The 115,343-nt window shown below is 73.2% G+C and carries 92 protein-coding genes, 1 tRNA gene and 1 pseudogene (2 of these 94 cut by a window edge); 51 read left to right on the top strand and 43 right to left on the bottom strand.

Going from position 1 to position 115,343, the window contains the following annotated elements:
• The 4 genes from DQE82_RS08700 to DQE82_RS08685 all read left to right on the top strand — a co-directional run.
• Positions 1-1,079 carry the 3' portion of a TOMM precursor leader peptide-binding protein gene (locus tag DQE82_RS08700; RefSeq protein WP_113972452.1) on the top strand. 19 nt of this gene lie to the left of the window's left edge, so only the last 1,079 of its 1,098 coding nucleotides appear in the window; the start codon falls outside the window, past its left edge; it ends in the stop codon at positions 1,077-1,079.
• 10 nt (positions 1,080-1,089) lie between these two features.
• Positions 1,090-2,397 carry a hypothetical protein gene (locus DQE82_RS08695; RefSeq protein ID WP_113972451.1) on the top strand — a complete coding sequence of 436 codons (1,308 nt, stop codon included), beginning with the start codon at positions 1,090-1,092 and terminating at the stop codon, positions 2,395-2,397.
• Between the two features lie 162 nt (positions 2,398-2,559).
• Positions 2,560-5,676 (top strand): BTAD domain-containing putative transcriptional regulator, encoded by a 3,117-nt coding sequence (locus tag DQE82_RS08690; protein WP_158559970.1) that lies wholly within the window; start codon positions 2,560-2,562, stop codon positions 5,674-5,676.
• 106 nt (positions 5,677-5,782) lie between these two features.
• Complete coding sequence (locus tag DQE82_RS08685; RefSeq protein WP_043329738.1) at positions 5,783-6,343, top strand: dihydrofolate reductase family protein; 561 nt, start codon at positions 5,783-5,785, stop codon at positions 6,341-6,343.
• A 4-nt stretch (positions 6,344-6,347) separates the two neighbouring features.
• On the opposite strand, the gene DQE82_RS08680 is transcribed toward DQE82_RS08685, so the two are convergent.
• Positions 6,348-8,180 (bottom strand): thiamine pyrophosphate-requiring protein, encoded by a 1,833-nt coding sequence (locus DQE82_RS08680; protein WP_064445360.1) that lies wholly within the window; start codon positions 8,178-8,180, stop codon positions 6,348-6,350.
• 66 nt (positions 8,181-8,246) lie between these two features.
• Between DQE82_RS08680 and DQE82_RS08675 the strand changes: the two genes are divergently transcribed.
• The 3 genes from DQE82_RS08675 to DQE82_RS08665 all read left to right on the top strand — a co-directional run bounded on the left by DQE82_RS08675 (position 8,247) and on the right by DQE82_RS08665 (position 12,341).
• Entirely contained in the window at positions 8,247-9,095 is an 849-nt protein-coding gene (locus tag DQE82_RS08675; RefSeq protein ID WP_233514616.1) for an RNA methyltransferase, read from the top strand.
• 44 nt (positions 9,096-9,139) lie between these two features.
• Positions 9,140-10,591, top strand: a complete 1,452-nt coding sequence (argG, locus tag DQE82_RS08670) for an argininosuccinate synthase (protein WP_064445361.1) — start codon at positions 9,140-9,142, stop codon at positions 10,589-10,591.
• A 76-nt stretch (positions 10,592-10,667) separates the two neighbouring features.
• The gene (locus DQE82_RS08665) at positions 10,668-12,341 is read left to right on the top strand and encodes a PucR family transcriptional regulator ligand-binding domain-containing protein (protein ID WP_064445362.1); all 1,674 of its coding nucleotides are present in this window, start codon (positions 10,668-10,670) and stop codon (positions 12,339-12,341) included.
• Positions 12,342-12,573: 232 nt separating this feature from the next.
• On the opposite strand, the gene DQE82_RS08660 is transcribed toward DQE82_RS08665, so the two are convergent.
• On the bottom strand, positions 12,574-13,923 hold the full coding sequence (locus DQE82_RS08660; RefSeq protein WP_113972449.1) for a hypothetical protein: 1,350 nt from the start codon (positions 13,921-13,923) through the stop codon (positions 12,574-12,576).
• 86 nt (positions 13,924-14,009) lie between these two features.
• Here DQE82_RS08660 and murD point away from each other — a divergent pair, with 86 nt between their 5' ends.
• Positions 14,010-15,356 (top strand): UDP-N-acetylmuramoyl-L-alanine--D-glutamate ligase, encoded by a 1,347-nt coding sequence (murD, locus tag DQE82_RS08655; protein ID WP_043329742.1) that lies wholly within the window; start codon positions 14,010-14,012, stop codon positions 15,354-15,356.
• 1 nt (position 15,357) lies between these two features.
• On the opposite strand, the gene DQE82_RS08650 is transcribed toward murD, so the two are convergent.
• From DQE82_RS08650 to DQE82_RS31370, 3 genes are all read right to left on the bottom strand, one after another.
• On the bottom strand, positions 15,358-15,894 hold the full coding sequence (locus tag DQE82_RS08650; protein WP_113972448.1) for a DUF6114 domain-containing protein: 537 nt from the start codon (positions 15,892-15,894) through the stop codon (positions 15,358-15,360).
• 1 nt (position 15,895) lies between these two features.
• A complete protein-coding gene (locus DQE82_RS08645) occupies positions 15,896-16,510 on the bottom strand; it encodes a DUF6230 family protein (RefSeq protein WP_030500319.1) in 615 nt (204 codons plus the stop codon).
• A gap of 185 nt (positions 16,511-16,695) precedes the next feature.
• Positions 16,696-17,454, bottom strand: a complete 759-nt coding sequence (locus tag DQE82_RS31370; RefSeq protein WP_043329745.1) for a TetR/AcrR family transcriptional regulator — start codon at positions 17,452-17,454, stop codon at positions 16,696-16,698.
• Between the two features lie 344 nt (positions 17,455-17,798).
• Between DQE82_RS31370 and DQE82_RS08635 the strand changes: the two genes are divergently transcribed.
• On the top strand, positions 17,799-18,485 hold the full coding sequence (locus DQE82_RS08635) for a hypothetical protein (protein ID WP_030500321.1): 687 nt from the start codon (positions 17,799-17,801) through the stop codon (positions 18,483-18,485).
• A 56-nt stretch (positions 18,486-18,541) separates the two neighbouring features.
• Here the strand turns inward: DQE82_RS08635 and DQE82_RS08630 are convergent, their stop codons facing one another.
• On the bottom strand, positions 18,542-19,504 hold the full coding sequence (locus tag DQE82_RS08630) for a hypothetical protein (RefSeq protein ID WP_113972447.1): 963 nt from the start codon (positions 19,502-19,504) through the stop codon (positions 18,542-18,544).
• A gap of 117 nt (positions 19,505-19,621) precedes the next feature.
• Between DQE82_RS08630 and DQE82_RS08625 the strand changes: the two genes are divergently transcribed.
• Positions 19,622-20,917 carry an aspartate aminotransferase family protein gene (locus DQE82_RS08625; RefSeq protein WP_043329748.1) on the top strand — a complete coding sequence of 432 codons (1,296 nt, stop codon included), beginning with the start codon at positions 19,622-19,624 and terminating at the stop codon, positions 20,915-20,917.
• A 3-nt stretch (positions 20,918-20,920) separates the two neighbouring features.
• Here the strand turns inward: DQE82_RS08625 and DQE82_RS08620 are convergent, their stop codons facing one another.
• Positions 20,921-22,300, bottom strand: coding sequence for an acyltransferase (locus DQE82_RS08620; protein WP_113972446.1), 1,380 nt, complete (start codon positions 22,298-22,300; stop codon positions 20,921-20,923).
• A gap of 163 nt (positions 22,301-22,463) precedes the next feature.
• Between DQE82_RS08620 and ngcE (DQE82_RS08615) the strand changes: the two genes are divergently transcribed.
• The 7 genes from ngcE (DQE82_RS08615) to DQE82_RS08585 all read left to right on the top strand — a co-directional run bounded on the left by ngcE (DQE82_RS08615) (position 22,464) and on the right by DQE82_RS08585 (position 27,454).
• Positions 22,464-23,879, top strand: coding sequence for an N-acetylglucosamine/diacetylchitobiose ABC transporter substrate-binding protein (gene ngcE, locus DQE82_RS08615; protein WP_043329751.1), 1,416 nt, complete (start codon positions 22,464-22,466; stop codon positions 23,877-23,879).
• Entirely contained in the window at positions 23,879-24,787 is a 909-nt protein-coding gene (locus tag DQE82_RS08610) for a carbohydrate ABC transporter permease (RefSeq protein WP_113972445.1), read from the top strand. The genes ngcE (DQE82_RS08615) and DQE82_RS08610 overlap by 1 nt, the downstream gene beginning before the upstream one ends.
• Complete coding sequence (locus DQE82_RS08605) at positions 24,784-25,689, top strand: carbohydrate ABC transporter permease (RefSeq protein ID WP_051611443.1); 906 nt, start codon at positions 24,784-24,786, stop codon at positions 25,687-25,689. Before DQE82_RS08610 ends, DQE82_RS08605 begins: the two co-directional genes overlap by 4 nt.
• An 85-nt stretch (positions 25,690-25,774) precedes the next feature.
• Positions 25,775-26,260, top strand: coding sequence for a hypothetical protein (locus DQE82_RS08600; RefSeq protein WP_064445368.1), 486 nt, complete (start codon positions 25,775-25,777; stop codon positions 26,258-26,260).
• Positions 26,261-26,345: 85 nt separating this feature from the next.
• Positions 26,346-26,717, top strand: coding sequence for a VOC family protein (locus DQE82_RS08595; RefSeq protein ID WP_043331143.1), 372 nt, complete (start codon positions 26,346-26,348; stop codon positions 26,715-26,717).
• On the top strand, positions 26,710-27,030 hold the full coding sequence (locus DQE82_RS08590; protein WP_233514614.1) for a helix-turn-helix transcriptional regulator: 321 nt from the start codon (positions 26,710-26,712) through the stop codon (positions 27,028-27,030). Before DQE82_RS08595 ends, DQE82_RS08590 begins: the two co-directional genes overlap by 8 nt.
• Positions 27,023-27,454 (top strand): SRPBCC domain-containing protein, encoded by a 432-nt coding sequence (locus tag DQE82_RS08585; RefSeq protein ID WP_113972443.1) that lies wholly within the window; start codon positions 27,023-27,025, stop codon positions 27,452-27,454. The genes DQE82_RS08590 and DQE82_RS08585 overlap by 8 nt, the downstream gene beginning before the upstream one ends.
• A gap of 16 nt (positions 27,455-27,470) precedes the next feature.
• Here DQE82_RS08585 and DQE82_RS08580 read toward each other — a convergent pair whose 3' ends face one another.
• Positions 27,471-28,460, bottom strand: a complete 990-nt coding sequence (locus DQE82_RS08580) for an N-acetylglucosamine kinase (RefSeq protein ID WP_113972442.1) — start codon at positions 28,458-28,460, stop codon at positions 27,471-27,473.
• A gap of 157 nt (positions 28,461-28,617) precedes the next feature.
• On the opposite strand from DQE82_RS08580, the gene DQE82_RS08575 reads away from it, so the two are divergent.
• The 9 genes from DQE82_RS08575 (at position 28,618) to DQE82_RS08535 (ending at position 37,387) form a co-directional block, all read left to right on the top strand.
• On the top strand, positions 28,618-29,565 hold the full coding sequence (locus DQE82_RS08575; RefSeq protein WP_043329763.1) for a MurR/RpiR family transcriptional regulator: 948 nt from the start codon (positions 28,618-28,620) through the stop codon (positions 29,563-29,565).
• On the top strand, positions 29,562-30,311 hold the full coding sequence (locus DQE82_RS08570; protein WP_030500334.1) for a sugar isomerase domain-containing protein: 750 nt from the start codon (positions 29,562-29,564) through the stop codon (positions 30,309-30,311). Before DQE82_RS08575 ends, DQE82_RS08570 begins: the two co-directional genes overlap by 4 nt.
• Before the next feature lie 24 nt (positions 30,312-30,335).
• A complete protein-coding gene (gene ngcE, locus DQE82_RS08565) occupies positions 30,336-31,748 on the top strand; it encodes an N-acetylglucosamine/diacetylchitobiose ABC transporter substrate-binding protein (protein ID WP_113972441.1) in 1,413 nt (470 codons plus the stop codon).
• 22 nt (positions 31,749-31,770) lie between these two features.
• Entirely contained in the window at positions 31,771-32,712 is a 942-nt protein-coding gene (locus tag DQE82_RS08560) for a carbohydrate ABC transporter permease (RefSeq protein ID WP_043329767.1), read from the top strand.
• Between the two features lie 13 nt (positions 32,713-32,725).
• Entirely contained in the window at positions 32,726-33,676 is a 951-nt protein-coding gene (locus DQE82_RS08555) for a carbohydrate ABC transporter permease (protein WP_043329769.1), read from the top strand.
• Between the two features lie 138 nt (positions 33,677-33,814).
• Positions 33,815-35,482: a bifunctional 3'-5' exonuclease/DNA polymerase gene (locus DQE82_RS08550; protein WP_233514648.1), complete on the top strand. Its 1,668-nt coding sequence runs from the start codon at positions 33,815-33,817 to the stop codon at positions 35,480-35,482.
• Positions 35,483-35,622: 140 nt separating this feature from the next.
• The gene (locus DQE82_RS08545; protein ID WP_030500339.1) at positions 35,623-36,216 is read left to right on the top strand and encodes an NTP transferase domain-containing protein; all 594 of its coding nucleotides are present in this window, start codon (positions 35,623-35,625) and stop codon (positions 36,214-36,216) included.
• Between the two features lie 40 nt (positions 36,217-36,256).
• Positions 36,257-36,589, top strand: a complete 333-nt coding sequence (locus tag DQE82_RS08540; RefSeq protein ID WP_043329771.1) for a TfoX/Sxy family protein — start codon at positions 36,257-36,259, stop codon at positions 36,587-36,589.
• A gap of 81 nt (positions 36,590-36,670) precedes the next feature.
• Positions 36,671-37,387: a VOC family protein gene (locus tag DQE82_RS08535; protein WP_113972440.1), complete on the top strand. Its 717-nt coding sequence runs from the start codon at positions 36,671-36,673 to the stop codon at positions 37,385-37,387.
• Between the two features lie 35 nt (positions 37,388-37,422).
• Here the strand turns inward: DQE82_RS08535 and DQE82_RS08530 are convergent, their stop codons facing one another.
• Genes DQE82_RS08530 through DQE82_RS08495 form a run of 8 tightly spaced genes read right to left on the bottom strand, consistent with a single transcriptional unit; the run spans position 37,423 to position 46,469 of the window.
• Entirely contained in the window at positions 37,423-39,066 is a 1,644-nt protein-coding gene (locus tag DQE82_RS08530) for a DUF4127 family protein (protein WP_113972439.1), read from the bottom strand.
• Positions 39,063-39,776 carry an N-acetylmannosamine-6-phosphate 2-epimerase gene (locus DQE82_RS08525; protein WP_043329777.1) on the bottom strand — a complete coding sequence of 238 codons (714 nt, stop codon included), beginning with the start codon at positions 39,774-39,776 and terminating at the stop codon, positions 39,063-39,065. Before DQE82_RS08525 ends, DQE82_RS08530 begins: the two co-directional genes overlap by 4 nt.
• Entirely contained in the window at positions 39,773-40,693 is a 921-nt protein-coding gene (locus DQE82_RS08520; protein WP_069087732.1) for an ROK family protein, read from the bottom strand. The genes DQE82_RS08525 and DQE82_RS08520 overlap by 4 nt, the downstream gene beginning before the upstream one ends.
• Complete coding sequence (locus DQE82_RS08515) at positions 40,690-41,532, bottom strand: carbohydrate ABC transporter permease (RefSeq protein ID WP_013287328.1); 843 nt, start codon at positions 41,530-41,532, stop codon at positions 40,690-40,692. The genes DQE82_RS08520 and DQE82_RS08515 overlap by 4 nt, the downstream gene beginning before the upstream one ends.
• Positions 41,522-42,469, bottom strand: a complete 948-nt coding sequence (locus tag DQE82_RS08510) for a carbohydrate ABC transporter permease (RefSeq protein ID WP_043329779.1) — start codon at positions 42,467-42,469, stop codon at positions 41,522-41,524. Before DQE82_RS08510 ends, DQE82_RS08515 begins: the two co-directional genes overlap by 11 nt.
• Before the next feature lie 11 nt (positions 42,470-42,480).
• Positions 42,481-43,764: an ABC transporter substrate-binding protein gene (locus DQE82_RS08505; RefSeq protein ID WP_043329780.1), complete on the bottom strand. Its 1,284-nt coding sequence runs from the start codon at positions 43,762-43,764 to the stop codon at positions 42,481-42,483.
• 22 nt (positions 43,765-43,786) lie between these two features.
• Entirely contained in the window at positions 43,787-45,382 is a 1,596-nt protein-coding gene (locus DQE82_RS08500) for an FAD-dependent oxidoreductase (protein ID WP_113972438.1), read from the bottom strand.
• 40 nt (positions 45,383-45,422) lie between these two features.
• Positions 45,423-46,469: a LacI family DNA-binding transcriptional regulator gene (locus DQE82_RS08495; RefSeq protein ID WP_113972437.1), complete on the bottom strand. Its 1,047-nt coding sequence runs from the start codon at positions 46,467-46,469 to the stop codon at positions 45,423-45,425.
• Between the two features lie 299 nt (positions 46,470-46,768).
• Here DQE82_RS08495 and DQE82_RS30635 point away from each other — a divergent pair, with 299 nt between their 5' ends.
• Positions 46,769-46,909: a hypothetical protein gene (locus DQE82_RS30635; protein ID WP_158559969.1), complete on the top strand. Its 141-nt coding sequence runs from the start codon at positions 46,769-46,771 to the stop codon at positions 46,907-46,909.
• A 1-nt stretch (position 46,910) separates the two neighbouring features.
• Here the strand turns inward: DQE82_RS30635 and DQE82_RS08490 are convergent, their stop codons facing one another.
• The 4 genes from DQE82_RS08490 to DQE82_RS08475 all read right to left on the bottom strand — a co-directional run bounded on the left by DQE82_RS08490 (position 46,911) and on the right by DQE82_RS08475 (position 53,700).
• Positions 46,911-47,720 carry a metal-dependent hydrolase gene (locus tag DQE82_RS08490; protein WP_043329783.1) on the bottom strand — a complete coding sequence of 270 codons (810 nt, stop codon included), beginning with the start codon at positions 47,718-47,720 and terminating at the stop codon, positions 46,911-46,913.
• Positions 47,721-47,920: 200 nt separating this feature from the next.
• Positions 47,921-50,221 carry a serine/threonine-protein kinase gene (locus DQE82_RS08485; protein ID WP_113972436.1) on the bottom strand — a complete coding sequence of 767 codons (2,301 nt, stop codon included), beginning with the start codon at positions 50,219-50,221 and terminating at the stop codon, positions 47,921-47,923.
• Between the two features lie 79 nt (positions 50,222-50,300).
• Entirely contained in the window at positions 50,301-51,626 is a 1,326-nt protein-coding gene (locus tag DQE82_RS08480; RefSeq protein ID WP_199495974.1) for a glycosyltransferase family 4 protein, read from the bottom strand.
• A gap of 130 nt (positions 51,627-51,756) precedes the next feature.
• Positions 51,757-53,700, bottom strand: a complete 1,944-nt coding sequence (locus tag DQE82_RS08475; RefSeq protein ID WP_113972434.1) for an amylo-alpha-1,6-glucosidase — start codon at positions 53,698-53,700, stop codon at positions 51,757-51,759.
• A 42-nt stretch (positions 53,701-53,742) separates the two neighbouring features.
• Between DQE82_RS08475 and DQE82_RS08470 the strand changes: the two genes are divergently transcribed.
• Positions 53,743-56,442, top strand: coding sequence for a glucosidase (locus DQE82_RS08470; protein ID WP_113972433.1), 2,700 nt, complete (start codon positions 53,743-53,745; stop codon positions 56,440-56,442).
• 46 nt (positions 56,443-56,488) lie between these two features.
• Here DQE82_RS08470 and DQE82_RS08465 read toward each other — a convergent pair whose 3' ends face one another.
• Positions 56,489-57,808: a hypothetical protein gene (locus DQE82_RS08465; RefSeq protein WP_233514612.1), complete on the bottom strand. Its 1,320-nt coding sequence runs from the start codon at positions 57,806-57,808 to the stop codon at positions 56,489-56,491.
• A 135-nt stretch (positions 57,809-57,943) separates the two neighbouring features.
• On the opposite strand from DQE82_RS08465, the gene DQE82_RS08460 reads away from it, so the two are divergent.
• The 3 genes from DQE82_RS08460 to DQE82_RS08450 all read left to right on the top strand — a co-directional run bounded on the left by DQE82_RS08460 (position 57,944) and on the right by DQE82_RS08450 (position 60,529).
• Complete coding sequence (locus tag DQE82_RS08460; protein WP_064445386.1) at positions 57,944-58,642, top strand: HAD family hydrolase; 699 nt, start codon at positions 57,944-57,946, stop codon at positions 58,640-58,642.
• 21 nt (positions 58,643-58,663) lie between these two features.
• On the top strand, positions 58,664-59,449 hold the full coding sequence (locus DQE82_RS08455) for a DUF4184 family protein (protein ID WP_113972431.1): 786 nt from the start codon (positions 58,664-58,666) through the stop codon (positions 59,447-59,449).
• A gap of 387 nt (positions 59,450-59,836) precedes the next feature.
• Positions 59,837-60,529 (top strand): hypothetical protein, encoded by a 693-nt coding sequence (locus DQE82_RS08450; protein ID WP_113972430.1) that lies wholly within the window; start codon positions 59,837-59,839, stop codon positions 60,527-60,529.
• Between the two features lie 8 nt (positions 60,530-60,537).
• Here DQE82_RS08450 and DQE82_RS08445 read toward each other — a convergent pair whose 3' ends face one another.
• The 3 genes from DQE82_RS08445 to DQE82_RS08435 all read right to left on the bottom strand — a co-directional run bounded on the left by DQE82_RS08445 (position 60,538) and on the right by DQE82_RS08435 (position 61,646).
• Complete coding sequence (locus DQE82_RS08445; RefSeq protein WP_223201390.1) at positions 60,538-60,819, bottom strand: SCO0607 family lipoprotein; 282 nt, start codon at positions 60,817-60,819, stop codon at positions 60,538-60,540.
• A 72-nt stretch (positions 60,820-60,891) separates the two neighbouring features.
• Complete coding sequence (locus DQE82_RS08440; protein WP_030500352.1) at positions 60,892-61,167, bottom strand: hypothetical protein; 276 nt, start codon at positions 61,165-61,167, stop codon at positions 60,892-60,894.
• 47 nt (positions 61,168-61,214) lie between these two features.
• A complete protein-coding gene (locus DQE82_RS08435) occupies positions 61,215-61,646 on the bottom strand; it encodes a hypothetical protein (RefSeq protein WP_113972429.1) in 432 nt (143 codons plus the stop codon).
• 415 nt (positions 61,647-62,061) lie between these two features.
• On the opposite strand from DQE82_RS08435, the gene DQE82_RS08430 reads away from it, so the two are divergent.
• Genes DQE82_RS08430 through DQE82_RS08415 form a run of 4 tightly spaced genes read left to right on the top strand, consistent with a single transcriptional unit; the run spans position 62,062 to position 66,399 of the window.
• Positions 62,062-63,345: an ABC transporter substrate-binding protein gene (locus DQE82_RS08430; protein ID WP_043329798.1), complete on the top strand. Its 1,284-nt coding sequence runs from the start codon at positions 62,062-62,064 to the stop codon at positions 63,343-63,345.
• Positions 63,342-64,343 (top strand): carbohydrate ABC transporter permease, encoded by a 1,002-nt coding sequence (locus DQE82_RS08425; protein ID WP_043329800.1) that lies wholly within the window; start codon positions 63,342-63,344, stop codon positions 64,341-64,343. Before DQE82_RS08430 ends, DQE82_RS08425 begins: the two co-directional genes overlap by 4 nt.
• Position 64,344: 1 nt before the next feature.
• The gene (locus DQE82_RS08420) at positions 64,345-65,181 is read left to right on the top strand and encodes a carbohydrate ABC transporter permease (protein ID WP_043329801.1); all 837 of its coding nucleotides are present in this window, start codon (positions 64,345-64,347) and stop codon (positions 65,179-65,181) included.
• 9 nt (positions 65,182-65,190) lie between these two features.
• Positions 65,191-66,399, top strand: a complete 1,209-nt coding sequence (locus DQE82_RS08415; protein ID WP_043329803.1) for an ABC transporter ATP-binding protein — start codon at positions 65,191-65,193, stop codon at positions 66,397-66,399.
• Between the two features lie 248 nt (positions 66,400-66,647).
• On the opposite strand, the gene DQE82_RS08410 is transcribed toward DQE82_RS08415, so the two are convergent.
• On the bottom strand, positions 66,648-67,751 hold the full coding sequence (locus tag DQE82_RS08410; RefSeq protein ID WP_113972428.1) for a winged helix DNA-binding domain-containing protein: 1,104 nt from the start codon (positions 67,749-67,751) through the stop codon (positions 66,648-66,650).
• 197 nt (positions 67,752-67,948) lie between these two features.
• On the bottom strand, positions 67,949-68,440 hold the full coding sequence (locus DQE82_RS08405) for a GNAT family N-acetyltransferase (RefSeq protein WP_113972427.1): 492 nt from the start codon (positions 68,438-68,440) through the stop codon (positions 67,949-67,951).
• 85 nt (positions 68,441-68,525) lie between these two features.
• On the opposite strand from DQE82_RS08405, the gene wrbA reads away from it, so the two are divergent.
• Complete coding sequence (gene wrbA / locus DQE82_RS08400; RefSeq protein ID WP_113972426.1) at positions 68,526-69,143, top strand: NAD(P)H:quinone oxidoreductase; 618 nt, start codon at positions 68,526-68,528, stop codon at positions 69,141-69,143.
• A gap of 69 nt (positions 69,144-69,212) precedes the next feature.
• Here wrbA and DQE82_RS08395 read toward each other — a convergent pair whose 3' ends face one another.
• Positions 69,213-71,132, bottom strand: a complete 1,920-nt coding sequence (locus tag DQE82_RS08395) for a chorismate-binding protein (protein ID WP_113972425.1) — start codon at positions 71,130-71,132, stop codon at positions 69,213-69,215.
• 220 nt (positions 71,133-71,352) lie between these two features.
• On the opposite strand from DQE82_RS08395, the gene DQE82_RS08390 reads away from it, so the two are divergent.
• The 3 genes from DQE82_RS08390 to DQE82_RS08380 all read left to right on the top strand — a co-directional run bounded on the left by DQE82_RS08390 (position 71,353) and on the right by DQE82_RS08380 (position 75,849).
• Positions 71,353-72,723 carry an FGGY family carbohydrate kinase gene (locus DQE82_RS08390; RefSeq protein WP_113972424.1) on the top strand — a complete coding sequence of 457 codons (1,371 nt, stop codon included), beginning with the start codon at positions 71,353-71,355 and terminating at the stop codon, positions 72,721-72,723.
• A gap of 121 nt (positions 72,724-72,844) precedes the next feature.
• Positions 72,845-75,430: a nitrate- and nitrite sensing domain-containing protein gene (locus DQE82_RS08385; RefSeq protein WP_233514611.1), complete on the top strand. Its 2,586-nt coding sequence runs from the start codon at positions 72,845-72,847 to the stop codon at positions 75,428-75,430.
• A gap of 5 nt (positions 75,431-75,435) precedes the next feature.
• On the top strand, positions 75,436-75,849 hold the full coding sequence (locus DQE82_RS08380) for a roadblock/LC7 domain-containing protein (protein ID WP_196806755.1): 414 nt from the start codon (positions 75,436-75,438) through the stop codon (positions 75,847-75,849).
• A 51-nt stretch (positions 75,850-75,900) separates the two neighbouring features.
• Here the strand turns inward: DQE82_RS08380 and DQE82_RS08375 are convergent, their stop codons facing one another.
• The gene (locus tag DQE82_RS08375) at positions 75,901-77,394 is read right to left on the bottom strand and encodes a GH1 family beta-glucosidase (protein WP_113972422.1); all 1,494 of its coding nucleotides are present in this window, start codon (positions 77,392-77,394) and stop codon (positions 75,901-75,903) included.
• Between the two features lie 854 nt (positions 77,395-78,248).
• On the opposite strand from DQE82_RS08375, the gene DQE82_RS08370 reads away from it, so the two are divergent.
• Complete coding sequence (locus tag DQE82_RS08370; RefSeq protein ID WP_181373777.1) at positions 78,249-81,146, top strand: glycoside hydrolase family 48 protein; 2,898 nt, start codon at positions 78,249-78,251, stop codon at positions 81,144-81,146.
• Positions 81,147-81,434: 288 nt separating this feature from the next.
• Here the strand turns inward: DQE82_RS08370 and DQE82_RS08365 are convergent, their stop codons facing one another.
• A complete protein-coding gene (locus tag DQE82_RS08365) occupies positions 81,435-82,124 on the bottom strand; it encodes a DUF3159 domain-containing protein (protein WP_113972421.1) in 690 nt (229 codons plus the stop codon).
• Between the two features lie 92 nt (positions 82,125-82,216).
• Between DQE82_RS08365 and DQE82_RS08360 the strand changes: the two genes are divergently transcribed.
• Positions 82,217-83,098 carry a phosphatase PAP2 family protein gene (locus DQE82_RS08360; RefSeq protein ID WP_113972420.1) on the top strand — a complete coding sequence of 294 codons (882 nt, stop codon included), beginning with the start codon at positions 82,217-82,219 and terminating at the stop codon, positions 83,096-83,098.
• An 8-nt stretch (positions 83,099-83,106) separates the two neighbouring features.
• Positions 83,107-83,778 (top strand): maleylpyruvate isomerase N-terminal domain-containing protein, encoded by a 672-nt coding sequence (locus DQE82_RS08355; protein WP_113972707.1) that lies wholly within the window; start codon positions 83,107-83,109, stop codon positions 83,776-83,778.
• Positions 83,779-83,785: 7 nt separating this feature from the next.
• Here the strand turns inward: DQE82_RS08355 and DQE82_RS08350 are convergent, their stop codons facing one another.
• Positions 83,786-84,625, bottom strand: a complete 840-nt coding sequence (locus DQE82_RS08350) for a DUF1028 domain-containing protein (protein WP_113972419.1) — start codon at positions 84,623-84,625, stop codon at positions 83,786-83,788.
• A 53-nt stretch (positions 84,626-84,678) separates the two neighbouring features.
• Positions 84,679-85,890, bottom strand: coding sequence for a low temperature requirement protein A (locus DQE82_RS08345; RefSeq protein ID WP_113972418.1), 1,212 nt, complete (start codon positions 85,888-85,890; stop codon positions 84,679-84,681).
• A 144-nt stretch (positions 85,891-86,034) separates the two neighbouring features.
• Here DQE82_RS08345 and DQE82_RS08340 point away from each other — a divergent pair, with 144 nt between their 5' ends.
• A complete protein-coding gene (locus tag DQE82_RS08340; RefSeq protein WP_113972417.1) occupies positions 86,035-87,009 on the top strand; it encodes an LLM class F420-dependent oxidoreductase in 975 nt (324 codons plus the stop codon).
• Position 87,010: 1 nt separating this feature from the next.
• Positions 87,011-87,817, top strand: a complete 807-nt coding sequence (locus tag DQE82_RS08335; RefSeq protein WP_113972416.1) for an SDR family oxidoreductase — start codon at positions 87,011-87,013, stop codon at positions 87,815-87,817.
• A 108-nt stretch (positions 87,818-87,925) separates the two neighbouring features.
• On the opposite strand, the gene DQE82_RS08330 is transcribed toward DQE82_RS08335, so the two are convergent.
• From DQE82_RS08330 to DQE82_RS31435, 7 genes and pseudogenes are all read right to left on the bottom strand, one after another.
• Complete coding sequence (locus tag DQE82_RS08330) at positions 87,926-89,203, bottom strand: MFS transporter (protein WP_113972415.1); 1,278 nt, start codon at positions 89,201-89,203, stop codon at positions 87,926-87,928.
• Positions 89,204-89,327: 124 nt separating this feature from the next.
• Positions 89,328-91,616 (bottom strand): transglutaminase domain-containing protein, encoded by a 2,289-nt coding sequence (locus tag DQE82_RS08325; RefSeq protein ID WP_113972706.1) that lies wholly within the window; start codon positions 91,614-91,616, stop codon positions 89,328-89,330.
• Positions 91,610-92,764 (bottom strand): DUF58 domain-containing protein, encoded by a 1,155-nt coding sequence (locus tag DQE82_RS08320; protein WP_069087747.1) that lies wholly within the window; start codon positions 92,762-92,764, stop codon positions 91,610-91,612. Before DQE82_RS08320 ends, DQE82_RS08325 begins: the two co-directional genes overlap by 7 nt.
• Before the next feature lie 2 nt (positions 92,765-92,766).
• Complete coding sequence (locus DQE82_RS08315) at positions 92,767-93,762, bottom strand: MoxR family ATPase (RefSeq protein ID WP_064445403.1); 996 nt, start codon at positions 93,760-93,762, stop codon at positions 92,767-92,769.
• A 25-nt stretch (positions 93,763-93,787) separates the two neighbouring features.
• The gene (locus DQE82_RS08310) at positions 93,788-96,358 is read right to left on the bottom strand and encodes a fibronectin type III domain-containing protein (protein ID WP_199495983.1); all 2,571 of its coding nucleotides are present in this window, start codon (positions 96,356-96,358) and stop codon (positions 93,788-93,790) included.
• 207 nt (positions 96,359-96,565) lie between these two features.
• Complete coding sequence (locus DQE82_RS08305; protein ID WP_233514647.1) at positions 96,566-97,618, bottom strand: fibronectin type III domain-containing protein; 1,053 nt, start codon at positions 97,616-97,618, stop codon at positions 96,566-96,568.
• Between the two features lie 2,121 nt (positions 97,619-99,739).
• Positions 99,740-99,865 (bottom strand): annotated as a pseudogene (locus DQE82_RS31435) (hypothetical protein); the annotation flags it as partial.
• Between the two features lie 248 nt (positions 99,866-100,113).
• Between DQE82_RS31435 and DQE82_RS08295 the strand changes: the two are divergent.
• From DQE82_RS08295 to DQE82_RS08280, 4 genes are all read left to right on the top strand, one after another.
• Positions 100,114-100,200: transfer RNA gene (locus DQE82_RS08295), tRNA-Leu, on the top strand.
• Between the two features lie 257 nt (positions 100,201-100,457).
• Entirely contained in the window at positions 100,458-100,778 is a 321-nt protein-coding gene (locus DQE82_RS08290; protein WP_113972411.1) for a discoidin domain-containing protein, read from the top strand.
• A gap of 297 nt (positions 100,779-101,075) precedes the next feature.
• On the top strand, positions 101,076-102,269 hold the full coding sequence (locus DQE82_RS08285) for a hypothetical protein (protein WP_147265129.1): 1,194 nt from the start codon (positions 101,076-101,078) through the stop codon (positions 102,267-102,269).
• A complete protein-coding gene (locus tag DQE82_RS08280; RefSeq protein WP_113972409.1) occupies positions 102,266-105,097 on the top strand; it encodes a right-handed parallel beta-helix repeat-containing protein in 2,832 nt (943 codons plus the stop codon). Before DQE82_RS08285 ends, DQE82_RS08280 begins: the two co-directional genes overlap by 4 nt.
• Before the next feature lie 87 nt (positions 105,098-105,184).
• Here the strand turns inward: DQE82_RS08280 and DQE82_RS08275 are convergent, their stop codons facing one another.
• From DQE82_RS08275 to DQE82_RS08260, 4 genes are all read right to left on the bottom strand, one after another.
• Positions 105,185-106,618, bottom strand: coding sequence for a GH1 family beta-glucosidase (locus tag DQE82_RS08275; RefSeq protein ID WP_113972408.1), 1,434 nt, complete (start codon positions 106,616-106,618; stop codon positions 105,185-105,187).
• Positions 106,615-107,514 carry a carbohydrate ABC transporter permease gene (locus DQE82_RS08270; protein WP_043329848.1) on the bottom strand — a complete coding sequence of 300 codons (900 nt, stop codon included), beginning with the start codon at positions 107,512-107,514 and terminating at the stop codon, positions 106,615-106,617. The genes DQE82_RS08275 and DQE82_RS08270 overlap by 4 nt, the downstream gene beginning before the upstream one ends.
• A gap of 10 nt (positions 107,515-107,524) precedes the next feature.
• Entirely contained in the window at positions 107,525-108,457 is a 933-nt protein-coding gene (locus tag DQE82_RS08265) for a carbohydrate ABC transporter permease (RefSeq protein ID WP_030500465.1), read from the bottom strand.
• 64 nt (positions 108,458-108,521) lie between these two features.
• Positions 108,522-109,793 carry an ABC transporter substrate-binding protein gene (locus DQE82_RS08260; RefSeq protein ID WP_113972407.1) on the bottom strand — a complete coding sequence of 424 codons (1,272 nt, stop codon included), beginning with the start codon at positions 109,791-109,793 and terminating at the stop codon, positions 108,522-108,524.
• Positions 109,794-110,061: 268 nt separating this feature from the next.
• Between DQE82_RS08260 and DQE82_RS08255 the strand changes: the two genes are divergently transcribed.
• The 3 genes from DQE82_RS08255 to DQE82_RS08240 all read left to right on the top strand — a co-directional run bounded on the left by DQE82_RS08255 (position 110,062) and on the right by DQE82_RS08240 (position 114,394).
• Entirely contained in the window at positions 110,062-111,075 is a 1,014-nt protein-coding gene (locus DQE82_RS08255) for a LacI family DNA-binding transcriptional regulator (protein ID WP_064445409.1), read from the top strand.
• Between the two features lie 592 nt (positions 111,076-111,667).
• Complete coding sequence (locus DQE82_RS08245) at positions 111,668-113,080, top strand: glycosyltransferase family 2 protein (protein ID WP_113972405.1); 1,413 nt, start codon at positions 111,668-111,670, stop codon at positions 113,078-113,080.
• 90 nt (positions 113,081-113,170) lie between these two features.
• Positions 113,171-114,394, top strand: a complete 1,224-nt coding sequence (locus DQE82_RS08240) for a glycosyltransferase (RefSeq protein ID WP_113972404.1) — start codon at positions 113,171-113,173, stop codon at positions 114,392-114,394.
• A 250-nt stretch (positions 114,395-114,644) separates the two neighbouring features.
• Here the strand turns inward: DQE82_RS08240 and DQE82_RS08235 are convergent, their stop codons facing one another.
• A protein-coding gene (locus tag DQE82_RS08235; RefSeq protein WP_113972403.1) for a substrate-binding and VWA domain-containing protein crosses the window boundary here: on the bottom strand, positions 114,645-115,343 show its end. 1,092 nt of this gene lie beyond the right edge of the window; the window shows 699 of its 1,791 coding nt (coding positions 1,093-1,791); its start codon lies beyond the right edge, outside the window; the stop codon is at positions 114,645-114,647.

Genomic DNA, 115,343 nt, shown 5'->3' with positions numbered 1-115,343 from the left:
AGAGTGTCCACGAGCCCTACACGCTGCCGGGGAACCGGCTGATCATCGGTCTGATGCAGTACGGCGTCGCGTCGGAGATCCAGGACGACGAGGACGGCACGATCGCCCGCATCCTGACGTTGCTGGACGGCACCCGGTACGTGTGGGAGGTCTGCGCGGACCTCGCCGAGACGCACCCGGGCATCGACGAGGACAGCGTCCGCGAGGTGGTGGAGCAGCTCATCGCGCAGGGCTTCGTCGAGGACGCGGCGGCCCCGCTGCCCGACGGGTTCACCGCGGAGGCCGCGCAGCGCTACGACCGGGCCCGGCACTTCTACGCCTGGATCGACACCCAGCCCCGCAGCTCGCCCTTCGAGGTGCAGGCGCGTATCGGGCGGGCGCGGGTCTCCGTACTCGGTCTCGGCGGCACCGGCACGGCGGTCGCGGCCGGACTCGTCGCCAGCGGCGTCGGCGGCCTGCACTGCGCCGACTTCGACGTGATCGACCAGCCGAACCTGACCCGCCAGCTGCTCTACACCGAGAGCGACCTCGGCCAGCCGAAGGTGAAGGTCGCCGTGGACCGGCTGCGGGCGATGAACTCGCACGTCGACGTCACCGGGGAGGAGTGCCGGGTCCGCTCCGCCGACGACCTGGTGCCGCTGATGAACGGGCGGGACGCCTTCGTCCTCTGCGCGGACCGGCCCGTCGACCAGATCCAGGACTGGACGAACGAGGCGGCGCTGCGTACCGGCACGCCGTGGTTCATGGCGCTCTACACCGGGCCGATGACGGTCGTCGGCTCGTTCCTCCCGGGCCGCACCGGGTGCTACACCTGCCTGCGGCGGCGGCCGGACAAGCACGAGATCCAGACCGACGGCACGCCGCTGCGCGGCGGGGAACGACCGAACGCGGTGATCGCCGCCACCGCGAACGTGACCGGTCACCTCTGCGCGCTGGAGGTGCTCTACCACCTCGGCGGGCTGCCTCAGCAGGTGGCCGGGCGGGTCTTCCACCAGAACGCCGCGCGCTGGGACCACCACTACTTCATCGACGTGCCGCGGGACCCGGACTGCCCCTCGTGCGGTCCGCGCGGCGCGTGAGGACCGGGCGATGACGACCACCGGGGTCGAGGCGGCGCCGGATCTGGGCGCCGCGACGCGGGTACGGTTCCACCCGCTGCGGATCCGGCCGTCCGACGACGACCCGGACTCGGTGGTGGTGGGCCGGCCGGAGGTCGGCGAGTTCGTGGAGCTGCCCGCGATCGGCGTCCGTGCCGTCGAGCTGCTCGACGGCGGAGCGCCGATCGGCGTGGCCGAGGAACGGATCGCCGCCGACCACGACGTGGAGCTCGACCTCGTGGACCTGGTGCTCGCGCTGCGGGAGGCGGGCCTGGTGGCCGAGGTCGACGGCCGGCCCACCGGCGGCGCCCGCCGCGAGGACCGGCCGCACCTGCCCTGGCTGCGGGCCCGGCACGTGCGCTGGCTGTTCGGCCCCGCGGCGAAGGTGGCCTACGTCGCGCTGGTCGCGGCGACGCTGGCCACAGTGGTACGCCGTCCCGAGCTGCTGCCGTCGTACCGGGACTTCTTCTGGACCGACTACGTCGGTCTCGCCGTGCTCGTGAACACCGTGCTGTTCTCCGGGACGGCGGTGCTGCACGAGTTCAGTCACCTGGTGGCGGCCCGTTCGCTGGACGCGCCGGCCCGGATCCGGTTCGCCACCCGGCTGCACCATCTGGTCCTGGAGACCGACGTGACGGCCATCTGGTCGGTGCCGCGCCGCCACCGGTACCGCGTCTACCTCAGCGGCCTGCTCTGGGATTCCGCCGTGGTGTGCGCCGCGCTGCTGGTGATGGCGTACGCCCGGCCGCATCCGCTGGTCGGCGGCCTGCTGTCCGCCGTCGTCCTGGTGATCGTCATGTCGATGGCGCTGCAACTGCACGTCTACATGCGTACCGACTGCTACTTCGTCCTGCTGGACCTGCTGCGGTGCCGCAACCTGTTCCAGGACGGCTTCGCGTACGCCCGGCACCTGCTGCGCCGGGGTCTGCACGCGGCGCTTCCCGGCCGGGTGACGCCGTCGGCCGGGGACCCCACCGCCGTCCTGCCGCCGCACGAGCGGCGCGCGGTACGGATCTACGCGCTGGCGGTGGTGGCGGGCAGCGCCGTCGCGTTGTCCAGCTTCGTCCTGTTCGGAATCCCGATCGTCGCGCACGGCGCGATCCAGGCCGGCTCGGCCGTGCTGGCCGGCGCGACCGGCGGAAGCCTGCTCGCGGCCGTGGACGGCGCGCTCGTCCTGCTCGTCGAGGGCACGCTCCAGGCGATGTTCCTGGTCACGTTCTACCGCCGTCACTCCCGGCGGCGCCGGGCGCGGGCCACGTCCGGTCAAGCGCCGCACGCCGCGCCGGACCCGATCGGCTGACCACCGACGACGACCGGACACAGTGGTGTGTCCCCCCGGTCACCGCTGGTACGCGTCACCCCCTGGCCTCGCGCGAACTCGTCTAGGGTGGGGCCGGAGGGCGATCTTGACGTGGTCGCCCGGGTCCGCGCGCTTCGGGGGGAGCGAATGGTGCCGGCGGTCATGTTTCGGCTGCTCGGCCCGGTCGAGGTGTGCCTCGACGATCGGACGGTCCGCGTCGGTGGCCCCCGCAGTCAGGCCATGCTCGCCGCGTTGCTGCTGGAAGCCAACCGGATCGTCCCGGTGTCCCGTCTCATGGACGCGGCCTGGGGCGGCCATCCGCCGGCGAGCGCGGACGTCCAGGTCCGCAACCGGGTCGCGGCGGCGCGACGGGCGCTGCGCGCCGCCGGTCTGCCCGGCGACGTGATCGGCACCCACGGCTCCGGATATCTGCTCACCGTCGCCGAGGGTCAACTCGACCTGGACGTCTTCGAGGAACGGGTACGCCGGGCGGAAGGGCTCCTCGACCGGGGCGGCGCCCCCGGGGAGGCGGTGTCCGGGCTGCGCGAGGCGCTGGCGATGTGGCGCGGTCCGGCGCTCGACGGCCTGCGTACGCCGGCGCTCACCGCGGCGGCGCAGCGTCTCGACGAGCGGCGGATGACAGTGGTCGAGCGCTGCCTCGGCCTGGAGCTGGGCCTCGGCCGGTACGACAGCGTGATCGGCCGGCTCACCGAGCTGGTCGAGGCGTACCCGTGGCGGGAGTCGCTCGTGGGTCAGCTCATGCGGGCCCTCTACCTGGCGGACCGGCAGGGCGAGGCGCTGGACCGGTTCGACCAGTTGCGCCGCCGCCTGGCCGAGGAGCTCGGCATCGACCCCACGGCCCAGCTGATCCGGCTGCGCGACCTGATCCTGCGCAACGACCCCAGCCTCCGGTCGGCGCCCGACGCGGGGCCGGCCGTCGCGCCGTCGGACCACCCGCCCGGCTCCGGACCGGGCCAGGCCGCCGCCGCACAACACGGAGTCGCCGCACAGCACGGAGTCGCCGCACAACACGGTGCCGCCGGGCCGGACGGGGCCGCGCGCCCGCCGGTCCGGATGCTTCCGGCCGGCCTCACCGACTTCGTCGGCCGGGAGGAACAGATCGCGGCGGTCCTGGAGTGGCTTCCGGAGCGGCCGGCGGTCGCCGTGACGGCGATCAGCGGCCTGCCCGGCGTCGGCAAGACCACCCTCGCGGTCCGGATCGCCCACCAGCTCGGCCCGGCGTACCCCGGTCCGCACCTCTACGTGGACCTGAACGGGCACGACCATCCGGCGCCCCCGGTCGAGGTGCTCGGGCGGTTCCTGCGGGCGCTCGGCGTGCCCGGCGCCCAGATCCCGGCGGACCTGGAGGAACGCGCCGCGCTGTTCCGGGGCGCGATGGCCGAGCGGCCCGGAGTGGTGCTGCTGGACAACGCGGCCGACGCGGCGCAGGTGCGCCCCCTGCTGCCCGGTACGGACACCGTCGTGCTGGTCACGAGCCGGCGCGCGCTCGTCGACGTCGACGGCGCCCACCAGCTGCGGCTGGAGCCGCTGCCCGAGGCGGACGCGCTGCGGCTGCTGGCCGGCATCATCGGCCCGGACCGCGTCGCCGCCGAGCCCGGCTCCGCGTCGGACGTCGTCCACCACTGCGGGCTGCTGCCGCTGGCGGTGCGGATCGCGGGCGCCCGGCTGGCGATACCCGGCGTGCTGTCGCTGCGGCAGGCGGCGGCGCAGCTCGCCGAACTCTCGCACCGGCTGGACCATCTCGCCCGCGCCGACCGCAGCGTACGGGCGGCGTTCCACTCGGCGTACGTGGCGCTGGACGAGCCGGTCCGCCGGCTGCTGCGCCGGTTCGCGGTGCTGGACCTCGACCGGGCGCCGCCGTGGCTGCCCGCCGTCCTGCTCGACGACGAGGCGGGCGCGGCGGACGCGGTCACCGGCCTGGCCGAGGCCAACCTGGTCGAGGTGACCGGACCGGACGAGCTGGGCCAGGTCCGCTATCACCTCCACGATCTGGTCCGCGCCTTCGCCCGGGAACGCGCCGCGCGGGAGGAGGGGCCGCGGGAACGGCCGGAGGTGCTGCGGCGTGTCTTCGGCACCTGGCTGACGCTGGTCGAGCAGGCCCGGGTGGCGCTGAGTCACGAGGGCGGCGCCGCCATCGTCGCCGACCTGCCGAGGTCACCGGCGCCCACCGGCGAGCACCTGAGCGACCCGAAGCGCTGGTTCAGCGCCGAACGGGCCGCCCTGCTGGACAGCGTCGAGCAGGCCGCCGCGACGCCCGGCCTGGAGGACTACTCCTGGGCGCTGGCCTGGCACTGCGACTACTACCTGTTCGTCGACGCCCGGGTGGACGAGCTGACCCGGGTCACCGAGACCGGGCTGGCGGCCGCCGAGCGCCGGCGGCACCCCGAGGGGATCGCCCGGCTCCGGCTCTGCGTGGCGTTCGCGGCCCTGCTACGCAGTGACCTGGAGGCCGCGCTCGGCCACGCGCGGGCCGCCGCGGCGGCGGCCGAGCCGCTCGACCAGCCCTGGCTGCGGGCCGACATCGCCGGGGTCGAGAACCAGGTGTACGAAGGGCTGGGGGACCGTCCGGCGGCACGCGCCAGCCTGGTCCGCTCCATCGAGCTGTACCAGGAGGCCGGCGACGAGGTGGCCGCCGGACCGAAACTCGCCCGGCTGGGCGTCCTCCAGTTCCAGGAAGGCGATCCGGCCGCCGGGGAGACGCTCGCCCGGGCCGTCGCGCTGCTGCGGGCCGCCGGCACGCCCCGGCCGCTCGCGTTCGGACTGCGCGCGTCGGGCCGCTGGCACGACCACCGTGGCGCGGTGGACGAGGCCCGGGCGGCGTACCTGGAGGCCCTGGAACTGGTCCGGCGGCACGGTGACCGGCTCGGTGAGGTGGCGCTGCTCAGCGAGGTCGCCGCGATGCTCGCGGGGCACGGCCGGCTGGGCGAGGCGGCCGGATACGCCGACACCGCCCTGGAGCAGGCCCGCGAGATGCGGGTCGCCGCCTACCTGGCCTACGCCCGGTACGCCCAGGGACGGATCAGCCTGATGTCGGGCGACCCGGCGCGGGCGCGGGTCCTGCTCGAACAGGCGGCCGACGACCTGACGGCCAGCCCGCCGCTGCAGCTGGAGGCCCTGATGGACCTGGCCCGGGCGGTGGAGCGGCTGACCGGGGCCGAGGCGGCCCGGGACGTCTGGCGACGCGCCCACGAGGTGGCCGCCCGGATCGGGGCCACCGCCACGGCGGACGAGATCGAGCGGCGGCTGGCCGGACCGTAGCCTGGCCGGGAGTCGTCGGGGCCGGGTTGTCGGATCCGGCCGGGCGGCTCCGACCCACCGGCGAGCGCGCCCGACCGGGACGCGCCGCAACGCGGAGGAACACATCATGGGCAACGTCATCTACGGGGTGCACACGTCGGTCGACGGCTTCATCGAGGGCCCGAACGGTGAGTTCGACTGGCCGGAGATGGGGGAGGAGCTGTCGGCGTACTCGATCGACCTGGCCGAGCGGGCCTCCGCCTTCGTCTACGGGCGGCGGGTGTGGGAGATGATGGCCTCCTACTGGCCGCAGGTCGAGTCGATCTCCGACCACCCGCACGACCTGGCGTTCGCGCCGATCTGGCGGCGTACCCCGAAGATCGTGGTCTCCCGCACGCTCGCCGAGGCTCCCCACGGCGCCGTGGTGGTCGGCGGCGGCGACCTGGCGAAGGAGTTCGCCGAGGTCCGCGAGCGGTTCCCCGGCGACCTGCTGGTCACCGGCGGCACCGGCGCGGCGACGGCGCTGGCCGCGCTGGGGCTCGTCGACACCTACGAGGTGATCGTGCACCCGGTGGTGCTCGGCGGCGGACGGCAGGTGCTGCCCGACCTGGCCCGCCAGCACCTGCGGCTGGTCGAGACGCGTCAGTTCGACGGGCGGTCGGTGCTGCTGCGCTACGCGCGGGCCTGACGCCTCAGCGGCCCCGGCGGCGGGGCCGGTACGTGGCGAGCGCGGCCGGTACGCCGCGGCGCACGATGCCGGCCCGGTCGCTGTCCCCGCGCAGCACCGCCGCGGCGGTCTTGCGGGCCTGCTCGGCGGTGAAGTGCGGCGGCAGCATCAGCTCGGCCGGGTCCACCACCGCGTTGACCACCACCGGCCGGTCCGCGTCGAGCACCCGCTGCCACAGGCCGTCCACCCGGTCGGGGGAGTCGACAAGCTCACCGCCGAGGCCCAGCACCTCGGCCCACCTGTGGTACGCCACGTCCGGCAGGTCCTGGCTGTCCGGGAACATCGGCGTGCCCTCGCTGGACCGCTGCTCCCAGCTGACGAACGCGAGGTCACGGTTGTTGAGCACCAGCACCACGAACCGGGGGTCGGCCCACTCCCGCCAGTACTTCGCCACAGTGATCAGCTCGTTGACGCCGTTCATCTGCATCGCGCCGTCGCCGAGCAGCGCGATCACCGGGCGGTCCGGGTGGGCGAACTTCGCCGCCAGCGCGTACGGCATGCCGCCGCCCATGGACAGCAGCGTGCCGGAGAGGCTGGCCAGCATGCCGGGGCGCACGCGCACGTGCCGGGCGTACCAGGCGGTGGCGGTGCCGCAGTCCACGGCGAGCACGGCGTCGTCCGGCAGCGCGTCGTCGAGCGAGGTGAACAGCGACTGCGGGTTCACCGGGTCGGCCGGCTGCGCGGCCACCTCGCGTTGCGCGGCCCGCCACTTGCCGGTGGCGTCGGCGATGGTGGCCCGCCAGGCGGTCGGGCCCGGCCCCGGGCCCAGCTCCCGGAGCAGGGCGCGCAGCGTCGGTCCGGCGTCGCCGGTCAGGTTCACCTCGGTCGGGTAGCGCAGCCCCATCCGGCTGCCGTCGATGTCGATCTGCACCGCCCGGGCCTGCCCCTCCGGCGGGTAGAACTCCGAGTACGGCATCTGGCTGCCGACGATCAGCAGCCGGTCGCACTCGCGCATGAGTTGCCAGCTGGGGCGGCTGCCGAGCAGGCCGATCGCGCCGGTCACCCAGGGCTGCCGGTGGTCGACGGCGGTGAAGCCGAGCAGCGCGGTGGCCACCCCGGCGCCGAGCCGGTCGGCGATCCGGCGTACCTCGTCCTCGGCGCCCAGCGCGCCCTGCCCGACCAGCATCGCCACCCGCTGGCCGCCGCGCAGCACCTCGGCCGCGCGGCGCACGTCGGCCTCCGGCGGCACTGTCGGCTCGCTGCTCGGCACCGCGCTGGTGTGGTAGTAGCCGTGCGCGTGCGGCGGGTGCGGCACCGCCGGCAGGTCCTGCACGTCGGAGGGAAGGACCAGGGCGGTCACGGTACGCCGGGCCAGCGCGGTGCGGCAGGCCCGGTCCACCAGGTGCCGGGCCTGCGACGGATCGTCGAGCTGGGCCAGGAAGGCCGACGCCACGTCCTTGTAGAGCGAGAGCAGGTCCACCTCCTGGTAGTAGCCGCCGCCCTCGGCGGGCAGCGCGGTGTGCCCGAGCAGCGCCACCACCGGCTGGTGGTCGAGCTTGGCGTCGTAGAGGCCGTTGAGCGCGTGGATCGCGCCCGGGCCGCTGGTCACCACCACGCAGCCGAGCGGGCCGCCGCCGTACTTGACGTGCGCGCCGGCCGCGAAACCGGCGGTCTCCTCGTGCCGGACCTGGATGAACCGGGCGCGTCCCTCGGCGCGTTGCAGCGCCGAGGTCATGCCGTTGATCCCGTCGCCCGGGTAGCCGTAGTAGCGATGTACGCCCCACTCGGCGAGCCGGGCCACCAGGTAGTCGGCGACTGTGGCGTCGCGGGGGAGGTTGCCGTCGTGATCCGCGCCCATCGTGGTCCCTCCGTCGCGTCGGCCTTCGGGCTCCGTTCCCCGCCCGGGGCGGCGGAAACCCGGCCCGTGCCGGGGCGCCCCCGGCGGGCCGGGCAGAATCGCGTGGTGCCCGTCCACGAGATCACCGACCCCGACGACGACCGGATCGCCGACTACCGCGCGCTCACCGACGTGGAGCTGCGTACCCGCTGGGAACCGCCGCACGGGCTGTTCATCGCCGAGGGGGAGCTGGTGCTGCGGCGGGCGCTGCGGGCCGGCTACCCGGCCCGGTCGTACCTGGTCGACGCCAAGCGCGTGGACCAGCTCGCCGATCTGGACACCGGTGACGCGCCGGTGTACGCGGCCACGCCGGACGTGCTCCAGCGCGCCACCGGCTTCCACGTGCACCGGGGCGTGCTCGCGTCGTTCCACCGCAAGCCGCTGCGCTCGGCCGACGAGGTGCTGGCCGCCGCCCGGCGGGTGGTGATCCTGGAGGACGTCAACAACCACACCAACCTGGGCGCGATCTTCCGGGGCGCGGCAGCGCTCGGCGTCGACGCGGTGCTGCTGTCGCCGACCTGCGCCGACCCGCTCTACCGGCGCAGCGTACGGGTCAGCATGGGCGAGGTGTTCGCGGTGCCGTACGCGAAGCTCGACAGCTGGCCCGGCGGGCTGGACCAGGTCCGGGCGGCCGGGTTCACCGTGCTCGCGATGACGCCCGCGCCTGATGCCGTACCGATGCAGCGGCTGACCCCGGCGCAGCGCGAGCGGGCGGCGTTGCTGCTCGGGGCGGAGGGGCCGGGACTGACCGCGGCGGCGCAGGCCGCCAGCGACGTGCGGGTGGTGATCCCGATGCGGCGCGGCGTGGACTCGCTGAACGTGGCCGCCGCGGCGGCGGTGGCGTTCTGGGAGCTGGGGCGGGACGACCCGCTCTGACGACCGGCTTGCATGACCATGCGACGGCGTGCATAATCTTCCTTGTGTCCAAGGTTCTCACCTCCCTGCCCATCGGCGAACGTGTCGGCATCGCCTTCTCCGGCGGCCTCGACACCTCGGTCGCGGTCGCGTGGATGCGCGACAAGGGCGCCATCCCGTGCGCCTACACCGCCGACATCGGCCAGTACGACGAGCCCGACATCGCCTCGGTGCCCGGCCGCGCCCACACCTACGGCGCCGAGGTCGCCCGCCTCGTCGACTGCCGCGCCGCCCTGGTCGAGGAAGGACTGGCGGCGCTGACCTGCGGCGCCTTCCACATCCGCTCCGGCGGGCGGGCCTACTTCAACACCACGCCGCTGGGCCGGGCCGTGACCGGCACGCTGCTGGTGCGCGCGATGATCGCCGACGACGTGCAGATCTGGGGCGACGGCTCGACGTTCAAGGGCAACGACATCGAGCGGTTCTACCGGTACGGCCTGCTGGCCAACCCGCAGCTGCGGATCTACAAGCCGTGGCTGGACACCGACTTCGTCACCGAGCTGGGCGGCCGCACCGAGATGTCGGAGTGGCTGCTGGAGCGCGGCCTGCCCTACCGGGACAGCACCGAGAAGGCGTACTCCACCGACGCCAACATCTGGGGCGCCACCCACGAGGCCAAGACGCTCGAACACCTGGACACCGGCATCGAGACGGTCGAGCCGATCATGGGCGTGAAGTTCTGGGACCCGTCCGTGGAGATCCCCACCGAGGACGTCACCATCGGCTTCGACCAGGGCCGCCCGGTGACGATCAACGGCAAGGAGTTCGGCAGCGCCGTCGACCTGGTGCTGGAGGCCAACGCCATCGGTGGCCGGCACGGCCTGGGCATGTCCGACCAGATCGAGAACCGGATCATCGAGGCCAAGAGCCGGGGCATCTACGAGGCCCCCGGCATGGCGCTGCTGCACGCCGCCTACGAGCGGCTCGTCAACGCCATCCACAACGAGGACACGCTCGCCAACTACCACAACGAGGGCCGCCGCCTCGGCCGCCTCATGTACGAGGGCCGCTGGCTGGACCCGCAGGCGCTGATGCTGCGCGAGTCGCTGCAGCGCTGGGTCGGCACGGCGGTCACCGGCGAGGTCACGCTGCGGCTGCGCCGGGGCGAGGACTACTCGATCCTCGACACCACCGGCCCCGCGTTCAGCTACCACCCGGACAAGCTGTCGATGGAGCGCACCCAGGACTCGGCGTTCGGCCCGGCCGACCGGATCGGCCAGCTCACCATGCGCAACCTCGACATCGCCGACTCCCGCGCCAAGCTGGAGCAGTACGCCTCCGTCGGCATGGTCGGCGGCGGCAACCCGCAGCGGGTCGTAGGCGCCGCCCAGGCGGCCTCGACCGGGCTGATCGGCGCCATGCCGCAGGGCGGCGCCGAGGCCATCGCGTCCCGGGGCGTGCCCACCGCCGAGGACGAGGCGCTCGACCGGGCCGCCATGGAGTTCGGCGTCGACTGATCCGCCGTTGGCCGGCTCGTCCTCCCCGGCGAGCCGGCCAGTGCGGCCCTCGGCAACGACGGTGACGCAGGGTAGCGTGTCGCCCGTGTTCCCTACCGTGCGTGAGGTCCTGGACCTGGTGCCGATGCGCCACGGTGCGCCGCGCCTGGTCGCCGGGAACGCCGGGCTGGACCGGCCGGTGCGGTGGGTGCACATCGCCGAGGTGCCCGACATCGCCACCCTGCTCGGCGGTGGGGAACTGGTCCTGACCACCGGGATCGGGCTGCCGGCCGACGACGCCGGGCTGCGCGAGTTCATCGGCACCCTGGCCGACGTCGGCGCCTCCGGACTGGTGGTCGAGCTGGGCCGCCGGTACCTCACCGGAGTGCCCCGGGTGATGGCCGCCGCCGCCGAACGCCGCGGCCTGCCCCTGGTCGAGCTGCGCCGGGGCACCCCGTTCGTCCGGATCACCGAGGCGGTGCACGGGCTGATCGTGGACGCCCAGCTCACCGAGCTGCGCGCCACCGAGGAGATCCACCAGCGGTTCACCGACCTGTCGGTGGAGGGCGCCGAACCGGCCGAGGTGCTGCGGCAGGCCGCCGAACTGGCCGGCTGCCCGATGGTGCTGGAGAACCTGTCCCGGCAGGTGCTCGCGTACGACCCGGCGGGGGAGAACGCGGAACTGCTGCTGGACGGCTGGGAACAGCACTCCCGGCAGATCCGCCCGGCCGGGCGCACCGCGTACGACCCGGGCAGCGGCTGGCTCGTCACCACCGTCGGGGCGCGCGGGCAGGACTGGGGACGGCTGCTGCTGCGCTGGCCGGTCGCCGAGTCCACCCCGCCGACCCGGCTGACCATCCTGATCGAGCGGGCCGCCTCCACGCTGGCCCTGGGGCGGCTGATCCGGCGCGACGCCGAGGGCCTGGAACGGCAGATCCACCGTACGCTGCTGACCGCGCTCATCGACCACTCCCGCCCGGTGGACGAGGTGGCGCTGCGCGCCAAGGCGCTCGGCGTCGTCCTGGACCGACGGCACCTGGTCGGCGTGGTGGTCCGGCACCGTGGCGACGAGCCGGCCGCCGGCCCGGGCGCCGACGCCGACCCCGAGGCCGGTCCGGCCCGCCTGCGCGACCTCGCCGAGGCGGTCGGCCAGGCCGTGCGGGACGCCAAACTCACCGCCCTGACCAGCGCCGTCGACGACCATGCGGTGGGGGCGCTGCTGGCCCTGCCCGACGCGGCCGACGAGGAGAAGGCACTCGCCGCGTTCGCCACGGCGTTGCGCCGGGTACGCCTCGACGCCGCCCCGTCCCGCCCTCCGGCCACCCGTACCGTGGTGGCGGCCGGTTCGGGCGTGGGCAGTCTGCGCGAGGCGCGCCGCTCACTCGTCGAGGCGCGTCAGATCGCCGAGGCGGCGCGGCGGGACCCCCGAGACCTGCCCTGCTACCGGCTGCCGCACGTCGGGCTGGCCGGTCTGCTGCACCTGCTGCGCGACGAGCCCCGGCTGCAGACGTTCGTCGAGCGCGAACTCGGGGCACTGCTCGCGTACGACGCCCAGCACCCGCGTGAGCAGTTGCTCGGCACGCTGCGCGCGTACCTGGAGCAGGGGCGGAACAAGTCGGCGGGCGCGGCCGCGGCGCACCTGTCCCGGCCGGCGTTCTACGAGCGGCTGGCCCGGATCGGCCGCATCCTCGACGCCGACCTGGACTCGGTCGACAGGTGCCTGTCCCTGCACGTGGCCCTGCTGGCCCTCGACGCCATCCGAACCCCCTGACCCACCCCCGGGGCCGTCACGCCGGTCCCGCCGACCCCGCCGATCTTGGACTTGTGGCGCCCAGGATGCCCAAAACCGCGGCTTATGCGCGCCGCCACAACTCCAAGATCGATGGGCCGAGGCGGTGATCATGAGGTTAGGCCGGTGTTTTGCCCGGATTCGCCCCGCCAACTTCATGATCAACGCGGCGGGGGGCGGGGCGGGCGGCGGGGCGGGGGTGGGGTGGGGTGGGTCAGGTTAGGGCGGTCAGGGTTTTGGCGTAGGGGGGCGGGACGAAGTTCGGGCCGGCGGGGGTGAACACGTCGGAAGTGGCGGCCGCCTGCCAGGCGGTGTCGGGCAGGGCCGCGACCAGGGCGCGTACCACCGGGGCGTCGCGCCACTGGTCCTGCTGGGCGAGCAGGCTCAGCGCGACCACCGACTCCTCCACCTCGCCGACGCACTCGAACGGCTTGTGCCCGTCGACGCCGAGCAGCTCCCGGTAGCCGGGCACCTGGGACTCGTCGGCCAGCAGGTCGCCGCCGAAGATGCCGGTCAGTCGCTCCCGGGGCATGAACGGGGCCATGGCGAGGAACACGAAGCGGCACTTCGGGCAGTCGCGGCACCAGCGCTCGCTCGCGTCGCGCAGCTTGAACGCGGCGTTGCAGCTGGTCACCACCGCGTCGTACCGGTCGATCTCGGCGAACAGCCGGGCGATGTGCAGCTCGGAGAGGGAACGCAGCAGCGAGAAGTACGGCTCGGTGAGCCCGGCGTGCTCGGCCAGCGCCGCGCGCAGCAGCCCTTCCGCCTCGACGCCCTTGGACCACTGGTGGTTGATCTCGTGGCCGTTCCAGATCAGGTTCGGGTCGGACGCCGAGCGCTCGTTCGACATCACCACCGGGCCGAGCCCGTGCAGGACGGCGGTGGCCACGGCGATCAGCGAGTTGATCGCGGTGACCGGAATGTGCCCGTTGCGCGCGCCGGCCGCGTTCAGCTCGAACAGCACCGGGTCCAGCCGCCGCCGGGCGGCCAGCGGCACCAGGTCCGACGCCTCGTTCACCGCCACGATCACGTGGTTCGGGTTGACCGAGAAGGGCACCGGGTCGAGGCCAGCGCGGCGCAGCGCCTCCAGCGTGACGATGGAGTCCTTGCCGCCGCCCACGGCCGACAGCGGTCGGCGGTCGGAGTTGTCCAGCGCCGCCGCCGGATCCACCGTCCCGGCGGGCACCTCGGGACGCAGCTCCAGCACGTGCGGCAGCTCGTTGCGGTACGCGTACTCGGCGAGGCCCTTGGTGTAGACGGCGGTGACCAGCTCGACGGCGGCGGCGCCCAGCGGCGCGGGCAGCACCAGCCGGGGTGGCGCGGCGGCCTTGTAGTAGCTGACGCCGGCGACCACGTGCAGCAGCTCCAGCACCCGCGCCAGGGTGGCCGCCGTAGTGTCGGAGACCGGCTCGGCCGGCAGCGGGAGCGTGATCACCTCGGTGAATCGCTGCTCGCCGTCGGGACCGGTCAGGGCGTAGTCGAACAGGACCTCGCCGGTGGCGAAGTCGATCGAGTAGGACGGGAAGGTGAAGGCGTCCATCCGCCGCAGCTGCTCGTTGGGCACACGCCATACTAGGCCCTGGTTCGTCCGCCCGTGTCCGGCTGGGCCGACCCCCACCGCCGTGCACCGACCGAGTCCGAGGAGAGCCCGTGCGCCTGTCTGATCTGCGCGGACGTCATGTCGCCGTCTGGGGCGCCGGCCGCGAGGGCCGGGCCGCGGTGACCGCGATCGCCGCGCACGGGCCGGCCGGCCTGGTCGTCGTCGACGACAGCGCCAACTTCCTCACCCTGCCCTGGGAGGGTCCGCTGGCCGACGCGGCGCCGCTGGTGACCGGCGAGGCGGGCTTCGACCGGCTGGCCGCCGCGGACGTGGTGGTCCGCTCGCCGGGCGTGCCGAACACGCACCCGTGGATGGTGGAGCTGCGCCGCCGGTCCGTGCCCGTCACGCAGGGCAGCGCGCTGTGGATGGCCGACCACGCGGACCGGACCGTCGGGGTGACCGGCAGCAAGGGCAAGAGCACCACGTCCAGCCTGATCAGCCACCTGCTCACCGCGATGGACCGGCCGAACGTGTTCGGCGGCAACATCGGGGTGCCGCTGCTGGACCTGCCGGAGGCGGAGCTGTACGTGCTGGAGCTGTCCAGCTACCAGTGCGCCGACCTGACCGACTCGCCCCGGGTGGCGGTGGTGACCGCGCTGTTCCCCGAGCACCTGGACGCGCACGGCGGTGAGCGGGAGTACTACCGGGACAAGCTGAACCTGGTCGCGCACGGCCCGCACGCCGTGGTGGTCAACGGCGCCGACCCGCGCCTGGCCGCGGAGCTAGGCGACCGGGCCGCGATCCGGGCCGGCTCGCCGGACACCACGCACGTGTCCTCCGGCCCGGACGGCACGCAGTGGTTCCACCTGCGGGACACGCCGCTGTTCCCGCGCGCGGTGCTGCCGCTGGTCGGGCGGCACAACGAGGGCAACCTCTGCGTCGCGCTCGCCGTGCTGGACGCGCTCGGCGTCGACGTGGTGGCGCGCAAGGACAGCCTCGCCGTCGCGGTCGCCGAGTTCCAGGGCCTGGCGCACCGGCTCACCGAGATCGCCGACCCGTCCGGGCTCACGTTCGTCGACGACACGCTCGCCACCAGCCCGTACGCGGCCATGCACGCGATCGACGCGTACGAGGGGCGGCCGTTGACGGTGATCGTCGGCGGCGCCGACCGGGGGCTGGACTACAGCCCGTTGCGCGCGCACCTGGCCGAGCGGGAGATCACCGTGATCGGCGTGCCGGACAGCGGCCCCCGCATCGTGGAGGCGCTGTCCGGGCTGCCGTCGGTGCGTACCGAGCTGGCCGACGACCTGGTCGCCGCCGTCGGGCTGTCCCGCAAGCTCACCCCGGCCGGCGGGGTGGTGCTGCTGTCCCCGGCCGCGCCGAGCTACGGCCGGTTCCGCAACTTCGAGCACCGCTCCGAGGTGTTCGCGCAGGCGGTGGCGGACACCGCCCGCTGAGTCAGCCGCGTTCCGCCCGGGCGTCCCGCGACGGCCCCGGCTCGGCCGACAGGAGCGCGTCGAGCGACTCGGTGGGCGCCGAACTGTCCACCGGTTCACGCGGCCCGGGCGCGGTGGCGGCGACCGCCGTGCCGGCGGCGGGTGTCGCCTCGGCGCGGGCCGGCCGCTGCTTGACCGGGGTCCAGGCGAACGCGAGCGCCCCGCCCACCAGCGCCAGCAGCATGCCGACCAGGAACCCGCCCAGGTTCGAGGTCAGCCAGGAGGCCAGCCCGAGCACCAGGGAGAGCACCGCGTAGAAGACCCGTTGCTGCGGGGTGGTGATCAGCAGCACGCCGCAGATCACCAGGATCGCCGGGACCAGGTACGCGGCCAGGCCCTGCGGCCCGACGTGCAGCAGGACGCCGAGCGGCGCGCGCAGCGTCACCAGCATCTCCGCGCCGCCGAGCGCGATGAGCAGCCCGGCGGTGAACGGTCGCGCGCGCCGCCAGCGCCGCCAGCGTGCGCGGACGCCGGCGGCCGTGTGCTGTCCCGGGCTCATGTCAGCACCCGTCGGAGCTGAAGCCCATGCGCAGGTTGGGCAGCGTGAAGATCGCGGCGGTGGTGGCGTAGTTGTTCTGCCGCAGGTTGGTGATGGTCACCGTGTCGGCCTGCTGGGCGAACACGCCCGGGTTGCCCTTGACCCCGGGGACCTTGTCGACGGTGCTGGCGTCCTGCCCGACGTCGATGTTCTTGAAGGAGGCGTTGCCGGCGATCTCGTCGCCGTCGACCACGAGCGTGCGGGCGGTCACCGGCTTGCCGGAATTGCCGGCGGTGATCCGCAGGTTGGTTCCGCCGAGGTTGATGCTCTGGCAGAGGTTCGTCAGTTCGGCCTTGTCGATGGCCGAGACGATCACGAGCACCTGCCCGCCGGTGTCGCCCTGGTTGGGGCTGTCCGGGATCATCTGGTCGAGCGTGGCGAACTGCTCGAACCCGGTCCCCTCCAGTTTGTCGGCGGTGACGGTGAACGGCATGCCCGAGATGGCGAACTGCGCGCCGAGGACACCCTGCGCGGTGAGCATCACCATGCCGGCCGCGCCGACGGTCACGGTGCCGAGCGTGACGGCGAACCGGCGCCAGCGTACGCCGCTTCTCGGTTGATCGATCTGCTCCGACATGCTGGCTCCCTTTCGAGATCAATTCATCCGCGACGATGTGAATTGGATTCGCGGGGCGTCCGCGCCGGGTGGGCGCAGGCCGAAGTTACCGCTGAGTAAAGGGCCGGTCAACTGCCTGTAGCAGATCATTGGACGGCATTTGCCAAAAGCGGCCAAAGTGAAAAACCGCTGCGGTTTCTGATCGGTCAGGGATGAGCGGGCGGCGCGCACGGCGCCGTGGCGGCCGGTCCGTCGTCCGGTCGGGCGGCCCGGGCGGCGCGCCGGGCGCCCTCGGGACCGAGGAACGGCGCGGTGGCCGCGTACGTGAGCACCGGCAGCAGCGCCGGCAGCTCGTCGGCCCGCCCCTGCGCCACCCGCTCACGGATGGTGGCGTGGATGCCGCCGACCACAGTGGACACCAGCGCGTCGCGATCGACCTCCGCCGGCTCCGGACCGGTGCCGGCGAAGAACCGGCGGAAGCTGCGCAGCAGCGCGTCGCGTTCCCGGCGCGCGTCCGGGCCGGCCGCGTCCACCTCGACGAGTGCCATCCGGGCGAACGCGGGCACGCTCGCCAGCACGTCGAGCAGCGTGCGCAGCGCCGCGCGTGCCGCGTCCGGCCAGGCCGGGCCGGCGTCGCGGTAGGCGTCCTCCATTAGGTGCGACACCACGGCGATGCCGTGCCGGTACGCGGCCAGGAACGCGTCCTGCTTGCCGTTGAACAGCGCGTAGAACGCGGGCCGGGTGACTCCGGCCGCGTGGCAGATGTCGCTGACCCGGGCGTTGTCGTACCCCCGGGCGGCGACCTCCCGGACCAGCCCGTCGAAGAGGCGGTCGCGCTGGGTCGCCGCCACCTCCTCGGCCGGCACCCGGCGCGGGCCGCGCTTGATGGCGCGGTCCGGGTCGCGGCCGTGGCGGGCGCCCGGCAGGGGTGCGGGTGCCGGTGACGGCGGGCTCGGGATGGTCACCTGTCGACCTCTCTCGATGCGTTGACTTTACGACCCTCCGGGGTTTATAACTTTCGACACGCTCAGTTCACGCCCCGTCACCGCTGGTGATCTCTCCTCGTCGGTCACCCCGTACGTGTCGAAGGAGGGCCGGATGGCTGCCATTATCGCCGCGCGCACCCGTCCCCCCAAGGCCGGAAAGACCGAGGTGACGCGGCGTCGCCGCACTGCGCCACGCCGCCCGGCCCGCTGAGGCCGCAACGGCGCACCACCACCATCGGCGGCCCGGCCGCCGCACCCACCGGCTCCGTCCACCCCGGACGCCGCCGGAACCGTTTCCTGTCCCACCGCCGGAAGGAACAACCATGCCCAGGTACGGACGCATCGGCGCGGGTCTCGCCGCCCTGGCGCTGCTGACCGGTCTGGTCGGCGCCGCCCCCGCCACCGCCGCACCCACCACCTCGCTGGCCAGCAACGTGCTGACCTACCCGACCGTCGCCGGCACCGCCGTGTCGGTGGGCGACGTCATCCAGGCCAGCCTGCGCAGCGGCACGAACGCCACGTTCTACTCCTCGTCCAGCGGCACCACCGGCATCAAGTGCGCCGCGTCCAGCTTCAGCGCCAAGGTGCTGACCAACCCGACCGCCCCCGGCACCGCGACCGAGAGCCTGACCGCGCAGTCGTTCTCCAGCTGCACCACGAACGTCTTCGGCACCACCGGCGTGCAGAGCATCACCGTGAACAACCTGCCGTACACCACGTCGGTGACCAGCGCCGGCGTGGTCACCATCGCCGGCACGGCGGCCGCGCCGATCCAGAGCACCGTCGTGCTCAACTCGCTGCTCGGCGCGATCACCTGCGTCTACCGCACCAGCACGAACACGCTGACCGGTACGGCGTCCAACGGCACCAACTCGATCACCTTCACCAACCAGACCCTGACCAAGTTCTCCGGCCCGTCGCTGTGCTTCGGCACCGCGTACTTCACCGCCTCGTACTCGCCGGTGAAGGACACCAGCAAGACCGGCAGCCCGGCGGTCTACGTCAACTGACACCCGCTCCCGGGCCGGTGCGCGGCGGTACGCCGGGCGCCGGCCCGCACGCCGGCTCAGCCGGCCGTCAACGTGGCGTGCAGCGCGCGCATCGACCGCAGCGCCGACCGGATCTCCTGCAGGTAGCGGCCCGGCGTCAGGGTCGGCTCCGGCACGTCGACAGCGGCCCGGGCGGCCGGGTCCACGCCGACCGTCTCGATGCCGCACCCGTACGGCACGGCGAGCGTCCGCAGCGCGTCGCAGTGCTGGAACGGCACGTAGATCGGTGCGGTCACCATCAGCACCTCGTCGCCCGCGCGCAGCCGCACGTGCTCGGCCCAGAACCGTTGCGTGTCGGCGGTGTGCGCGCGACGCCGGTCCGGCTCGCTCGACGGCGCGGCGAGCACCCGTACCGGGGGCAGCCCGGCCGGCCGGTAGGTGCGCGAGGACCAGGACCGGTGCGGATGACCGGCGGGCTCGCCGCGTTCGTCGTCCGGCTCGGCCACCCCGAACGCCAGCCGCACCCCGGCGTCGAGGACGTCGACCTCGGTGGCGCAGCCGGACACCCCGGCCGCGTCGAGCGTGCGGCACTCGGCCGCCGAGAGCGGCCGGAAACTGCCCAGCACCGCCACCTCGCCGGTCACCCCGGCCGCCGTCCGGGCCAGCATCGCCGCGTACGCGGTGCGCCGCAGGCAGGCGTGCGCCAGCCCGCCGAGCACCAGCAGGTGCGCGTACCCGGATCGGGCCGGCGCGACGGCGCGGACCAGGCCCAGCGTGGCGGCCGCGCGCAGCACCAGCCCGGCGGTGGCCGGGTCGAACGCCGGCTCCCGGGCGTCCGGGCGTTCCCGTCCCTGCCGGAAGTCCCAGCGGCGGGCGGAGAACACGTCCAGGCCGGCCAGCACCGCCGCGAGGTCGCCGTCGGGCCAGTCGCCGCCGAAGTGCGCCACCAGATCCCGCACCGGGGCGGACTCCACCCAGGACCGGATCCCGGCCAGGAGGTCCGCCCGCGTCGTCCCCGCCACGCCGCCCGGCAACGTCACCTGATCCGTCCGCACCCGCCGGATGCTACCGCCGGGCCGGCCCGCGAAGTGCCAGTTGTCCCGCCCCCGCTCGTGGTGGGAACGTGCGGGGATCCACCTCCGCTGAAGGGTGCGCCGATGACCTCCGACGACCTGCTGGCCCGGCACCGCGCCGTGCTCCCGTCCTGGATGCCGCTCTACTACGCCGAACCGCTGGAACTCGTCGCCGGGTCCGGCCGCCGGGTCACCGACGCGGCCGGCCGGACCTATCTGGACTTCTTCGGCGGCGTGCTGACCACGATGGTCGGCCACGACATCCCGGAGATCCGGGAGGCGGTCGAGCGGCAGCTGCGGACCGGGCTCGTGCACACCTCCACGCTCTACCTGATCCGCCGGCAGGTCGAGCTGGCCGAGAAGATCGCCCGGCTCTCCGGCATCCCGGACGCCCGCGTGTTCTTCACCAACTCCGGCACCGAGGCGAACGAGGCCGCGCTGCTGGTCGCCACGAACCACCGGCGCTCGCACCAGATCCTCGCGGTGCGCAACAGCTACCACGGCCGGTCGTACGCGACGATGGGCGTCACCGGCAACCGCGGCTGGTCGGCCAGCGCGCTGAACCCCTTGCAGGTGGCCTGGCTGCACTCGGGGGAGCGGCTGCGCGGGCTGCTGGCCCGGCTCGACGCCGCCGACCGGGTCGACGCGGCGGTCGAGGACCTGCGCGAGGTGCTCGCCACCCAGACCGCCGGCGACGTGGCCTGCCTGATCGCCGAGCCGGTCCAGGGCGTCGGCGGCTTCGTGCACGGCCCGGACGGGCTCTTCGCCGCCTGGAAGAAGGTGCTCGACGAGCACGGCATCCTGCTGATCAGCGACGAGGTGCAGACCGGGTGGGGCCGTACCGGCGAGCACTTCTGGGGCTACCAGGCGCACGGCGTGACCCCGGACCTGCTCACCTTCGCCAAGGGCATCGGCAACGGCTTCGCGCTCGCCGGGGTGGTCGGCCGGGCCGAGGTGCTGGAGTCGGTGCCGGCGATCAGCTTCTCCACGTTCGGCGGCAACCCGGTGTCCACCGCGGCCGGCAACGCGGTGCTCGACTACCTGCTCGACCACGACCTCCAGGGCAACGCCGCCCGGGTCGGCGCGATCCTCGGCGACGGCCTGCGCGCGGCCACCGCCGGGCTGGACCGGGTCGCCGAGGTACGCGGCAAGGGCCTGATGCTCGCCGTCGAGTTCGTCCACCCGGGCACCGTCGAGCCGGACGCGGCGCTGACCACCCGCGTGTTCGAGGCGTGCCGGGCCGGCGGCCTGCTGGTGGGCAAGGGCGGCCTGTACGGCAACGTGATCCGGATGGGCCCGCCGCTGACGCTCACCGAGGACGAGGCCCGGGAGGGCCTGGCGATCCTGGTCGACGCGATCCGCGCCTCGATCGAGGCGTGACCATCAGCCCGGCCGGTCCCGTCCGGACCTGAGCAGCCGCAGCAGACCCGCCCCGGCCAGGTACGCCACCAGCGCCGGGGCGGGCAGGCCCAGCGGCTCCGGTCCCTCTTTGGGCGTGAGGCTGTTCAGCAGCAGGCCGACGAGCACGCCCGCGTACCCGGCGAGGGCCAGCCCGGCGCGCAGCCGCCGCCTCCCGACGCCGGCCGGGCCGGTCGCGGCCGGGCGGCGGGTCCGGGCCTCGACCGGGCCGAAGACGGCGACCAGCACGGCCAGCACCGCGGCCAGCGCGAGCAGCCACGGTACGCGCCACGCCCACCAGGCCGCCGAGCCGACCGGGGGAGTGGGCAGCACGCCGAGCGCGTCCAGCAGGCCGACCAGCAGCACCGCGGCGGTCAGGTGCCAGAGGAACAGGGTGAGCACCACGGCGTTGACCGCGAGCACCGCCTGCCAGGGGCCGGACCGGCGCAGCCAGCGCCCGGCCGGGCGCCGCAGCAGCAGGATCAGGCCGAGCTGGGCGGCCGCGGCGGCCATCAGCGCCAGGCTCGGCGGCGCCGCGTTGTCCAGCCGCTCGCCGGGTACGTGGAGCATCGCCACCGGGTACGGTCCGGCCACCGTGAGCAGCACCAGCGCGACCAGGCCGCCGCCGAGCAGGACCGCGCCGGCCCGGCCGGACAGCGGCAGCCGGCGGCGGAACAGGCCACGCGGCGCGGCGTGTCCGGCGCGGTTGTCCGGCCGGGCGGCGTCGTACCAGGCGAACCCGACCTGGTGCACGGCCAGCCAGCCCAGCAGGTAGTTGCCGTCGGCGAGCACGGCCGGGCCGAGGAGCCGGCCGAGGTCGCCGAGCGCGACCAGGGCCACGAGCACCACCGGCACGGCGAGCCCGAACCGGCGGTGCAGCGCGTACATCGGCGGGGTCAGCGCCACCACCGCGACGTAGGCGACTAGGAACCACAGCGGGATGGTGGCGAACCAGATCACTTCGCGCACCTGCGCCGCGTCGGCGCCGCGCAGCGTGGCGATCCCCGCTCCCGCCGCCAGGACCAGCAGCAACACGGTGGTGGGGCGGATCAGCCGGGCGCTGCGGTCGACCAGCCAGCCTGTCGCCGAGCCGCCCCGGCGGCGGCGTGAGGTGAGCGAGGCGGCGTTGGCGTAGCCGCCGACCAGGAAGAACACCGGCATTACCTGGGCCACCCAGGTCAGCGGCCAGGCCCAGCGCAGGTCCGCCAGCGCGGAGTGGCCGGCGGGGCGGCCGTTGTCGTACCCGATCACCGTGACGCCCCAGTGGCCGAGCACGACCATGGTGATGGCCAGCGCCCGGAGCAGGTCGATGTAGCGCTCCCGCCCCGGCGGCGTGCGTTGCGCGAGCTGCCGCAGGAGGCGCATGAAGTCAGGCTAGGCCAGCGCGCCGCGACCGGTACGGATAACGGATCGGTCGAGAGGGGTTGTGGTCCCCGTCGCACTGTCGTAGAAATTCTTCAGTGGAAATGCCTTATGTGAAGACAAGCGACAGATCGTTCACCGGGCGTACCCGAACCGAGGAGATGCGATGAACAGGCGTGAGATCCTTCGGCGCAGCGCCGCCGCCGGCCTGCTGGCCACCCCTGCCGCCGGCCTGCTCGCCGGCTGCGCCACCTCCGGTGGCGGCGACGAGGGCGACGGCGGCGCGTACAAGGGCACGAAGAGCGAGCAGAACCCGCTCGGCGTGGCCGAGGACGCCCCGCTGGAGGTGGTGATCTTCAACGGCGGCTTCGGGGAGGACTACGCCAAGGCCCACGAGGCCATGTACAAGGAGCGGTACCCGAAGGCGGAGATCAAGCACTCGGCCACCGCGGAGATCAGCAAGACGCTCCAGCCCCGCTTCGTCGACGGCAGCCCGCCCGACGTGGTGAACAACTCCGGCGCCGGCCAGATCGACTTCAACGGCCTGGTCTCCCAGAACGCGCTCGCCGACCTGGGCGAGCTGCTCGCCGCCCCCAGCCTCGACACGCCCGGCAAGACGGTCAAGGACACGCTGCTGCCCGGCACCGTGGAGGTCGGCTCCTACGACGGCCGGTTCCTGGTCCTCAACTACACCTACACGGTGTACGGCATCTGGCACTCCACCAAGCTGTTCGCCGACCGTGGCTGGGAGGACGCCAAGACCTGGGACGACCACATCGCGCTCTGCCGCCGGATCAAGGCCGCCGGCATCGCCCCCTGGACGTACGCCGGTGTGCACCCCCGCTACATGAGCTGGCCGCTGATCTCCACCGCGATCAAGCTCGGCGGCCCGTCCGTGGCGCTGGCGATCGACAACCTGGAGCCGAACGCCTGGAAGTCGGACGCGATGAAGACCGCCGCCGACGCCTGGCACCAGATCGTCAAGGACAAGTTCATCCTCGCCGGCTCCCCGGGCCTGGACCACAAGCAGTCGCAGACCGCCTGGTGCCAGGGCAAGGCCGCGTTCATCTCCTGCGGCTCCTGGCTGGAGAGCGAGCAGAAGGACGTCACCCCGCCCGGCTTCAACATGACGGTCGCGCCCACGCCGAGCCTGGGCAGCGGCGACAAGCTGCCGTACGAGGCGATCCGCGGCACCGCGGGCGAGCCGTTCATGGTGCCGGCGAAGGCGAAGAACGTAGCCGGTGGCCTGGAGTACTTCCGGACCATGCTGTCCCGCAAGGGCGCGCAGGACTTCACCAAGAAGGTCGCCAGCCTGCCCGTGGTCGCCGGCGCCACCGAGGGCGTCGACCTGCCGTACGGGCTCAGCACCGTGGTCAAGGCGCTCGACGCGTCCGGGTCCAACGGCTTCAACTGGGTCTACAACAACTACTACCGCAAGCTGGAGCGCAACCTCGTCGACGCGGCCTGCGGCGAGTTCTTCAGCGGCCGGATCGGCCCGGCCGAGTTCCTCGACCAGTGCCAGAAGGGCGCCGACTCGATCGCCGGAGACAGCTCGGTCAAGAAGTACAAGCGGTCCGCGTGATGCGACAGGGTCGCCTCCCCCTGATCCTCACGTTCCTGCTGCCCCCGCTGGCGCTGTACGGCATCTTCGTGCTCTCGCCGTACCTCCAGGCTTTTCAGATCTCCACCACCGACTGGATGGGCTACTCCGCGCAGGCCGACCCGGTCGGCATGGCGAACTTCCGCACGCTGCTGCACGACGGGTACGTGTGGAACGCCCTGAAGAACAACGCGATCCTGCTCGCCGTGGTGCCGGTGGTGACGATCGGGCTGGGCCTGTTCTTCGCCAGCATGCTCACCATGGGCGGCCGCCGGGGCCGGGCCGGGGTGACCGGGGTGCGGGGCACCTCGGTCTACCGGCTCGTCTACTTCTTCCCGCAGGTGCTCTCCGTGGTGATCATCGCGCTGCTCTGGAAGGAGATCTACAGTCCGACGAGTGGCCTGCTCAACGGTGCCCTGCGCGCCGTCGGGCTGGCCACCCCGGCCTGGCTCGGCGACCCGCGCTTCGCGTTCTGGTGCGTGCTGGCGGTGATGGTGTGGAGCAACGTCGGCTTCTACGTGGTGCTCTTCGGCGCCGCCATGCAGGCCATCCCGCGTGACATCTACGAGGCGGTGCTGCTCGACGGCGCGTCCCGCACCACGATGCTGCGGAAGATCACCATTCCGCTGCTCTGGGACACCATCCAGGTCGCGTGGATCTACCTGGCCATCGCGGCGCTGGACGGCTTCATCCTGGTCCAGCTCATGACCAACGGCGGGCCGAACTTCTCCTCCGACGTGATCGGGCTGCGGATGTACGACACGTCGTTCGGCAGCGAGAACAAGTTCGGGTACGCCTCGGCGATCGGTGTGGCGATGTTCTTCCTGACCCTTTCGGTGGCGGTGCTGGCGCTGCGCACCGCCCGGCGCGATCGGATCGAGTACTCGTGACCACCGTGGACACCGGCGCCCCGGGCGCCGAGGCGACCCGCGCGGCGACCCCGGCCGACCGTCCGCCCCGGCGTGAGCTGGGCGTGGCGAACGTCTTCTCGCACGGCTTCCTCATGCTCTGGGCGGCCATGACGGTGCTGCCGCTGGCCTGGATGGTGCTCAGCTCGCTGAAGAGCAACGGCGAGATCATCGCCGAGCCGTGGGGGCTGCCCGAGGCGCTGCGCTTCGACAACTGGGCGCGGGCCTGGAGCACCGCGCACATCGGCCGGTTCTTCTTCAACAGCCTGGTGGTGGTGTCCGGCTCGCTGAGTCTGACCATGCTGCTCGGCGCCACCGCCGCGTACGTCTTCGCGCGCTACGAGTTCCGCGGCCGGCAGGTGGTCTACTACCTGTTCGTCGGCGGCATGATGTTCCCGGTGTTCCTGGCCCTGGTGCCGCTGTTCTTCGTGGTCCGCAGCGTCGGCCTGCTCGGCACCTGGCCCGGCCTGATCCTGGTCTACACCGCCTACTCGCTGCCGTTCACGGTGTTCTTCCTGACCGCGTTCTTCCGGACGCTGCCGACCTCGGTGGCGGAGGCCGCGCTGATCGACGGGTGCGGGCACTTCCGGCTGTTCTTCCGGGTGATGCTGCCGATGGCGCGACCGGGACTGATCAGTGTCGGGATCTTCAACTTCCTGAGCCACTGGAACCAGTTCCTGCTGCCCCAGGTGCTCATCCCCGGCGACGGGCAGGACCGGATGCTGGCCCAGGGCCTGAGTTCGCTCGCGGTCAGCCAGGGCTACGCCGGTGACTACGCCCAGTTGTTCGCCGGCCTGACCATCGCGGTGCTGCCGGTCCTCGTGGTGTACGTGGCGTTCCAGCGTCAGGTCCAGTCCGGACTGACCGCGGGGCAGCTCAAGTGAGGTGGTTGCCACAGGCAACGGGGCAGTGGGGAAGATCGAACTGACCTAGGGTGGGCCGGCACGCTCATCTATCGACAGGAATCTCATGTTCTTCCTCATCTACACGCTGTTGCTGCTGCTCGGCGGCATCGCGATGGTCGCGGTAGGCGTGGCCGTCAAGGAACAGGGGACCGGCTCCCGCATCCTCAACGTAGTCGTCGGCCTGGCCTTCTTCGGGTACGGCTTCTACCTGCTGTTCCTCTTCGACGGCGACAGCTACCGGATCTTCTTCTACGTCTTCGTCCTGCCGATCCTGCTGATCGTGCGCGCGGTGAAGGCGCGCAAGGAGGCACGCGAGCAGGCGGCGGCACAGCAGTTCGCGGGCGCGCCGCAGCAGCCGGGGATGTACCCGGCGGGACAGGGCCAGCCCGCGCCGTACGGCGCGCCGCAGGGTCAGCCGGCGCCGTACGGCGCGCCGCCGCAGGGGTATCCCGGTCAGGCGCCGCAGCAGCACGCGGCGTACCCGCCGCACGCCGGGCAGCCGGCGCCGCAGGGCTGGCAGCCGGGGCAGCCGGGCGGTCCGAACGCCTGAGCGGGTGACGGAGGCCGGTCGGCAGATCCCGGCCGGCCTTCGTTCCGCTTGACCGGTAGGAAATTTCCTACCTATGCTGGCGGGCATGTCCGTCACTCACGCGCAGATCGTCTCCGTCCCCGTCGGCGACCAGGACCGGGCCCGCGACTTCTACGTCGACGTCCTCGGCTTCGACCTGGTCCGGGACAACCCGATGCCGGACGGCCGCTGGGTCCAGGTGGCGCCCCGGGGCGCGGTGACCACGCTGACGCTCGTCACCTGGTTCGACAGCATGCCGGCCGGCTCGCTGCGCGGGCTGGTGCTGGAGAGCGACGACCTCGACGCGGACGTGGCCCGGCTGCGCGAGCGGGGGGTGGCGTTCGCCGAGGACAGCGTCCAGGTCGTGCCCTGGGGGCGCTATGTCACCTTCGCCGACCCGGACGGCAACGGGCTCGTCCTGCAGGAGACCCGTGTCTGAGCCGGACGTGTTCGCGGCGCTGGCCAACCCGACCCGGCGGGAGGTGCTGCGGCTGCTCCGCGACGAGGGGGAGCAGCCGGTGCAGCGGCTCGCCGACCGCTTCGAGATGCGGCGTCCCAGCCTGTCGGAGCACCTGCGGGTGCTCAAGGACGCCGGGCTGGTGACCGAGCGGCCCGTCGGCCGGCAGCGGGTCTACGCGCTGCGCCCCGAGCCGCTGCGGGAGGTGGCCGACTGGCTCACCCCGTACGAGCGGTTCTGGCGGCAGCGGCTGGCCGGCCTGGGCGACATGCTGGACGCGATGCCGGATGAGTGAGCCGACCCGCATCGCGGTGGACCAGTTCCTGCCGCACCCGCCCGCCAAGGTGTGGCGCGCGCTGACCGATTCCGATCTGATCGGACGCTGGCTCATGCCGAACGACTTCCGGCCCGTACGCGGGCACCGGTTCACGTTCCGGACCGACGCGCGACCCGGCCAGCGGTTCGACGGGACGGTCCACTGCGAGGTGCTGGAACTGGACGAGCCGCGCCGGATGCGGTGGGCCTGGCGCGGCGGCACGCTCGACACGGTGGTCACCTGGACGCTTGTGCCCGAGGGGCGGGGCACCCGGCTGTTCCTGGAGCACGCCGGGTTCGATCCGGACGATCCGCTTCAGCGGCGTACCTTCACGCTGCTCGACGGCGGCTGGCGTACCCACGTCTGGGCGCGCCTCGCCGCCGCGCTGACCGCGCTGCCCTGACCCGCCGCAGCGCGGGTCAGGCGGGTGGGGGCACGAGGTGGGCGTGCAGCGCCGCCGGGTCGGTCACCTCGGGCAGGTCCCGGGCGGCGAGCCAGGCCGCGGCGGCGGCCCCGTCCCCGGCGCTGAGCAGCGGCGCGTCCGGCCAGCGGCCGGCCAGCTCCGCGCGTACCGCGCCGGCCAGCGGGGTGTCGCCGGTGAGCAGCCCGCCGCCGAGCACCACGGGGTCGGCCGCTCCCGGCGGGCGGATCCGGGACACGCTCTGCGCCAGCGCCGCGGCGGCCTCGGCGATCAGCGCGACCGCCGTGGGCTCCCCGTCGCGGGCCGACGACACCACGAGCGGCGCAAGCCGGGCCAGTTCCACCGGCGGTCGCCGGGTCACCGCCTGCACCACGGCGTCGACCGTCGCGCGCGGTCGGTCGTCCACAGCGGTCGCGTCGGTCAGTTCCGACAGCACCCGTCGGCCCAGGTCGCCGGGGGCTTGTGCGCGGTCCAGACCGGTCAGCAGCCGGCGGACCGCCTCGCGGCCGAGCCAGAACCCCGAGCCGGCGTCGCCGAGCAGCCAGCCGTGGCCGTCGGCGACACGGTCCAGCCGCAGGTCGCGTACCTGGGCGGCGATCGCGCCGGTGCCGGCGATGAGCACAGTGCCGTCCGGGGCGGCGGTGCCGGAGGCGTAGGCGACCAGCGCGTCGCCGTGCACCGCGTACGGGCAGCGCAGTCCCGCCTCGGCCCAGGCGCTGTCGAACGCGTCGCGGCCGTTCGGGTCGGCCAGGAGGCGGCCGGCCCCGGCGAGGCCGATGACGCCGGCGCGTACCCGGGTCGGGTCGATGCCGGCGAGCGCCGCGCGCAGGGCGGCGAGCAGTTCGGCGGCGGCCCGGTCGGCGCCGTGACTGGTCGGGTTGCCGCCGCCGGCCCGGCCTTCGCCCAGGCGGGCGCCGTCGAGGCTGAGCGCTGCCGCGCGGGTCGACGTACCCCCGACGTCGAGGCCGACCACGACGGTGTCCGACATGGTCCCCATGCTGGTCGGCCGCGTCGCCGGACGCAAGATCGCGGTCGTGCGCCAGGTAACAGTTTGAAAACTTCGCCCACGGCCTTGACACGGAGGGGCCTTCAGTAAGAACTTTTACCACTAACAGTTAACACTCTTTTCCGAAAGGCGCCCGCCGATGGTCGAGCACGAGGTGGAGACTTCCGCGGCGACCGCGGTGGTCGATGCCGGTCCGGCCGACCGGCTGGGCGCCGACGGTGTGCTGGCCCGGGTCCGGGCCGGCGCGGGGGAGTTGACCGGCGCGCTGCGCCGGGTCGCCGAGCACGTGCTCAGCGACCCGGAGGCGGCGGCCCGGGCCACCATCGTCGAACTGGCCGAGCGCAGCGGCACGTCACCGGCGACCATCACCCGGTTCTGCCGGGCGATGGGCTTCGAGGGGTACGCCGACCTGCGGCTCGGCATCGCCGCCGAGACCGGACGGGCCCGCTCCGCCGGCTGGACCGTCGACATCGGACGCGAGATCCAGCCCGGCGACCCGCTGTCCCGGGTGCTCGACCAGATCATGGCCGCCGACACGCGGGCCATGCACGACACCGCCGCGCTGCTGGACCTGGCCGAGGTGGAACGGGCCGCGGTCGCCATCGCCGGGGCCAGCCGGGTGAACATCTTCGGGGCCAGCGGCAGCGCGCTGGTCGGCGAGGAGATGCAGTTCAGCCTGCACCGCATCGGGGTCGCGGCGTGGGCCTGGAACGACGTGCACGAGGGGCTGGCCAGTGCCGCGCTGCTGGGCGCCGGGGACGTCGCGCTCGGCATCTCGCACACCGGGCAGACCCGGGAGACGATCGAGCTGCTCGCCGAGGCCGGCAGCCGCGGCGCGACCACAGTCGCGCTGACCGGCTTCCCCCGCTCGCCGCTGGCCGAGCTGGCCGACATCGTGCTGGTCACCGCCAGTCAGGCGACCACGTTCCGGCCGGACGCGCTCTCCGCCCGGCATCCCCAGCTCGTCGTGCTCGACCTGCTCTACATCGCGGTGGCGCAGCGTACCCACGACCGCGCCCACGCGGCCTTCCGGCGTACCGCCCAGGCCGTCGACGGGCACAAGGCCGCGAAGGGGTCCCTCTCATGATCAGTGCCCAGCGGTACGCCGACGCGGTCCGCCCGGTGCTCGACCGGCTGGTCGACACCCAGGCGGTCGCGGTGGACCGGGCGGCCGACCTGATCGCCTCCGGCCTGCGCGCCGGCGGCGTCCTCCAGGCGTTCGGCGCCGGTCACTCCGAGGCGTTCGCCGCCGAGCTGGTCGCCCGGGCCGGCGGCCTGGTCCCCGCCAACCGGCTCTCCCTGCACGACCTCGTGCTGCACGGCGACGCGCCCCGCGACGTGCTCGCCGATCCGAAACTGGAACGCGACCCGGCCGTGGCGCACCAGCTCTACGCGCTGGCGGCGCCGCAGCCGGAGGACGTGTTCGTGGTCGCCTCGCAGTCCGGCATCAACGGCTCGGTGGTCGAGCTGGCGACGCTCGTCAAGCGCGGCGGCCACCAGCTGATCGCTGTCACCTCGGTCGAGCACACCGCCCGGGTAGCTCCTCGGCACCCGTCCGGGCACCGGCTCGCCGACCTCGCCGACGTCGTGCTGGACAACGGCGCGCCGTACGGCGACGCACTGCTGCCGCTCGAGGGCGGCGGCGCGGTCTGTGCGGTCTCCTCGGTCACCGCGGCGCTGCTGGCGCAGCTGCTGACCGCCGAGGTCGTACGACGGTTCCACCAGGCCGGAGAGGTACCCCCTGTCTACCTCTCCGCCAACGTCCCCGGTGGGGACGAGCACAACCTCGCCCTCGAGTCGCGGTACGCCGGGCGCCTCCGGCGGACCGCCTGACCCGACACCACAAGGAGAGACAAGATGTCGGTTACTCCCGAGAAGTTCGGCGACGTCAGCCGTCGGACCCTGCTGCAGCGTGCCGCGGCGGCCGGTCTGCTGGCCGTACCGGCGGCCGGTCTGCTCAGCGCCTGCGCCGGCAGCGAGCCGAGCAAGTCCGACGGCGGCGGCGCGGCCAAGAGCAAGGACAACCCGTTCGGCGTCAAGGACGGCAGCGCGGTCAAGGTGGTGGTCTTCAACGGCGGCCTGGGCGACCAGTGGGCCAAGGAAGACAAGGTCATCTTCAACGCCAAGCACCCGAACATCACGGTCAACATGTCTTCCACCCAGAAGATCAAGACCGAAGAGCAGCCCAAGATGGCGACGCAGCCGAGCGACCTGGTGATGAACTCGGGCGCCGACATGATGGACCGCAGCACGCTGATCAACGAGGGCGCGATCGAGCCGCTGGACGACCTGCTCACCGCGCCGGCCTGGGACAGCGAGGGGACCGTCGCCGACAGCCTGCTGCCCGGCACGGTCGCCGACGGTACGCAGAACGGCAAGTTCTACGTCGTCAACGTGGCGTACACGGTCTGGGGCAACTGGTACAACGCGGCCCTGTTCAAGAAGGAGGGGTGGACGGCACCGACCACCTGGGACGAGTTCTTCGCGCTCGCGCCGAAGATCAAGGCCAAGGGCATGGCGCCGTACGTGCACGACGCGGTGCACGGCTACTACCCGCGCTGGGCGCTGTTCGCCAGCATCTGGAAGGCGGCCGGCAAGCAGGCCGTCGTCGACATCGACAACCTGAAGGACGGCGCCTGGAAGGCCGACGGCATCGTCGCGGCGCTGGAGCCGTGGGAGAAGCTGGTCAAGGACAAGCTGCTGCTGCCGGGCAAGCTCGACCACACCCAGTCGCAGCAGGCGTTCCTGGACGGCAAGGCGGCCTTCATCCAGGTCGGCACCTGGCTGAAGAACGAGATGGCCGCGACCATCCCGCCGGGCTTCGAGATGACCATCTCCGACTACTGGAGCAAGAGCGGGGACAAGGCCGCCAAGGACGTCTTCGCCTCCTCCGGCGAGGGGTTCGTGGTGCCGAGCAAGGCGCCGAACAAGGAGGCCGCGAAGGAGTTCCTGCGGGCCATCCTCTCCAAGGCCGGCTCGGCGAAGTTCGCCGAGCTGACCAAGTCGCTGGCCTCCACCAAGGGCTCCGGCGACAACGTCCAGGACACCGCGCTGGCGTCGGCGAACTCGCTGATGAAGAACGGCAGCTCGGACCTGATCTCGGTGAAGTTCCCGGACTTCTACGCCGACCTGGACAAGGAGAGCCAGAACCTCTCCGAGGAGCTGATGGCCGGCCGCCTGACCGCGCAGCAGTTCGTCGACAAGATGCAGGCGGCCGCCGACAAGGTCGCCAAGGACTCGTCGATCAAGAAGCAGACCCGCACCGCCTGATCACCGCGAGGAAGTGAGTCCAATGCGGCACGGAGTCGCGCGTTTCGTCACGGGCTTTCTGGCCCTGCCCGTCGCGCTGTACCTGTTCTACGTGGTGTGGCCGTTCGCCCAGGCGGCGGGATACTCGCTGACCGACTGGGGCGGGTACTCCGATTCCCAGCGCTTCGTCGGGCTGGACAACTACGTCCGGCTGTTCTCCGACGAGCTGATCCGGAAGGCGTTCTGGCACAACGTGTTCTTCCTGGTCACCGTGCCGCTGTTCACGATCGCGCTGGCCCTGTTCCTCGCGTTCCTGCTCAACGTGGGCGGACGCGAGGACAGGGCCGGCATCCGCGGAGTCTTCGGCTCCGGGATCTACAAGGTCATCTTCTTCTTCCCGCAGGTGCTGTCGCTGGTGGTCATCGCCGTCATGTGGCAGCAGATCTACCGCACCGACGGGCAGGGCCTGATCAACGGCCTGCTCATCAAGATCGGGCTGGTCGACGCGGACAACCCGATCGCCTTCACCGCCGACCCGGAGCCGTTCCTCGGCGTGCCGGCGGTGCTCTGGTGGCTGCTGTTCATCGCGGTGTGGAGCGGCGCCGGCTTCTACATGGTGCTGTTCTCCGCCGCGATGCAGTCGATCCCGAAGGACATCTACGAGGCCGCCATCCTCGACGGCGCCGGCCGGTTCCACACGTTCTTCAAGGTGACGCTGCCGCTGCTGCGGGACAGCATCTCGGTCGCCTGGGTCTATCTGGGTTTCATCGCGCTGGACATGTACGCGCTGGTCTTCGTCATGACGCCGAGCCAGGGCGGACCGAACCACGCCAGCGAGATCTTCGCCTCGGTGATCCAGTTCAACGCCTTCCAGAAGGGCCAGTTCGGTTACGCCTGCGCGATCGCCGTCGCGCTGGCCATCTTCACCATCCTGCTGGCCGCGCTCCAGCTGAGGATCACCCGCCGTGAGCGGATCGAGTTCTGAGGAGGTCTGGACGATGAGTACGGTGACGCACCCCTCCGGTCCGGCCCGGTCCGACACGGCGCCGCCGGCCCGCCCGCCCGCGGCCCGGCGGGACGTCGGCAACGGCTTCGGCGGCCGGATCTTCAACGGCTTCTCGCACCTGTTCCTCGCGGTCTGGGCGATCATGGTGGTCTACCCGCTGCTGTGGGTGGTGATGTCGGCGCTCAAGACCGACTCCGAGGTGATCCGCGAACCGCTGTCGCTGATCCCCGACGCGCTGCAGTGGGACAACTTCGCCCGGGCCTGGACCGCCGGGATCGACAGCTTCTTCCTGAACACGCTGCTCGTGCTCGTGTTCAGCGTGACGCTGACGATGCTGCTCGGCTCGATGGCCGCGTACGCCCTGGCGCGCTACGAGTTCCGCGGCAACCGGCTGATCTACTGGATGTTCCTGTCCGGGCTGACGCTGCCGATCTACCTGGCCGCGGTACCGCTGTTCAAGGGCGTCTACAACACCGGGGTGAGCCTCCCGCTGCTCGGCCCGAACAAGCACCTCATGCTGATCCTGGTCTACGTGGCCTGGTCGCTGTCGTTCACGATCTTCTTCATGCACTCGTTCTTCCGGACGCTGCCCGACTCGATCGCCGAGGCGGCCCAGGTCGACGGGGCGTCGCACACCCGTACGTTCTTCAGCGTGATGCTGCCGATGGCCAAGCCGGGCCTGATCAGCATCGGCATCTTCAACGTGCTCGGCCAGTGGAACCAGTGGTACCTGCCGACGCTGCTCATGCAGTCGGTCTCCGGCGAGCCGAAGAACCAGGTGATCGCCCAGGGGCTGATCGAGCTGTCGGTCAACCAGGGCTACAAGTCGGACTGGAGCGGACTCTTCGCCGGTGTCACCATGGCGATGCTGCCGGTGCTGATCGTGTACATCGTCTTCCAGCGCCAGGTGCAGTCCGGCCTCACCGCCGGCGTCGGCAAGTAACCCTCCGGACGTAAGGAAGGGCCCCTTCTTAACGCTCAGCGTTAAGAAGGGGCCCTTCCTCTACCGCAGGCGTTAAGAGGGGGCCCTTCCTTACACGCGGAGCGTGTCGGGGGGAGGGGGCAGAATGCGTCCGTGCTGATGGCGGTGGTGGCGGACGAGCGGGGCGGCGGCGTGCTGCAACCGCTGCACGCCGACGGCACCCCGGCCGGCCCGGCCGAGGAGGTCACCGACCTGGCCGCCGCGGTGGCCGCCCGCGAGGCCGCCGGGCACCCCCGCTGGCTCTGGGCCGCCTGGGCGGGCGTCTACCCGGCGCTGCTGCGCGCCGGGGTGCGCCTCGACCGCTGCCACGACGTCGAGCTGACCGAGGCGCTGCTGCTCGGGCACGCCGGCCGTTGGGGCGAGCCCTGCGCGCTGCCGGCCGCCTGGGCCCGGCTGACCGGCGCGCCGGTCCCGCCGGACCCGGCGCCCCGCCCGCCCGAGCCGCCGGGCCAGGCCCAGGCCGCGCTCTTCGAGCCGCCGTCGGGCCCGCCCGGTCCGGGCGTCACGGCGTTGACCCGGGTGTACGCCGACCAGCTCGCCCGGATCGCCGCGACCACCCATCCCGGCCGGTTCCGGCTGCTGGTGGCCGCCGAGTCGGCGGGCGCGCTGGTCGCCGCCGAGATGGGCGCGGCCGGTCTGCCGTGGCGCGTCGACGTGCACGACGCGATCCTGGCCGACCTGCTCGGTGAGGCGTCTCCGGTGGGCGGGCCGCCGCGTCGGCTGGCCGAGTTGCAGGCCCGGATCGCCGACGCGTTCGGCGTACGCCAGGTGCACGCCGACTCGCCGGCGGAGCTGTTGCGGGCGTTCGCCCGCGCGGGCGTGGACCTGCCGAACACGCGGGCCTGGGTGCTGCGCGGGGTGGAGCATCCGGCGGCGCCGCTGGTCCTGGAGTACAAGGAGCTGTACCGGATCTGGACGGCGCACGGCTGGGCCTGGCGCGACGCCTGGGTCGCCGGCGGCCGGTTCCACCCGGAGTACGTGCCGGGCGGCGTGGTCTCCGGCCGGTGGGCGACCCGGGGCGGTGGGGCGTTGCAGATCCCGAAGGTGATCCGGCAGGCAGTGGTGGCGGACCCGGGCTGGACGTTCGTGGTCGCCGACGCGGGCCAGCTCGAACCGCGCGTGCTCGCGGCGGTCTCCGGTGACGAGCGGCTCGCCGCGGCGGGTGGGGCCGGTGACCTGTATGCCGCGCTGGCCCGGGACGCGTTCGCCGGTGACCGGGCGAGGGCCAAGGTGGCCCTGCTCGGGGCGATGTACGGGCAGACCGGCGGCGCGGCGGTGCCGGCGCTGGCGGTGTTGCGGAAGAACTATCCGACCGCGTTCGGCTACGTCGAGGCGGCGGCGCGCACCGGTGAGGCGGGCGGGCTGGTCCGGTCCTGGCTGGGGCGTACCTGCCCGCCGGGGTCGGCGGGGTTCGCCGAGGGTGAGGAGGTGCTGCCCGACGGCGAGGCCGACCCGCACAGTCCGTCGGCGCGGGCGGCCCGGTCGCGTGGTCGTTTCACCCGTAATTTCGTCATCCAGGCGACTGCCGCCGAGTGGGCCTCCACGCTGCTGGCGACGCTGCGCACCGAGCTGGCGGGCACGGAGGCGGAGCTGGTGTTCTTCCAGCACGACGAGGTGGTGGTGCACTGCCCGGCCGGGCGGGCGGCGGCGGTCGCGGAGGCGGTCACCGCGGCCGGCGCGCGGGCCACGCGGTTGCTGTTCGGCGACACTCCGGTCCGGTTCCCGCTCGACACGTCCACTGTCGACTGCTACGCAGACGCGGCATAGTCACGCAAATTTCCGTTTTGCCCCGCTACCCGCATCCGGTCGTGCTCGTTGGGCCCGGTGTGCGTACGACGGGACGGACCGGGCGGCTGTGCCCGGTCCGTCCCCTGATCGAGGGGGCACCGCTGAACCGGATCGCTGCAATGATCATCGCCGCCGGAGGCGGCCGCCGCATCGGCGGACCCGAAGCGCTGCTGCACCAGGGCGAGAAGCCGCTGGTGAGCCAGATGATCGACACGATGGCCGAGGCGGGCTGCGCACAGGTCGTGGTCGTCCTGGGCGCGGCGGCCGAGCAGGTGCGTCAGACCACCGACCTGACCGGCGCCACGGTCGTGGTCAACCGCGCGTGGGGCACCGGCGTGGGCTCCTCGATCCGGGCCGGGCTCGCCGCGCTCACCGACGACGACATCGAGGCCGTCGTCGTGGTGCCGGTGGACATGCCCGGGCTCACCGCGGCGGCGGTCCGCCGGGTGACCGCGCTGCCGTACCCGGACGTGCTGGTCTGCGCCACCTATGACGGGCTGCGCGGTTACCCGATGTTGTTCGGCCGCCGCCACTGGTCCGGCATCGCCACGCTCGCCAGCGCCGACGTCGGGGCGCGGCCGTACCTGCTGGCGCACAAGGACCAGATCGTCGACATCGCGTGCGACTCGGTGGCCGACGGCAGCCGGATCGACAGTCCGGAGCTGATGGCGCTGTACGGCCTGTCCATCCCCGAACAGCGCGTCGGCGCCTGAGGCGCGCCCGCCTGTCGGACCCGGGTGCCAGGATCGGACCGTGGCCTACGACGAGGACCTGGCGAACCGCGTACGCGAACGTCTCGGGGGTGAGCCCGGGATCACCGAGCGGCGCATGTTCGGCGGCCTGGCGATGATGCTGCGCGGCAACATGGCGGTGGTGGTGCGCGGCGCGGGCGGCCTGATGGTCCGGGTCGACCCGGCCGAGGCCGAGCGCGCGCTCGCCGAGCCCGGCGCCGAGGCGACAGTCATGCGGGGCTGGGTGATGCGCGGCTGGGTCACCGTGTCGCCCGCCGCCTGCGAGCGCGACGCCGACCTGGCCCGCTGGGTCGACCGGGGGGTCCGCTTCGCGCGTACGCTGCCGGCGAAGTAGCCCGCCGGATATCCGGGTGCGCGCCCGGCCCGGCCCGTCCTACGCTGCGGCCAGTCGGCAGCGGGGGATCGGAGACGACGGATGGCGGTTCACCTCTACGCGGTCAGCATGGACGCGGGCGACCCGCGGCGGCTCGCGCGGTTCTGGTCTGGGGTGCTCGGCCGGGAGATCCTCGACGACCCGCGCGAGGGCGTGGCGCTCGGCGGCGACGCCCACAGCGACGTCCGCATCCGGTTCCTGCCCAGCGACGCGCCGAAGACCGTGCAGAACCGGATCCACTTCGACCTGACCAGCGCGTCGCCGCAGGCCCAGCGGGACACCGTCGACCGCGCGCTGACGCTGGGCGGGCGGCACATCGACATCGGCCAGGGCCCGGACGACGACCATGTGGTGCTCGCCGACCCGGAGGGCAACGAGTTCTGCGTCATCGGGGCGGGCAACACCTTCCTCGCCGGCTGCGGCCCGGTCGGCGCTGTCAACTGCGACGGCACCCGGGCGGCCGGCCTGTTCTGGACCGAGGCGCTGGGCTGGCCGCTGGTCTGGGACCACGGCGAGGAGACCGCGATCCAGTCGCCGCGCGGGGGCGCGAAGGTCACCTGGAGCGGGCCGCCGCTGATGGACGCCGGCGGGCGGGACCGCGTACACCTGGATCTGGTCGCGGACGGCGACCGGGACGCGGAGATCGACCGGCTGCTGGCGCTCGGCGCGACCCGGGCCGGTACGGGCCGGCACACCGTCGGCGACGTGGTGCTGGCCGACCCGGACGGCACCGAGTTCTGCCTGCTGACGCCCCGCTGAGGCGGGTGCGGCCCGGGGGACCGCACCCGCACCGGTCAGCGCAGCCGCAGGCTCGGCTCCAGCGTGACCTCGAACAGCCGGTCCCACGGCAGCTCGACCCGCACCGCCGTGACCCGGTCCAGCGTCGCGGTGAAGGTCTTACGTCCGCGTACCCCGAGCACCAGCTCGTGCCCGGCGAAGTGGTCGGCGAAGTACCGCTCGGTCAGCGGCACCAGCCGGTCGCGTACCCAGCCGTCGAAGTAGCGCTTCTGCTCGGCGGTCAGCGCCAGCGGATCCCAGCCCTGCGCGCGGGCGTGCGCGTACGCCTCGACCTGCACCACGTTCTTCCACGGGTCGTCCTTGACGAACCGGTAGAGCAGGTACTCGGCGTGCGCCTGGGCCGGCCCGCGCAGCTCCGGCACGCCGAAGCCGCTGCCGGACGAACGCAGGTACGCCCACCGCGCGGTGCCGTGCGCGAGCGCCAGCCCGAGCGCGTTGCCGCCAGTGTTCCACCCCGAGTACGACAGCAGCGTCGGCAGGTCCAGATGGGCCTCCATCCGGGACACCAGGTCGTGGTCGCCCTTGTTGACGATCAGCGGGTCCACCACGATCACCTGGGTGCCGGCGGCCAGCAGTTCACCGATGCGGCCGACGAACGCGTCCAGGTCGGCGGCCCGCTGCCCGGCCGCCGCCGACGGGGTGTTCACCGCGAGGACGATGTCCGCGTCGCCGGTCACCACCCGGCCGCCCACCGAGGTGACGTGCCGGCGGATGTTCTCCGCGAACGGGATGCCCTCCAGCGCGGCGGTCCACCCCTCGCCGGACACCCCGGCGTACTCCACCCGGTAGGTGGGCGCGGCGCCGGCCGCGACGACGCGCGCGACGAGCAGCGCGTTGACCTCGTCGGCACCGGGGAAGATCTCCACCCGGTCGCCGACGCCGAGCCGCGCCACCAGCGCCTCCAGCTCGACCCGCTCGGCGCGGGCCAGGCCGACCGGCGCGGTGTCGTCCTCGGAGAGCACCAGGTGGCTGATCGTCCCGTCCGCGACCCACTCCACCATCAGCCGGTTGACCTGGTGGTTGCGTGCCCGGGCGGCCAGGTAGTCCTCGACCACGGCGTCCGGGATGCGCGCCCGCACGGCGTCGAGCTGGCCCCGCAGCGCCTCCTGGCCCAGGTTGACCACCTGGTCGTACAGCTTGGCCCACTGGACCAGCAGGTCACGGTAGTTGTCCAGGTCGGTGCCGGTGCTGGTGATGGCGAGCCGCTGGATCGTGTCGTGCACCTCGATCACCGCGTCGGACCGGCGTGCGCGCAGCCGCCGGATCGCCTCCAGGTTGCGCAACGCGTCGGCCAGGGCCGGAGCGGCGGTACGCGAGGCGATCAGGCCCCCGTACGCGAGCATGCTCACCGAGATCACGTACCCGTCGACGCGGTCGGTGCCGTCGAGCCAGCGGGCGATGCCGGCGCCGTCACCGGGGGTGAAGAAACGGCCCAGCAGGTTCCGCGGCGGCAGCAGCACCTCGGCGTCGGCGCTCGCACCGGTCATCTCCGCGCAGTACGTGTTGACCGGCCGGTCGTCCAGCGGCACCAGCGCCACGCTGGGTCGCCGGCCGGCGGGCCGGGCGAACGCGGGGCCGCCGAGGGCGACGGTGGCCAGGCCGGCCGCGCCGGTGGCCGCAAGAAGGGTTCTTCTCTTCATCGATGCTCCCTTTTCTCCGGCGCGCTCGCCGCCCGGGGGGTGGCCGGTACCAGCCGGCGGGTGATCCACAGCGGTGAGGTGACGGCGTTGCCCATCACCACCGCGTGGGCGCCCGCCTCGAAGGCCCGGCTGATCTGCTCCGTGGTCCGGTAGCGCCCTTCGGCGATCACCGGCACGGGCAGCAGCGCGGCGAGTCGCGCCACGAGCCCGAGGTCGGGCCCGTCGATCGGTGGGCCGGCCGGCGTGTAGCCGGACAGCGTGGTGGCGACCGCGTCCGCGCCGGCCTCGACGGCGGCGACGCCCTCGGCCACCGTGGCGACGTCGGCCAGGACCAGCGCGTCGCTCTGTTCGTGGACCGCGCGGACGGTGTCGGCGAAGGTCCGGCCGTCGGGCCGGGGACGGTCGGTGGCGTCCACCGCGACGACGTGCGACCCGGCCCGCGCCGCTTCGAGGGCGTGCCCGGCGGTCGGGGTGATGAACACGCCCTGCGTGCCGTGCTTGTACAACCCGATCACCGGCACGTCGACGGCGGCGCGTACGGCCCGCACGTCGTCGGGGCCGTTGACCCGGACCGCCACCGCGCCGCCGCGGACCACGGCGGCCGCCACGCGGGCCTGGACGTACGGGTCGCGCATCGGGTCGTCCGGGTCGTCGGGCAGGGGCTGGCAGGACACGACCAGCCCGCCGGCGAGTTCGTCCAGGACACTCACGTGCTTGTTCCTCCGTCGTGGTGGATCGGTGCGGTGGCGAGCCGGGCGGCGCCGACCACCACCGCGTCGGCGCCCAGCGCCGCCGGAAGCAGCGGCACGTGCGCCCAGCCGCCGGGTAGCTCCGCCCGGTAGGCGGCCGTGGCGGCGGGAAGCAGCGTGGCGGCGGCGCCGCCGGCGACCACCACCGCATCCGGGTCGAGCAGGGCGACCAGCCCGGCCAGGGCCGCGCCGAGCGCGGCGCCGGCCCGGTCGACGACCTGCCGGGCGGTCGCGTCACCGGCCGCCGCGCGCCGCGCCACCTCCCGGCCGGTGACCGGGTCACCGCCGGTGAGCGCATACGCGGCGGCCAGGCCGGTGCCGGAGGCGATCGCCTCCAGGTGCCCGTACCGGCCGCAGCCGCAGCGCAGCCGGTGCGCGCCCGGTGCCGGCAGGTGCCCGAGCTGGCCGGCCGCGCCCCGGGCGCCGCCCTCGCCCCGCCCGTCGTTGACGATCGCGCCGCCCAGCCCGGTGCCGACGGCGGCCAGCAGCACGTGCCCCCGGCCCCGTCCGGCTCCGGCCCAGCACTCGCCCAGCGCCGCCGCGGCGACGTCGTTGGTAACGCGCACCGGCCGGCCCAGCCGCGCGGCCAGCTCGTCGGCCACCGGGGTGCCGGCCCACCCGGGCAGGCTGTCGGTGGCGTACCGGATGGCGCCGGTCGCCGGGTCGACGGTGCCCGCGGTGCCCACCCCGACCGGTCCGGGGCCGGCGGCGGCGAGCAGGTCCGCGGCCAGGCCGGCGGCGGTGTCCAGCACCGCGGCCGGCCCGCCGCGCGCGGGGGTGGGCGCCTCGCGGCGGTCGAGCACCCGCGCACCGGGACCGACGAGGGCGGCGGCGGTCTTGGTGCCGCCGATGTCGATCCCGACGACCGGCTCGGTCATCCCTTCAGACCGGTGTGCGCGAGGCCCTCGACGAACTGCTTCTGCGCGATGACGAACACCGCCAGCACCGGCAGCGCGGTCATCGACGCCGCCGCGAGCTGGACGTCCCACATCGGACCGCCGTACGCGTCGACGAACTGGGTGAGCGCCTGCGGCAGGGTGAACTTGTCCGGCGAGGAGAGGAACACGATCGGTTCCAGGTACAGGTTCCAGCTGTGCAGGAACGTGAAGATGGCCACCGCGCCGAGCGCGGGCCGGGACAGCGGCAGCGCGATCTTCCAGAACGTGGCGAAGCGTCCCAGCCCGTCGACCCGCGCCGCCTCCTCCAGCTCACCGGGGAGGCTGATGAAGAACTGCCGCATGATGAACGTGGCCAGCACGCTCGGCGCCCCGAAGATCGGCACCAGGATCAACGGCCAGTGGGTGTCGATCAGGTCGAGCTTGAAGAACATCTGGAACAGCGGCACGATCGTCACCTCGCTCGGGATGAGCAGGCCCGCGAGGACGACCAGGAACAGCACGTTCTGTCCCCGGAACCGGATCCGCGCGAACGCGTACCCGGCCAGCGACGCCACGGCGAGCGTGCCGACGGTGACCAGCAGCGCGATGTAGAGGCTGTTCAGGTACTGCTGCCCGAACGGCTGCAGCTCGAACACCCGCTGGTACGCGTCCAGCCGCGGATCGGTCGGCAGCAGCTGCGGCGGGAAGGAGAAGATGTCCGCCACCGGCTTCAGCGACGAGGTGACCATCCACCAGGTGGGGAACACGAACGGGACGGCCAGGACCATCAGCACCCCGTAGAGCACCAGCTTGGTCCGCCGGGACAGGTCACGATTCATGGAAGACCCACCTCTTGCGCATCTGCCACTGCAGCACCGTCAGCGCGAGCACGATGACGAACAGCAGGATCGACAGCGTGGCGCCGTAGCCGAAGTGATGGAACTGGAAGGCCTGCTGGTAGAGGTAGTAGACGAGCACCGTGGTCGAGGTGCCGGGTCCACCCTGGGTCAGCACCGCGATCTGCGCGAACACCTGCAGCGAGCCGACCACCGTGATGATCGACGTGAGCATGATCGTCGGGCTGATCAGCGGCACGGTGATCCGCCAGAACTGGCGCAGCCGGCTCGCGCCGTCGACCTCGGCGGCCTCGTACAACTCGGCCGGCACGCCCTGCAGGGCGGCCAGGAACAGCACCATGTTCAGGCCGACGTTCTTGAACACCTGCACGACGATCACCGACAGCATCGCCGTGCCCTCGCCGCGCAGCCAGTTGGGGCCGTCGACGCCGATCGTGTCGAGCAGGCCGTTGATGCCGCCGTTGTCCTGCAGCAGGAAGCCCCAGACGATGGTCCACGCGACGAGCGAGACCACCACGGGGGAGAAGAACAGGGTGCGGAACACGATGGTCCCGCGCAGCTTCTGGTTGAGCAGGACGGCCAGCAGCAACGCCAGGCCGAGGTTGAACACGACCAGGCCGACCGAGAACAGGCCGGTCGACCGCAGCACCGGGCCCAGGTTGGGGTCGTCGGCCAGCGCGGCGTAGTTGTCGGTGCCGATGTAGTCGAAGCTGCCGGCCAGCACGTTCCACTCGTGCAGGCTGTACCAGACCACGAGGACCAGCGGCAGGATCACGAAGACCACGCTGCCGAGCAACTGCGGGGTGATGAACAGGTATCCGGTGAGCTGGTCCCGGCGGCGGGTGGTCCAGAACGGCCGGGCCCGGCCCGGGGCGGGCCCGGCAGCAGCCGGGCCCACCCTGGTGTCCGTCTGGGTCATGATCCTCGGCCCTACTTCGCCAGCAGCGGCTGGATCTTGGAGCAGACGCCGTCGAGTACGCCCTTGACGTCCGCGTCCGCCTTCCACAGCGGGTCGAGCGCGGCACGCACCTGCTGGCTCAGCTCGGCCTGCCCGGAGTGGCTGGGCTTGACAGTGCCGTTGGTGATGCCGTCGATGACGACCTTCTGCAGCTGCTCCGGCTTGAGCTTCGGGTTCGTCTTCGCCAGCGTCTCGGCGGTCAGCTGGGACTGCCGCGGCGGCGGGAAGAACTGGGCCAGCTTCGCCGAGTTGGTGGGGTTGGTGAAGAAGGCCAGGAAGTCGGCGGCCTGCTCGGCGTGCGGGCTCTTCTTCATCACGCCGATGCCGGCCTGGCCGACCACCGCGTACGGGCCCTTCGGGCCGGCCGGCAGCGGGACCAGGTCCCAGTCGAAGCCGTTCTCCTTCAGCAGCGAGGCGCGGGAGATCTGGGTGACGGTCATGGCCGCGTCACCGGCGAAGAAGTCGGCGGTCGTGCCCGGACCGGGCAGCGCCTTGCCGGTGAAGATCGCCTTGTGCAGCGTGGTCATCGCCTCGACCATCTCCGGGCTGTTGAACCCGCAGCTGCGGCCGTCCTCGCTCCACGCCTGGGCGCCCCAGCCGGTCCAGAACGTGGCCAGGTTGTCCCAGCCCTTGTAGTCGAAGTCGCGGACCACGAGCCCGGCCTTGCCGGACTTCGCGGCGGTGGCGCCGGCCGCGGCGAGCGCGGTGTCCCAGTTCCACTGCCCGGCCGCGATCAGCTCGGCCGGGGTCTTCTGCCCGGCCTTCTTGAGCATGTCGTTGTTGACGAACACGCCGAACGGCGAGGTCGAGAACGGGTACGCGAAGAGCTTCCCGTCGTTGCGCCACAGCTTCAGCGTGGCGGGGGACAGGTCGTCGTACTGGTAGCCGTCGGCCTTCTTCAGCGTGTCGTCGAGCGGGCTCAGCGCGCCGGAGGCGACGAAGTCCGGAGCCGAGTTCTCGAAGATCCACGCGAGGTCCGGCGCGTTGCCGCCGGCGATCTGCGTGGTGAGCGTCGTGGTGTAGTTCTCGAACGGCAGCGGATCGAACTTGATCTCCGCGACGTCCGGGTTGTTCTTGCGGTACTCGTCGGCGATCTCGTTGAACAGCTTGAGGTGCGCCTCGTTCGCCGACCAGACGGTCATCCGCAGGCTCGCCGGACCGTCGTCCTTGGCGTCGCCGCCACCGCCGCAGGCGGTCAGGGCGAGCACACCGGTCATGGTCGCCGCGACCAGGCCGGACAGTCTTCCGTATCTCACTTTCTTTCTCCTCACCGGGGGTTCAGTAGCCCGCGATCTGCGGCCAGCGGCATTCCACGCCGGCGGCCGAGATGCGGTCCGTGAATTCGGCCAGCAGGCGGGGGGTGCCGCGGACCGCGCGCGGGGACTCGCCCCGCGCAAGGCAGAAGTCGGCCAGCAGGCCGGCGACCTCACCGACGTTCCACTCGACCGGGTGCAGTCGGTAGCTGCCGTTGGTGATGTGCGTGGTACCGATGTTCTTGCCGGCCGGCAGCAGGTTCTCCATCCGCTGCGGGATGAGCGCGCCGAGCGGGATCTCGAACGGGCAGGAGCCGACGTCGATGTAGTTGTCGCCGCCGGTCGACGGGTGCAGGTCGATGCGGTACATGCCGACACCGATCGAGTCGGGGTAGCTCACCGCGCCGTGCTCGCCGCGTACCGCCAGGGAGAGGTCCTGCTCGACCACCGTGTACTCGGCGCGGATGCGGCGCGACTCCCGGATGTAGGGCGCCTGCGCCAGCCCGTCGGGGCTGCCGGTCACGTCGCCGCGCAGCCGCAGCCCCGGGTAGCCGGTGCCGCCGTCGGGACGGGGCGCCTCGGTCTGCAGCCAGTACAGGACGGAGTACGACAGCTCGCGCGCCTGGGACAGGTGCCAGGACGCGTTCGGCACGTCGATGACCGGGCCCTCGAAGTAGTCGATCATCGGCCAGTTGACGAGCGTGATGTCGCTGCCGTACGCGCCGTCGACGAAGTTGCGCCGCGCCGCGATGCGCCGGAACGTCCACAGGTTGCCGTCGCCCGGGTTGAGCCGCTGGTCGGCGTTGACGCCCAGCGGGTCGTCGTCCGGGTTCGGCGTGAAGCTGCGCTCGACGATCTCCAGCGTGCGCGGGTGGGGTGACCGCCAGGACAGCAGCCGGTCGCCCCAGAAGTCCGGCTTGTAGTCGCGCCAGAAGTCGTACCCGGCGGGCCGGTCGATGGTGTGGTCGCCGTCGATGTGGTCCAGCGCGAAGCAGACGGACACCGCCTGCATGTTCAGCGGCTGCGCCTGCGCCGGCGCGCTCGGCTCACCGGTCTGCGCCTGCGACTCGAACCCGGTCACGTACTCGGTGCCGGTCAGTGGCAGCAGCTCACCGGTCTCGGTGGCGTCCAGGACGTACGGCGCCTCCACCTCGATCCGCTCGTCGCGGTCCCGGTGGGCGAGCGTGACGCCGGTGACCCGGTCGCCGTCGGTCTCGGCCGCGACCGGCCGGTACGGCTGCAGCACCGTCAGCCGCCCGGACCCCCGGTACGGCGCGAGCATCTGCTCCAGGACCGCGACCGCGACCCGGGGCTCGTGGCAGAGCCGGCTCACCCAGCCCGCGCCCGGGTTCAGGTCGGTCCACGCCCGGGACCGCTCGGTCAGCGGGTAGTGGCGGCGGTAGTAGTCGCGGATGCCGTCGCGCAACTCCCGGTAGCTCGCGGTGGCGCCGAACTGCTCGATCCAGGAGTGCTCGTCCGGCGGGACCGCCTGGCTGGTGAGCTGCCCGCCGAGCCAGTCGAACTCCTCGGTCAGGATGACGGACCGGCCGGCACGGGCCGCGGCCAGCGCCGCGGCGACACCGCCCAGTCCGCCCCCGACGACGAGGACGTCCGCACGCATTAGTACCACTTGCTTCCTTCCAGTTGCGCGGCCGGGCGTGTCAGCGCCGGTCGGCCGCCGATCCAGGGACGCCGAGGGTGTCGCCCTCGACGAGTTCGCAGGGCAGGAGCCGTTGCTGGAGGCCGCCGGCGCTGCCGTCGATGACGCCGGTCAGCACCTCGACGGCCTGGCGGCCCATCTCCTCGCGCGGGATGCGGAACCCGGTGAACGTGATGTCCGTGGGCACCGGGACGGTCGGGTCGCCGAGGGTCACGACGGACAGGTCGCCGGGCACCGTCAGCCCCTTGCGGCGGGCGGCCGTCTCCAGCGCCACGGCGGTGGCGAAGTCCTCCACGAAGGCGACGGTGCTGCCGTCGGCCCGCAGGTCGTCCACTGTGGCGTCGGCGGTCTCCGCGGCCGCGGTGATCTGGCGGGCGCTGTCCGCGCCGGCCGCGCCGGCGTGGAAACCGCTGCGCCGGTCGTGCGAGGACTCGGCCGAGGTGCCCATGCCCACGTACGTCAGCCGCCGGTGCCCCAGCTCCACCGCCCGCTCGGCCAGCCGGTGGACCGCGCTGGCGTAGTCGGCGCCGACGTAGGGCACCGGGCCGCCGGCGTCGTCGCGGCGTCCGACGGCGACGTAGGGGAACCCGTCGCGGTTGAGCCGGAGCAGCTCCGCGCCGTCGATCTCCCGGCCGAGCAGGATGCAGCCGTCGGCCAGCCGCAGCCGGTTGTCCTGGTGGAAGATGCGCCGCCGGCCGTCCACCACCGGGGCGCTGGTGAACAGCAGCAGGTCGCAGCCGACCCGTTCGGCGTACTCCTCGATGCCGAGCAGGAACGGGTGGAAGAAGTCCCGGCTGCCGCTGGGGAAGGCCGGCTCGTAGGTGAAGACGCCGATGATCCGGTTGAACCCGGAGGCGAGGCGGCGGGCGGCCGGGTCGGCGGCGTATCCCGTCTCGGCGATGACCTGCAAGACCCGGTCCCGTGTCTCCGGCGCGATCCGGACGTCGGCGTCGGTGCGGTTGTTGAGCACCAGCGACACGGTCGCCTGGCTGACGCCGGCCATGCGTGCGATGTCACGCTGGGTGACACGCCTGGGGGGAGGGGTCACGTCGGTCCTTCCACTTCCGCTAATGCGTATTAGCGATCGGGTCGGGATGGAGCCTCTCTGCTCTCCCGGCGTCCTGTCAAGGGGTGGCCGGAAGATTTCCGTTCGATGAACTCCCTGATGTAATGCGGATTAGCAACCGCGCCCGCCGCTGCCCTGCGGTTGTTCGGGCGGGAATCTTGACAAGGGCCGACCGGGCGCGCGACAGTAGGCGGACCTCCGCGCTAATGCGCATTAGCGTGTCGTCGATCGTCCGCACGGATGATCGACGACGCTTGCTTCCCTACCCAGGGTGATGTCGGGTGCGGCCTCTGCCCGCCGCCACCCCGGGCATTACCGTTCTCATCGGACGGTCGTGGCACCGTCGCGGCGTGGGCTGGACGGCCCGGCTGATCCGGGCCCGGGCGGCCACCGCCCGCCCGGTACGCGCCGAGGCGGGCTGACCTACACCTGGATGTCGAAGCGCTGCAGCACCGAGGGCGCGACCAGCCCCACCGCGGCCAGGACGGACAGGATCGTCATCGCGGTGCGCAGCACCACCGTCTCGGCCTTGCTGCCGGTACGCAGAGCGATCTTGTTGGGCAGGCCGATCATCGTCCACATCCGGCGTTTGATCGGGATGGGCCACAGGATCGGCACCCCGGCCCGGGTGATCATGTCGCCGAGGATGTGCACGAAACAGCCCACGCCGACGGCGAGGCCGATCATCGGATAGCCCCGGTCGCCGGGCAGGTTGGCGAACGTGAACCAGGCCGCGGCGGCGGACACCAGCGTGACCACCACCCAGCCCGCGCGCTCGGCCCACTTGTCGAACAGCCCGCGCAGCGCCAGGCCGATCATGAAGAAGAGGATTCCGACGACGGCCCACTTGCCGTAGTGGGCGCAGAGCGCGGTGGTGCCCCAGCCGACGAGCACGGTGAACGGGATGGTGTGGGTGAGCGTGCGGTGCCCGTTGTTGCGGCGCGGATCCTTGCTGAGCTTGGTGGCGTAGTAGACGCCGAGTGAGATCTTCTCCACCACCTCGGCGACGAAGAGGCTGACCACGCCGAACGTGCGGGCCACGGTGGCGCCGCCCTGGTTGCGGGTGACCTTCCCGGACAGGTCGAGGTCGGGGAAGAGCGCACCGCCCGCGCAGACCGCAGTGCCCACCGCCAGCGCCAGCGGTGTCTGGTGGTAGTCCGCGAACTGGGCCATGGCCCAGGAGCCGGTCAGCCACACCGCCGCGCCCGAGAGCGCGTGGGACGGTCCCATCATCTCGGCTCGCCCTTCCCGAAGATCTTGATCCACGAAACTACGCCACTGTAGTCAGCCCGTGCGACAGCGGGGCATCAGCCGGACGGTCCACTGGGGAAGGGGTGCCGCGGACGCGCGACGGCGTACCGCTGCCACCCGGAATTATGGCGGGCCGGGCAGCCGGCGCCACGCCGACTGTCGGTGATGGGACGGGGTGCGGCTCAGCCCGCGGTACGGGTGGGCCGGACCGTGCCGAGGCTCGCCCGGATGACCGCGAACTGCTTCGACGCGTCCGCCCAGTCGGCGTCGGACGTGGTCAGCCCGAGCGTCCACCCGGCCCGCTGACCGGGAAGTACGCGCAACGCACGCATCCGCTCGCCGTACGGCGCGGTCCACCGGCACTCCCACTCCGCGCCCGGACCGTCGGCGGCCAGCCGGATCTTCTCGTACTGCGGCAGCCGACCGGCGGAGGTCAGATCCCGCTCGGACGAGCGCAGCCGGCCCACCGGATCCCCACCCGGATACGGCTCGACGCCGAGGATGCGCCGGGTGGCCGGGTCCTGGAAGCAGGTCGTGTCGCCGGAGCGCAGCTGCAGCCACCCGGCGGGCAGGGCGATGTGGAAGCCGCCGGTGTCGGCGGGCCAGACCCAGCCGGCCGGCACGTTCACCGCCGGGTCCTCGGGAGGTGGGCCCTTGCGGACCGGCGTGCCCGTCACGTCCGGCCGGACGCAGGGGAACGGGGGAGGGGGCACGCCCGGGCCGCCGGGCTGATGATCCCAGGGCCGGGCGACGGCCTCGCCGGACCGGCGCGCCTCCGGATGCTCGGCGGCGCCGTCGGTGACCGCCAGCGCGGTGCCGACGCCGGTCGCCACGGCGAGCAGCACCGCGCCCACGGCGAGCCCCCAGCGTCGCAGCCGCTTCTGATCCTCGGCGTCGAGCGGCCGGTCCGGGGGGCGCGGAACGCCGGTGGGCGGGGGCGGGCCGGCCCGCAGCGCACCGCTGTCGGCGGGGCCGCTGTGGGCGGGGCCGCTGTGGGCGACCGGGGCCGGGCGGGCGACCGGCGCCGCGTCCGGGCCGGGGATGCGCACCGGGCTCAGCGCGTCGGCGCGGGGCGCGGACTCGGGGCCGGTCGGGCTCCCCGGGTCGACGAAGCTGGTGAGGACCGTCGGGCCGAGGCTGACCGGACCCGAGCGGTCCGGGGCCGCCCGGGGCGGCTCCGCCGGCGTGGTCGCGGGGGACTCCGCCCGCTTCAGTTCGTCGGACCGGTCCCGCTGCGGCGGCTCCGGGCGGGGGCGCGGCGGTGGCTCGGGTCGGTCCGCCGAGCCCACGGGGCCGGACCGCTCGGCGCCGTCGCGCGGCGCGGGCCGGCCGGAGCGGGCGGCCGTGCCGGAAGGGCCGGACCGGCCGGACTCGCCGGAGCGCTCCGGCAGGTCGGCGGAGTCGGACGGACCGCCCGGCGGTGGCGCCCGGTCACCCTCGGCGGGCGGCGCCCACTCGCTGCGCTTCGCCGCCCGGCTCCAGGCGCGGGCGGCGGCGGCCGGCGGCATCAGGTCCGGGTACACGACGCCCGCCGCCGCAGCCGCCGGCTCGTCACCGGCGCCCGCGCCCGGGGGACGTCCCCGAGCGTCGCCCTCGCGCCCGGCGGCCGGCCGATCGGACGGTACGGCGGACCGGCCCGCGGACCCGCCGGCCGCCGTCGCGTCGGCGTCCGACACCGCGGCCACGCCGAGCAGGCGGGCGGTCTCGTGGTGGCCGAGCCGGGCGCGCGGGTCTCGCCGCAGCAGCCCGGCCAGCACCGGCGTCAGCGGGCCGGCGTGCGGCGCCGGGTCGGGCGGCCGGGTGGCGAGCGCGGCGAGCGTGGCCATGGCGGTGCTGCGGGCGTACGGCGAGCGGCCCTCCACGGCGGCGTGCAGCGTGGCGCCGAGCGACCACATGTCCGCCTCGACGCTGGACACGCCCTCGGCGGCCCGCTCCGGCGCCACGTACTGGGGGGAGCCGAGGACCAGGCCGGGGCGGGTCATGGCGCCGTCGCCGCCCTGGAACACGGCCAGCCCGAAGTCGGTGAGCAGCACCCGGCCGTCCCGGGCGAGCAGCACGTTCGCGGGTTTCACGTCCCGGTGCAGCACCCCGGCGTCGTGCGCGGCGCGCAGCCCGGCGAGCACCGCCAGCCCGATCTCGGCGGCCCGCCCGGGCGGCAGCGGCCCGTCGGTCTCGATGATCTCCTGGAGGGAGCGGGACGGGACGTACTCCATGACCAGCCAGGGGTCGCCCTCGACCCGGACCACGTCGTAGACGCGGACCACGTTGGGATGGTTGAGCCGCGCGGACGTCCGCGCTTCGCGCAGCGTACGGGCGCGCAGCTCGTCCCGCTCGTTCTCGGCGAGCCAGTTCGGCGGCACGACCTGCTTCACCGCGACCTCGCGATGCAGCTCCTCGTCGCGCGCCCGCCAGACCTGGCCCATCCCGCCGCGGCCGACCAGGTCGAGCAGGCGGTACCGTCCGGCGATCACTACGTCCCGCACCGCACTCCTCACCGCTGGTCAGTGGTCCACAATAGCCAACGGATCGGACGGTACCTATCGCACGGCGAGACGTCATGCCCTAACTGGCCGTACCGGCGAGCAGATTCCCTTCCGGAATGGTGATCGCGGAACGATCCCGGGCCAGCAGGGCGGTGGCCCGGCGGGCCTGGAACCCGTCGTGGTCGCGGCGCGCGGCGGCGTAGCTGCCCGCGGTGCGGGCGGCGATCGCGGACCAGGCGTACCGCTGCGTGACCATGGTCCGGGCCCGGCGCGCCACCCGGCGGGCGAACACCTCGTCGGCGAGCAGCCGGTCCACGGCGCCGGCCAGCGCGTCCGGGTCGCCGTGCGGGAACGTCACCCCGGTCACCCCCGGCTCGACGATCTCGGCCAGCCCGCCGGTACGCGCCACCGCCAGCGGCGCGCCGGCGGCCGCCGCCTCCAGCGCGATCATGCCGAACGGCTCGTAGAGGCTGGGGATCACGGTGGCGTCGGTGGCGGCGAGCACCGCGGGCAGCTGGGTGGAGTCCATGAAGCCGGCGAACCGGACCGTGTCGCCCAGCCGCAGCCGCCGCGCCTGGTCGACGAGCTCGTCCTTGTACGGCCCGTCCCCGGCGATCACCACGCGCAGGCCGGGGTGCCGGTCGGCCAGGCGCGGCACTGCGTGCACCAGGTGCTGCACGCCCTTCTCGTAGACCAGGCGGCCGGCGTACCCGACCAGCGGCCCGTCCGCGGCGAAGCGGGCCCGGGCGGAGGCGACCGCCTGCGGCCGGGCCCGCCAGGCCCGGTCGTCGACGCCGTTGGCGACCACGTCGATGCGCCCGGACGGTACGCCGAACAGCCGGGCCACCTGCTCGCGCATGTACCCGGAGCAGGCGATCACCCGCCCGGAGGCGTTGCTCAGCCAGTGCTCGACGCCGTGGATGGTGCGGTTCATCTCCTCCGGCAGCCAGCCCTGGTGCCGGCCCGCCTCGGTGGCGTGGATGGTGGTCACCAGCGGCACGTCCAGGTGCTCGGCAAGCGTGACGGCGGTGTGCGCGACGAGCCAGTCGTGGGCGTGGATCACGTCGTAGGCGCCGGACGAGGCGGCGCGCAGCGCGGCCCGCGTCAGCGTGTGGTTGAACGCCATCGTCCAGGCCAGCAGCGAGCCGGTGGCGAGCGGGAACCGGACCGGATCCTCGGCGGCGCGGACGACGCGCACGCCCTCGGCGTACTCCTCCAGCGGGGCGCCCTCGGCGTGGCGGGTGACGACCGTGACCTCGTGCCCGGCGGCGGCCAGCGCCACGGACAGCGCGTGGACGTGGCGGCCGAGGCCACCGACGAGCACCGGCGGGTACTCCCAGGAGAGCAGCAGCACCCGCAGGCGCCGGGCGGGCTGGATGTCGATCACTTCGGCGTCAGCTGACACGCGGCCCCCTTTGAGTTGTGGCGTCCCCACCCCGGCGGCGGCGTCGCCGCGGTGTCCGGTGGGGTCGGTACCCATCCTGCCGAGGGGTCGATAACCGGCGGCGACGCGCCGGTTGCCGGTCTGTAACGCGTTACCGGCGTGTCCGCCGTGCGCGCAGCAGCTCGGCCACCGACCACGCCTGGAACGGGCAGCCGGTGGCCGCGTGCGGGGCGTCGCCGTCGGCGGTCTCGCTCACCGAGCCCAGGCCGTCCTCGGCGAGGTGGCCCTCCAGGCCGACCAGCAGGTCGTCGGTGGGCAGCCCGGCCCGGCGGTACGCGTCCAGCAGCGGACCGGTCAGCCACGGCCAGACGGTGCCCTGGTGGTAGGCGGAGTCCCGCTCGGCCGGCCCGCCCCGGTGCCGGCCGGTCCAGCCGGGGGAGCCCGGGGCGAGGCTGCGCGGGCCGAGCGGGGTGAACAGCGCCTCGGTGATCCGGCGCAGCGTGGCCTCGTCCGGCTCCAGCGGCGCGTACGGCAGCGACCAGGCCAGCAGCTGGTTGGGGCGCAGCAGGTCGTCGTCGTGGTGCGTGGCCCCGCCCAGCGGGTACGCCGGCGCCGGGGCGTCCACCACGTCGTACAGCCAGCCGGCCGGGGCGGGGAACCGCTCCCGGAACGAGGCGACGGCCCGCCGGTGCAGCGCGTGCAGCGCCGAGGCGTCGCGTCCGGCCAGCTCGGTCAGCTCGGCGAGCCCGGCCAGCCCGTTGATCCACAGCGCGTTCACCTCGACCGGCTTGCCGGTACGCGGGGTCACCGGCACCCCGTACACCCGGGCGTCCATCCAGGTGAGCGCGACGTCCGGCGGGCCGCCCTGGGTCAGCAGCCCGTCGGCCGGGTCGACGCCGATGCCGTACCGGGTGCCCGCCACGTGCGCCTCGACCACACCGTGCAGCGCGGGCAGCAGCTCGTCGCCGAGGTCGGTGTCGCCGGTGGCGGTGACGTGCCGGCTGACCGCGTGCAGGAACCACAGCGTGCCGTCGACGGTGTTGTGCTCGACCCGGCCGGTGTCGGCGGTGTTCGCCAGCATCCCCTCGGACAGCGTCGCCGCGTACGCCCGCAGCAGGTCCCGGCCCTCGTCGGCCCGGTTCGTGCACAGGAACAGGCCCTCGTAGGAGATCATCGTGTCGCGCGACCAGGCCCCGAACCACGGGTAGCCGGCGACCACGTCCGGGCCGGTGGCGGTGCGTACCACGAACGCGTCGGCGGCGAGCGCGAGCGTCGCCTCGACCGCGTCGCCGGGCTTCGCCGCCGCCGTCACGGCCCGGTTGCGCCGCCGGGTCGACTCGACCACCGCGGTCGCCGGGGGCGGCTCCTCGGCCAGGTCGCCCGCCCAGGCCAGCACCGACACCGTCGCGCCGGGCTCGTCCAGCGCGCCGGTGAACCGGCCCGCGTACCAGAGGTCCTCGTCCGGGTGCAGGCCGCGCTCGGCCTCGGTCCGGTGGCGTACCCCGTGCCACCACTGCCCCTCCGGGGTCCAGTCCGGCCCGGCGAGCCGGTACGCGCCGTCGATCACCGCGCCGCCGGCCGCCGCCTCCAGCCGGGGCGCCGGACCGTCGGCGCGCCGCTCGCCGTGCGCGTCGCGCCACGTGCAGGCCGCCGCGAGGTCGAGCCGCACCGGGCCGCCGGAGATCAACCGGTGTACGACGGCGATGCACGAGCGGCCGTACGTCATGGCGATCTCCCGTTCGATCACCACGTCGCCGACGCGCCACCGCCAGCGCGGCACCCCGTCGGTGAGGTCGAAGCGCTCCAGCAGCTCGAAGCCGCGCGGGTCGACCACGCCGGAGGACCACTCGTGCGCGCCGAGGCGGACCTGCCGCCCCGACGGCAGCGTCACCGCCGGGTCGAGGCTCGCCAGTCCCACCTTTCGGGACGCGGGCGTGTCGCCGGCCACCACGAGCAGCCCGTGATACCGGCGGGCACGCAGCCCGGCGACGGTGCCCATGGCGTATCCGCCGAGGCCGTCGGTGACCAGCCATTCCCGCGTGGCGGCGGCGGACAGCTCACCGCAGACGCGCGGCCCGAAACGGATGTCGATCAACTTTCCTCCACCGGCAGCGAGGTGTGACATGCCACGGCGACAATGGCCGCTGTGGAGAAGTACCCCGGCGGCGTCGAAGATGTGCCAGTGATCACCGACCGGTCGACCTCCGCGTCCCCCGACCCCGAGCGGCACCGGCTCGCCCAGGCCGACGCCGGGGAGCAGGACTGGCGCGCATGGGGCCCCTATCTGTCCGAGCGGGCGTGGGGCACGGTACGTGAGGACTACAGCGAGCACGGCACGGCCTGGGACTACTTCCCCCACGATCACGCGCGGTCCCGAGCCTACCGGTGGAACGAGGACGGCATGGCGGGCGTCTGCGACGACCGGCAGACGTTCTGCTTCGCCCTGGCGCTGTGGAACGGGCGCGACCCGATCCTCAAGGAGCGGATGTTCGGCCTCGGCGGCGACGGCGGCAACCACGGCGAGGACGCCAAGGACTACTGGTGGTACCTCGACAGCACCCCCACGCACTCCTTCATGCGCTGGCGCTACCACTACCCGCAGGCCGCCTTCCCGTACGACGAGCTGGTCGCGGTGAACGCGCTGCGCGGCCGGGACGACACCGAGTACGAGCTGGTCGACACCGGCATCTTCGACGACGACAGGTACTGGGCGGTCACCGTCGACTACGCCAAGGCGTCCCCGACCGACATGTGCGTGGTGATCACCGTGGCGAACCGGGCCGACACCGACGAGACGCTGCACGTGCTGCCCACGCTCTGGTTCCGCAACACCTGGGCGTGGGGGCTGCCCGGCGCCGACCGGGTGCCGAAGCTGGTCGGCACGGGTTCCCGGCTCGTCGGTGAGCATTGGGTGCTCGGGCAGCTGCTGCTGGAAGGCGACGGCGACCCGGTGCCGCTGCTGTGCGACAACGACACGAACGCCGAGCGGCTGTGGGGGCTGCCGGGGCGGTCCGCGTACCCCAAGGACGGCATCAACGACCACGTGGTCAACGGCGCCGCCACCGTCAACCCGGAGCGCACCGGCACCAAGGGCGCGCTGCACTACGTGCTCGACGTGCCGGCCGGCGAGCAGCGGCAGATCCGGCTGCGGCTGACCCGTACCGCGCCGCCCCCGGCCGCCGCGCCGCCCGCCCCGGCCGACCTCGGTGACGGGTTCGACGCCGTGCTCTGGGCACGCCGGGCCGAGGCGAACCGGTTCTTCGACAGCGTTATCCCGACCGCCGCCACCGCCGACGAGGCGCTGGTCGCCCGCCAGGCCATCGCCGGGCTGATGTGGGGCAAGCAGTTCTACCACTTCGACGTCGAGCGCTGGCTCACCGGCGACCCCGGCTCCACGCCGCCCGCCGGCCGCCGGCACGGGCGCAACAGCGCCTGGTGGCACATGAACAGCTTCGACGTCATCTCCATGCCGGACCCGTGGGAATATCCCTGGTACGCCGCGTGGGACCTGGCCTTCCACTGCGTCACCATCGCCCGGGTCGACCCGGGCTTCGCCAAGGAACAGGTCCTCCTGCTGCTGCGCGAGTGGTACCTGCACCCCAACGGGCAGATCCCGGCGTACGAGTGGGCGTTCGGGGACGTGAACCCGCCGGTGCACGCCTGGGCGGCGCTGAAGGTCTTCGAGATCGACGGCTCCCGCGACCACGAGTTCCTCGCCCGGGTCATGCACAAGCTGCTGCTCAACTTCACCTGGTGGGTCAACCGCAAGGACACCGGCGGCAACAACGTCTTCGAGGGCGGCTTCCTCGGGCTGGACAACGTCGGCCCGTTCGACCGCTCGGCCGCGCTGCCGGTCGCCGGGGTGCTGGAGCAGTCCGACGGCACCGGCTGGATGGCCATGTACGCGCTCAACCTGCTCGACATGGCGATCGTGCTGGCCGAGCACGACCGCGCGTACACCGACACCGCCACCAAGTTCTTCGAGCACTTCGCGTACATCGCCGCGGCGGCGTACCACCAGGGGCTCTGGGACGCCGAGGACGCGTTCTTCTACGACGTGCTGCGCCTGGCCGACGGCACGAAGGTGCCGCTGAAGGTCCGCTCGGTGGTCGGGCTGCTGCCGCTCGCAGCCGTCACCCGGCTCACCGCCCGCACCATGCGCCGCCTGCCCGAGCTGGGTGCGCGGCTGCGCTGGTTCCTCACCAACCGCCCGGAGTACGCCGAGGTGATCGGCGGCCGCCGGATCGGCCCCGACGGCCGGCAGCAGCGGCTGCTGTCGATGGTCGCCCCGGACCAGGTGGTGCGGCTGCTGGCCCGGATGCTCGACACCGACGAGTTCCTCTCCGAGTACGGGCTGCGTACGCTGTCCCGCGCCCACCTGGACAAGCCGTTCACCGTCACGCTCGGCGGGCAGGAGTTCAGCGTCGGCTACGAGCCGGCCGAGTCGACCAGCGGCCTGTTCGGCGGCAACTCCAACTGGCGCGGCCCGATCTGGATGCCGACGAACTTCCTGCTGATCAGCGCGCTGCGCGACTACGCCGCGTTCTTCGGCGACGACCTGCAGGTCGAGTACCCCACCCGCTCCGGGGTCAAGCGGACGCTCGACGAGATCGCCGACGACCTGTCCGCGCGGCTGATCTCGCTGTTCACCCGCGACGGGTGGGGACGGCGGCCGATCTACGGCGCCGCGCAGCTGTTCCAGACCCACCCGGACTGGCGCGACCTGATCTGCTTCCCGGAGTACTTCCACGGCGACAACGGCGCCGGGCTGGGCGCCTGGCACCAGACCGGGTGGACCGCGCTGGTCGCCGACCTGATCCTCACGCTGCGCCGCTGACCGTGTGTGCGGGGCGCGACGGGAGAGCCCGCCGCGCCCCGCACGGTCACGCCAGCGGCAGGAACGCCAGCCGGGCGTGGTACTCGCCGGCCACCGTCACGGTGTCGCTGCCGACCCACAGGCCCCGGTCGGTGGCGTACAGCTCGCCGGTGCCCACCCCGCGGTCCTTCGTCGGGTTCCACGGCAGTGCCTTGCCGGTGACCGGGTGGATCGCCCCGATGCCCGGCCGGGACACCGCGCCCGGACCGGCCGAGTTGCGGCCCTGCGGGTTGTCCAGCCAGCGCTGGTGGCCCCCGACGTAGACGGCCGCGCCGGTCACCGCCACCGACAGCAGCGTGTCGCCGCCGGTGTAGTTGGCCCAGGTGGGCTGCTTGCCGCCGGTGGCCGCACCGAACTCGAAACGCGCCGCGGTGTCGCAGAGCGTGGCCGGGAACGGGCCGCCGGTGGTGACCACCGCGAACCAGGTGCCGTCCGGCGAGATGTCGACGCCGCGCATGTAGACCGGCATCGTCCGCGCGCACTGCGGCTGGTAGCGGTCGGTGGCCCAGCCGGAGAGCGTGGCGCCCGACGCGCTCAGGTCGGCGACGGCGATCTGGTGCCGCGCCACACCCGCGACGCTGCTGAAGCCGCCGACGAACACCAGCCGCCGGCCGTCGGCGGAGACGTCCAGCGCCTCGATCTTCACCGGCGCGGTGGCGCCGGAGGTGGTCGTGCGCGGACCGGCCAGGTTCAGGTTGACCGACGGATCGGCGGCTCCGGTGGTGGCGTTCACCGCCGCCAGGGCGCGCCGGGTCACCCCGCCGACGGTCTGGAACGCGCCGCCGACGATCAGCCGGTTGCCGACCAGGTGCATGTCGTTGACCTGGTTGTTCAGCGCCGGCGTGGTGAAACCGGCGACCCGCGCGCCGGTGGCCGCGTCGATCCGGGCCAGCCGGGACGCCGCGGCGCCGTTGACAGTGGTGAACGCGCCGCCGATGTAGAGCGAGCGGCCGTCCGGCGCGGCGGCGAGAGCCTTCACCGCGCCGTTCACCTGCGGCCGGAACGCGGTGTCGATCCGGCCGGTGGTCGCGTCGAGCGCCACCAGGCGGGGCATCGCCAGCTGGGCCGACTGCCCGGCGTTGCGCACCTTGGTGAACGTGCCGGCGACGTACACGCGGTTGCCGATCTGGAGGATGCGGTGCACGGTGCCGTCCAGCGCGTGCGGCGTCCAGTCGACCGGGTTCGTGCCGACGACTGTGGTGTGTGCGGCGTTGACGGCGAGCGCCGGGGATCCCGGCAGCGCCGCGCCCGCGACGGCGAGCGCCGCGGCCACGGCGACGGCCGCGCCCCGTCTGCGCCCGGGTGGATGATCGGGTGAGATCGTCATGGCCGAAGCATGTCGCCCGACCAGGGATCGCGCAGTCGGGTAGCCGCCGGTAACCGCCCGCCGACCGGATAATCCGCGTGGTCCGTCCGGCGACCGGGCAGTACGGTGTGCGAGGTCCGTGAGGGAGGGAGCCCCATGCCGCCGCGCCGGGATGCCGCCGTGCTGGTCTTCGACGCCGACGACACGCTCTGGGAGAACAACGTCCTGTTCGAGCGGGTGATCGACGACTTCCTCACCTGGCTCGACCATCCCACGCTGGACCGGGCCCGCATCCGCGCGGTGCTCGACGACATCGAGCGGGCCAACGCCGTCGCGCACGGCTACGGCAGCAAGGTCTTCCTGCGCAGCCTCGGCGAGTGCCTGGAGAAGCTGCGCGAGCGTCCGGCCACCGACCGGGAACGCGCCGAGATCGATCAGCTCGCGGCGGCTCTGATCGGGCACCAGGTCGAGCTGATGCCGGGGGTGGCCGAGACGCTCGACGACCTGGCCGGCCGGCACGAGCTGCTGCTGCTCACCAAGGGCGAGCGCGAGGAGCAGCAGCGCAAGCTGGACGCCTGCGGGCTGCTGCACCACTTCCGCGCCGCGCACATCGTGCCGGAGAAGGACGCCGACACGTACCGCTGGCTGGCCCGCGAGCACGCCTTCGACCCGGCCGCCGCCTGGATGATCGGCAACTCCCCGCGCTCGGACATCCTGCCCGCCCGGGCCGCCGGGATGAACGCGGTCTTCATCCCGAACGAGAACACCTGGATCCTGGAGCACGACGAGCTGGACCCGTCCGACTCCCAGGTGATCCGGCTGGCGGCGTTTCCCGACCTGGTCCAGCACTTCTAGGCGGCCGGTAACGTCCGGGAGGTGCCACTCACCTTCCCGTCGCACCTGGCGCCGGTGCTGCCGCTGAAGCTGTGGCGGCCCCGCTGGTTCGACGGGGTGGCGCTGTGCGCCGGTGCGGTGGCGCCGGACGCCGCGTACCTGTTCACCGGCACGCCGCTGGCGCTCGGCATGCGTACGCACACGCTCGGCGGGCTGCTCTGGTGGGGGCTGCCGGTCGCGCTCGCGTACGCCTGGGTGGCGCGCCGCGTGGTCGCCGGCGTCGTCGCGCACCTGCCGGGACGGCGGTTCTTCGGCTGGGCCTGGTACGCGACGCTGGCCGGGGTGCGGCATCCCTGGCAGGTGTCGGTCTGCTCGGCGCTCATCGGCGCGTTCAGTCACGTCGCGTGGGACCGGGTCAGCCACAGCGAGCGCCTGCCCCGGCTGCTCGGCGTCGCCGACTTCCATGCCCTGACCGGCGTGTACTGGTACCAGTTCGTGGACGTGACCGCCGGGTTCGCCGGTGGGCTGCTGGTGGTCGTCCTGGTCGTGGGGGAGGCCCGCCGGGGACAGCGGGCCGGGGGCGTGGCGTCGCCGCTGCCGGCGGCGAACCCGGCCGTGTTCTGGCGGGTGGCGCTGGCGGTCACCGGGCTCGGCGCGCTGCTGCTGCCCGCGCTGCCGGCGGCGGACGTCGCCGCCCCGGCCGGCGTACGGGCGCTGCACGTGGCCGCGCTGGCGCTCGTCGCCGGGGCCGCCGCGGCCCGGAGCGTCCCGCCGGGGCAGGCCGGGCGCAGTCCGCGTCTCGAAGTCGAACAGCGCGAAACCGGCTGACCCCGTTACGCCGACATGCCGCAATTCCGCATAGACATCAATCACAGGCGCGGCCACCGGTCATCGCTTGTCCGGCCTGCGCGTACGCGCCTAACCTGAGCCGGCGTCCACGCCTCGTCGGGGTGAGACGGGGGCGCACCGGAGTCCGGTGGTAAGAGCACCGTGGAGCTGAGTGCGGGCATACCGGCTCGCCGCGCGGAGCCCGGCGAACGGCGTCGTGCCACGCCTGCCGGGTTCCCGCGGCGCAGACCGCTACCCAACCGGACGGCCGGGGTCAGGGCCGGGGAGTTGCGGACCCGGTCCTGACCCGTCCGGCCCCGGAAACAGGCGCCGGAATCGGGTGGGACGCCTCTGGTGCGCGGGCCGGTCACGGAGCGACACTGAGTCATGACTCCTCAGCGCGTACCGCTGCTCGCCGGCCTGGTCGTGCTGCTCGCGGCGGCCTGCACGGCGACCGGCCACGACGGCGCGTCCACGGCGCCCACCCCGACGGCCGCGGCGGCCCCCGCGGCGACCGCGACGGAGGCCACGCCCACCCCGCCCGTGCCGACCGAAGCGGCCTCGACGGGCGGCTCGTGGCGTGTCACCTGGGACTGGGCCGTGCCCGGCCAGCCGGCCCGGGTCGCCCACCGGGTCCGGGTGCCGGTCACGCCGCCGCCGGGGGAGCCGCTGCCCGTCCTGGTGGCGGTGGACGTCGGCGACCACCCGGCGGAGGGCTTCAGCCGGATCACCTTCGCGTTCCGCGGGCCCACCCCGTCCTATCAGGTCGCCTACGTGCCGCGGGTGGTGACCGAGGGCCGGGGCGCGCCGGTCGCGCTGCCCGGTACCGCGTACCTGTCGGTGCGGTTCGAGCCGGCCCAGGCGCACGACGCGCGCGGCGGCGGAACGGCGGACCTGCCGCCTGCGGCGATCCGCTTCCCGACGCTGCGCGGATGGGCGGTGGCCGGCGACTTCGAGGGGCACCTCAGTTTCGGGCTCGGCCTGCTGCCGCCGGACGGCGGCCGCCTGCCGGTGCGGCTGGGGGAGTCCACCCGCCCGGACGGTACGCACGTCGTGGCCGTGGACGTGCGGCGCAGCTGACGTCGGCGTCAGCGGTCGATGATGTTGTTGTTCTCGTCGATGCCGTGGGTGCGCCAGTAGACGTCCCACTCGTCGTCGACGTGCTGCGGCACCTTGCCCTCCGGGTAGCGCACATACGGCGGGGACGGCTCTTCCCCGTCCGGCACGCAGGAACTACCGCCCTGCGGGCCGACCGCGATCACCGGGTACTCGTCGCTGCCGCAGATGCTCTGCCGCAGGGAACAGCCGGTGGTCGCCATCAGCCCGGCCAGTCCGAGCACGGCAAGAACGATCATGATTCGAGTTCGCACGGGGAGAATTGTCGTCGCCCCGGGCGGACCCGCCATCGGTACGCGTACTCAATTCCAGGGTGCGGCCCGGGCTCAGGTCAGCTCGCCCCGCACGATCGCCACCGCCACCCGGCAGAACTCGTCCATGTCGGGCTGGAAGCCGGCCGCGATGTCCGGGTGCAGGCCGGAGCGGGTCTCGTCGAGCAGGCGGCGGCACACGTCCTCCACCGGCTCGCCCGCGTAGCCGGAGCGGACCCGGTCCGCGGCGGCCTGCAGGGCCGAGGTCAGCTGATCCTCCAGCGGGCCACGCAGCTTCTGCTGCACAGGGTCAAGCCCGCTCGGGTCGAGCGTGACATGTGGCTCCGACATCGGCGCTCCCTTCGTCGGCGTCCGCGGTACCCCACCGCGAACGTCGGTCAAACCATCGTCGGTACGGCCGACACCCGGACCAGGTACGAGAACTCCTCCGCCGGCTCCTCGACGTACGACAGCCGGCGGATCTGCCGGTCGTCGGACCAGAGCGCGACGTCGACCAGCACCCCGAGGTGGGCGAGACCGATGTTGGCGACCCGCTTCTTGTCCTGGAGCACCGCGCACACGCCGCCCAGCAGCGTGCTGGCGTCGGAGGTGCGGTGCCCGGACGGGCACCGCAGGGTGAGGTCCACCTCGACCGGGCCGGTGAGCGGGGTCCACCCGGTGCGCTGGGCCGCCGTGCAGGCGGCCTGGAGCAGGGTACGGACTCTCGTCGCCTGCCGGTGCCCGGCGGCGAAGATGGACAGGGCCTCGGTCTTGACCGGGGGCAGGCCGCTCACCTCGAACGTCAGGGCGAGAGCGCGGGTGTCCTGCACGAAGCACCTCCTCGGGGCGAATCCTGCCCAACCGGGGAACGAGCGGACGGCACTTTCCCGACAGAACCAACCGATCGGGCGGGCAGTGGGGGACGGCCGGAGGCGTATCGACGTCGACGGCGACGCGCCGGCTACGGAGCCAGCCCCACGCTAATGCACGACCGCTGACGCTCGGTAGCCTCGCCGTTTCACGACGTGGGACGGCGTGTCGGCCGCGCCCCGTCGTCGCGCTGCCGACGGTGTGCGCGCCGTCACCGTCACATGTCCGTGATGTTTCGCTCCGTCGCAGGTCGGGCACGTTCAGCCGCACGACACGCCCGGGGCGTTCGGTGATCGGACCGAGAACCCCGCCGTCTCGCCGTGCGCCGGGGCACGGGTCACTCCCCGGTTCTTCGCCGAAGAGAGGGGGAGGGTGATGACGACAGTCCCCGACACGGCCGCACGACGGCCGGCCGGACGCGCGGTGGCGGCAGCCGCCGCGCTCGCGTTGGTGGCCCCGCTGGCAGCCTGCGGATCCGGCGGCGACGGCGGCGTCCCCACGATCAACCTGTACTACCCGCCGGAGCAGAACCTGCAGAAGGTCGTCGACACCTGCAACACGGCGGCGCAGGGCCGGTACCGCATCGACTACCGGGTGCTGCCGCGCGAGGCCGACGAGCAGCGGGTGCAGATGGTGCGGCGGCTCGCCGCGCAGGACAGCGGGATGGACGTGCTCGGCCTGGACGTCACGTGGACCCAGGAGTTCGCCAGCGCGAAGTGGATCCGGGAGTGGACCGGCGAGGACAAGGCCGAGGCGGAGCGGGGCACGCTGGCCGGCCCGCTGGACACCGCCCGGTACGAGGACAAGCTGTACGCCGCGCCCAAGAACACGAACGTGCAGCTGCTGTGGTACCGGTCGGACCTGGTGTCGCAGCCGCCGAAGACCTGGGACGAGATGATCTCCGCCGCCCAGCAGCTCAAGGAGCAGGGCAAGCCGTACCAGGTGCTCACCATGGGCGCCCAGTACGAGGGCCTGGTGGTCCTCTACAACACGCTCGCCGAGAGCGCCGGCGGCAAGATCCTCAGTGACGACGGCAAGAAGGCGGAGATGGACGCCGGCGCGGTACGCGCGCTCGACCAGCTCAAGAAGTTCGCCACGTCCGGCGTGACGTCGCCGTCGTTCAGCAACGCGCTGGAGGACCCGGTGCGGCTGGAGTTCCAGTCCGGCAAGGGCGCGTTCCAGGTGAACTGGCCGTTCGTCTATCCGGCGCTCCAGGAGGCCAACCCGGAGCTGGCGAAGAACGTGAAGTGGGCCCGGGTGCCGGGCATCGAACCGGGCACCCCCAGCAAGGTCACCATCGGCGGGGTCAACCTGGCGGTCAGCAGCTACTCGAAGCACCCGGAGGAGGCGTTCGAGGTGGCCCGCTGCCTGCGCAACGCCGAGAACCAGAAGTTCTCCGCCGTCAACGACGGCGTGCCGCCCACCATCGAGGCCGTCTACGACGACCCGGAGATGACCGAGGCGTACCCGATGAAGGAGACCATCCTGGAGGAGCTGAAGGAGCCGGCGGTGCGACCGCTGACCCCGGCGTACCAGAGCATCTCCACGGTGATGTCGGCGATCCTGTCGCCGCCGTCGGCGATCCGGCCCGAGCAGACCGCCGACGAGCTGCGCAAGGCGATCTCCGACGCGCTGGAGTCCAAGGGGGTTCTGCCATGAGCGTGAACGCCACCCCGGCCGGCGCGCAGGCCGCCGCCGAGGCCGAGTCCGAGCAGCCCGGCGGCCGGCACGCCGCAGTGCCGCAGCAGCGGTCGCGGCGCGGCTCCCGCGCCCCGCTGAGCGAGAACAAGCGGGCCGAACGGCGGCTCGGCTGGCTGCTGTGCGCACCGGCCGCGCTGGTCATGGTGCTGGTCACCGCGTACCCGATCCTGTACTCCGTCTGGTTGTCGCTGCAACGCTTCGACCTGCGCTTCCCCGACGAGCGGCAGTTCGTCGGGCTGGAGAACTACGTCACCGTGCTCACCAACGACTTCTGGTGGACCGCGTTCGGGGTGACCGCCCTGATCACCGTGGTCACCGTCGCGGTCGAGCTGGTGCTCGGCATGGGCCTGGCGCTGATCATGCACCGGACGCTCGTCGGCCGGGGGATCGTCCGCACCGCCGCGCTGATCCCGTACGGCATCGTCACTGTGGTCGCGGCGTTCTCCTGGCGGTACGCCTGGACGCCCGGCACCGGCTACCTGGCGAACCTGTTCGACGGCAGCGCCCCGCTCACCGAGCGGGCCAGCTCGCTGGCGATCATCATGCTGGCGGAGATCTGGAAGACCACCCCGTTCATGGCCCTGCTGCTGATGGCCGGGCTGGCGCTGGTGCCGGAGGACCTGCTCAAGGCGGCCTCCACCGACGGCGCGACGGCGTGGCAGCGGTTCACCAAGGTGATGCTGCCGGTGATGAAGCCGGCCATCCTGGTCGCGCTGCTGTTCCGCACGCTCGACGCGTTCCGGGTCTTCGACAACATCTTCGTGCTCACCAACGGCGGCAACGAGACGTCGTCGGTGTCGATGCTCGCCTACAACAACCTGATCCGGGGCCTGAACCTCGGCATCGGCTCCACGATGTCGGTGCTGATCTTCATCACCGTGGCGATCATCGCCTTCGTGTTCGTGAAGCTGTTCGGCACCGCTGCCCCGGGCAGCGACGATGGGGAGAGGCGCTGACATGGCAGTGGAATCCACCACGCGGGCGAAGGTGCGCTGGGGCCTGCTGGACGTCGTGGTCGTCGTCTTCGCGCTGGTCCCCGTGCTCTGGATCGCCTCGCTGTCGTTCAAGACCCCGGCCACGCTCACCGACGGCAAGTTCTGGCCGCGCGAGTGGACGCTGGACAACTACCGGACCATCTTCGACACCGACCAGTTCGTCCGGGCCCTGATCAACTCCATCGGCATCGCGCTGATCGCCACCACCATCGCGGTGGTGCTCGGGGCGATGGCCGCGTACGCGATCTCCCGCCTGGACTTCCCCGGCAAGAAGCTGCTGGTCGGCGTCTCGCTGCTGATCGCGATGTTCCCGCAGGTGTCGCTGGTGTCGCCGCTGTTCGAGATCGAGCGGCAGCTCGGCCTGTTCGACACCTGGCCGGGTCTGATCCTGCCCTACATCACGTTCGCGTTGCCGCTGGCGATCTACACGCTGTCGGCCTTCTTCAAGCAGATCCCGTGGGACCTGGAGAAGGCGGCGAAGATGGACGGCGCCACCCAGGCCCAGGCGTTCCGGCGGGTGATCGCGCCGCTGGCCGCGCCGGGCGTGTTCACCACCGCCATCCTGGTCTTCATCTTCTGCTGGAACGACTTCCTGTTCGCGATCACGCTCACCTCGACCGAGCGGTCCCGCACGGTCCCGGTGGCGCTGCAGTTCTTCACCGGCGAGTCGCAGTTCGAGGACCCCACCGGGGCGATCTGCGCCGCCGCTGTGGTGATCACCGTGCCGATCATCCTGTTCGTGCTCTTCTTCCAGCGCCGCATCGTCTCCGGTCTGACCTCCGGCGCAGTCAAGGGATAGGTGGTAGCAATGGCCGACATCGTGCTGGACAAGGTGAGCAAGCGGTTCCCGGACGGGACCACCGCCGTACAGGACGTCGACCTGGAGATCGCCGACGGCGAGTTCGTCATCCTGGTCGGTCCGTCCGGCTGCGGGAAGTCCACCACGCTCAACATGATCGCCGGGCTGGAGGACATCAGCTCCGGTGAGCTGCGCATCGGCGGCGAGCGGGTCAACGACAAGGCGCCCCGCGACCGCGACATCGCCATGGTCTTCCAGTCGTACGCGCTCTACCCGAACATGACCGTTCGGGAGAACATGGCGTTCCCGCTGCGGCTGGCGAAGCTGGACAAGGAGACCATCAACCAGAAGGTCGACGAGGCGGCGAAGGTGCTGGAGCTGACCGCGCTGCTGGACCGCAAGCCGGCCAACCTCTCCGGCGGCCAGCGGCAGCGGGTGGCGATGGGCCGGGCGATCGTCCGCCAGCCCAAGGCGTTCCTGATGGACGAGCCGCTGTCGAACCTGGACGCCAAGCTGCGGGTGCAGATGCGCACCGTGGTGTCGCGGCTGCAGAAGCAACTCGGCACCACCACCGTCTACGTCACCCACGACCAGACCGAGGCGATGACGCTCGGCGACCGGGTGGTCATCATGCGCGGCGGCGCGGTGCAGCAGGTCGGCCCGCCGCAGGAGCTGTACGACCACCCGCGCAACCTCTTCGTCGCCGGGTTCATCGGTTCGCCCTCGATGAACTTCGTGCACGCCGCGGTGGAGGACGGGAAGCTGCGGACCGCGCTCGGAGACGTGCCGGTCGGCGAGCGGGTCCGCCGCGAGCTGGAGGCCGGTGACGCGCCCCGCGAGCTGATCCTCGGCATCCGGCCGGAGCACTTCGAGGACGCCGCGTTGATCGACGACGAGACCCGCCGCCGGGGCATGGAGTTCGAGGCGCCGGTGGACATCGTCGAGTCGATGGGTTCGGACAAGTACGTCTACTTCACCGTCGAGGGGGAGCGGGCGACCGCCGCCGAACTGGAGGAGCTGGCCGCCGACGCGGGCGCGGCGGACTTCGCGGGCGGCGGCTCGAACCTGGTCACCCGCCTGTCGGCGGAGTCCCCGGTACGCGAGGGCGAGTCGCGCCGGGTGTGGTTCAACCTGGAGAAGATCCACCTGTTCGACCCGGGCAGCGGCCGTAACCTGACGCTGCACGAGGGCCGTTCGGCCGGCGCTCTGGCCGACTGACCCCGGACGCGCGAAGGGCCGGTGGCACGCGGTGCCGCCGGCCCTTCGGCCTTGTCCGGCCAGCTCACCCTCCCTCCGTAGTCGGCCATCGGCGTGAGTGGAACGCCACGGGTGTCTCGGCGCGGTTTTGACACCCATGGCGTTCCACCGAGCACGAGCGCGGCGACCCGATGCGCCGATGGCTGCAGAGCGAAGGGGATGCTCGGCAGCAGAGGAGAATGAGGTAAGGCAACGGCGGGAGCCGTCGCTCACCAGGAGTGACGCAGCTCCAGGCCGAGGAAGCGGGCGTAACCCGTCAGCGCGGCGTCCACCCGGGTGCGCAGCGCGGCGTCGAACGGCACGAGCTGGTGCGTTGTCACTGTCACCGCCCGCGCGCCGATCGTCCGCGTCCAAGTGCCGACCACGCGCCCGCCGCGCACCACGGTCGAACGGAACATCCCGTTGTTGCCGGGGACCACCGCTGCGGCGTGCGCCGGGTCGAGCATCAGCGACCGGTCCTTGAAGCCGAGCAGGTATTCGTCGAAGCCGGGCAGCGTGTGCACGTCGTCGACGGGCGCGCGGGGCGTGTCGAGCAGCGCGGCGTCGACCACCGCCGGCTCGCCGTCGACCTCGACCGGGGCGAGCAGGTCACCGGCCAGCGTGATCGCCCGGGTCGCGTCGGTGACGGTGAGGCCGGTCCACCGGGCCAGCTCGTGCCGGGTCACCGGGCCGTGGCCGCGCACGTAGCGGCGCGCCAGCAACGACAGCGCCTCGTCGCGCTCCGGGCGGCGCGGATCGGGCGCCCACTCGTCGAGCAGCACGAACGTCTGTTCGTTGCCGACGTGCGGGGCGATGCAGGTGACGCCGCGCTGGCTGGCGTACCAGAGCAGGTGATAGCCGCGTTGACCATCCGTGTCCAGCCCGGCGGCGCGCAGCGCGGCCAGGCACTCGGCGCGGGTGAGCCGGCCGCCGCCGGCCAGCGCCGCACCCAGCACGTCACCGGCCCGTTCACCGTCGGCGACCGTCAGCCCGAGCTGCCGCCACCGCGAGGCGATGCCGGCCAGCGTCCGCACCCCGGTCAGCTCCAGCAGCCACCGCGCGTCGCGCGCCGGCACCAGGTGCACGGTGCCGCGCATCGGCCAGGTGCGCAGGGCCTCCCGCCGCTCCAGCGCCGCGCGGACGTCGTTCTGGGTGGCGCCGGGAAGGCGTACGCCGAGCGACCACAACCCGCTCGCGGCGTCCTGGGCCTGCATGGCGCCGAACCACTCGACCACGTCGGCGACGCCCTCGGGACGGGCCGTCGGGTGCGGGCGCAGCAGCAGGCCGGTCATCCGTAGCGCGAGCGCCTCGGCGCGGCTGAGGCGAACGGTCACGGGCGTCAGCGTAGGCCCGGGGTCCGACAGCCCCTGATCGCGCTGCGCCGGCCGCGCTGCCGACGAAGCGCGATCCCCCGTTCAGGTTCCCGGCGCGGGGGCAGCCGACTTGGCTGGCGCCGGTCCGACCAGGATCCTCGCTGAGCTGGGCCGGGAAAGCGTTTTCGCGCGGAACTTGCGCAAATCTTGAGCCTCGGTCAGTCGAGCCGCCGGTGCATGACGAGCAGGTCGACGTACCCCCGGGTGGGGTGTCGGAAGCCCTCCGGCACCCGGCCGATCACCGCGAAGCCCAGCGACCGCCACAGCGCGACCGCCCGGGTGTTGGTGGCCACCACCGCGTTGAACTGCATGGCCCGGTAGCCGTCGGCCCGGGCCGCGGCGAGCACGTGCCCGGCCAGTGCCCGCCCGACGCCGTGCCCGGCGGCGGCCGGGGCGACCATGAACGAGGCGTTCGCCACGTGGTCGCCGGGGCCGCCCTGGTTGGGCGCGAGCTTCGCCGAGCCGAGCACCGTGCCGTCCGGCGCCACCGCGACCACCGTCCGCGCCGGTGGGCCCGGCATCCAGAGCCGCCGGGCCTGCTCCTGCGTGACGTCCGGGGGCCAGGTGTACGTCTCGCCGGCCGCGACGATCTCGCGCAGGAACGGCCAGATCAGTGGCCAGTCGGCGGGGGTGGCGGTGCGGATCTCCACCTGGCGAGCATGCCACGCCCGCCGTTTGACGCGACAAGTAACGGGTAGTCGCGGGAGTTGACCCCAAACGAGGAGGGATCGTCTGATGGATGGCCAGGTCAAGGTCGCGGTGATCTACTACAGCGCGACCGGCATCACCTACCAGATGGCGCAGTCGGCAGTCGAGGCGGCGGAGGAAGCCGGTGCCGAGGTGCGCCTGCGCAAGGTGCGTGAGCTGGCGCCCGACGAGGCGATCCGCTCCAACTCGGGCTGGCAGGCGCACCGGCTGGAGACCCAGGACGTGATGGAGGCCCAGCCGGACGACCTCTCCTGGGCCGACGTGGTGATCATGGGTTCGCCCACCCGGTACGGCATGGTCGCCGCCCAGCTCAAGCAGTTCATCGACACCACCGGCCCGCTCTGGGCGGCCGGCGCGCTCGCCGACAAGGTGTACAGCGGCTTCACCTCGACCGCCACCTCGCACGGCGGCCAGGAGGCGACGCTGCTGTCGCTGTACACGATCTTCTACCACTGGGGCGGGATCGTGGTGACCCCCGGCTACACCGACCCGAGCCAGTTCGTCGCCGGCAACCCGTACGGCGCCTCGCACACCAGCAACAACGGCGAGGTGGCCCCGGACCACGTGGCCCTGACCGCCACCGCGCTGACCGCCAAGCGGGCCACGCTCATGGGCGCCGCGCTGAAGCGGGGCATGTCCGGCTGACCGGCGGATGGCGACCGGTGGCCGGACGGGGGCTCTCGAACCCGTCCGGACCACCGGTCGCCCCTCGCCCTACCCGCGATCGGCCGCTCCATGCGCGCTCAGCGCGGGCCGGTCGAGCAGATGTCCGAGCAGATCCGCCAGGACCGAGGTGCCGTCCTGGCTCAGCACCGACTCCGGGTGGAACTGCACCCCGGCGAAACCCGCCCCGCGCAGCGCGTGCACCGCGCCGTCGGCCGGGTCGCGGGACAGCTCCACCGGGCCGTACGGGCCGGTCATCCGGTCGGCGTCGGCGCGGGCGGTGAAGCTGGCGTAGAAGCCGACCCGGCGGGTCACCCCGAACACCGGCACGTCGCGCGGCAACCCCTGGTACGGCGCGTCCCGCCGGTGCAGCGGCAGACCCAGCAGCCCGGCGAGCAGCTGGTGGCCCAGGCACACCGCGAGCGCCGGCCGGCCGGAGGCGAGCAGCTCGGCCAGCAGCGCCCGCAGCGCCACCATCTTCGGCGCTGCCGGGTCCCGCGGGTCGCCCGGCCCGGGGCCGACCACCACCAGGTCGTACCCGTCGAGCGGGCCCGGGTCCGGCCAGTCCCGCCGGGTCACCGCCAGCCCCAGCGCGCCGAGCTGGTGGGCGAGCATGCCGGTGAACGTGTCCTCGCCGTCGACGATCAGCGCCCGCCGGCCGGCGAGCCCGCGCAGCGCCAGCGCGCCCGGCCGGCGCTGCTCCAGCCAGAACCGGGCCAGCGGCGCGTTGCGGGCGGCCAGCGCGGCCTGCACCTCCGGGTCGTCGGCGTACCTGACGGCCGGCTCGGCGCCGGCGCCCGGCGCGTCCGGGCCGAGACCGAGCGCGGCCAGCACGCCCGCCGCCTTCGCGTGCGTCTCGGCGACCTCCCCGGCGGTCGTCGAGTGCCGCACCAGCGTGGCGCCGACCGGCACCCGCAGCGCGCCCTCGGGCGAGATCTCGGCCGTCCGGATCAGGATCGGCGCGTCAAGCGTCTGCCGGCCCTGCTCGTCGCGTCCGAGCAGCGCGAGCACCCCGGCGTAGTAGCGCCGGCCGGCGCGCTCGTGCCGGGCGATGACCCGGCAGGCGTTCTCCATCGGGCTGCCGGTCACGGTCGGGGCGAACATGGTCTCCCGCAGCACCTCCCGCACGTCCCGGGAGCAGCGCCCGGCCAGCAGGTACTCGGTGTGCGCCAGGTGCGCCATCTCCTTCAGGTACGGCCCGACCACCTGGCCGCCGTGCTCGGCGACCACGGCCATCATCTTCAGCTCCTCGTCCAGCACCATGTACAGCTCCTCCACCTCCTTCGGATCGTGCAGGAAGCGCAGCAGCTCAGCCCGGTCGACGGTCTCGCCCCGGTGCCGGAACGTGCCGCTGATCGGGTTCATCTCGACCAGACCGTCGGCGACGCTGACGTGCCGCTCCGGGCTGGCGCCGACCAGGATCCGGGCGCCGGTGTGCACCAGGAACGTCCAGTACGCGCCCCGCTCGCGCAGCAGCAGCCGGCGCAGCGCGGCCAGGGCCGCGGCCAGTGGGTCGCCCTGCACCGTGGCGCGCATGGTGCGGTGGATGACGAAGTTCGCGCCCTCACCCCGGCCGATCTCGTCGGCGAGCACCCGGTCCACCACCGTCGCGTACTCGTCGTCGGCGATGTCGAAGCCGGCGTCGGTGGTGCGTACGGCGGCGTCGGGCAGCGCGCCGAGCAGCTCGGCCAGTGGTATCCGCCGGTGCGCCTCGACGGTCAGGAACTCCAGCGGCATGCCGTCGTCCACGCACTCGAAGCCACGCTCGGTGACCTGCCGGAACGGCACCACCGCCAGCGTGCGCGGGCCGGCGCCGTCGTCGGGCAGCGGCAGGTCGGCGAGCCGGTCGGCGGTGCGTACCGGGCCGGTGAACAGGTCGACGTGGTCGGCGCCCTCGCGGCGGACGAGCGCGAACGGGCCGGGGTCGTGGCCGGCCGCGACGGCGGCGAGCGGGTCGGACGGGCGGGTCATCGGGTCTCCTCGGTGGGCCGGTGACCGCCGACGTGGGCGACCCGGGATGCCGGGGAAGACCGGCGGCCGCCTCGTCGGGCGGCCGCGTGGGGAAGCTACGCGCGGGGGTGGGCCGCCGGGTCGGCGGGCCACCAGCAGGACAGGTGCGCGGGCATGACCGTCACTGTACGCGATCAGCCCGCCTCCGGTAAGCCGGTCGCGCCGGGTAGGTTGATCGGCGATGGACATCCTCGCTCTCGATCTGGGCACCTCCTCGGTGCGTGGGCTGGTGCTCGACGCGGACGCGGTGCCGCGTCCGGGCGCGCTGGCCCGTCGCCGGGTGCATCTGGTCACCGGGGACGACGGCACCGGGACGCTGGACGGCCCGGCCTACCTGGCGTGCCTGACGGAGTGCCTGGACGAGCTGGCCGCCGGCGGGCACCTGCGGGACGTGGACCTGGTGGCCACCTCCGCGCAGTGGCACTCGGTGCTGCCGCTGGCCGCCGACGGCACCCCGTCGGGACCGGTACTGACCTGGCTGGACACCCGGCCGGAGGCGCTCGCCGGCGCGGTCGGCCCGGCCGACCCGGCGGACTTCCACAGGCGTACCGGCACGTGGTGGCACCGCTGCTTCTGGTCGGTGCGGCTGCCCTGGCTGCGGGAGCACGGCGCGCGGAACGCACGCTTCACCGGGCTGGCCGAGTACGTGCTCGGCGCGCTGCTCGGCGACGTGCCGATGTCCATGTCGATGGCTTCCGGCACCGGGCTGCTCGACCTGCGCCGCCTGGACTGGGACCCGGAGGCGTGCGAGCTGGCCGGCGTACGCCCGGAGCAGTTGCTGCGGCTGGCCCCGGACGGCTGGCACGGCCGGCTGAACGCGGAGCACGCGCGGCGCTGGCCGCAGCTGGCCGGGGCGCGGTGGGCGGCGCCGGTCGGCGACGGGGCGGCCGCCAACGTCGGGTCGGGCTGCGTCGACCCGACGCGCGCGGCGGTGACCGTCGGCACCTCCGCCGCGGTCCGGATGATGCAGGCCGTGCCGGCGGGCGCGGAGCCGCCGCCGCTGCCGGAGCAGCTCTGGCGGTACCGGGTGGACCACAACCATGTGGTGACCGGCGCGGCGTACTCCAGTGGCGGCAACCTGTTCGCCTGGGCCAACCGGGAGCTGCGGCTGCCCGAGGGCGCGGCGCTCGAGGCGGCGCTGCGCCGGACCACCGGCTCGGTGCGGGCCAACCCGCGGCTGGGCGGTGACCGGCCGCCGGGCACGGCCCCGGCGGGCTCGGGCGAGCTGCGTGGGCTCAGCTTCGGCACCACCGCCGTGGACGTCCTCGCCGGGCTGATGGGTGGCCTGTGCCGGCTCGTCGCCGACGACCTGGTCCTGCTGGAGGGTGGCGTCGGCGAGCCGATGGAGGTGGTCCTCGGCGGCGGGGCGCTGACCGCCTCGCCGTGGTGGCGCGCGGCGTTCGCCGACGCGCTCGCCCCGCGCGAGGTGCGGTGGCAGCGCAACCCGGAGATCGGGGCGGCCGGCGCGGCGCTCGTGGCGCTGGGACGTCTGCCCGAGGCGGCGCACATCGGCGGCATCGGCCGGACGGACGAAACCGCCTCGCACGCGTGACGGTCCGCCCGAAGCGCTGACCGGCCTGCTCGTGCCGTCCGGGCGGCCGTTGACACGGACCGCCGGCCTGGTTGGATGGACTCCGCTCCCCGACGTGGTGGAGTGGAACGAGGAGGCAGGTGTGGGCGCAGGTCCCGACCCGGCTCGTGGCGCGGTCCCGCAGCCGCACCGGCGGCGCTCCGGGTTCCGGCTGCGGGACTGGCGGATGGGCACCAAGCTCGCCACCGTGCTGGTGATCCCGTCGCTGGCGTTCCTCGTCCTGGCCGGCATCCAGACGCGCGGTCTGGTCGGGCAGACCACCACGCTGAGCGCCTTCGCCGAGCAGGTGGGCATCGGCCGGCAGATCGCCGTGGCCGTCGACCGGCTCCAGCACGAGCGGGACCGTACCGCCGGGGAGCTGGCGGGGCTGCGCCGCGCCGGCACCGGCGCCGACCGGGACGCCGCGGTCGCCGCCCTGAAGCCACTGCAGGCGGCCACCGACCGCGCGGTGGCGGACCTGCGTACCGCGGCCGCGCCGCTGGCCGACGCCGACGCGGCCTGGCGGGTGTCCTACTCGGAGGCGCTGGAGGCGTACGACCAGGTCGTCAACATCCGCGCCGCGGTGGCGCCGGCGGTGCTGTCCAGCGACACCGTCCTCAGCAACTACCACCGGTCCGTCGCGGCGCTGCTGAACCTGCTGGCCGAGCCGTCGCCCGGCGGCGGGCGGCAGGAGCTGACCGAGGCGGTGCTGCGCTACGTGCAGCTGTCCCGGGTCAAGGAGTTGTCCTCGCGGATCCGCGCGGAGCTCTACGCCGCCGCCCGCTCCGGCCGGTACGAGGCCGACGACCAGGTGACGCTCAGCGACCTGCGGGCCCAGCAGCTCACCGCGCTCGGCGCGTTCCGGGTCGCGGCGACCGCCGACCAGATCCGCCGCTACGACCAGACCTCGGTCGACCCGGCCTTCGTCGCGGCCACCCGGATGGAGGAGCGGACCCTGCCCGGCGGCGGCGACGCGAAGCCGGCGCTGCTCGACGCGGAGCAGTGGTGGTCGGCCAGTGAGCAGCGGCAGGAGTTGCTGCGCCAGATGGAGAGCGGGGTCGTCGACGACGCGGTACGCCGGGCCGACGACGCCAGCGCCCGGCAGCTGCGCGACACGCTGCTGGTGGCCGGTGGCATCGCCACAGTGCTGCTGGTGGCGGTGGCGATCTCGCTGCTGGTCGGCCGGTCGGTGGCCCGCGGCATGCGGCAGCTGCGCGGCCAGGCGCTGCGGATCGCGCAGGTGGATCTGCCGCTGACGCTGGAACGGCTGCGCACTGTGGACCGTCCGGTCGGTGCGATCGACGTGCCGCCCGCGGTGATCGACTCGCAGGACGAGATCGGCGAGCTGGCCGAGGCGTTCGTCGCGGTGCACCGCAGCGCCGTCGACGTGGCGGTCGAGCAGGCGATGATGCGGCGCAACGTCAACGCCATGTTCGTCAACCTGGCCCGGCGCAGCCAGGTGCTCGTCGAGCGTCAGCTGGAGCTGCTCGACGACCTCGAACGCGAGGAGAGCGATCCGGACCAGCTGGAGAATCTGTTCAAGCTCGACCACCTCGCCGCCCGCATGCGCCGCAACGACGAGAGCCTGCTGGTGCTCGCCGGCAGCGAGTCGACCCGGCGGTGGAACCGCCCGGTGGGTCTGGGCGCGGTGCTGCTGGCCGCGAGCGCGGAGATCGAGCAGTACCAGCGGGTACGCCACGAGAACCGGGCGGACCTGCACGTCGTCGGGCACGCGGTGGGCGACCTGGTGCACCTGTTCGCGGAGCTGCTGGAGAACGCCACCTCCTTTTCCCGCCCGGAGACCACGGTGCGGGTCGTCGTCGAGCCGGACGGCCGGGGCGCGCTGGTGCGGGTCGTCGACGAAGGGCTGGGCATGAGCCCGGCGGCGCTGGCCGAGGCGAACTCGGTGCTGGCCGAGCCGCCGGCCGCCGACGTGTCGGCCTCGGAGCGGATGGGTCTGTTCGTGGTCAGCCACCTCGGCGCCCGCAACGGCGTACGGGTGCGGTTGCAGGCCGGCGGCGCGGGCCTGGTCGCCCTGGTGCGGATCCCGGTCGAGCTGCTGGCCGAGGCGCCCGCGCCGGAGGCGGGCCGGCCGGTGCCGGCGGGTCGGCCCGTACCGGGGGTGGACCGGAGCGTCCGCACGCCCACCGGTCCGGTAGCGGCGTCCGGGGCGCTCGCGGCGCCGACGGCCGAGCTGCCGGTGGCGGGATGGCGTCCGGCGCCCGGTCAGCCGGCGGCGCTGCCGCTGTCGCCGCTGACCGGCCGTCCGCTCGGGGACGGGCCGGAGGCGCCGACGTCCGGATCGCCGGCGCCCGCCGCGCCGGCCGGCGCCGCGCCGCGCCCCCGGCCGGCCCGGGCCGAGGACGTCCTGACCCCGGCTGTCGCCGGACCCGCCGGCGGTGGCTGGTTCAGCCGGCAGGGGCCGACGGCGTCGCCGCTGGGTGTGACGCCCGCCCCGGCGCCGACGCCGGTGACCGGAGGGACCAACGAGCGGGGACTTCCGGTACGGGTGCCGATGGCCCAGCTCGCCCCGGCCTCCGTGGCCGACCGCCCGGTGATGCGGCACGAGCCGGACCCGGAGGCGGTCGGCGGCATGCTGTCGCGCCTCTACAGCGGGGTGCGGCGCGCCGAGGCCGAGGAGACCACCGAGATGTACCTGCCGCGCGACGAAGGAGGACGACGACAGTGACGACGTTGAGCCAGGAGGCACGCGACCTGAGCTGGCTGGTGAACGCGTTCGCGGAGCGCGTTCCCGGGGTGGCGCACGCGGTGGTGGTGTCCTCCGACGGGCTCCTGGTGGCGATCTCGGCGCATCTGCCCCGGGACCACGCGGACAAGCTCGCCGCGGTGACCTCCGGCCTGATGAGCATCACCGCGGGCGCGGCCCAGATGTTCGACGGCGACGTCGTCAAGCAGACAGTGGTCGAGATGGGGCGCGGCTATTTCCTGGTGATGCAGATCCGGGACGGCTCGATCCTGGCCACGCTGGCCGGGGCGGACGCCGACATCGGCGTGGTCGGCTACGAGATGGCGCGGCTGGCCAAGCAGGCCGGCGAGATGCTCACCCCGGCGCTGCGCGCCGAGCTGCAGCAGGCGCTGCCGCGCTGATCCGCCGATGCGGGGCCCGGCCGGCTGCGCAGCCGGCCGGGCCGCCACCGCCTACAGCCCGTTGCGGCGGATCACGTCGCGGTACCAGTGGGCGCTGCGCTTGAGCACCCGCCGCTGGCTCGCGTAGTCCACGTAGACCAGGCCCCAGCGCTGCTCGTACCCCTCGGCCCACTCGAAGTTGTCCAGCAGCGACCAGACGTGGTAGCTCTCCAGCGGCACCCCGTCGCCGATGGCCCGGTGGGCGGCGGCGAAGTGGTCGCGCAGGAAGCTGACCCGCCCGGCGTCGTCGACGTTGCCGTCCGCGCCGGGCACGTCGGGGCAGGGCAGGCCGTTCTCGGTGATGGTGATCGGCACCCGGCCGTAGTCCCGGGTGACCCGGGTGAGGATGTCGTACATGCCCTCGGGGTAGATCTGCTGCCACTCCGCCTCGGAGGTGGGCCACTTGCGGACCGTGCTGCCGTCGCCGGTGACGTAGATCGGCGTGTAGTACTGCACGGCGAGCAGGTCGACCGGGCTGGAGATGATCTTCAGGTCGCCGTCGCGGACGCCGCGGACCATCCGGCTGTCCGGGCCGCGGTCGTCCAGCACGTCCTGCGGGTACGCGCCCTTGAAGATCGAGTCGAGGTAGAGGCGGTTCTCGTAGCCGTCGTGGAGCTTGGTCGCGGCGGCAGCCTCGGCGCTGTCGTCGGCGGGGTAGCAGGGGTGCAGGTTGAGGGCGGGGCCGATCCGGCCGGTGAGGCCGGAGGCGCGCAGCGCCCGCACGGCGAGGCCGTGGGCGAGCTGGAGGTGGTGGGCGACCAGGTACGCCGCGTCCTCGTCCCGGAAGCCCGGGGCGTGGTGGCCGAAGATGTAGCCGTTCTGCACCACGGTCTTCGGCTCGTTGACGGTCAGCCAGACAGGCACCTGGTCGCCGAGGGCGTGGAACACCGCGTCGGCGTACTCGGCGAAGCGCTCGGCGGTGTCCCGGTTCTCCCAGCCGCCGGCGTCCTGGAGGGCCTGGGGTAGATCCCAGTGGAACAGCGTGGCCATCGGCGCGATGTCACGCTCGTGCAGCCCGTCCACCAGGCGGCGGTAGAAGTCGAGGCCGCGCTGGTTGGGGCGGCCGGAGCCGTCGGCCTGGATGCGGGGCCAGGAGATGGAGAACCGGTAGCTGCGCAGTCCCAGGTCGCGCATCAGGTCGAGGTCCTGCGCGTACCTGTGGTAGTGGTCGGCGGCGACGTCGCCGGTGTCACCGTTGCGGATGCGCCCCGGCGTGTGGCTGAAGGTGTCCCAGACGGACTCACCCCGCCCGTCCTCCTTGGCGGCCCCCTCGATCTGGTACGCCGAGGTCGCCGCGCCCCAGCCGAAGCCGTCCGGGAAGCGCAGTCCGCGGTCCTGCTCCGGGTCGGTGGCGCGCTCGGGCGGGCTGCCGCAGCCGCCGAGCGCGACTGTCGACGCGGCGGTCGCCGTCGCGGTGGCGCCGGCGAGCCCGGTCCGGGCCGCGCCGGCCGCGGTCGCGGACAGGGCGGCGCGGCGGAGCAGGCGCCGTCGGGTGAGTAACGACATGAGGTTTCTCCTCGGAGTGACGGGCCGCCCTGGGCCGGGAGCGCTCCCATCATAGCCAGGGAGCGGCCGGCCCTGATCCGGCGGTCGCGGCGAGGTGCGGCGCGGCCGGCGGGCGGCCGGAAAGTGGGTGGGCGGGGGCGTCGCTCGGGAACGCCGCTCGGGGCGGCGTGAGCGGCGAGGGGTGGGGTGGATAGCGAGAAAGGCCGTCCGGGTGGCGTGTCACGCCTGTCCCGTCGGCCTCTTTTGCCGTCGACAACGGGGGTTTAGTGTGGGGACGGGGGAGGGCAACCCCCGTCCCCACCGATGGTGCACACACGCACGAAGTGGAATTGGCGTCCGTCGTGCGCGTCGCGCGGGAGCCGGGCCACGCGAGTGGCTCTGGTTCCACCTCCCTCCGTTTGGCGGGTGGCGGCCGGTGGCGGCGTCCGGGCTGGTCCGCCGCCGGCCTCTGGGCCGACGCGCCGGGCACGGGCGTACCCGGCGATCCAGTACTTGTATCACCGTCGATGGAAGCGCTCCCATCGGCGATGCTGCGACTGTAACGCCCGTCACGGGTTTGGAAAAGCCCCTAAACGAGATCGAAACATGGAAGCGCGTATCTGCGCTGGCCGTTGTGGTGGGAGCGCTTCCATGTCACACTCTCGTCACGCCACGCGGAGCCAGTGACGCGAGCGCGGGCCGCCGAGGGCACCCGGTGACAACCGGTGCGGCGCCCCGATCCCCGGCACGGCCGGGACGACCACCTTTCCGGACGCCTCCGTCCCCCCGCGTACGCCCCGTCGACGCGTGGAGGCGCCCCGCCGGGACCCCGAGGTCCCGGCCCGGTCCGAGGAGACACCGCCCACATGAGACTTCTGGCCAGACGTCGCCGTACGGCGATGCTCGCCGCCGCCGCCCTCGTCATAGGCGGGGTGGCCCTGCCCGCGGGCGCCGCCCAGGCCGCGCCCGCCTGCGACGTGACGTATGCGTCGAGCGACTGGAACAACGGCTTCACCGCCAACGTGACCATCAAGAACCTGGGCGACGCGCTCAACAACTGGTCGCTGAAGTTCACCTTCCCGAACAGCAGCCAGCGCGTGGTCCAGGGCTGGTCGGCCCGGTGGAGCCAGTCCGGCAGCGAGGTGACCGCCACGAACGAGTCGTGGAACGGCAGCCTGCCCACCGGCGCGTCCACCAGCATCGGCTTCAACGGCAGCTTCAGCGGCAGCAACCCGAAGCCCACCGCGTTCACCCTCAACGGGGTGGCGTGCAACGGCGCGCAGACCAACCAGCCGCCGACGGTCTCGCTGAGCGTGCCGTCCGGCCCGTTCGAGGCGCCGGCGGACGTCCCGCTGACCGCGACCGCCAGCGACCCCGACGGCACCATCAGCAAGGTCGAGTTCTACCGCAACGGCCTGCTGGTCAACACCGACACCACCGCGCCGTACGGCTACGACCTGCTCGACCTGCCGGCCGGCAGCTACACGGTGCAGGCCAAGGCGTACGACAACGCCGGCGCCTCGGCGGTCTCGGAGAAGTCGTTCACAGTGACCGCGGCCACCGGGCCGAAGCTGGTCGCCACCCCGTCCGCGGTCACCGTCAGCGAGGGCGGCAGCGCCACGGTCCGGTACACGCTCAGCGCGGCGCCCAGCGCCAACGTGCCGGTGACCCTCGCCGTCACCGGTGACAGCGACATCACCGTGTCGCCGACCACGCTGACGCTCACCCCGAGCAACTGGAGCACCGGCGTCACCGCCACGGTCTCCGCCGCGGAGGACGCCGACACGGTCGGCGGCACCGCCACGATCACCGCGTCGGCCACCGGCTACGCGCCGGTCTCCGTCGTGGCCACCGAGGCGGACAACGACAGCCCCGGCGGCGACAACGCCTACATCAAGAAGTTCCTCGACCAGTACGGCAAGATCAAGAACTCGGGGTACTTCAGCCCCGAGGGCGTGCCGTACCACTCGATCGAGACGCTGATCGTCGAGGCGCCCGACCACGGCCACGAGACCACCTCGGAGGCGTTCAGCTTCTGGCTCTGGCTGGAGGCGCAGTACGGCCGGGTCACCCAGAACTGGGCCCCGTTCAACAACGCCTGGACGGTGATGGAAAAGTACATCATCCCGTCGCACGCCGACCAGGCCACGGCCGGCTCGCCCGGCACCCCGCAGTACGCCGCCGAGCACAACCTGCCCAGCCAGTACCCGTCGACGCTGGACGCCAACGTCCCGGTCGGCCAGGACCCGCTGCGCTCGGAGCTGCAGTCCACCTACGGCACCGGTGACATCTACGGCATGCACTGGCTGCTCGACGTGGACAACACGTACGGCTACGGCCGCTGCGGCGACGGCACCACCCGGCCCGCGTACATCAACACCTTCCAGCGGGGCACCCAGGAGTCGGTGTGGGAGACCGTGCCGCAGCCGTCCTGCGACACGTTCAAGCACGGCGGCCCGAACGGCTACCTGGACCTGTTCGTCAAGGAGTCCAACGCCCCGGCCAAGCAGTGGAAGTACACGAACGCCCCGGACGCCGACGCGCGTGCCGTCCAGGCCGCCTACTGGGCGCTGACCTGGGCCAAGGCGCAGGGCAAGGCGGGCGACGTGGCGGCCACCGTGGCCAAGGCCGCCAAGATGGGCGACTACCTGCGCTACGCGCTGTTCGACAAGTACTTCAAGAAGATCGGCAACTGCGTCGGCGCGAGCACCTGCCCGGCCGCCAGCGGCCGTGACTCGGCGCACTACCTGCTCTCCTGGTACTACGCCTGGGGCGGCGCGTACGACGCCTCGCAGAACTGGTCGTGGCGGATCGGGTCCAGCCACAGCCACTTCGGCTACCAGAACCCGTTCGCGGCCTGGGTGATGACCAACGTCGCGGAGCTGAAGCCGAAGTCGCCGACCGCGGCCTCCGACTGGCAGAAGAGCCTCGACCGGCAGCTGGAGTTCTACACCTGGCTCCAGTCGGCCGAGGGCGGCATCGCCGGTGGCGCCACCAACAGCTGGGACGGCAGCTACGCCCAGCCGCCGGCCGGCACCGCCACCTTCTACGGCATGTTCTACGACGTCGACCCGGTCTACAACGACCCGCCGTCGAACCAGTGGTTCGGCATGCAGGCCTGGTCGATGCAGCGCATCGCCGAGCTGTACCTGGAGACCGGCAACGCGAAGGCCAAGGCGCTGCTGGACAAGTGGGTGCCGTGGGCGATCGCCAACACCACGCTGGGCACCGACTGGTCGATCCCGTCGGACATGAAGTGGACCGGCCAGCCGGCCAACTGGAACCCCAGCAGCCCGCAGCCGAACACCAACCTGCACGTCGAGGTGACGGTCAAGGGCCAGGACGTCGGCGTCGCCGGCGCCTACGCCCGCACGCTCATCGCGTACGCGGCGAAGTCCGGCAACACCGCGGCGAAGGACACCGCCAAGGGCCTGCTGGACGCGCTCTCGGCGGCCGCCGACAGCAAGGGCGTCTCGACGCCGGAGAAGCGCGGCGACTACAAGCGCTTCGACGACGTCTACAACGCCGCCGACGGCCAGGGCCTCTACATCCCCAACGGCTGGACCGGGAAGATGCCCAACGGTGACGTGATCGCCCCGGGCAAGAGCTTCCTGGACATCCGCTCGTTCTACAAGAACGACCCGGACTGGCCGAAGGTGCAGGCGTACCTGGACGGCGGTCCCGAGCCGGTCTTCAACTACCACCGGTTCTGGGCGCAGGCGGACATCGCCATGGCGTACGCCGACTACGGCACCTACTTCCCGCAGGGGTGAGGTGACCCCTCCTTCGTGGGCGGGCTCGCGCCCGCCCACGAAGGAGGCCGACCCGGCCGATGGGGGAACGGAGCGGCCGGGTCGGCGGACGGCCTGACGCCCACGGTCAGGCCGGGTGGGCCGGCCGTCCGGCCGACGCAGCGGACCGGCCGGCCCACCACTCCGCCCGGTGACGACCCATGGCGCGAAAAGGCACGCAAAATTCAGCGGTCCACGGGATCACATCCGGGCCGTGGACGGAGTAACGTATTTGACGGAGAGGCCGCTCCCCCCGTGGCGGCCTCTCCATTACTCTTCCCGGACCGGCTCACCGCCGGGCACCGGCGCCGTCACCGGGTGCCGCAGTCCCGGATGCCCGGCCGGCAGCGACCGCCGGATCACCACCCAGCTCGACGCCAGCGCCGCCGCGATCAGCGGCCAGGTGAGCGCCGCCCGAGCCACTGTGAGCGCGACCACCTGCCCGTTCAGCCACAGCGGGATGAACACCGCCAGCCGCAGCACGTAGGTGCCGGCCCACACCCAACTGCCCCGGCCGTACGCCCGCAGCAGCGCCGGGTCACGCCGCCATGTGGTCCGCTGGCCCAGCGCCGTGCCGACCACCACGCCGAGCAGCGGCCAGCGCACCACGACGCTCACCGCCCAGGCCAGCGCGCTCGCCGCGTTGGCGGCGATCTGGAGCAGGAAGAAGTCCTCGGCCCGGCCGGTACGCAACGCGACGAGCGCGGCCACGCAGACCGCGAGCAGCCCGATCAGCACCGAGCGGGGACGGTCCCCGCGCCGCCACCGCCAGCCGGCCACCGCCGCGCCGGTCAGCAGCGCGGCGAGCACGCCGCCACGCAGCCCGCCGAGCACCCAGCCGAGCCCGAACGCGAGCGGCGGCAGCGTGGCGTCGACCGCCCCGCGCCGGCCGCCGAGCAGGTCGGCCAGCGACTCCGGCCGGGGCCCGGCCTGCGGTTCCCGCTGCGGCGTGCCGGTCACGCCCCACCTCCTCGAATCGCCCGCCTCACCGTACGCCGAAGCCGGTGGCGCTCCGCCGCGCGCGTGGGCGGCCCTACCGTTAAGTTGTCCGGGTGCGGGAGACGGCGAGGGGTTGGACGGCGGTCTGGTTGGTCGTACTGGCCCTGCTGCAGACAGCTGCGTTCGTGGTGGTGTGGCGCTTCGCCGTGCACACCGAACTGGGCCAGTGGCTGGACACGGTGGCGCTGACCGGCAACCGGATCGGCCAGGACCGCATAGACGGTCCGGTCGACACGCTCCTCAACGCCATGTCCGTGGTGTCGCTGCTGGCCGCCACCGCGGTGATCGGCTTCATCGCGCTGATCCGGGGCCGCAAGGCGCTGGCCGTCACCGCGACGCTGCTGATCGCCGGGGCGAACGTGACCACGCAACTGCTCAAGCACTTCCTGGTCCGGCCCGACTTCGGCATCGACCCGGAGCGGGCGGCCGCCGGCAACAGCCTGCCCAGCGGCCACACCTCCGTGGCCGCCTCGGTGGCGGTCGCGCTGATCCTGGTGCTGCCGCGCAAGCTGCGGGCGGCCGGGGCGTTCCTCGGCGCCGGGTACGCCGCCGCCGCGGGCGTCGCCACGCTCTCCGCCGGCTGGCACCGGCCCAGCGACGCGGTCGCCGCGTACCTGGTGGTCGGCGCGTGGGCCGCGGTCGCCGGGCTGGTGCTGCTGGTCTTCCAGCGGGAGCAGGCGGTGGTCGAGCCCGGCGACGCGCACCGGGTGGCCGCCGCCGTGCTCGGCGGCGCCGGCGCGGTGGCGCTGCTGGCCTCCGCGCTGGCGTTGTCCTGGCTGGTGGACCGCTCCACGATCCCGGTGGAGGCGCTCGGCCGCCGTCAGCTCTTCGTCGGGTACGCGGGCAGCGCGGCCGGCATCGCCGGCACGATCGCCGTGGTGGCCGCGCTGGTGCTGGTAGTGGTGCACCGGCTGGTGCCCCGGTGGAAGGGCTGACCGAGCGGATGGAGACGGTACGGGCGGCGTTCCGGGCCGAGTGCGACAGCCTGGAGCGGGTGCTGCGCGACCTGGACGACGCGGCACTGGACCGGCCCACGCCGTGCCCGCCGTGGCTGGTGCGCGACCTGATCGCGCACGTGAGCACCGGCGCCGGACGCCTGGCGGGGATGCTCACCGAGCCCGCGCCGCCCCGGGCCGAGGTGGACGCTGCCGCCTACTTCGGCGCGGCCAAGTTCAGCCCGCCCGTCGACCGGGATCGCGTCGAGGGCGCGCAGCGCGCGGCGCGGGAGCACCCGCGCGCCGCCGAGGTGGCAGCGGAGTTCGGCCGGGCCTGGCGCGCCACCGACGAGGCGGTGGCCGCCGAGCCGCCCGCACGGGTGGTGCGCACCCGCCACGGTGACGCGATGGCGCTGCCGGAGTTCCTGCGTACCCGGGTGGTGGAGGTCGCGGTGCACGGCCTGGACCTGGCCGACGCGCTGGACCGGCCGCCGTGGCTGACCACGGCCGCGGCGGACGTGGTGGTCGGCGTGCTCACCGGCGACGCGCCGGTGCCGCCGGGCCTGCGCTGGGACGCGCTCACCGTGCTGCGCAAGGCCACCGGCCGGCTGCCGGTGACCGGCGACGAGCAGGCGGAGCTGACCCGCGCCGGCATCGGCCGCCTGGCCTTCGGCGGCTGAGCCCTCCTCAGCGCGCCGCGCAGCGCCGCAGGTGATCCAGCACGACCGGGTCGATCCGGCCGGGCACGAAGCGTTCCTCCAGGTTCTCCAGACCCGTCCAGGCGGCCAGCGCCTCGTCCAGTCCGTCCGGGCCGACCAGGTGACCGGTGGCGGCGAGCAGTTCGGTCACCTCGGCGGCGAGCGGGCCGGTGAGGTCGCGCAGCGTGGCCGGGTCGGGGCGGCCGAACAGCATGTGGTGGATGCCGAGCAGGCGGCGCAGCTCGGAGACCGGGTCGGGATGGTCGTCCACCCGCAGGTCCACCAGCTCGTCGCCGGTCCCGGCGTAGCCGCCGTGGCGCTGCACCACGAGCATCGCCGCGCTCTGCCGCCCGCGCCGGTCGCCGCCGGCCTGGTCGCCGGCGGTGAGCGCGGCCAGCAGGCGCTGCGGGAACGGCAGTTCCGCACGGGCCAGCCAGGCGTCGCGCAGCGCGTCGATCACCTGCGGGCCGGTCAGGATGTTGCCCTGCGCGGCCCAGCCGTCGCCGGCCTGCCCGCCGGCCCAGGGGTGGCAGCGCGGCCCGGTCCAGGTGGCCCCGTCGCCGGTCGGGCCGACCACGGCCAGCTGCCGGTCGTCGCGCCCCGGGTCGGCGGCCACCAGCCCGGCCACCGCGTCGGTGGCGCTGACGCCGGTCCGTAGCAGCGCGAGCGCCTGCGCCCGGTAGGCGAGGTTGGCGTGCGCCTGGGTGGCGACCGCCCCCACCAGCGCCTCGGCGGCCGGCACCAGCGCCCCGGCGGCGAGGAACCGGCTGGCCACTGCCACTCCGAACAGGCGCCCGTCGGCGGAGCGGGCGACGAGCGAGAAGGTCACGCGCGGATCGTAGCCCGGAGGGCGGGCGCGGGGCCCCGCTCCGGCGGCACCGCTCAGAACGGCGGCGCGGCGTCCTCCGGCGGGCGGCCCCACGCCCGCCGGGCGTCGGCGACCGCCACTGCCGTCAGGACCGCCGCGGCGAAGCCCGCCGCGACGACCGGCGCGAGGCGCACCAGCAGCGGTACGGGCAGCAGCAGCGCGGCGATCCCCACCAGGCGGGACGGGGAGACGCGGCCGAACACCTCGTACTCGAAGCGGGCCCGGCCGGCCAGGAACAGCGCCGGACCACCGAGGATCATGGCCAGCCAGGGCAGTTCGTTGTGCCCGACCGGGTGCTCGATCACCAGTTCGTAGCCGATCGCGGTGGCGACCACCCCGATCACCATGACCAGGTGGGTGTCGGCGGCGGAGCGGCCGACGGTGGCCGGGTGCGCGGCCCGGGTCACCGCCTCGCCCAGGATCTGGCCGGCCCGTTGCACGTAGATCCGCCACAGCAGCACCGAGGTGGCGAGCGCGACGGCGAACGCGGTGACCATGCCGGGGCTGGTGGGGGAGCGGGTGAACGACAGGCCGGCGAGCAGGATCGTCTCGCCGAGCGCGACCAGGAAGATCTGCTGGTAGCGCTCGGCCAGGTGCTCGCCGTGGATGTCCCAGCGGGAGACCGTGGAGCGGCCCAGGCCCGGCACCGGCCAGCCGAAGCGGCCGCCGAGGTACTCCAGTACCAGCGCCGCGGTCCAGAGCATCACCCGGGCGTTCACCGGCAGCAGCGCGCCGGCCAGCCAGAGCACGCCCGTGGCGCAGAACGTGATCAGCATCCGCAGCTTGAGCCGGCGGTACTGGACCTTGTGCAGCACCAGCATGAGGATCGCCGGCCGGCTCACCTGGGCGATCACGTACGCGGTGGCGAACATCAGGCCGCTGTGGCCGAACGCGCGGGGGACCGCCACCCCCATCACCATCGCCGAGATCAGCGCGGTGATCACGATGACCTGCAACCACAGGTGGTGCGGGTCGTAGCGGCTGGTCGTCCACGCCGTGCCCTGCCAGACGCCCCAGAGCGCGAGAAGCAGCAGCAGCGTCTTGCCGCCGCCGGTCACCGCCGACCAGCCGTTCTGCCCGCCCTCCAGGACCAGGTCCTCGAAGGCGCGCGCCGAGATCCGGGTCAGCGCGAACACGTACACCAGGTCGAAGAAGAGTTCCAGGAACGTGGCCCGGTCGGGCCCGTCGCCGGAGCCGCGCAGCGCGGCCGGCTCGGCGGTCCTCACCGCCGAGCTCCGTCCCCGGTCCGACTCATGCGGCAGTCGTAACACTCTTTCCCGGCTTCTCGTCACCGATCACCCATATCGCCTTGGATCTTGCCCGGGGCGGTGCCGGACGGGCACCATCGACGGGTGACGAACCGATGGGGCATGACAGTGCCGTTGGGCGGCATTCCGCTCGCCGACCACGCCGCCGTCTACGCGGCGCTCGACGACGCCGGATTCACCGACGTGTGGTCGTCGGAGGTGGCCGGCGCCGACGCCTTCACCCCGCTGGCCCTGGCCGCCGCCTGGTCGCCGCGCCTGCGCCTCGGCACCGCGATCACACCGGTCTTCACCCGCGGCCCGGGACTGCTGGCGATGAGCGCCGCCGCGCTGGCCGAGGCGGCGCCGGGCCGCTTCGCGCTCGGCGTCGGCGCCTCGTCGCCGGTGCTGGTGCGGGACTGGAACGCGATTGGATTCGACGAGCCGTTCAAACGGACCCGGGACGTGCTGCGGTTCCTGCGGGCCGCGCTGCGCGGCGAGACCGTCGACGGCGCGTTCGACACGTTCGCCGTACGGCGCTTCACGCTGGAGCGTCCGCCGAGCGTGCCGCCGCCGGTCGTGCTGGCCGCGCTGCGCCCCGGCATGCTGCGCCTGGCCGCCGCCGAGGCCGACGGGGTGATCCTGAACTGGCTGGCCGCCGAGGACGTGCCGACCGCCCTGGCCGAGGTGGGCGAGCGCCGCCCCGGGTTCGAGGTGGCCGCCCGCATCTTCGTCTGCCCCACCGAGGACGCCGCGTACGCCCGCGCGCTGGGCCGCCGCATGATCACCGGCTACCTCACCGTCCCCGCGTACGCGGCCTTCCACAGATGGCTGGGCCGCGAGGACTCGCTCGGTCCGATGTGGCAGGCGTGGGCCGCCGGGGACCGGCGGGGCGCCTCCGCCGCCGTACCGGACGAGGTGGTCGACGCGCTGGTGCTGCACGGCTCACCCGAGCAGTGCGCGGCCGCCGTCCGCCGCTACGCCGACAACGGCGTCGACGTGCCGGTGCTGGCCGTGCTCCCCACGCCCGAGATCACCGAGGGCGGCGCGGCGGCCTGGCTGGATCTGCTGTCCCGGCTCGGCCCCGGAGAGGTGGCCTGAGATGAACCTGACCGACCGGGTGGTGGTGATCACCGGCGGGGCCGGCGGGATCGGCGCGGCCCTGGGCCGACGGTTCGCCGCCGAGGGCGCCGCCGCCGTCGTGCTGGCCGACCTGGCCGCCGACGCGGCCCGCGCCACGGCCGAGGCGATCGGCCCGGTGGCCACCGGCGTCGGGCTCGACGTCACCGACGAGGCGGCGGTACGCGCACTCGTGGACGACACCGAGCGCCGCCACGGCCGGATCGACCTGTTCTGCGCCAACGCCGGAGTCGCCACCGGCGGCGGCATCGACGCGCCGGACGCCGACTGGGACCGCGCCTGGCGGGTCAACGTGCTGGGGCACCTGCACAGCGCCCGCGCGGTGCTGCCCGGCATGCTCAGCCGGGGCCAGGGCCACCTGCTGCTCACCTGCTCGGCGGCGGGCCTGCTCACAGCGGTCGGCGACGCGCCGTACACCGCCACCAAGCACGCCGCGGTAGGGCTCGCCGAATGGCTGGCGATCACCTACCGGGACGCCGGGATCCGGGTCAGTGCGCTGTGCCCGCAGGGCGTGGACACCCCGATGCTCGCCGACGGCCTCACCGAGGGGCACCTGGGCGCCCGGGTGATCGCCGCGTCCGGGACGATCCTCAGCCCGGACCAGGTCGCCGAGGCGGTGATCGCCGGGCTGGCCGAGGAACGGTTCCTGATCCTGCCGCACCCCGAGGTGGCCGACTACGCCCGCCGACGTGCCGAGGACCCGGACGGCTGGCAGGCCGGGCTGCGCAAACTCGTCCGGAAGCTGCGCGCGAGCCTTCCTCAGTCGTGAGGGATCTCCTGCCCGTCGACGCACGCGGGAGACCGCCAGTGGGCCAAGGGCGGGCTTCATGTGGGTCGGGTCAACGACGTGGGCATCGTGCTGCGGACGGATGCGGATTCAGCCATCGTCACCGGTTCTCGCCATCACCGGCGGGGTTGCCGTCGCCGCCGGCTCCGCCGCCGCCGGCGGTCCGGATCGGGTGGGTAGCAGCAGGGCGGCGACCACTGCGCCGGCCGCCAGTACGCCGATCACGAGCCAGACCGTGGTGGTGAGGGGCAGCTGTTGTCCGGCGATGCTGCCTGCCGAGGCACCCACCACGGTCGCGGCCATCTCGGCGGCGGAGAAGGCGGATCCGACCCGGCCGAGCTGACGGTCCGGGGTATGGCGTTGGACCTGCACCTGGACCAGCATCAGCAACGCGCCACCGGGCAGGCCGGCAAGGGCGATGAAGACCAGCGCGGCGGCGAAGTGGTGGATGAGGAAGAGCCCGGCGAAGCAGAGGGTGATCGCCGCCAGGCAACCGGTGAACGACAGCCGGAGGAGCCCGCTACGGGACAGCACGTTGCCGACGTACGCGCTGGCCAGGAAGCCGCCGCCGAGCGCTGCCATGAGCACACCGACGTCGCCGGCGTCGCCGCCGAGGACGCTGATGACGTACGGCACCAGAAGCACGTTCAGAGCGGCGTTTGCCAACAGGAAGAGGCTGGAGACGACGAGAGTCGTGCGGAGGATCGGATGCCCGAAGAGGAAGGCCAGTCCCTCCCGGAGTTGCCCCCGGAAAGCGGCCAGCCAGGAGGACGCGTCCGGCTGCTGCCCGTCGTCGGTCACCCGCAGCCGACCCATTCCGAAGATCAGTAAGGCCGAGAGCAGGTACGTCGCGGAGTCGATCAGCACCAGGCCGTCGAAACCCACGAGGGCGTAGAGCGCGCCGCCCAGGGGTGCGCCGGCGAGGCGGACGATGCCGCTCGCCACCGTGTTCCAGGCGTTCGCCGCCTCCAGGTCGCCGCCCCGGCCGACGACGGCGGGCACCACTGCCCGGGCCGCGGACTGGAAGACGTGCCCGATTGCGCTCTCGAAGAACATCGCCGTGTAGAGCAGCCACAGCATTCCCGGATCATCGACCACGATCAGCGCGAGCACGACGACCATGCGCAGCAGGTCAGCGCCGACCATCACCGTTCGCCGGTCCCACCGGTCGGCCAGCACCCCGGCCAGGGGCGCGAAGACGATCGCGGGCAGGGTCTGCGCGACGAAGGCGAAACCACTGCTGAGCGTCGACCCGGTCATCGTGTAGACGTAGACCGGCACCGCGACGATCATCAGCCAGTTGCCCAGGTTGGACAACAGCGTGCTGGTCCAGAGCAGACCGAAACGCCGGTTCCTGATGCAGATCACCGCTCACCTTACTTCCGTGACGCCGGCTGCCGGTGTCCCACAGGCGTTCGACGACCAGGAGGTCAGCAGATGGTCAGGAGGACTCGTGGCGGTACCGGCTCGGCGATCCGGTTACGGCTGTTGATCAGCGTCGCCACCGTAGCGGCCCCGGATGGATCGTCCACAGCAACTGTCGCCACCGTGGCCGGGCCGAGCGCAGCGCCTCGGCGAAGCCGGCGCTCAGTCCTGCGGCCCGGTCCGCCTGTTCCGGCGTGACGCTGCCCGGCGCGAAGCCCGCCTGGTTGAGCAGAGCGGCCAGCTCGTCCACCGTTGCCTCATCCGGGTCGCCGATCGCCGCGTCCTCTCCGGGCCGCGCCGCGCGGGCCTCGGCGAGCGTCCGGCGGGCCCGCTCGGCGACCTCCGCCGCCGCCAGGTCCGGCCCGACCGGATGCCCGGCCAGACGCAGCGCGTCGGTCAGCTCCCGCCACGCTCCCGCGACCCGCTCGCCCGGATCGCCCACCGCCAGACGGGAGCGGGTCAGCCGCCGGCGCATCGCGACCAGCGCCGCCAGCACCGCGCCGACCAGCAACACCAGTCCGCCGACACCGCCGCCGACCAGCGCCGGTGTGCCGAGCCCGCCCTCGTTCCGGCCGGGTGCGGGCGCGGCAGCCGGAGGCGTGGCGCTCGGCTCCTCGGTGGGCGCCGGCACCTCCGACGGCGGCGGGTCCTCCGGCTGCGGCCGGAAGTCCTCCTCCACCGGACGGGGCTCGGAGTCCGGGCGCGGCATCGGATCGAACGGCACCCAGCCGACGCCGTCGAACAACACCTCCGGCCAGGCGTACGCGTCGGCCGCCCGCACCGGCCCGTCGCCGTCGGGCCCGAACCCGACCACCACCCGGGTCGGCAGGCCGGCGAGGCGGCCGAGCACCGCGAACGCGGCGGCGAACTGCTCCGACGTGCCCCGCTGCCCACCGCCGTTGCGCGGCCCGAACAGGAAGAACGCCAGATTCGGGTACGCGTGCCCGCTCGGCGCGTCGGCTGTCACCCGGTAGTGCTCGGCGAGGAACGTGGCGATCGCGTCGGCGCGCGCGTACGGAGCGCCGTTCGACTCGGCGAGCTGGGTGGCCAGCCGGCGCAGCGGTTCCGGGGCGCCGTCGGGCACCCGCAGCACCCGGGCCACCTCGTCACCGGCGGGCACGTTCGCCGTGGGCAGCAGGTTCACGTCCGGGCGCTCCCGCACCGAGGACACCTCGTACCGCAGCCCCGGTACGAGCCCTTCCGGGCGGATCAGCGTCCCGGTCGCCGGGTCGTACGCCACCCGCGCGCCGGTCACCTCGCGTGGCGTGGGCACCGCGGGCAGCAGCCGTCCGGTCAGGTCGCCGACGGTGATCTCCTGGCGCACCTCGTCGGTGGCCGCGTTCGGGGCCGGCTCGGTGGCGGGCAGGATCCGCCCCGCGTTGCGGTACGTGGCGCCGACCCGCCAGGTCACCCCGTCGTAGTCGCTGAGCACCGCCAGCCGGATCCGCGGCGCCCCGCCGTCGCCCGCGCCCGCGACGGTGCGCACGTCCAGCAGCCGCTGGTCCGGGTTCAACGCCCAGCCGGAGATCCGGATCAGCGGGTTCTCGTCCAGCGACTCCACCCGGGGCGGCTCCACGTAGCGGCGCGGGTCGACCGGCCGCTCGTCCACCTGGGCGGCCACCACCGGGGCGAGCAGCGCCGCCAGCGCCACCACCACCGTGAGCCCGGCCGCGCTCGCCGCCACCAGACGCAGCCGCACCGCCGAGCGTACCGCCGGGGTCAGACCGGCGACCGGATCGGGCGCCGGGCCGTCGCGACGCCCGGGCGTCGCCAGGCCGGCCGCCGCGACCGCGGCGAACAGCACCGTCGGGCCAATCGCCGGATCCGCGTTCGGCCCGACGACGTAGAGCGCACCGGCGTAGAGCAGCGCCGGCGGCAGGTGGCCCAGCAGCACCCGCCCGGCGCGCAGCGCCACCTCGGCGGCGGTCAGCCCGGTCAGCCACGCGGCCACCACCGGGACCAGCACCGTGTCCGGGGCCGGCTCGACCGGAATCATCGCGGTGAGCAGCCGGGGAATCGCGTTACGGGCGGCGTCGGCGGTCACCTCGCCGAGCCCGCCCGGCAGCGCCGCGTGCGCGGCGGCCAGCCGCAGCGACAGCAGCGTCCACCCGGCCATCGCGGCCACCGACAGCGGCGCGACCAGCCAGGACGGCAGCCGCCGCGCGGCCACGCCGACCAGCACCGATCCGAGCGCCGCGCCGGCCATGAGCCGGGTCAGCAGCGGATCCGCGTACACCCGGCCAAGCACCGCACCGGAGAGCGCGACCAGCACGATCAGCGCGGCCGGTACCGGCACGGCCCGCAGCACCCGGACCGCGCGTTCCGCCGCCGGTTGGGTCCGTGGCGGCGTCACCACCGGCGGATCCCGTCCCACTCGGCGGCGAACGCCGCGCCGTCCGCCGCGTCCAGCACCGTGAGGCCCGTCGCGCCGGCCGCCGTCGGCCCGTCCGCGCCGAACATCCCGACCACCACCGACGGGTACGCGCCGCGCAGCGCGCCGACGTGCCCCAGCTCGTCGCGGCCACCCGGCCCGGTCAGGAAGACCAGCGTGTCACCGAGCCGGTCCCGGCGCAGCCGCCCGGTCGCGGCCGGCAGCACGTCCGGCCCGGCGTCCGCCAGCTCCACGGCGGCCAGCCGGTCCAGCGGCCCGGCCGCGCCCTCCGGCTCCACCTCGGCCGGTACGACGAGCAGCAGCTGCACCGGCAGGTCCTCCCGCACCGCGGCGGCCACCACCGACGCGGCCGCCTCGCACGCCGACTCGAACGACTCCGCGACCCCGCCCACCCGGCCCGGATGCGCCGACGCGCGGTTGTCCAGCACCACCACCAGGCGCGGCAGGCTGGTGTCCACGTTCTCCCGCACCATCAGCTCACCCACCCGGGCGCTGGTGCGCCAGTGCACGCGGCGCAACTCGTCGCCCACCACGTACTCCCGCAGCGAGTCGAACGTGATCGACCCGTGCGGCACGCTGTCGGTACGCCCGTCCAGGCTGCGCCCGGCACCGGTCGGCACCGCCGAGAGCGGGTGAATGCGCGGGTGCACCCACACCGGCACCGTGCCGCCGTAGCCGCGCGCCAGCGCCACCAGGCCCAGCGGATCCCGGCGCACCACCCGCAGCGGCCCCACCGGCACCACACCACGCCGGTGCGTCGGCACGTCGTAGCGCACCACCGTGTCGCGGCCCGGGCGCAACCGCAGCAGCGGCACCGGCACCAGCGCCCCGGCGCAGCGGTCCTCGGCCACCAGGTTCGCCGCCCGCAGCCGACCGGTGTTGCGCACCGTCAGCTCCATCGCCGCCGGCTCACCCCGGGCCACCCGGTCCGGGTCGGCCCGCCGCGCCACGCTCAGCCGGGGCCGCCAGGCCGCGTTCACCACGCCGTAGCCGACCGCCACCCCGGCCGCCGCGCCCAGCACCGTCAATTCGGGGTACGCGTAGCGGAACCCCACGCCGAGCAGCACCAGGGCGGCGACGAGCAGCCCGATGCCACGGGCGGTGATCCCCACGCTCAGCCGTGCACCGGCGTGGCCTGGCCCGACGGCAACGGCACCGGCACCGACGCGACCGCCTGGCGCAGCACCTCGGCGGACGTCACACCACGCACCTGCGCGTCGGGGGTGAGCAGCAGCCGGTGCGCGAACACCGGCTCGACGAGCGCCTTCAGGTCCTCCGGCATGATCCAGCCCCGGCCGTCGATGAGCGCGTACGCGCACGCCGCCCGGGTCAGCGCGATCACGCCGCGCGGACTCACCCCGACCCGCACCTGCGGATGGGTACGGGTGGCAGCGGCCAGCCGCACCGCGTACGCGTACAACGGCTCGGCGATGTGCACCCGCCGGGCCATCTTCACCATCTCGCCCACGGTGGCGGTGTCGGTGACGGCGGTCAGCGAGTCGGGGGAGCGGACCGTGGCGCCGCGCAGCACCTCCACCTCGACCGCCTCGTCCGGGTAGCCGACCGACAGCTTCACCAGGAACCGGTCGAGCTGCGCCTCGGGCAGCCGGTACGTGCCGTCCATCTCCACCGGGTTCTGCGTCGCCACCACCAGGAACGGCTGCGGCACCGGATGCCGTACGCCGTCCACCGTGACGGTGCGCTCCTCCATCACCTCCAGCAGCGCCGACTGCGTCTTCGGCGACGCCCGGTTGATCTCGTCGGCGATCACGATGTTGGCGAACACCGGCCCCGGGTGGAACTCGAAACCCCGGCTGGCCTGGTTGAAGATCGTCACCCCTGATACGTCGGAAGGAAGCAGGTCCGGCGTGAACTGGATCCGCCGCCACTGCCCCTTCACGGTGGCCGCGATCGCCCGCGCCAGCGTGGTCTTGCCGACGCCCGGCACGTCCTCCAGCAGCACGTGCCCCTGCGCGAACAGCGCGGTCAGCGCCAGCCTTACCACCTGCGGCTTGCCCAGCACGACCGCGTTGACGTTGTCGGCCAGCCGGGCGGCCAGGGCGGCGAAGCCCTGCACCTCCGGCTGGCTGAGCGGTTCGTGCGTGTTCACGGATGCGCCTCTCGGGGTGGTGCGGTCAGCAGGTGGGCAGCAGGTTGATGTCGTCGCCGCCCTCCAGGTTCAGCCAGGCCCACGGGATGTAGTCGCGGCCCTTGCTGTGGTCGACGCGCACCCACCAGGTGCTGCGCTTGTCGTTGTTGTAGATGTAGGCGTAGACCTCTTCGCCCTTCTTCTTGCAGTAGGCCTTCAGCCGGGCGCCGTTGGGCTCCCAGCCTGCCTGCCTGCTGTTGTCCTGCTGAGTGACCGAGAAGATCTCGTTGCCGTTGCGCTCGCCGGGCACGTCCCGGGAGCAGTAGGTCGCCTCCGCGCCGGAGGAGCCGTTGCGGCAGGTGGCGATCCCGTACAGCGCGTCCGTGGTCTGCGGCCGGGAGGCGGTGCCCTTGCCGGCGGCGTTGGACGCGGTCAGCGTCACCGTGTACGCGGTACCCGGCGTCAGCCCGGTCACCCGCAGGCTGGAACAACTGCCGCTCGCCGTCTTCCCACCGGTCGCCGCCGTGCAGGAGGCCCGCCCACCTCCCGCGTCCACAGTGAACGTCACAGTCACCGACGTGGCGTCCGCCGACGAGCCGGTCACCGTGATCCGCGGCTCGGCCACCGTCCGCGCGGTGGTGCTCGCCTCCGGGCCGGCGGCCGCCTCGTTCACGGCCTTGACCTTCACCGTCACGTTCTGGCCGTTGCCCAGCCCGCCCACAGTGGCCCGCACATCGGTCACCTCGACGGACTTCCCGGCCGCCTCCACCACGTACTTCGTCACCGGCCGGCCGTTGTCCACCGCCGGGGACCACTGCACCGCGACCGTGCCCGGCTGGTCGGCGACAGTGGACGCGCGCAGCTCGCCGGGCGCCTTCGGCGCCGTGAACGGCACCACCGTGTTGCTCACCGGCGACGCCTTCGACCCGGCGCCCTTCTCGCTCACCGCCGTCACGGTGAACGCGTACTGGGTGCCGTACTCCAGTTGCCCGGCCGCCACCACCAGCTCCGTCTTCGCCGACTCGCCCGCCGGGGCGCTCGCGCCCGCCGAGGTCGCCGTCACCGCGTACTTCGCGATCTTGTTGCCCTGGCCGTCGGCCTCGGGCCAGCTCACCCGCACCGTGCCGTCCGGCCGCGCCTCGGCGGTCACCGACGCCGGCGGGTCCGGCACCTCAGCCGTCGGCACCACCGGGTTGCTGCGCCGCGCCGGCCCCTCACCCTTGGCGTTCACCGCGTGCACCGAGAACGTGTACGTCTCGCCGTTCGTCAGGCCGGTCACCTCCAGCGACCGCTGGTTCGCGCCGACCTGGCGGGTCTGACCGGCGCCCTCCACCACGTACCTGGTGATCTCGGCGCCGTTCGACGCCGCGGCCTGCCAGCTCACCCGCGCCGAGGCGTCACCGGCGGCGGCGGTGACCGACTTCGGCGCGCCCGGCTTGGACACCTTCGGCTTCTTCGGCGGGGGCGGCGGCGGAGCCACCGGCGGCGGATCCCCGCCGAGCACGTCGTTCGCGTACTTGTCGACCTCACGCACCTGGTTGCGGTCGTCGACCACCTGCGCGGTGGACGAGTCCGGCGGGTTGATGAACAGGTGGTTCTCGCGCACCTCCAGCTCGACCGGACCGGGGCGGCCGGCGCCCTTCACGGTCTGCACGAGCTGCCCCTCGGCGTCGAACGCGTAGACCGTGCCGGTCGTCTCGTCGGCGCAGTAGAACCGGCCCGCCCACGCCACCGCCGGGCTGAGCCGCACACCGTCGCCCGGCACCGTGAACCGCTTCACCTCGCGGCTGTCCCGCACCACGTGCACCGACCGCTCACCGGGAACCGTCACCGGCACCTGCTGCCCGCTGGTACGGGTCGGCAGGTAGCCCGGCGCGGTCATGGTCAGTGCCGCCCGCTGCGTCTGCCCGCCCACCACCGTCACCAGCGACGCCGAGGTGCGGTCCAGCACCGCCACGCCCTCGTCCAGCGTGGACACCACAAGCTCGTGCGCCGGCTCGGCCACGTCGTACGTCTCGACGCGCTTCGGGCTGAGCCCGGCCGGCGGCGCGTCACCGGGCGTCTCCGGCAGCTCGGCGGCGGTGACCGCCGAGACGGTGCCCTCGCTCGGCACCGCGATCCACAGCTTGCCGGCGCCGTCGAACGTGCCGCCGGCGATGCCCGGCGGGTAGCGGACCGGCTCGCCCACCGGCGTCAGCGCCCGCGGGTCGAGCTGCCGGACGATGCCCTGCACCGCGTCCACCACGAACGCCGCGTCCTCGTGCAGCGCCACGCTCACCCCGAGCCCCGGCGCGGTCGGCGTGGTCGCGGTGATCTGCAACGTCGCCAGGTCCAGCGAGCTGACCTGGCCGGTCTTGAGGTCGCGCAGGATCAGCAGCCGGTCGGTCTGGGCCACCTGCATCTGGTGCCGCCGCCCACCCGGCACCTCCATCCGGGTGTCCACCCGCGCGGTGACGCCGTTGACCCGGGCCAGCTCGCCGCGGGTGGTGCTCCACAACCAGGAGGAGGCGTCGTAGCTCGCCACCGCGTTGTCCGCGGCGCCCAGCCCGAGCACCGTCAGGCCCATCGCGGCCAGCAGCGCGGCCACCGTGCCGATGGTCACCAGCCCGCCCCGCATACGCGATCGTGGACGAGCCTGCTCCGGCCCGGTGCCCGTGACGTCCTCGATGGTGGTCACTGCCGGCTGCCTCCCCGTGTCGGTGGGGGAGGCGCACCCGCGCGAGGTCGACCCTCCCCAGAGCCGGGAGCCATCATAGGTGCCGCCCGGTGCCGGTGAAACCCGCACCGTCCCCCTGTGGACACCGAGCGTGGCGTCCCCGGACCGTCAGTTCGGCGTCGCGCCGCCCTCCCGGTCCGTGCAGACCTGACCCGAGGTCGAGTACGAATCGGTCGCGTAGACAGCCAGCACGGTGAAGCAGTAGTCCAGCTTCGCGCTCAGCCCGTTCACCGTGTAGCGGGTCTGCCCCGCGTCCACAGTGGCCATCACGCCGAGCTTCTGCCCGGCCCGGCCACCCGCCACCACGAACGGCACCCCGCCGTTCGTCGGGTCGGTCCAGGTCACCGTGACAGTGGTGGTGTCGTCCCGTAGCTGCAAGTCGCCCGGGGGCGGACCGGCCACCTTCGGCGACGCGGCGCCGGACGCGGGCACCGGAGCCGGCGGCGCCGCCTCCCGGTTCAGCAACACCACGCCGACACCGACCGCCGCCACCACCGCGAGCACCGCGCCCCCGGCCACCAGGGCCAGCACCGTGCGGTTGCGGCCCGGCCGCTCCGGCTCCATCGGGTACGCGCCCGGCGGCTCGACCGGCGCCGGCTGGTGGAACACCGGCGGGTTCACCGGCCAGGCACCCGGCTCCGGCTGCGCCGGCGGCTCCGGTCGCGTGGACTCGGGAAAGTCCAGCAGATCCTCGTAGATCGGCATCGGCCGGTTCCGTTCCGGCGCGTCCCCTTCCGCCTGTCCGGCCGCGTCGCCGGCCGTCGGCTCGTCCGGGTCAGGCCCGTCCGTGTCCTGCTCGGGGTCGGCGGGCCGGTCGACCGGCTGGGACGGGGCGACACTGCTCCACGGCGGCGCGACCATGCCCCACGGCGGCACGGAGCCGCCGCTGACCGGCGCGGCACTGACGGGCGCCGCATGTGGCTGGCCGGCCAGTGACGGGTAGTCGCCGTGACCGGGTGGTCCGCTGACCGGAGGGTAGCCGGTATGGCCAGGTGGTGCGCTGATCGGCGGGTAGGCGCTGTGGCCGGGCGGGGCGTAGGTGCCCTCGCCGGGCGGGGCGCTCACCGGCGTGTAGCCGCCCTGGCCGGGTGGTCCGCTGACCGGTGGTGGGTAGCCGCTGACCGGAATTCCGCTGATCGGGTACGCGGCCGCACCGCTCACCGGTTGCCCCAGTGGGCCGCTGACCGGGTGCGTGGGCGGCGCGCTGACGGGAGGCGGCGTGGGCGTGCCGAGGGCTGGCCCGTTCACCGGTGGCGTGGACGGTGAACCAATCGGTGGTGGGCCGGCTTGCGGTCGTGCTTCACCCGGGGGCGTGCTGGCAGCGGGTGCGCCTGCGCTCGTCTGCTGCGCGCTCACCGGCGGCGCGATGGCTGGCGGTCCGCTCACCGGGGGTGTGCCGGCCGGGGGTCCGCTGACTACGGGTGTGTCGGCCGAAGGTCCGCTGCTCTGGGTGCCGTCCACCGGCGGTGCGCTGACGGGACCGGATACCGAGGGCTTGGACGCGGTGCCGGCGGCCGCTGTCGCGGCTTGGCGCTCCGACTCCTCCTCCAGCAGCGGGCCGATCTGCTGTACCTGGATCGTCGGCTTGTCCCATCCCGGTCCACCCGGGACGGTCGGTGGCGTACCCGCGCCGGGGCCGCTCACGTTCGCCTCGATCGCTGCGGGGTGGACTTCCGAGGCTGCTGCCGTTCCGGTCCCGGCCGTGCGGTCCGTGGCGGTGTACGGAGGAGCGGCTGCGGCCCCGGCCACCGGTTGGACGGCTGCTGGCCGTGGCGGCACGGGGGTCGACGTCGGCGCCGGAGTGGGAGCAGAGGGCGGCGTGGAATCCGCTTCGGGCCGAGAGGCACCGGCCGGGGACGCCGTCGAGCCGGGCGTGCTGACCGAAGGCGGAGCCGGCGGGGCCGAGGTGGGGGTCGGCGGGGCGACCGTCACTACCGGCGGTGGTGGTAGGACGCCGCTCGCCGGTGCGGGGATGCGCGGTGCCGGCGGCAGGACGGTCGGCGGTGGCGGCGGTGGCACGACTCCCGCCGACGGCATCCGCGACGGCGGCGGGGTGACGGACGCTGGAGGCGCCTCGGCGCTCGGCCTCGTGGATGGCGGCGGGATGACCGGCGGGGGCGGTAGCGGGGACGCCGGGCCGGGTACGGGCGGCGCCACCGGCCGCCCGTGCACCGGCGTCCCGGCGGCCGGCGCGGCCGTCGGCGTTCCAGCTGTTGCCGTCGGCGTTCCGGGCGCTGCTGGGGGCACCACGGCGCCAGGGACCGCTGGCGGCGGTGGTGGGGCGACCGGAGGACGGGGCGGCACCGGCGTCACTCCGGGGGCAGCGGGCTGCCGACCGTACGTTCCCGGCGCGACGGGGGTGACACCCTGGGCCGGGGGCACCGGCCGGACACCGGGAATCTGCGGGGCAGCTCCGGCGGCCGACGGCGGCGTCAGCGGGGCGGTGGGTTCGGCGGGCACTACCGGGAACCGGGAGGTCGCTTCCTCGGAGATCGGCGCGAAGCGGGTCGTCGCCTCCTCGGACGGCGCAGAGGGTGGCGAGGGCGGCGCCCACGGGCTCGTCGAGCCGTCCGGCCGCACGGCGGGATGCTGGCGCGGCGGGACCGGAGGGGCGGGCTGCGGGGGAGTGCCCTGCGGGTTCGGCACGGGATACGGCGACTGCACGGCGCCGGGCGCCGGGGACGCCGGGCCGGGGCGGGGCGCCCACTGTGCGCCGGATACCGGCGCAGCCGCGGCAGGCGTTCCCTGGGCAGCGGGTCGGGTCGGCGCGGGCGGGTACGGCGGCGGGATCGCCGGCAGCGACACGGTGGGCTCGGACAGAGCGGGACCGGAGTGCCCGGGGGAAGCGGGACCGGGCAGGACCTGTCCAGGCTGTGCGGGCACGACCGGACCGGAGTGCCCCGGCAGAGCCGGGTTGGGGGGTCCTGGCAGGGGCGGACCGGGGTGCCCGGGCAGGGACGGACCGGGGTGCGTGCCGGCAGCGGCGGCGAAGCCGCCGGGAGGTGGGCCGTAGCCGGCGGGAGCGGCGGCGGAGCCGCCGAGGTACTGGCGGGCTGCGCGTACCGCGGGGTGGTCCGGACCGAGCACGGCGGACCCGGCGGTGGCCACGCGGCTGTAGTTGCGGCGGGCCTCGTGCCGGTTGCCCAGCTCCTCGGCCACCCCCGCGAGGTCGAAGCTGAGCGCGAGCATCAGCGGGTCGCCGTCGCCCCGGCGGCGCTCGCCGGCGGCGTAGGCCTCTTCGAGTACGCGCCGGGCGGCGGCCGGGTCGTCGGCCTCGCGGTGCAGCCGGGCCAGCAGGTGACCGGTGGCCAGGACGTCCTGGTGGTCCTCGCCGTACGCCGGGCGGGCCGCGACGATCGCGTCGGCGAGCAGGCGGCGGGCGCTGGTCAGGTCGCCGGCGGCCCGCATCGCGAGGGCCTGGTGCTGGGTGGCGATCAACGGGGAGGGGTGGGACACGTGAGCAATGCTGCCCGGAATCGTCAGTTGCGCGCTACCCACCCGATTGTTGTGGCCTCTGACCTGCGCAAACGTGCGGCGTTGGTGCTGATGTGCATGATCGTTCCGGGCCGTGTACAGTAATGCCCCGTGCGGCCCGCCAGGCCGGCCGATGCGGTGAGATGATCACCTTGGCCGACCGGGTAGGCTGGTACGTGCAGGTCCGGGTGGCGGAATGGCAGACGCGCTAGCTTGAGGTGCTAGTGCCCGTATAGGGCGTGGGGGTTCAAGTCCCCCCTCGGACACCAACTTGCAGCATCCATGCTGTGTTTCGCGTACTAGCGTGGTCAAGCACGCTTGACCACGCAAATCTCAACGCAGCGACCCCCTCGATCGAGCCTGTCTTGATCGAGGGCGATTGTCGTGGCTGATCGTTCCGTGGCTCCCGTCATCCCTCCCCGTGCGCCTGTCGGACCGGGAGCAGAGCCCGCATCGGCCGCGTGGTGGAGCCACTCGTCGTCCACCATTGCCCCTGCCTGTGCTACCGACGTCACGCGGCGGCACGATGGTGTACGGCCTGGCTACCCTCGACAGCAGTGGCCGGAACATGGGCGCGAGCTACTCCGTTTCGGGCCTGCGTTACCTGCCCCGGCAGGATGGCGGCTCCGGCGCGGTCAACGGACGCATTGGCCAGTACGAGGTGTACGTCAGCACCGACGGCACCAACTGGGGAACGGCCGTGGCCACTGGCGCGTTCGCCAACGACGCGAGCCAGAAGGACGTCCGGTCCACCGCGAAGACCGGGCAGCACTTGCGACTGCGTGCCGTGAGTGAGGTCGCCGGCAACCCGTGGACGTCGGCCGCGGAGATCTACGCCCTCAACTGAGGCCCGTCCGTGCGTTCCCGGGGGAGTGACCGCACGGGACGGTAAGGCATGGGGTGGCCGCCACGGAGCGGGCACCCCATGCCGTTATGAGCCGGCTGCCTCCCGGTGCCAGAGGAAAAGACGCATACGAACACCAAGTATCGGTCCGCTGAACAGGGATGACATGGTGCACTCCCGAAGAGTCGACGACTTCCGGAGTCAGTCTTCACCGAGCGGCGGCATAGGTCGGATCCTTGATCTGGCAGGGATCGGGTTCACGACTGCCTCGGGTGACCGAGGGCTCCTACGCTGAAATTTGTGGAAGATGTCGATGACGCCCGCGAGCTCGTTGAGCAGCGGATGCGCGCCACGGGGTTCGAGGAGGACATCCTCGACAAGGTCTTGGATCTGCTGGAACGCTTCGACACCGATCGGGAGAAGCTGTTCGAGGAGATGCTCTCCAAGCTGGAGCAACCGGGCTATGACGGCCTGACCGACCGGTGGGAGACCAACTGCGAGCAGGCCGAGGCGCTGATGGAGCGCCTCGAATCGGACATCCGGTCGGTGCTGGAGGACAGCCAGGCCAACGCGATGTCCGTCGACGAACGGTGGACCGCGGTCGGCCCGCGTGACTTCCTCGCCGGGGAGCGCAAGATCTGGGCGCAGGTCGCCCGGCTCGACGTCCCCGAGGTCGCCACGCTGATGAGCAAGGTCCTGGAGGCCGACCTCGCGCTCATCAAGAAGTGCGAGGAGGACCTCAAGAACGCGCGCAGCAACGACGCGATCGTCGAGCAGCTGCTCCTCAAGAACCTCGGCTCCATCCAGGACACGGTCAAGAGCCTGCTCGTCAAATACCTCCCGACCTCGGGCGCCCGCTTGATCGTCCTCTTCATGAAGGACCCGTCGTCCAAGGAAGCCGCCAACGAGGCGATCAAGAACTTCGAGAAGCTCACCGCGGAGAACCTCATGGCGGCCAAGCAGAAGCGTGCCGCGAAGCAGACGGTGGTCGACAACATCAAGCTGCTGACCGCGGCCCGCGAACAGCTCGACGAGGACTGGATCGACAAGCTCTTCGCCCGCGGCGCCGAGGCGGCGGGGAACTGGCGCGGCATCGGCGCGTCCGGCGACTACCGGGCCACCGACTGGGACTGGATGAAGGAGAACGTCCTCGACCGAGGGCTCGACACGCGGGCCGAGGCGGCCAAGGAGCAGTCCAGCAAGCTCTACGACGAGCTCTTCCCCACGCTCGTGGAGGAGAGCACCAACGCCTTCGCCCAGCTGACCGATGATCCGGGCACGCTGGCGAAGTTCAACGAGGAGCTGGAGAAGGCTTCGGAATCCCTGGAGTCGCTGCTGGCGACCGAGGAGGAATACGTCAAGGACCTGGCCGAGGGACCCTACAAGCAGACGGGCCTCGCCGCGTTCGCACAGGTCAGAGACGCGGTCAAGGTGGGCTTCAAGCTGCTCGCGGACAAGACGGAGGAAGCCGACGACGAGGTGAAGAAGTCATGACCGACCTCTTCGTCGCGGCGGGCGGCCCGGTCGGCGACGGCACCCGGGCCCGGCCGTTCCACGACCCGTGGCTCGCGCTGCGGCAGGCTGCGCCCGGCGACCGCATCCACATCGCGGCGGGCACCTATACCGGGCGCGGCGAGCGCTCCTCGTGGGTCGTCGACACCCCCGAGCTGACCCTGCTCGGCGGATACAGCCCCGACTTCGCCCGCCGCACCCCCTGGCAGACACCGACGGTCTTCGCGGCAAAGACCGGACTGCGCGTCCCGAACGAGCCGAACATGCTCCAGGGCATCGGCGGCCACGACGGCCTCGTCCTGGACGGGCTGTTCTTCGACGGGGCCGGGCGCGACGACTACGACGAGCAGGGCGGCCTGCAGCGCGCCTCCTACGGGGACGGCCCGCTGGTGAGCCTGCGCGGCGAGCGCATCACCGTCCGCGACTGCTGCTTCGCCAACGGCAGCTCCGGCGCCGTCGAGCTCGGCGGCGACTCCGTGGTCTTCGAGAACAACATCGTCGTCAACTGCGTCGGCCTCAGCCTGCTCACCGTCCGCGACGGCGCCCCCGAGACCCCGGCCGCGGTCAGCCGCAACACCTTCGCCTTCGCCCACGACGACTCCGACCCACCGCGCGGCTCCGGCGCCGACCGGGCCGTCGGCGTACGGGTCAACGGCGCTGCCGCGATCGCCGAGAACGTGTTCGTCGGCTGCGGCAACGCGGCCGTCGCCTGCCTGCGCGACGTCGGGCAGATCGCCATCGACCGCAACCTGTTCTTCGCCACACCGCGCGACATCGTGCGCAGCCGGGTGCCGGGCGCGGAGGCCGAGCTCACCGAGGAGTACGCTGCGGAGCTCGAAGACGTCGGCCTGCGCTCGGCGGCCGGCAACACCGTCGGCGACCCACAGCTGACCGGGCTCCCGGCGGTGTGGCTCGACACGTACACGGTGGACGTCGCCGTCACGTACGAGCGCCCGCCGATCGCCGCCCTCAACGCGCTGCGGAAATCGGCCGGCCTCGGCGAGCTGTCGTCCACATCAGACCGTGATGTTCAGCGGCCCGTCATGCGCCGGCTCGCCCCGGCCGAGGTGCTCGCCCTCGCGGTCGGCGCGGCACCGGGCGCGCACCCCGCCGACCTGGCGGCGCCGGAGTCGTTCACCGAGCTCCCGGCCGGCCCGTCGTACCAGGCCGTCGACTGGGCGCGGCTCTACGAGGCCGACCCGGCGCTCGCCGGAGCCCCGGTGCAGGTGCGGGCCGGGGTCGGCTTCGACCAGAACACGCAGATCCTCCCCGAGCTCGCGGAGACGCACATCGGCGTCGCCGTCTACGAGCCCGGCACCGACAACAGCCCGTGGTGGGCGCTCGCCCCGCGCTACGGCCTCGTCCATCACCAGACCGAGGAGGCCGTACGGTATTCGCGCGGCCTCGACGTCGAGTCCACGTACCTGCTCCGCGGCATGTATCGCCTCACGCCGCCCGGGGGGCGTCAGAGCGCCACCATCGTCCTCGACTCCCTCGCGCCCGTGCTCGACGTCACGGCCCCCGAGCCGCCCCGGCCGGCCGGCCGCGACTGGTTCGTGCGGGCCGGATCCTCCGGCGGGGACGGCAGCCGCGAGGCGCCGTTCCGCGACCCGTTCCAGGCTCTCGAAAAGGCCGCCGAGGGCGACCGCATCCTCGTCGCCGCAGGTGAGTACACGGGCCGCCTGCGGTCGGGCACATGGCGCATCCCCGTACGCAACCTGACGCTGCTGGGCGGGTGGGACGCCGAGTTCGCCGCGCGCGACCCCTGGCGACACCCCGTGCGCTTCGTGCTCACTCCGGAGACCAAGGCGAAGGGCATCTTCGGCGATCCGGTGCTCACCGGCGAGGACTCGGGGGAGGGCCTCATCCTTGACGGGTTCATGTTCGACGGGGCGACCTACAACGCGTACGCCGACAGCGGCGCCCTCGACGCGGGCCACTCCCAGTCGGCGGCGCTGCTCGACCTGCGCGGCGGCAGCGGCGGCATCACCGTGCGCAACTGCGTCTTCGCCAACGCGGCGTACTGCGCCGTGCAGCTCAGTGCGGCGTACGGGACGTTCGAGAACAACGTGGTCGTCAACACGAGCGGCACCGCCGTCCGTGTCCAGGCACCCGGCGCGGGCCCCTGGACCATCCGCGGCAACACGGTCCTGTTCGCCGCCGACCCCACCGGCCGGGCCTCGACCGGGCAGTCCACGACCGGCTGCCTGCTGGACCTCTCCGGCCGGGGTGTCATGCGGGTCGAGGCCAACGTGCTCGCCTTCGCCGACAGCATCGCCGTCCGCGCGACCGTGCCCGACCAGAACCTGCTGCTCGACGGGAACGTGCTCGCCGCCAACCTGTACGCCGACCTCCACGACGGCCGCCACGTGCTCGTCGACGCCGAGAACCGCGACCGGGTGTTCCGCGACGCCCCGTTCGGCGCGCAGACCGGAACCCGGTTCGAGCTGCCGGCGGTGCCGGTCGACGCCGCGTACGCCGACCAGGCCGTCGGCCGCCTCTCGGCGCTGGCCGCCGCGATGCCGAAGGACGGGCTCAACGCCGCCGCGGCGGCGCTCGGCGTCTCGATCACGGCGCCGAAGACGGAGGCACCCGTCGAGGCGGCGCCCCCGGAGCCGAAGAAGGAACCGTCAGTGGCCGACCTGCTCGCGGACCTCGGCCGGGCCCGAAAGGCGTTCGAGGTGAAGGACGCGGCCCCGCCGGCCTCAGACACTCCGCTGTACTGCCCGGTCTATCCGGTCGAGGCGGCGCTGAGGCTGGCCCTCGACGCCCCGCCAGGCGAGCCCGGCGCCCACGCCCAGCCTTCATGATCGAAGAGCCCGACTCCACCGAAACCGGGGCGGTTCGGTGCCGGGTGACCGCCCATACCGTTGCCGCCACGAGCCGCGGGCGGCGCTTCAGGCGGAGGTGCGTTCCCGCCACGCCCGCAAGCGGTCACGCAGCCAGTGGTAGCTGGCCTTGGGCGTACGGGATCCGGTGGCGTAGTCGACGTGGGCCAGACCGAAGCGGGGCCCGTACCCGCGGGCCCACTCGAAGTTGTCGATGAGCGACCAGTAGAAGTACCCCCGCAGATCGAGCCGGTCGTCGACGGCGGCCGCACGCGCCGCCGCCGCCAGGTGCCCGGCCACGAACGAGATCCGTTCCGGGTCCGGCTCGGGTCCGTCCCGCAGGTCGGCGCAGCCGTTCTCCGTCACGTACACGGCAGGCAGGCCCGGGTAACGGTCCGCGAGCCCGGTCAGGGTGTCGAACAGCCCTTGCGGCTCCACCGGCCAGCCCAGGTCGGTGGTGGGCAACCCGTCCGGCCGTAGCTGCCGGACCCCGATGTCGAACGCGCTGCGCAGCGCCGGGTCGGGCTGCTCGTACGGGGCGTCGGCGACGTGGACCCGGTAGTAGTAGTTGACACCGAGGAAGTCCAGCGGCGTGGAGATCACCGCCAGGTCACCGTCCCGGCGGAACGACAGATCGCTCACCCCGGCGTATAGCCGCTCGAACCCGGGCGGGTACGCGCCGCCCAGCACCGGATCCGTGAACTGCCGGTTGAGCATGAGGTCCTGCCGATCCGCCGCCGCCCGGTCGGCCTCGGTATCGCTGGCCGGCACGGCGGGGGAGAGGTTGAGCGTGATGCCGACGCGCGACCGCGGGCCGGCGGCGGACCGGACTGCGGCGACCGCCCTGCCGTGCCCGAGCAGCAGGTGGTGGGCGGCGGCCAGAGCGCCATGTCCTTCGGCGGTGCCGGGAGCGTGCCGGCCCTCCGCGTAGCCGACCATCGACGAGCAGTACGGCTCGTTCAGCGTGATCCAGTCCTGGACCCGGTCGCCGAGGATGCCCGCCACCGCGGCGGCGTACTCGGCGAACCACTCGGCGGTGTCCCGTACCCGCCAGCCACCCTCGTCCTCGAGCGCCTGGGGCAGATCCCAGTGGTACAGCGTGACGAACGGCCGGATGCCGTGCCCGCAGAGGGCGTCGACGAGCCGGTCGTAGTAGTCGAGGCCCCGTCGGTTCACCGCGCCCCGCCCGGCCGGCATGACCCGTGGCCAGGCGACCGAGAAACGGTAGGCGTCCACGCCGAGGCCGGCCAGCAGGTCCACGTCCTCCCGCCAGCGGTGGTAGCTGTCACAGGCGACCGAGCCGGAGGTGCCGTCGTCGACGGCACCGGGGCGGCGGCAGAAGGTGTCCCAGATCGACGGCCCGCGGCCGTCCTCGTCGACCGCCCCCTCGATCTGGTACGCCGCGGTGGCCGCGCCCCAGATGAAGCCGGCCGGCAGGTCCGGCAGCTCGGGCAGGTCCGGCCGGGTTGCGGCCGCGGCGGCGCCTTGGGATGTGGTGGTCATCCCTTCACCGCCCCCTGCATGATGCCGTCGACGAGATGCCGGCCGAGGAGCATGAAGACGACGAGGATCGGCAGCGTGGCGAGCAACGTGCCGGTCAGCGTCAGGGTGTAGTCGGTGGTGTAGCCGCTGGCCAGTGCGGAGAGCGCCACCTGCACGGTCGCGTTGTCCTGCAGCACGACCAGCGGCCAGAAGAAGTCGTTCCACGCCTGCATGAAGGTGAACAGCCCGAGCACCGCCGCGGCGGGGCGGGCCGCCGGCAGGACGATGTGCCAGTACAGGCCGAACGTGCTGGACCCATCGACGCGGCCGGCCTCCAGCAGTTCGTCGGGCACGGCGCGGCCGAGGTACTGGGTCATGAAGAAGACGCCGAACGCGGTTACCAGCCCGGGCACGATCACGGCGGTGAGGCGCCCGGTCCAGCCGAGGTCGGCCATCAGGATGTACAGCGGGATGATGCCGAGCTGGTGCGGCACCATCGAGGTCGCGATGGCCACGACGAGAAGCGCCTTTCGGCCTCGGAACCGCAGTTTGGCGAAGGCGAACCCGGCCAGGGTCGAGAAGAACACTACGGAGACGGTGATCGAGCCGCTGACGATGAAGGAGTTCACCAGGGCCCGGCCGAAGTCGGTCGTGTCGAACACGCGCGCGATGTTGTCGAAGAGGTGCCCGCCGGGCACCAGGGCCGGCGGCACCTTCGTGACGGCGTCGCTGGTCTGCGAGGACACGACGATGGACCAGTAGAGCGGGAAGACCGACCCGGCCACGACCGCCAGCAGGGCGCCGTAGCTCCAGACCGAGGCCTTGCGTGGGTACCCGAAGCTCCGGCGCCGGTGGGACCGGCGTGGCGGCGGCGAGGGCGTGGTGCCGGTCTGTACGGGGTCCGCGAGGGTGGTCACGGCGTTCTCCTCAGTCCTCGTCCTTGGCGATGCGCCGGGTGAGCAGGAAGTTGATGATCGCGAAGATGGCGATGACCAGACAGAGCGTCCAGGCGACCGCCGAGGCGTAGCCGAAGCGGAACTCCCGGAACCCCTGCTCGTACATGAACAGGGCGACGGTCTGGAACTGCCGGTCGGAGCCGCCGGTGGGCGTCTGGGAACTGGCGAACAGCAGGGGTTCGGCCATGATCTGCAGGCCGCCGATCGTCGAGATCACCGTGGTGAAGATGATCGTCGGCCGCAGCATCGGGACGGTGATCCGCCTGAACTGCTGAGCCTGCGACGCGCCGTCGAGGTCGGCGGCCTCGTACAGGTGGTGCGGAATCGCCTGCATCGAGGCGAGGTAGATGAGGGCGTTGTAGCCGGTCCACCGCCAGGCGACGATGAACGAGATGGCCAGGTGGGAGCTCCAGGTGTTGGCCTGCCAGTCGATCGGGCCGATGCCGACGAGGCCGAGCGCCCAGTTGACCATGCCGAAGTCGCGGCCGAAAAGTTGGGTGAAGACGATCGTCACCGCCACGATCGAGGTGACGTTGGGCAGCAGCACGCCCATCCGTAGCGCGGTGCGGGCCCGCAGCCGGTGGTTGAGCAGGTGGGCGATCCAGAGCGCGGCGAGCAGTTGCGGCACGGTGGACAGCACCCAGATGCTGAGTGTGTTGCCCAGGGCGTTCCAGAAGTACGCGTCCTGCAGCATCTCGCGGTAGTTCGCGAGGCCGACCCAGCGGTGCGACCCGGAGTCGAGCAGGTCCCAGTCGTTGAACGAGACGTACGCCGTGTACAGCAGCGGGAACAGCCCGAACGCGCCGAACAGCAGGAAGAACGGCAGGATGTAGAGGTAGGGCGAGCCCTTGGTGTCGAGCCGGCTCAGGCCGGCCCGCCGGGCCTGGTGGAGGTAGGTGGCCATCGTCGATCCTTCGTCGCCGGGCGCCGCCGGCGGTCACGGGCGACCGCCGGCGGCGCGGGTCGAGTTACTTGGCGAGGCGCTCGACGTCGCTGACCATCTGCTTCCAGGACTCGTCGGAGCTTTGCTTGCCCTGTTCGATGCGGACGAGGGCGTCGCGGATGGTGGTCTGCACGTCTCCGGCTCGCGGGCCCTGGTACTGGGGCTTGAGCTGCTTCGCCGCGGTGGTGAAGAGCTGGCCCACCGGTGCGTTGTTGAAGAAGGCGTCCTTGTACTGGGCAATGTCGGGCTTGTCGTACAGAGCCGGGATGGACGGCAGGTTGCCCCGCGCGGTGAACACCTTGGCCTGCTGTTCCGGGGCGGTCAGCCACGCCGCGAGCTCCTTGGCCTCCTCGATGTGCTTGCCCTGCTTGGGAACGGTGAGGTACGAGCCGCCCCAGTTGCCGCCGCCGCCCGGGACGCTCGCCACGTCCCACTTGCCGGCGGCGTGCTTCGCCTGGTCCTTGATCTTGGTCATCATCCAGGCCGGACACGCGATGGTGGCGAACTGGTCCTTCGCGAAGCCGTTGTTCCACTCCTGCGAGCTGCCGATCAGCTTGGCCGACAGGTTGCTCTGGATCGCCTTCACCGTCAGGTCCCAGGCCTTTCGGACATCGGGGCTGGTGCCCACGACGATGGCGTTGTCCTCGTTGTAGTACCCGACCGGGGCCTGGCCGATGATGGCGTTGAACAGTTGGCCTCCGCCATCGAAGAAGGCGCTGCCGGCCGGGGCCTTCGCCGCGTACCGTTTGCCGAACTCGATGTACTGGTCCCAGCCGCTGCCCCAGGCGGCCGACACCTGGTCGCGGTCGAAGGGCATGCCGGCCTTCTCGAACAGGTCACGCCGATAGCAGATGGCCAGGCCGCCGACGTCGGTGCCGTACCCGATCTGCTTGCCGTCCTTGGCCAGCGACGCCGCCCACTTCCAGTCGAGGTACTCGGACTGGCGGTCCTTGCCCAGGTCGACGAAGAGGTTGCCCCGCTCGCGCATCTGCGCGATGAAGCCCGTGTCGACGCCCTCGATGTCGCCCGCGCCGGAGCCGGTGGCCAGGTGGGTGATCAGGTCGCGGTGATGGTCGTTGTAGGCGGCCGTGCGCTCCTGGATCGTGATGTTCGGGTGCGACTTCTGGTACTCGGCGTACAGGTCCTGGTACCCGAAGTTGCCGAACAGGTTGACGTTCAGGGTGATCTTTTCGTTGCCGCCGCCGGAGCCTCCCTCGGTGCCGGTGCCACACGCGGTCAGCAGTACTCCGGCGGCCAGGGTGGCCGCCGCCAGTCGCAACAGTCGTTTTGGGTGCATGCCAGGGAACCCTTTCGTGCGATGTAACCGGTTACCTGAAACCGGTTACATTGTCGGCGAAGCGATGGTGGTGGGGGTGGGTGGAGTTGGATGAAGATCGGATGCCGGCCGAGTTGCGGGTGACCGCCCGGCGAGCGCCCTTCCTGGGAAGTGTGAACGGGTTCGGCTAGGGGGTGTCAAGTTACGAAACGATAACGTTCGATGCGGGTTGACCGACGGACATCGCTGGCGCTACGGTCGTGAAACCGGTTACAGAGAAGGCACCACATTGGCCACTATCAGGGAGCTGGCGCGCCGCTCCGGCGTGTCCGTCGCCACCGTGTCCCGCGTCTTCAACACCCCCGAGGTCGTCAGCCAGCACACCCGCCAGCGCATCCTCGACCTGGCCGCCGAGATCGGCTACCTGCCGAACGGGTCGGCCCGGACGCTCGCCACGAAGAAATCCAACATGGTGGGCCTGGTATGGGACACCGACCATCGCCGCCCTGGATGGCGCCACCCATTCCTGCAGGAGATCCTCGTCGCGCTCAAGACGGCGCTCAGCGCGCACGGGCTGAACCTGCTCATGCTCGCCGGCCACGACGCGGCGGGGCCCGACGACGGGCAGCGATACGTGCGCGCCGTCCGCCAGCACAACCTCGACGGCGCGGTCATCATCGACAACGGCACCCGGGACCCGGCCGTGCTCGCCCTCGTCGAAGCCCAGGTGCCGTGCGTCGCTCTCGACCTGCGGGTCGACGGCCCGACGTCGACCTACATCACTTCGGACAATGCCGGCGGCGCGGCGCTCGCCGTGCGCCACCTCGTCGAACGCGGCCACCGGCGCATCGCCACCATCACCGGCCCGCTGCGAACCTGGCCGGGAGCCGAACGGCTCGTCGGCTTCCGGGCCGCGCTGGCCGGGGCCGGCCTGCCGCTCGCCGACGGCCACGTCGTCGAGGGAGACTTCTATCTCGACGGCGGCCACGCCGCGATGGACCGGCTGCTCGCCCTCGACGACCGCCCTACCGCGGTGTTCGTCGCCGGTGACGAGATGGCTGTCGGCGCGATGCGGGCGGCCCAGGCGGCCGGCCTACGGATCCCCGACGACATTGCGATTGTCGGCTTCGACGACATCGAGGTGGCCGCGCTGATCCCGCCCGGGCTCAGCACCGTCGCCCAGAACAAGCCCGGCTTCGGCACGGCCGCCGCCGAGGCGCTGGTCGCCATGCTGCACGGCGGCGGCGACCCGCCCAAGCCGACCGTGTTGCCGACGACGCTCGTCGTCCGCGGCACCACCTGACCCGAACCGCGCGACGTCGGCGCCGTCCCGCTCTGGATCGTGCCGCTGCTCGCGGTCGCTGCTGTCGGAGTCGCTGTCACCGACCCCGCAACCGGGCCTGCCTCGAGCGTCACACCCGTGCCTGGGCGAGGTCGCGGCCGGCGGTGGCGCGAATGATCCGGGGCCAGGTCGGCGGGGCCAGCGCATTCAACCGCCTCGCCGCACTGCCGCGACCCGCCGGCTGACCCAGCAACCCCACGCCCCGACCAGCAGCACGGAGGAACCCGGCCCAGCGCCGGGCCGTCAGCATGCCAGCGAACTGGTACGCGAATCCCGAACCAACTTCATCGAACACGTCCAGTCGGCCGCGACAGCCGCAACCTTCCAGGCGTACGTGAGTTCGCCAGCCGAATCGGGCTGATCCAACCCGCTGCTTCCTGTCGCGGCTGCTGCTCCTGCGCGTGGGTGGGTTCCGGTCGGGCGGCGACTGTGGTGTCGGGACAGTGCACCCCTATAGACCCCTATTGATGCGTAGTGATGTCGTCGCGGAGCGTTATCGTCTGACGGTGTCGCCGCCCTCTGACGGCAAGATCGTCTGACGGAGAGGATCGCCATGTCGCTGCCCACCAACCCTCCGGCGCTGAGCGTGGTGATGCCGACCTACCAGGATCCGCAGTGCCTCGCGCTGACCCTCAGGGCGCTGACCCGGCAGACGCTGCCGCCGGAACGCTTCGAGGTGATCGTGGTCCGGGACGGCGGCTCGTCCGACGGGTACGCCGAGGCGCTCGCCGAGGGCGCCGGTCTCCGCCTGCGCGTGCTGGAACTCGCCGAGCGCAAGGGCCGCTCCGTCGCCCGCAACGAGGGGGCGCGCCGTGCCTGCGCGCCGCTGCTGGTCTTCCTCGACGCCGACTCGTGGGCGGTGCCCGACCTGCTGGAGCGGCACCTGGCCTGGCACAGCGTGCCCGGCAACGCGGCGGTGCTGATCGGCCGGCGGGACGAGATCGGCCTCGCTGACCTGCCGGCAGTGCTGGCCGGGGAGCCGCACGCGGTCGCACGCGCCTTCCCGCACGGCGGCGACCTGCGGTTCGCCACGGGGCTTTCCGACGACGGGGGCGAGTGGCTCCGGGCCGGCTGGGTCATCGCCTACACGCACAACATCTCGCTGTCCGGCGCGCACTTCGCGCAGGTCGGTGGCTACCGCGAGGCGTTCGGTCTGAGCTACGGCGTGGAGGACGTCGAGTTGTTCTACCGCGTCGACCGCAGCCTCCCCGACGGCGTCAACTTCGGCTACGACGACGACGCCCGGGTCGTCCACCTGCCGCACCACAAGAACATCACCCGCAACTGGATGGAGATGAAGGCCAACTTCCAGCAGGCGGCCCGGCTCTATCCGTGCCTGGAGTGGGAGTTCCTCACCGCCGTCATGGGGTACGAGGCGATCCGGCGGATCCTGCACTATCGCGCGCTCATCGACGAGTGCGTCGAGCGGTCTGCCTGCGCCATCGGCCCCGCCGCCGCGCGCCTCGCCGGCCAGGTGCGGGGGCACCGCACGCTCTGGATCGGCACCGGTCGAGCCGATTCCGGGTTGCCCGCCTCGGCGTTGACCTTCGACTACGCCGCACCCATCGGGCGGACCAACTTCCACCTGCTCGGCGTCGCCCCGCCCATGCCGCCGGGCAGCCTGGACGCGGTGATCAGCGTGGACTTCTGGCGGTACCTGCTGTGGCCGGAGCTCTGCCAGTTCATCTCGGCCTCGCTGCTGCTGGCGGGCGAGGTCCACCTGGTCGCCACCGCCGACTCGACGCCGGGGATGTGCGCCGCCGACCCGCAGACGCTGGACTACCTGCGCCAGGCGCAGGCCGCGGCCTGCACGGCCGAGCTGCGCGCGGTCGAGGGGCTCGGCCACGTACTGATCCTGCGGCCCCTCCGACCCGCGCCCGGCGCCGCGCGCCGGGTACCCGCTCAGACCGCCGCCGGGGCGCGACCCGCTGCCCTGGTGCCGGGGCGCTCCACGACGCGGGGATAGCAGATCGACGGTGCGGCCAGGCCCGACAACGCTGTCGGGCCTGGCCCAGCCGCGCCCGGATCCGGCGTAAAAGACGGAAAGGCGAGTATTGTGCGCGTACTGCTGTCGACTCTCGGGTCGCGTGGCGATGTCCAACCACTGGTGGCGCTCGCGTCGCGGTTGACGGCCCTCGGCCACCAGGCCCGCCTCTGCGCCCCGCCCGACTTCGCCCGCTGGGTGGCCAGCTTCAGGATTCCCTTCGTGCCCGTCGGCCCGCCCTGGCGCAGGTCGGCGGCGCCCAGGTCGCGGGCCGCCGTGCCAAAACCCTCGCCCGCGCAGGTACGCAAGTTCGCCGAGTCCTCCATCGGCATCCAGTTCGAGGTGCTGTCGGCCGCAGCCCGGGACTGTGACGTCCTCGTCGCGTCGACGGGCCTCCAGATCGCCGCCCGCACCGTGGCGGAGAAGCGCGGCATCCCGTACGTCTTCGCGGCGCTCTGCCCGGCGGCCCTTCCCTCACCCCACCACCCCCCGCTGCCGCTGCCGGTGCTCGGGGAGGTCCCGGCGCCCGCGTCGGCCGACAACAGCGACCTGTGGGCCGCCAACCTGCGGCACGTCAACGACACCTTCGCCGCGCCCCTCAACGCGCTGCGGTCGGCGGTGGGGTTGGGCACGGTCGACGACGTCAGCGACCACATCCACACCGACCGGCCGTGGCTGGCCGCCGACCCGGCCTTGGCACCCTGGCCGGACGTCGCCGATCCGGCCGTCTACCAACCGGGCGCGTGGCTCCTGCCCGACAAGCGGGCCCTGCCCGCCGAGCTGACGGCCTTCCTGGACGCCGGCGGGCCGTGCGTCTACGTCGGATTCGGCAGCGTCGCCGCACCCCCGGGTCTGCTGGAGACGGCCGTGCGGGCCGTGCGCGCGGTCGGTTGCCGGCTGGTCGCCTCCCGGGGCTGGGCACCGCTCTCGCCGGTCGACCGGTCCCCCGACTGCCTGGTGGTCGGCGAAGTGAACCAGCAGGACCTGTTCCGGGAGGTGGCCGTGGTGGTCCACCATGGCGGCGCGGGCACCACGACCACGGCCGCGCGGGCCGGGACGCCGCAGGTCGTCGTACCGCAGGTGTACGACCAGCACTACTTCGCGCGCCGGGTGCCCGCGCTCGGCATCGGCACCGCACACCCCGGCTCCGTGCCGACCGTCGAGTCGCTGACCGAGGCTCTGGGCGCCGCGCTGCGGCCGGAGGTGGCCGCCCGCGCCCGCGAGTTCGCCGGCGTCGTACGCACCGACGCGGTGCAGGTCGCCGCGGAGCGGTTGGTCGTCGCACCGGGAGCCTGACCGGTGAGGCGACGCTCCAGGTACTGCGGGGGCGGGTCCGGCTGGTCGCGCCGGATCAGCCGTGGACCGGTGGGGAGGGCGACCTGCTGGTCATCCCGGAGGCCCGGCACTCGTTGTACGCCGAGGTTAGGGCGTCGGCGGACCGGACCGGTGTCGGGGTGCTCCCTACTCCGGCCGGCGCTGTTCACCGGCGGGGCTGCGGAGACCGTCGGTCGCGCCGCGGGCTCGTGGCGAGCGGCGCGCGTCGGCGTCAGAAGCTGCTGACCAGCTTCACGAACGCTTCGTCGATCTTGGCGGGATCGGTCGCGTCGAAGGCCTTGCCCGATGATGCCTTGGCGATCCGGTCCAGGGTGGCGAAGTCCGACTCCCGGTCGAAGGCGATGCAGAACACCTTCACCGGACGCCGCGGGTCGAGGGCGACCTCGGCGAGCAGGCCGGCCAGGTCGTTGTCCTGCCGGTACTCGTTCTTGCCGTCGGTCAGCACGACGATCGCGTTGATCCGCTGCGGGTCGTACCGGTCGAGCAGCTCTCGGTGTGCGGCCCGGACCGTCGCGTAGAGCGCGGTGCCGCCGTCGACGTGCAGGCCGGCGATCTTGCTGTTGATCCGCTTCTGGTCGAACTCGCCGAGAGGGATCTCCTCCCGGTAGGGGCTCTTCGGCCGCTTCCGGGTCTCCGAGGAGAACGACCAGAGACCCACCCGGTCCTCGGTGTTGAGCAGCGCGAGGCCCTTGCCCGCCGCTGCTGAGGCGACCTGGAAGCGGGTGCGGGTGCCGACCATCGCCTGCATGGACCCGGACGTGTCCAGGGCTATCAGGATGTTGGCCTTCTTGCGGAGCGTCCGCCAGCCGTCCAGCATCGCGCCGACCACCTGCGGGTCCGGGGGCTCGAAGTAGCTCAGCCCACCGGTGGGCTCGGCGCCGACGTTGGCGAGCAGCTCCGCCGAGGCTCG

The sequence above is a fragment of the Micromonospora sp. LHW51205 genome, assembly GCF_003315815.1.
Taxonomy (GTDB): domain Bacteria; phylum Actinomycetota; class Actinomycetes; order Mycobacteriales; family Micromonosporaceae; genus Micromonospora; species Micromonospora chalcea.
This window is presented reverse-complemented; position numbering and strand designations above follow the sequence as displayed.

Coding starts and splice junctions, on each gene's coding strand:
- DQE82_RS08695 (WP_113972451.1), top strand. CDS start 1,090: ATGACGACCACCGGGGTCGAGGCGGCGCCGGATCTGGGCGCCGCGACG.
- DQE82_RS08690 (WP_158559970.1), top strand. CDS start 2,560: ATGTTTCGGCTGCTCGGCCCGGTCGAGGTGTGCCTCGACGATCGGACG.
- DQE82_RS08685 (WP_043329738.1), top strand. CDS start 5,783: ATGGGCAACGTCATCTACGGGGTGCACACGTCGGTCGACGGCTTCATC.
- DQE82_RS08680 (WP_064445360.1), bottom strand. CDS start 8,180: ATGGGCGCGGATCACGACGGCAACCTCCCCCGCGACGCCACAGTCGCC.
- DQE82_RS08650 (WP_113972448.1), bottom strand. CDS start 15,894: ATGAGCCCGGGACAGCACACGGCCGCCGGCGTCCGCGCACGCTGGCGG.
- DQE82_RS08645 (WP_030500319.1), bottom strand. CDS start 16,510: ATGTCGGAGCAGATCGATCAACCGAGAAGCGGCGTACGCTGGCGCCGG.
- DQE82_RS08635 (WP_030500321.1), top strand. CDS start 17,799: ATGCCCAGGTACGGACGCATCGGCGCGGGTCTCGCCGCCCTGGCGCTG.
- DQE82_RS08625 (WP_043329748.1), top strand. CDS start 19,622: ATGACCTCCGACGACCTGCTGGCCCGGCACCGCGCCGTGCTCCCGTCC.
- DQE82_RS08620 (WP_113972446.1), bottom strand. CDS start 22,300: ATGCGCCTCCTGCGGCAGCTCGCGCAACGCACGCCGCCGGGGCGGGAG.
- ngcE (WP_043329751.1), top strand. CDS start 22,464: ATGAACAGGCGTGAGATCCTTCGGCGCAGCGCCGCCGCCGGCCTGCTG.
- DQE82_RS08610 (WP_113972445.1), top strand. CDS start 23,879: ATGCGACAGGGTCGCCTCCCCCTGATCCTCACGTTCCTGCTGCCCCCG.
- DQE82_RS08600 (WP_064445368.1), top strand. CDS start 25,775: ATGTTCTTCCTCATCTACACGCTGTTGCTGCTGCTCGGCGGCATCGCG.
- DQE82_RS08595 (WP_043331143.1), top strand. CDS start 26,346: ATGTCCGTCACTCACGCGCAGATCGTCTCCGTCCCCGTCGGCGACCAG.
- DQE82_RS08585 (WP_113972443.1), top strand. CDS start 27,023: ATGAGTGAGCCGACCCGCATCGCGGTGGACCAGTTCCTGCCGCACCCG.
- DQE82_RS08580 (WP_113972442.1), bottom strand. CDS start 28,460: ATGTCGGACACCGTCGTGGTCGGCCTCGACGTCGGGGGTACGTCGACC.
- DQE82_RS08575 (WP_043329763.1), top strand. CDS start 28,618: ATGGTCGAGCACGAGGTGGAGACTTCCGCGGCGACCGCGGTGGTCGAT.
- DQE82_RS08570 (WP_030500334.1), top strand. CDS start 29,562: ATGATCAGTGCCCAGCGGTACGCCGACGCGGTCCGCCCGGTGCTCGAC.
- ngcE (WP_113972441.1), top strand. CDS start 30,336: ATGTCGGTTACTCCCGAGAAGTTCGGCGACGTCAGCCGTCGGACCCTG.
- DQE82_RS08560 (WP_043329767.1), top strand. CDS start 31,771: ATGCGGCACGGAGTCGCGCGTTTCGTCACGGGCTTTCTGGCCCTGCCC.
- DQE82_RS08555 (WP_043329769.1), top strand. CDS start 32,726: ATGAGTACGGTGACGCACCCCTCCGGTCCGGCCCGGTCCGACACGGCG.
- DQE82_RS08550 (WP_233514648.1), top strand. CDS start 33,815: ATGGCGGTGGTGGCGGACGAGCGGGGCGGCGGCGTGCTGCAACCGCTG.
- DQE82_RS08545 (WP_030500339.1), top strand. CDS start 35,623: ATGATCATCGCCGCCGGAGGCGGCCGCCGCATCGGCGGACCCGAAGCG.
- DQE82_RS08535 (WP_113972440.1), top strand. CDS start 36,671: ATGGCGGTTCACCTCTACGCGGTCAGCATGGACGCGGGCGACCCGCGG.
- DQE82_RS08530 (WP_113972439.1), bottom strand. CDS start 39,066: ATGAAGAGAAGAACCCTTCTTGCGGCCACCGGCGCGGCCGGCCTGGCC.
- DQE82_RS08520 (WP_069087732.1), bottom strand. CDS start 40,693: ATGACCGAGCCGGTCGTCGGGATCGACATCGGCGGCACCAAGACCGCC.
- DQE82_RS08515 (WP_013287328.1), bottom strand. CDS start 41,532: ATGAATCGTGACCTGTCCCGGCGGACCAAGCTGGTGCTCTACGGGGTG.
- DQE82_RS08510 (WP_043329779.1), bottom strand. CDS start 42,469: ATGACCCAGACGGACACCAGGGTGGGCCCGGCTGCTGCCGGGCCCGCC.
- DQE82_RS08500 (WP_113972438.1), bottom strand. CDS start 45,382: ATGCGTGCGGACGTCCTCGTCGTCGGGGGCGGACTGGGCGGTGTCGCC.
- DQE82_RS08490 (WP_043329783.1), bottom strand. CDS start 47,720: ATGATGGGACCGTCCCACGCGCTCTCGGGCGCGGCGGTGTGGCTGACC.
- DQE82_RS08470 (WP_113972433.1), top strand. CDS start 53,743: ATGGCCGCTGTGGAGAAGTACCCCGGCGGCGTCGAAGATGTGCCAGTG.
- DQE82_RS08465 (WP_233514612.1), bottom strand. CDS start 57,808: ATGACGATCTCACCCGATCATCCACCCGGGCGCAGACGGGGCGCGGCC.
- DQE82_RS08460 (WP_064445386.1), top strand. CDS start 57,944: ATGCCGCCGCGCCGGGATGCCGCCGTGCTGGTCTTCGACGCCGACGAC.
- DQE82_RS08450 (WP_113972430.1), top strand. CDS start 59,837: ATGACTCCTCAGCGCGTACCGCTGCTCGCCGGCCTGGTCGTGCTGCTC.
- DQE82_RS08440 (WP_030500352.1), bottom strand. CDS start 61,167: ATGTCGGAGCCACATGTCACGCTCGACCCGAGCGGGCTTGACCCTGTG.
- DQE82_RS08430 (WP_043329798.1), top strand. CDS start 62,062: ATGACGACAGTCCCCGACACGGCCGCACGACGGCCGGCCGGACGCGCG.
- DQE82_RS08425 (WP_043329800.1), top strand. CDS start 63,342: ATGAGCGTGAACGCCACCCCGGCCGGCGCGCAGGCCGCCGCCGAGGCC.
- DQE82_RS08420 (WP_043329801.1), top strand. CDS start 64,345: ATGGCAGTGGAATCCACCACGCGGGCGAAGGTGCGCTGGGGCCTGCTG.
- DQE82_RS08415 (WP_043329803.1), top strand. CDS start 65,191: ATGGCCGACATCGTGCTGGACAAGGTGAGCAAGCGGTTCCCGGACGGG.
- wrbA (WP_113972426.1), top strand. CDS start 68,526: ATGGATGGCCAGGTCAAGGTCGCGGTGATCTACTACAGCGCGACCGGC.
- DQE82_RS08395 (WP_113972425.1), bottom strand. CDS start 71,132: ATGACCCGCCCGTCCGACCCGCTCGCCGCCGTCGCGGCCGGCCACGAC.
- DQE82_RS08390 (WP_113972424.1), top strand. CDS start 71,353: ATGGACATCCTCGCTCTCGATCTGGGCACCTCCTCGGTGCGTGGGCTG.
- DQE82_RS08375 (WP_113972422.1), bottom strand. CDS start 77,394: ATGTCGTTACTCACCCGACGGCGCCTGCTCCGCCGCGCCGCCCTGTCC.
- DQE82_RS08355 (WP_113972707.1), top strand. CDS start 83,107: ATGGAGACGGTACGGGCGGCGTTCCGGGCCGAGTGCGACAGCCTGGAG.
- DQE82_RS08340 (WP_113972417.1), top strand. CDS start 86,035: ATGACAGTGCCGTTGGGCGGCATTCCGCTCGCCGACCACGCCGCCGTC.
- DQE82_RS08335 (WP_113972416.1), top strand. CDS start 87,011: ATGAACCTGACCGACCGGGTGGTGGTGATCACCGGCGGGGCCGGCGGG.
- DQE82_RS08310 (WP_199495983.1), bottom strand. CDS start 96,358: ATGCGGGGCGGGCTGGTGACCATCGGCACGGTGGCCGCGCTGCTGGCC.
- DQE82_RS08290 (WP_113972411.1), top strand. CDS start 100,458: ATGGTGTACGGCCTGGCTACCCTCGACAGCAGTGGCCGGAACATGGGC.
- DQE82_RS08280 (WP_113972409.1), top strand. CDS start 102,266: ATGACCGACCTCTTCGTCGCGGCGGGCGGCCCGGTCGGCGACGGCACC.
- DQE82_RS08275 (WP_113972408.1), bottom strand. CDS start 106,618: ATGACCACCACATCCCAAGGCGCCGCCGCGGCCGCAACCCGGCCGGAC.
- DQE82_RS08265 (WP_030500465.1), bottom strand. CDS start 108,457: ATGGCCACCTACCTCCACCAGGCCCGGCGGGCCGGCCTGAGCCGGCTC.
- DQE82_RS08260 (WP_113972407.1), bottom strand. CDS start 109,793: ATGCACCCAAAACGACTGTTGCGACTGGCGGCGGCCACCCTGGCCGCC.
- DQE82_RS08245 (WP_113972405.1), top strand. CDS start 111,668: ATGTCGCTGCCCACCAACCCTCCGGCGCTGAGCGTGGTGATGCCGACC.